Raw genomic sequence first — 115,343 nt, forward strand, 5'->3', positions numbered from 1 at the left:
AAAAACTTAAATTTGCAAATTTGTGAACTTTCTTTACTAGCATCATTATTTGCCCTTGTTTTTGGACGAAGACAGAAAGCAGCAGTCTTTGCTTTCTTTACAGGATAACCCTGTTCTTTCTCCATCCACGATTCCAATTCAATAGTTGCAATATCAGATTTATTTTGCATTTCAAATAAACAAAATCCTTTAACGGCCAACTTATCAAGATCAGATTGATTTCGGATAGATTTATCAACGTAATAGGGGCTAGATATAGGAATCAAGTCAACATCATCAACCATAAAACCTTGAATATCACTTTCAAACACATATATTGAATCAACACCAACTTTTATGCTTGTCAATTTATTTAAAGTACTATTATCAGGTAACCACACATTAACTATTTTATCAGTGAAAACAAAATCAACTTCACCATTTAGTTTAACGAAATTATTAATCATATACTGTGGCGAATATTTGACCACCTTTTCGTACTTACCTAATTTCAAAAAATCCTCACGCTTTCCAACACAGTTAATTTTATTTATTTCACCATCTGAATCTAACCAGAAAATAGCATCTGATGTATTTATTTCAAAATGTCCATGCCGAGCAATAGCATTAACACTGGCCCCTGATAATTTTAAAAAGTTAATATCCTTAATCAATTCCACATCACAAATAACTTCATTTTTATAAACTTCTGTTTTATCTTTACCATTTGCATCTTTAATAGATATAAACTCCTTAAAACCAACTGAGGAGTTCTTACTTATTTTATGAAGAGCCCAAACATTTACATTTGGATGAAAACTAGCCAATACCGGTTTATTATCTTCACTCAGGTATTTGAGTATCTCAGATAAAGAAATTTTTAATTTATTCCCTGCGTCTAAAAGTGATAGATTTACGATGTTGTCCATTGGTACTCCACTCAAATAAACTGCTATTTCTGCTACTAATAGCAGGAATAGCACCAAAAATCACTTCTAATTCTAAAAAATGAGACAAATTTCTATACCTGTTCATTGGAAAATCATGATTAGACAACAATAAAAACCAGCATTGCATCACAAATTCCATGAGTTACCCGATGGACATTATAAAAGGTATTGGGACGAACCCAGCATAATGATGAGTTGGAGATCATGGCAAGTATTAGGCATTCTGTATGAATTGACTTCAGTGAATAGGCGAAAATGTACAAAAGCATTAGAGCAGAGCAAGCATAAGACAAATTTTGCGAAAATATATTGAAAAGCTCCTACTTGGCAAGAGAGTTTTTCACGGCACATATAAAGGTAAGGAGGCCCATTTTAGTCACTCTTCAGTGATAAGCACTCTAACCCCTGCTCTGCAAAGACAAATAATCTATCGCTATAACCTTGAGAGATCACACTGCGGATTATTTCAGGGCTAATATCCAGATAATCATGAAACAATCCATTACGAAGGCCTATCACTTTACGCCAGTCACTCAAGCCATAAAGCGTGTTAATTTGTACCCAAATTGATCCACTATTTGCATAGAAACGTGAGCTACGGTTCGAGCGACCAACCGTCGACCCTTGATAAATGTTAGACAATTTGGGGCAGTATAAAATGCAAATAATGAACTGAAATGAATCACTACAAGATGCAAACCAACAATACAAGACATTGTTGTTCTATTTGGTCTTCCGTAATCACTTCGTTACTCCTTACTTAAGCGGCACATTTCAATACAGAAATCTGCAAATGCTTTGCTAGATATTAACAGATTTTGCATCTCAGACATCTTTGAAAAATATATAGCCGTTTGTTGGTTAAGAGTGGATGTATCGCCGAGAAAACTTGCAAGGCTGCGATAGATAATAAGCGGATGCCATGGATTAAATTTCTTATCCACCCTAGTTCTGTCACTCAATATCCAGTCTTTCGGTAAAGCTTCCATCAACTCACCGACGAGCAAGTCATAACACCCGTTAGATTTAAGCTGCGGCTGCAATTTTGGATTAACGCTAACAATACAAACGGCTATAGGCCCGTCGATAAGAAGGTCATGGACTTGGTGATCATTTCCATCAATCACAAATCCACAAAATACTCCGGGAGTCCAACCGCTTTCTTCGCTATCAGGATCGGTGTATGAAAATTCCAAGCCGATACGCCCGTAGGCATCATAGCGCCCTCTTGCAGTTTTATTCCTTGGCGGATGACGGTACTGCACATCACGGTTTGTTGATTGGCATAAAGGCCATGCCGACTGCTCGCATCGGCGTACCATTTCATATAGTTGCTTATCGATGTTTTTGACGTCGTTATAGTATGCAATCGCCAAAGGATTTAGCGGGGTAGAGTTAACTAGGCCATTACTTTTCAATAAGTGTACAAATTCAGTTCTTAGCCATACTGTTTTCTCATCAGCACCCCTAACCGAACCAAGCAGCTCAACAATCTCATACCAACAAAGCGCTATGTTAGGAGACTGCCGGTGTTGACCAGAGTGAGCTGTAATCAACACTATCTGAAAAGGCTTATTGAAATGCTCTTTGGCATAGTTGCGATAATTATCTAATTGGTTGTGATGCAACTCAGACCATACTTTATGCTCAAATATCAAGCAGAAGTCATTATCAGCTGACGTCCACATTAAGTCCGGGAACTTACTGCCAAAATTAACTTGAGTTTCAATATCAACGGATTGAAACATCGATGAAATCTCTTGAGCGTAATTCACGGCCTTCTTCGCCAGCAATTCACTGAACGCTTTACGTACAGCATCATCATGTTTAAGCAACCAAGCGAACGCTTCGGTGATAAAATTTTCAATCGGTGAATTCTGGTGACTTGCGGCGTACTTACTTACGTTAACTAACAAACTATCCAGCATACAGATTCATCCTTGTTTTTAATTTAAACGTTACTGCTAACGCAACTTCCCGAGCATGAATTACTAGATGAGCGTTAACTTAATCGCCTTCCAATTATGTCGAGCTTTTGATTTATCCCAACTCAAAATTCTCACAGCACTCACCTGTGACTCATTTTGAATATCTCCGATCAAAAATGCCGGTACAAAGGAATCCTCCACGAATCCAAATCCCTTAGGCGCAATGCGGAGTTGCCCTTCGACATGAGAAACGTCTGTAATCTGACACGACTGACAAGGTATGCACATAACTACCTCTTTTTCGCCATTGGCTTTTGATATCGACAGTTCAACATAATCACCGACCTGTGGTCGTTTACCTTTATAAATCCCCATACGAACAGATAAAGAGGTCGATTTGTTCACAAACACCTGAAATCCCTTACCCGATTTATGAATACTCTCGATAACAGCAGCGATTTTATCCACTGGTCCATGCAAATAATCCAGCGCATCGACAGCCAAGCTTCTTAAATATTCCTTCAGGGATTTTTCGTTAACGCTGGCGTCATACCAAGGCTGCATTGCTAGCTGATTTAACTCGGGTTTCACTTTCCAACCGTGATTTTGATAGGCCAAAATAGCAGTTTTCAAGCACATCGAAGCCTCTAACCAACGCTGCGTTTGAAGCATCAAAGGGACTACTTCCTGCAGAAGAGGCAAACTAAATGTCACTTCATGAGCAGAAATGATGCCCTTAGCAAAAAATTTAATCGCTAAATCTACATTTTCATGAAGGAAAGTCTCTGCAAGAACGCTCCATGCCCATGGTTCCTGCTGTTTCTTACGTAAAATGGGTAGAATAAGGGTACGAGCTTGTTCGAATTCTCCTGCAGTGATAAAGCACTTAGCCTGATCGTAATCAAGCCACATCAGATGCTGAGTATCTAAAACCTGCTGTCGGGTAGTGTTGATGAACTCATTTACTAATTTTATGTCGATTCGCCACAATTCACGGTAACTAAGGCATGCGCTCGCCACTTGTCTTGCAGATGAAAGCATTAAACTAGGTATTTCCCCTTTTTCAGTCTGAAATGGGGTTTTAGCCTCTTCATCAAACAGCGCAGTTTGATGTAAAAGCACAAAATGGATCAGCGTTGGAAACCATTCGAGGTTTTTCTTAAATTGCACCAACAACATCTTGTACTCTAAACCGCCTAGCGGGATTTGAAAGCTGATGACGGTGCTCAATAGCCGCTCAAGTTGCTCGAATTCATAATTGCTTGGACGATAATTTTTCGAAGATGCCCCACGTTTAGCAATATTTTCTTGATATTGTTTAATGTACTCGTAGCACACCCAAAATAATGCCCCCTTCAAGTAAGTATCTTGCGGAGAATTTTCCAGTGCTTGAAAGCCAAAGTCCCACGCGCCTTTTAAATCGCCGCTTTTTCTCAAATTATTTACAGTACGATTAGCTGGCTCATTCATAGAAGCACACCTATTTGACATATTATTTCGTCAATGAGCCTTGTGGAATTACTAAGCTGAGGCATAGGTTGAGCTTTTTTAAATTGGCTAGACTTGTTGTACCAAAACTCAATAACTGCCAACTCATTGCCTTTAACAAATGCATATCTTTCACAAAATGAACGAGATTCAATTTTGCTTATATCCGCTCCAACACTGTTGATTTGACCCAGTACATTTAGATAAAACTCTTCTAAGAATGGCTCTGAAAAGTGGAACTGAGTATCCTTTGAGGACTCAGGGACATCAAGCAAAGTACCTTTTAATTGACCAAGCAAAGCCATGAGTTCAACATCGAATCCATCTTGAGCAATACTCTGTACGCCAGTCACTTTCCAGTTCCGATTGTAATTAAAACTTATCGAAGCCTGCTCATTACCTCGCTGCAAGATGTAACGATCTTGATAGTTATAATGAAGGACATTTACTACTGTAATCCCTGTACCTTCAATACACTCCTCAACAAGTTGGGATAGCTTTTTAAGTTGCGAGATATCAGTCTGAAAATCAAACTTCACTGTGGTTACTGAGTTCGTAGCTTTGGTACTTGGTCGCACAACCTCAACGCCTTGCGGAGCGGAATTGTCGAGGTTTACTGCTTTTGGTTGATACGCTCCTGCTATTTTCATTCCATCTCCTAAGCGCAACTGAGGCGGATTCATTACATACAGGATGTCAGAAGTTCTCGTTATAGCGGTGTATAACCAACGGAAGTAATCTTTAGTTAAGGCTTTTTGGTGTGTATCACACTGCAGGAACACATTTTTCCACTCACTACCCTGTGCTTTATGAGCCGTAATCGCATAACCAAATTTAATTTTAAATGCGTTAAAATAAGGGTCTTGCATCAATGCAAGTCTGAGTTTTTTCTCATTACCTTTACGCCGCAGTTCTGGGTGCCGATTCAAAAAATGAACATAAATCGCTTTATGTTCATCCGATGATAAGGAGGGGTGATCGTTATACAGCAGGTTTTCGATAATTTTGGCTTCAAAGAAAAATGGTTCGCCGTAATCATTACGAAAAGCGAGCACAACATCGCGAAAACTCAGTTCGACTCTGACTTTCACCATATGGCCGTCGTCACCTTTGTTAGTAATAAACACAGTGACAACTTCAGGTGCAGGAGAGAGTACCTCCTTAATCATGCCAAATTCACCGTTAGTAATAGTGGTATCTGAACGATAATGGTTCGCAACAGAAATGATTTTGTCACCACTAACCATTTCCATTTGACCATTAAAAAAGTGCTCTCTCACCAACCGATTATACTCACCTACTTGCCGATTTGAGCCAGCTACAATAATGTTTTCACCGGTCTTACTCACTTTGCCAGCACAGGACGATAAGTATGTCTGCAGCAACTCATTTGACGATAGCTTACACACATCATCGCCATTAACATCGAATTGCAACTTATTGAAAATATTCTTGGATAACCCGTCACGCAACATGGCCGCATTGGTTAAAATACCACTTTCACCTTTTTGTCTTACTACTTCAGTCAACGAACCAGACGATATGGTTACTTGATATTTTTCACTTAGATACTGCTCATCTAACGCTGGTGAAGTGCTCATGCCTACTGGTGGTAACTGAGCGTTATCACCGATAAAAATCACCTTCTTGTTATGATCGTTATGGTCAAAATTGATGTACTTCAGCAAATCTCTTAAAAGATACCCAGAGCCAAAACGGAAAAATTCACCATCTGAATATTTGTCAGACACCATTGATGCTTCATCAATAATGTAAACCGCTTCTGCAGTGTCAGCGTTGACTTTAAGTTCTGCGTAACAGCGGTAAGTTTCTGAGCCTTCAATCCCATCCACCGCATATTCTTTAACGTTGTCGTAGTTATAAATCACCCGATGAATAGTACAGGCGGTTTGTCCAGTTTTATCCCCAATGACCTTGGCAGCTTTGCCAGTCGGCGCCATGATTGCGAACTGCCGTCCGATTCTATCTAGGTACTGAGTAATTCCCTTGGTCACAAAGGTCTTCCCGGTTCCCGCATAGCCGTTAAGCAAAAACACGTTTTGGCTTGTGTCTTTAAGAAAAGTGTCTATCTGTTTAACGATCTGTACTTGCCCATCAGTAAGTACTACATCCTCGAAGCAATCAAAAATATCGATGTTGCGACGGGTCAAATTCATATCAAGATCAAAGCTGGAAGCAGACGCCATACTGGCTGTCTTGAAGTCTTCACGACGACGCTCTACTGATACCTCATGCTCCACCGCCAATAATGCTTGCTGCTTCTTTTCGAGCTCAATCTGTAATAACGCTAGCTCTTTTTTAACGTTGGTAAGTGCATCGTCTTTTGTTGTTAACTCGGCTAAAACCGATTGATGCTCTGTAACAGTAGTTAATAGCTCATGTTCGCGCGCATTAATTTCCTGTCGTTGCCGTGCTATCTCCGCCTCTAAGCGAGCCGTATGATCTACTGGCTTTACAGGTTCAACAAACTCAGGAGGAGTAATAGGGTGATTCAGTATCACTTGCGCGTACCAGCGCCCCACCAAATAAGCTTCTTTGATTAGCCAATGCACTTCATTAATCGACACATCAGCTGTACCATTCAACGAATGTGCAGCCTTATTGCCCTTACGGCGCAACACATCCAATTTGGCCAAAATGCCTTTATCACCCACAGCATCAGCGAACTCATAACTTTGCAACCGATTAAATAAATCGTCTTTTTCAGGGGCAATAAGCGACAGTCTGGTGTAAATATCCCCAACAACGAATTCGGTAAAACACCTAAGTTTCACCAACGCCGCCTGCCGATCATCATGACAATAGAGCTCTGCACCTTTACCGAATTGCGCCAATTCAGAGCTTATATCGGTTAAAAAGTTAAAATTGCTCATTTGCATCCCTTCTTCATTCCAATTACTGTAATTTTTAACCTCAACGCAATGTTACCAGTTCAATATCAACGTAACTAACACTTGGATATGTTTACCACACTCCAGCGCGATAAGTGTTAATTTGCATCAAAAACTGATCAACTATTTGCATAGAAATGTGAGCCACTGTTCGAGATCTCAACCGCCGACAACCATTGATAAATGTCAGACAATTCAAGGCAGTATTAAATGCAAATCATGAACTGAAATGGATCACTACAGGATACAAATCAAAAACAGCTAGCAAGATCTATTGAACCACCTCGATATGCATCACTGAATTCTTTTCTTTATCTAAGGCAACATTTGGCAATTAGCTGTTTTCTTAGAATGAACAGGTTGACTCTAGTAGACTCATCAATTCAATCTTTAGGTGAGCCAGTGCAACCCAATCAGACTTTAGTTATTCTTCAAAGATAACCATTCCAATCCCCGCTCTGCAAAGACAAATAATCTATCGCTATAACCTTGAAAGATCACACTGCGGATTATCTCATGGTCAATATTCAGATAATCATGTACCAGTGCATTACGCAGGCCTATCACTTTACGCCAGTCATTTAATTCATCGGCTGGTTGTGCACCTCGTTGACACAGGATCTCAAATGCTTGATAAGCATCCTGCGGACTATATCCAGCCAGTGCTTTAGCCCAATGTTTCGCAATGCCAATGCAAGCTTCAATAGAGATCTGTAATATTCGCTCTGCTGCTCGATATTCGAGATTAGATAAGGAACGCTGACTGAGTAATTGACGTAATTCTCCAAACTCGTCTTGGTACTGGCTAAGGCTTAAACTCAATGACGTGATATAGGCATTATCCAAAATAATAAAGTGGCTTGGGGCTGAATAATCGAGTTCCATTTGCGACATTATGCGAGACTCTTCTTGCATTCTTCGGCCTTCATCTCGACTAAAGATAAGTTTGTTAGCATTAATGATACCAAAGGCCAGAGGGATTGGTGCTAGATTGATATCGACGACGGAAAGCTTCCCTTCGGCTAGCCCCAATGCCCTTTGCCAATCCATAGCAAGCAATTCAGCTCTAATACGAGTATCAAGCACACTCTCCGCCTTTACGGGATCGAATGCGACGGCTAAATCCCAATCACTATGCTCGCTAGCATTTCCTTTCGCCTGCGAACCATACAGCCATAATACCGCCACCTTCGGATGGCTTGCAGCTAAAGCGCTTAGTTGGTGCAAATACTGGCTCTGCTCGATAGTCATTGGTTTGGCTTTAGGTTAGTCATGAAGTAAGAGTAACAACCCTGAGTCGGACTTAACATGTTAGATTCGTGTATCGCGTCCTCTAACCTTTTGACTCAGGGAGGTAATATCTATTCGGCCTTAATAGGTCATGCCCCTAATTTTCTTGAACCCGCTGTTACTGACAAAGACCCGACAGCCGCAGTGGCAATATGGTTGCTCCACCACTCCATTAACTTGGTCCGTCGCTCTAGGTAGGTCGTGCGATTATAGGCACTGCGGATTTGGTTTTTATCAACATGGGCTAACGCTGCCTCAATAACATCACCATCAAAGCCTTGCTCGTTTAAGGTAGTGCTTGCCAGCGAGCGTAAACCATGACCCGTTGTTCTTCCCTTTAATCCCATGCGCCCTAATGCTTTGTTAATGGTTTCAGGATCTGTGTGCTTTTGAGGATCTTTAGATGACGGGAAAACGAATTGGCTGTGTTCACTAATCGGCTTAACAGTTTCGAGTATCGCGAGGGTATGCTCTGTAAGCGGGATAATATGCTCACGATTCATTTTCATGCGTGATTCAGGAATAGTCCAAAGTTTGGCATCAAAATCGATTTCTTCCCAACGGGCTCCGGCCGCTTCATTTGGCCTGGTCATTGTGTGCAATTGCCATTCAATCAAACACCGGGTCGTTAACAATAAATTGGCGTTTGCGACGGTCTGCAGTAATTCAGCTAGCTCTGCTGGTTTTAATGCCTTCAGATGCTCCACTTTGCTTTTTCTAAAAACTTCTCGAATACCTGACAACGGATTGGCATGAATGTAACCAGAGTTAACCGAATAGTTCATGATTTCATTCAGTAACTGAGCGGTACGTTTAACCGTTTCAAGATGCCCTTTCTGTTCAAGGGGCTTGAGCGCGGCAATGGCTATAGGAGCCGTGAGTCTACTAATCGCAATACTTCCCAGCTTAGGGAAGGCATACAGCTCAAGCTTGCGCCAATTACCTTCGATGGTTTTAGCTTTAATACTGCCCTGCTTTGAGTCCATCCACATTTGCGCAATATGCTTGAGAGTTTGAGCGTTCTCTGTTGCTGCTTTTAATTTGTTTTCAACTTTAAGTAATTGAGGGTCGATGCCTTCGGCCAAGTTTTTTCGCGCTTCTAGCGCTTTATCTCGCGCCTCAGCTAAGGATACGTCAGGATATGAGCCTAAACCAAAATAGGTGGGTTTGCTGGTGGAGGGACGTATGTATCTAAATTCCCACGTTTTCCCTGCAGTGCGCACATAGAGATAGAGATTGCCACCATCTGACAATCTATAGGGCTTTGCTTCCGCTTTAGCATTGAGCACCGCTTTTGCAGTCAGCTTATTTGTACTCCTTCCCATACCGTTCTACCCCCTCAAATTAAGCCCCAAAGTAATGCTTGATTTTGGCATTATTTCGCACTCTAAAATCAAGCATTACTTATCACTGAATAAATTCAGATAAATCAGGATATTGCCAAGTTAAATCTGGGCCATAAAATCGAGAAAATCAAGTAAAAAAACGGCATGAAAAATGGGTATTTTTTGAAGTCAAAAGTAATGCCAAAATTTGCCCAATTTCCTTGGCATTACTTTTGGCATTACTAAAGATTTCGGATGCAGTAGGATGTCATTAAACAATATAGGATTGTAAGTTATTGAATTTCATGAAAAACAGATAAGAAAAAAGACGCCCTAGGACGTCTTTAAACTTGAATTTGGCGGTGAGAGAGGGAGTCGAACCCTCGATACGTTTCCGTATACACACTTTCCAGGCGTGCTCCTTCGGCCACTCGGACATCTCACCAGATTGTTATCATTAGCTTTTACGTGTCAATGAACACGGTTAATCGAATTGAATAATGCTTAACGTGTAAGCTTTCATCGTTAACGGAGCGGTACTGTACGCAAAAGCCTTTGTATGGTCAAGTAAAAAAGAATCGATTTCAGGCGGTTGCACAATTGCTAGACAAACCGCCCTCGTTCAAGGCGCTAAAATTAACCAACGCACTATTTTACAGTAAATTTATGGACTTCTTTAGACATGAGTTCGGAGTCATAGGTCAATGCTTTAGTCAATTCCCTTAGCTCATCGGAGATACGTTGAGTGTTTAAGTAAATATCGCTGATCTTTAACGCATTACGATTTACATCTTCAGACACTGCGGATTGTTCATGGGTGGCTGTCGCAATTTGTTCATTCATGCGGTTAATGATATCGACTTGTTCAACAATACGTTTAAGTTCGATACCTGCTTGCTCCGCTTCTTGGACGCTGGTATTGGCCTGTGCTAATCCGCGATCCATGGCTTTTACCGCTAAATTAGCGCTGGACTTTAATCTGCCAGTCATATTCTTGATGTCAGACGTCGATGTCTGCGAACGCTGCGCTAAGCTTCTGACCTCATCGGCTACCACGGCAAAACCCCTACCCATCTCACCAGCTCTGGCGGCCTCAATTGCGGCGTTAAGTGCTAACAGATTAGTTTGTTCTGCAATGCTGTTAATTACATCTAATACCACCACAATACCGTGAATTTCTCTATCGAGTTCATTGATGGCCTGTGAAGCACCATTAATATCATCCGCTAGTGCTTTAATTGCTTTGCTGGTTCTGCCAACTTCAAGGTTACCGGTTTTGGCCTCTTGGTTAGCCGAATTTGATGCTTCTGATGCCTGTACTGCATTGCTCGCAATTTCGGCAACGGTTGCACTCATTTCTGTCATCGCCGATGCCACTTGCTCAGCCTCACTGTGGCCAGCCATCACATCTTGCTCCATAGCATGGGTGCAAACATCCATTTGTTCAACCGCCTGCTGTAGTTTGCTAGCACTGGCGCGAACTTGTAAGATAACGTTTTCAAAATCACTCATCATGTCATTGAAAGCTAAGGCAAGTTCGCCAAACTCATCTTGGCTGCTGTGACTTAAGCGGACGCTGAGGTCGTAGTGTTTTCGTGCTTGTGTAACCGTGGAATAAAGATGATGAACACTCGTATGTAAATATCGGATCACCGATAAACTGAGCAAAAGTACAATGATCAGCACCAAGCTTAACGTCGCCAACACAAAAAACATTTGTTGATTAGCCGATGCAAGGCGTTCATGGGTGATATTCAAAAGATCAGCTGAAACTTGCTGCTCAAAATCCCGCAAGCTGTCAATCCGAGCTGAAGATTTAGCAAACCAGTCTTCTGGATTTTGTTGTTGAATTTTCTGGTTATCTTGGTCAAATGCAATTTGTCTTAGCGATTCAACGTCTTTGACTTCATTAGAATTTTGAATGCGGTTAATGGCATCAACCAAATTAGGTGTTGCCAATGCAATAAAACGCTCTAAATAGCTATTTTGCTCAGAAACTAGGGTAATAAACTTTGCGTAAACCTTAGGCTTAAACCCTGCTTGTCCAAACGTCGAACTTAATACTGCCCTCTCAATCCCTGCCCGTTCTTTCATTTGTAGGAAGGCACTAAATGCAGCCGCTTTGATGGCAATTTCTTGATTAGCACCCGTTTTAGCAGTCTCATCAACAATCGCAAGTAGCTCTCGGTTGAGCGCCGTATAATAGGCTACTTCATCGGCAACACTGATTGACAGGTTATCAACCTGCGAGCGAATTGAAGTTAATTTACTGAGTTGAGTATTTAGATCGCGCAGTTTCGGCGCAAACACTGCGGGTAAATTGTGGTTTTCAATAAAAGATTGGAAATATTTGAGCTGAGTATCTGTCAATTGCCTTTGACTGGGTATTTTGCCTGCGAATGCCTTGCCCGCTGAGCCTATAAATCCGGCACTCATGCCCCGTTCTTTTTGCAACTCATGGACAAAGTTACTGTTTGTCACCGCCAATTCGCTTAGCTGCACGACGACTTTCAGCTCTTGACGATATTCATACTTTTCGATGAGAAATAGCGCGCCATATAAAAAACACGCAAATAAAGGGGGCAATACAACCATGAGTAATTTTTGCTTTAAGCTGAGGTTGCCAATCCATTGCCATTTCATAGGGATATCCTTAATCGACTTAGGGCTAAATTGTTAACCTATTATATAGCACAGGATGTTAATGATAACGATAGAATAACGCTAATTTAGAAAACACTAATTATCATAAAAACAAACGGTTGCAATTATATAGAGCTACAACGGCTTTTCGAGATAAGGCAATAAATAGGCCAAGGGAGAAAATTTCGTGTGATAAAAGCAAATGAAAACTGCAACCGCAACAGCGGGAGGAAATGGCCTCCCGCATTCCGATTTTTAGCTAAAAAGTTGTGGGAATAAGCCTTTAATCCCAGCGGCAATGACTTCGATACCAATCGAGAGCATTAATAATCCCATAAGACGGGTAATCACGTTAATCCCTGTTTTACCAAGAATTTTATAGATAATAGATGCCATTCGAAACAGGCCAAAACTCACCAAACCAAAAATAATCACGGTAATAAACATCGCAATAAAATTGGATAATGAATTATGCTCAGCGGCAAACACAATCACCGAGCTAATCGCCCCTGGACCAGCCATTAACGGCAAGGCTAACGGCACAACCGCCACGGACTCCATGGCCGAAGATTCGCGGTCTTCCTCTTGGTTACGTTTTACTTCGCCCAATTTACCCTGCAACATCGACATCGCAATAATCGCGATCAGCGTGCCACCAGCGATCCTGAAAGCCGAAAGTGAAATGCTAAACATATTCAAAATATGTTGTCCCGCGACGATGGTCACCAACAGGATCACCACCACCGCAAAGTTAGCCACTTTACCCGTATGGTTACGCTCGGCTTCAGTTTGGTGGCTGGTTAAGCTCACAAACACTGGCAACAAACCAATAGGGTTGATAATGGCAACCAGGCCAAGAAAAAATTTAACGTAAAGTGTTAACTCCAAGTGACTATCCTTATTGAGCGTGTCACGCCAATTTCATCAAACTAAACTTAAGGGCAAGTATAGTAGCTTAAGCACAGATGACTGAAAAATGAGATTTTTGAGGTTAAATCACAAGTTTGAGTAATATCTGTTTACTGTACTCGGCTTATTTTAGACAAAAAAGACACATAAGATCGCAACTGACGTATTTTTATTACATAAAAACCCTAAATTGACCGTAAGATCACACTTTAGCTTAGGCTTTAGGTGTAATTTTTCACCATAAAGAAGAGTTAGCGAATCGTGCATTCCCTAAATCTTTTTAGGAGTCTTAATCATGACAGTAACCAACGCCCAAGAACTGGATCTCATGGTCGAGCGCGTCGCCAAAGCGCAAGCCGAATATGCCAGTTTTAGTCAAGCCCAAGTCGATGCGATTTTCCGCGCCGCCGCCCTCGCCGCTGCCGATGCGCGTATATCGCTTGCGAAAATGGCCGCCGCCGAAACCCGAATGGGGGTGATTGAAGACAAAGTGATTAAAAACCACTTTGCCTCAGAGTACATTTATAACAAGTACAAGGATGAAAAAACCTGCGGAATTTTGTCCGAGGACCCCACCTTCGGCACCATCACTATCGCCGAGCCCGTAGGCATTATCTGTGGGATTGTCCCCACCACCAATCCCACCTCCACCGCCATTTTCAAAGCATTAATTAGTCTTAAAACCCGTAATGCGATTATTTTCTCGCCTCACCCAAGGGCAAAAGTCTCGACCACCACTGCGGCCAAACTGGTGTTAGATGCCGCCATTGCTGCAGGCGCGCCCAAGGATATTATCGGCTGGATTGATGAGCCCAGTGTGGCGCTTTCGAATCAATTGATGACCCATCCTAAAGTGAATCTTATCCTCGCTACGGGCGGCCCAGGTATGGTGAAAGCCGCCTACTCTTCAGGCAAACCTGCCATTGGCGTAGGCGCAGGTAACACCCCAATTGTGATTGATGAAACCGCCGATATAAAACGTGCGGTTAGCTCGATTCTGATGTCTAAAACCTTCGATAACGGTGTGGTGTGTGCATCAGAGCAAGCGGTGATTGTGGTCGATAGCATCTACGAGCAAGTTAAAGAGCGCTTTGCCACCCATGGTGGTTATCTCTTAAATGCCGCGCAAACCGCTGCGATGCAACAAGTCATTCTTAAAAATGGCGGCTTAAATGCCGATATCGTCGGCCAAAGCGCCGCGACCATAGCGCAAATGGCGGGCATTGATGTCCCCCACACCACTAAGGTCTTGATTGGTGAAGTCACCGATATTACAGAGGCCGAAGCCTTTGCCCACGAAAAACTCTCTCCTTTACTTGGTATGTACCGCGCAGCCGATTTTAATGACGCCGTCGATAAGGCTGAAGCTTTGGTCGCCTTAGGCGGGATTGGCCACACATCAGGCTTATATACCGACCAAGATACCCAAACCGACCGGGTGAAAACCTTTGGTTTTAGAATGAAAACCGCGCGAATTCTAATCAACACTCCAGCCTCACAAGGCGGAATTGGCGACCTGTACAACTTTAAACTCGCCCCCTCACTCACCTTAGGTTGTGGCTCTTGGGGGGGGAACTCGATTTCCGAAAACGTCGGCCCAAGCCATTTAATCAATAAAAAAACCGTCGCTAAGAGGGCTGAAAACATGCTGTGGCACAAGCTTCCTTCGTCTATCTACTTCCGCCGCGGCAGCTTACCTATTGCGCTTGAAGAATTGAGTGATAAAAAGCGCGCCCTCATTGTGACCGACAGATTCCTGTTTAACCAAGGTTATTGCGACGAAACCTTAAAGATTTTAAAAGCCCAAGGTCTTGAAACCGAAGTGTTTTACGAAGTGGAAGCCGACCCCACACTGGCCACAGTGCGCCAAGGTGCCAAAGTGGCCAATAGCTTTAAACCCGATGTGATTATTGCCTTAGGCGGTGGTTCGCCCATGGATGCAGCCAAGATTATTTGGGTGATGTACGAGCATCCAGATGTCGACTTTGCCGATTTAGCACTGCGTTTTATGGATATCCGTAAACGTATCTATAAATTCCCTAAAATGGGCGTCAAAGCCACTATGGTGGCGATACCGACCACTTCCGGTACTGGCTCTGAAGTCACACCTTTTGCCGTGGTCACCGATGAACAAACCGGCAAAAAATATCCCATTGCCGACTATCAACTCACCCCTAATATGGCGATTGTTGACCCGAATCTGGTGATGGATATGCCGAAATCCTTAACCGCTTTCGGCGGAATCGATGCGATCACCCACGCGCTCGAAGCCTATGTCAGCGTGATGGCGAACGAGTACAGCGATGGTCAAGCCCTGCAAGCTCTTGACCTGCTGTGCAAATATTTGCCTGATGCTTATCAGCTTGGCGCCGCATCCCCCATTGCCCGTGAAAAAGTGCATAATGGCGCCACCATAGCCGGTATCGCCTTTGCCAACGCCTTCCTTGGGATCTGCCACTCTATGGCTCACAAGCTGGGCGCCGAGTTTCACTTAGCCCACGGGCTAGCGAACGCGCTGCTGATCAGTAACGTTATCCGCTTTAATGCGACGGACTTACCGACTAAGCAAGCTGCATTCAGCCAATACGACAGACCAAAAGCCCTGTGTCGTTACGCGGCCATTGCCGATCATTTAGCCCTAGGTGGCAACTCAGATGCGCAAAAAGTTGAAAAATTGCTGGAGAAAATCGAGCAGCTCAAGAAGACGCTGGGCATTCCTGCGTCAATCCAAGAAGCCGGAGTTAACGAAGCCGACTTCCTCGCCAAAGTAGATATGCTTGCCGAGGATGCCTTCGATGACCAATGTACTGGTGCCAACCCTCGCTATCCGCTAATTAGCGAGCTAAAACAGCTACTACTCGACAGCTACTATGGCCGCCCTTTTACCGAGCAATAGTGCTCAATAGATATAAAATCTAAGCAATAAAAAATTGTTAAATGCAAAAGCCCTCGTTTGAGGGCTTTTATCGTTTTAACTTAAGCAAAATCAATTGATGACACAGTACACAACGTTACGATTGACTTGCTAGCTTGATATCAAATAAGTAACAAACTCAATTAATTCAGTGCTAACACATAGTCGATGGCACAGGTAATCGCCGCAACTTGAGCTAAATTGCACTCAGCAGGCGTGGCCGATGGGCTGTCGGGATACACTTCCGTGGTGGTGTTATAAATACACCCCGTCACACTGCTGCATAAACCTAGCGCTTTCAATGGGTAATTGATCACCCCGTGTTGCACTACCGTTGAGCCGATAATCTCGCCCTTGTCATCCGCAGGCGCGATGTGAGTCACTTTGCTAACGCCATCGATAATCGCCTTTTGGAACGCATCCTGCGGATTTTCGGTATCGCCTACAGCATAAAAACCATCAGGAATCGTCCCGGGGATAAAGTCTTTGCCGTCACGCGCGGCCAAGGCTGGACGAAATTCATCCTCATCCGAGTCGGTGGTTTCATGTAAATCCACATGCACATCAAACCCTTGTGGAACGCTTGCCACCAGTGCCATCAGTGCTGCCGACTCTTCTGCTGGGCTATTAGCATAAAACGAGCGGTTTGGATCGATAGCTTTCGGGTTCCAGCGATTAATAGTCTCATAACCCCAAGGGCTTACACACACTGCCACCACTAAGTTTACCCGCTCAGCATAGTGAGCCGCCTTGTTAGCCAAAAAAGCCAAGGCGCCATGCACGCCACTGGTTTCGTAGCCGTGTACGCCCCCTGTGACTAAAACGGTTTTCTTGTTCGGATCGAACGTAGCAGATTTAACCACAAACAAGGGATAACGCGCTGGATCAATCGATAAAGCGCCATATTGCACCACATTCAGCCCTAATTCGGCCAGTTGTGACTCCATCGCTTTTAGTGGCGCGACAACATTATCTTGGTAAGAACGCTTAATTTGCGTACTAGCAAACCATGCGGCCTTTTCGGCATCGCCCCATTTTTCACCGACTGTCCCGATTGGGTAAAAACTTACATTCGCCATAGGTTCTCTTCTTCTGATTTTATGTTTTGGTCTTATGGTTAAAGGTTGTTATAGCTCAAAGCACGAGTTGCATTGGAATATCGCGGATCCCACCGCGCTCACGAATATCACCTTGCGCAATAAAGCCAAAGCGCTGATAGACAGGCAGCGCATTCACCGCCGAGTTCACGGTAAACGTGCCGAGATTCCCCTTGGCCAGACACTCAGCTTTAGCATGCTCCCACAGCTGACGCGACAGGCCTTGCCCCTTGGCAATATCCGCCACAAATAGATGATAAAGATGACTGTTATCCTTGATACCCACCACACCGACAAGTTCGCCAGTCTCATTCATTGCAACATGATATTGATAACCTAAGGCAAAATAATGAGCCACCGACTCAACCGACATGGCTTTAACTAAGGTTTCAGCGCCATCATCTGTGCACGTAGGAGCGATATAAACTTGTGTAAGCTGCGTGATTAATACGCTTATTGCCTCAATATCTGTTGTACTCGCCGCTCTGATCAGCATCTTCATTCCTTGATAGATAACAGTAGCCAGTATTTAACCCCATTCGTTCAAGGGTGTGATTAGCTGGATACAAACAATCCGATTATTAAAAAGCCAGAACAGGGTTCTGGCTTTGGCAACAAGTTAATGGGACTTAGTACACAGTGGATTTAAGTCCATCATCCTCGGTTACTTTTTCGTCCAGCTGTCCATCCAACGGAACACATTCGCGTACCATTGTTCTAGGTTTTCTGGCTTTAAGATCCAATGGTTTTCATCAGGGAAAATCAGCAATTCAGATGGAATCCCCTTACGCTGCATAAAGCTAAATGCTGCTAATCCTTGACCATAAGGCACACGGAAATCCTTCTCGCCATGGATAACCAGCATCGGGGTTTTCCAGTTTTCGACATAGTTAACGGGGTTGAACTGCTCATATAACGCTTTGTTATCCTGATAAGTGCCGCCAAACTCATGCTCTGGGAACCAGACTTCTTCGGTCACATAGTACATGGAGCGCATATCGAACAGACCCGCGTGGTTAACGAGGCACTTAAAGCCATCGTTCCAGTTACCTTGGATCCAGTTCATCATGTAGCCGCCGTAAGAGCCACCTAAGGCACAGGCATTTTGTGGATCGAGCCATTTTTGTTGTTGGCTCACCGCAGCCAGACCTTTTTGTAAGTCTTCTAATGGCTTACCGCCCCAATCTTGGCTAATAGAATCGGTAAAGGCTTGGCCGTAACCGGTTGAACCGTGGAAATCCACCATCACAACGCCGTACCCCGCACCGGCCCATAACTGGGCGTTCCAACGGCCACTGAAACCGTTACCAAATGAACCTTGTGGACCGCCGTGAACGAGGTATGCAATTGGATACTTTTTGCCTTCTTGGTAGTTGGCAGGTTTGATCCAGTAGCCGTAAACATCTTCGTTATTCCAACCCTTAAAGCTAAATTGTTGGAACTCACCGAATTTAATTTCGGCCAGTTTGTCTTTGTTGACTTCGGTTAGACGTTTCAGGCCTTGGCCGTCGGTGTTGATGCGATACAGATCGCCCGGCTCAACTAAGGTTTTGCTGTCGAAGATCAGTTGATCATCGGCGATCGCAATCAGGCTATTGCTGCCGTCGCTATAAACAGACTGCACATCACCAAATTGAGTATTCACTTTAAAAATTGACACTTGACCAATGTCCTGCGCCGTCACATACAGAGTACGATTGTCCGGTGCAAACATCAGCGAGCTTGGGCTTCTGTCCCACAGCGGTGCGACTTCCTTCGACTGTCCGGTGCTGGTATCACGCAGCATAATGCGATAACGATCAGCTTCGAAGCCAGGTTTAGTCATCGCGAGGTACGCCATATAACGACCATCGCTTGAGAATGTTGGCTGGGCGTCCCAAGCGATGTTATCGGCGGTTAAGTTAGTGGCTTTGCCACCATTCACACTCACCTGCCACAAATCGTAATTGGTGGTCCAAGCTTGATCTTTACTTGGCGCTTTGGCGCTGTACACCACATATTGGCCATCTGGGGTGAAAGTCACTTCTTCCATGCCTGAGAATGGTTTAGGCGGCGTTTCGGTGTCTAAGCCTTGAGTGATATCCACCACTTTAGTCAGCTTTTCACCGTTGAGGGCGCCAACAAATAAGTGATTACGGGCATGGTCTTCCCAAGTATCCCAGTGACGTACCATCAACTGCTTGTATTCACGGCCCGTCGATTTACGCTCTTCTTCGGCCTTAAATTTGTCTTTTGAGCACGCTAAGTCTTTACACTCTGGAAAGACGCGCATACTAAGCACGATTTGCTTGCCATCGTTAGAGAGTTTGTAACCATCAATATCCAATGGCAGATCAGAAACTTGCTGCGCTTCACCACCGGTTAATGGCAGTTGGAACAGTTGGCTTGACCCGCTGCGGCTGGCGAGGAAATAAATCGATTTGTCATCGTTTGCGAAGCTGACATCGTGCTCAGTACCGGCGGCAGAAGTGAGCTGCAGCGGTTTCGCATCTACTTGCGTCAGATCGAGAAGATATAAATCCGAGCTTGCCTCTCCCTTGTCATTAACGGTTTTCAGGCCGTAGACCAGTTTTGTACCGTCGTGAGATACCACGGCTGAATGCAATTTGTTGAGTTTAACCAGCTGTTGCACAGTAAAAGGCTTAGGATCGGCCGCATGGGCAGAGCAGGCCAAACCTGCCGCGCCAAGCGCCAATAGGAGAGGAGCTATTTTCATTGTTATATCCATCTTTTGTTAAACACATTCGGTAGTTGTACCGAATGAACGGTCAAAACGAACATCAATCGTCTCTATGAAGATAAGTTTGCCACACTAACGAAACAAAAACGCTCAAGCAAGCCAAAAGGCGTACTTGAGCGGATTTTTTTGTGACAAATTGTCAGTCAATCAAGAATAGTCTGATTGAGTACCACTCGCCTCGCTATCTTGCTCAAATCCCGCTTAAAAAAGCGACACTTTTGCAAGAAGGCTATTTGTTTAGGCTATTTACTTAGGCTTTAGCTTTAGCGTTAGCGATATTGACTTTCCAAATCGCTGGCCCCGTTTCATGGGCATTCACGCCGTTTGAGTCAACCGCTACAGTCACAGGCATATCTTCAACGTCGAACTCGTAAATCGCTTCCATACCTAAATCGGCAAAAGCCACCACGCGGGATTTCTTAATGGCTTTTGACACTAAGTAAGCCGCGCCGCCAACGGCCATCAGGTAAACAGCTTTGTGTTTCTTGATAGATTCAACGGTCGCAGGACCACGCTCAGCCTTACCAATCATGCCCATCAGGCCAGTTTTTTCTAGCATCAGATCGGTGAACTTATCCATACGGGTCGCGGTTGTTGGGCCAGCAGGACCTACAACTTCATTACCGACGGGGTCAACTGGGCCAACGTAGTAGATAAACTTACCAGTAAAGTCGACGCCTTCTGGTAAACCTTCGCCGCTTTCAATCAGGCTTTGGATACGCTTATGGGCAGCGTCACGTCCGGTCAGCATTTTACCGCTTAACAGAATGGTTTCACCGCTCTTCCACTGCTCGATATCCGCTTGTGTGACAGTGTCTAAGTTAACACGGCGCACATCGCTGCCCACTTCACGGGTGATTTCTGGCCAGTCGCTCAGCGATGGTGGAGTAAGATCAGCAGGACCAGTTCCATCTAAATGGAAGTGAACGTGGCGCGTTGCCGCGCAGTTCGGGATCATCACCACAGGTTTTGATGCTGCATGAGTCGGCGCAGATTTGATTTTCACGTCTAACACTGTGGTTAACCCGCCAAGACCTTGAGCACCAATACCTAAGTTGTTAGCACGCTCGAAAATGTCTAAACGCAGTTTTTCTTCGGTAGTTTGTGCGCCGCGCGCCATTAATTCGTGAATATCCACGCTTTCCATCAAGGCTTCTTTGGCCAGCACTGCCGCTTTTTCAGCGGTGCCGCCAATACCGATGCCGAGCATACCTGGAGGACACCAGCCCGCGCCCATCGTTGGCAGCGTTTTTTCAACCCAAGCGGCGATATCGTCAGATGGGTTTAACATCACCATCTTGGCTTTGTTTTCACTGCCGCCGCCTTTGGCGGCGATAGCGACTTCAACATGGTTACCAGGCACCATATCGATATGCACCACAGATGGGGTGTTGTCTTTAGTGTTTTTACGGCTACCGGCAGGATCGGCCACAATCGATGCTCGCAGTGGATTATCTGGGTTGGTATAAGCGCGACGAACACCTTCATCGACCATTTGTTGCACGGTCATATCGGTTTTGTCCCACTTAACCCCCATACCAATCTTAACGAAGGTGGTCACGATACCCGTGTCTTGGCACAATGGACGTTTGCCTTCGGCAGACATACGCGAGTTAATCAAAATTTGGGCAATCGCATCCTTCGCCGCCGCACTTTGCTCACGCTCATAAGCTTCGCTCATGGCATCGACAAAATCTTTGGGATGGTAATAGGAGATGTATTGCAGGGCATCCGCCACACTTTCAATGAAGTCGGCTTGTTTAATCACTACATTTTCAGACGTTTCATGGTGAGATGACATAGTAGGTGCGCTCCAGCAGCCTTTAGGGCCTTACTTGTTTTTTGTGTAATTCTTTCTGGGCCAATATGATACTCTTTCCCATCTTTTTGGGCTACATCACATTTTTAGATAGGGTTAATAGATGGCAAATAGGGCGGCATTACCGCTGGCAGTACGCCAACTTGACTGGACATTCAGCACAGCAGCAATCTTCGAACACTTTGCAGCCGAGCCTTGGGCCATCGTGCTCGACTCCGCCAATGCGCCCCATCAGGACGCTAAATTCGATATTATTTGCGCAAATCCTATTGCCACCCTGATCACCCATGGTGAACTGACCGATATCCTAATTCAGTTGCCCGAATTAACCATACCCACCCAAATGAGTGCAACTGATGATCCCTTTACGCTGGTCAATCAACTATTGCGCCATTGGTATCCACAATCCTTTAGCTGCAATTTGCCCTTTAGTGGCGGCGCTATGGGCAGTTTTAGTTATGATTTAGGCCGCCGAATTGAACAGTTACCCAGCACAGCGGCTAAGGATATTCACCTCGGCGAGATGAATATTGGCTTTTACGACTGGGCATTGATTTTTGACTATCAGCAGCAAAGCTGGTTTATGGTGCACTATTTAGGCGATGCAGCGCTCGATACTCAATTGAACATAATTGAAGCAAAAATAGCCAACACCACAAAACAGGCTGAGTTTAGTCTCACAAGCCCTTGGTCGGCGCAACTCACCAAAGCCCAGTACACCTCAAAATTTAATCAAGTACAAGCATATCTACAAAGCGGTGATTGCTATCAAATTAATTTAACTCAGCGATTTGAAGCTGAGTATCAAGGCGATGAATGGCTCGCCTACTGCAAACTGCGCAGTGCCAATCAGGCGCCCTTCTCTGCATTTATGCGGCTTGAGGCCAACGCGATTTTATCGATTTCGCCTGAGCGTTTTATTCAGCTGCGCGGGGATGATATTCAAACCAAACCGATTAAAGGCACCTTGCCACGTCATGCCGATCCAGAGCGGGATAAACAGGTGGCACAAACACTCGCCAATTCCCCTAAAGATCGCGCCGAAAACGTGATGATTGTGGATTTGCTACGTAATGATATCGGCAAAGTAGCGGCGCCCGGGTCAGTGCAAGTACCACACTTATTTGCCATAGAAAGTTTTCCGGCTGTGCACCATTTAGTGAGTACCGTCACCGCTAAACTCGATCCACAATACCACGCCAGTGACTTACTGCGGGCAGCCTTTCCCGGCGGTTCAATTACTGGCGCCCCTAAAATTCGCGCCATGGAAATTATTGAAGAACTGGAACCCTCACGCCGCAGTCTGTATTGTGGTTCAATAGGCTATATCAGCCAAGATGGGCAAATGGATACGAGCATTACCATCCGCACTATTGTTGCCGAGCGCGGCAAGCTCTATTGTTGGGCTGGCGGAGGGATCGTCGCCGACTCCAATGTCGATGCCGAATATCAAGAAAGCTTCGATAAAGTCAGTCGAATCTTACCCTTGTTAGATAGCCCTCAATAATCGACAGGAATGGTGGGAAACCTATGGAACAAGCGGAATTTAGACTCAGATTCAATCTACACCCATTAGCTAAGCAAGATCCGGCGGCGCTCCCTCACCAAGGACTGCGAAAAGCGGCGGTGTTAATTCCCTTGCAGGAAATCCAAGGCGAGCTCAATCTGATTTTAACCCAAAGACCCATGCATCTTCGGGCGCACCCAGGGCAAATCAGTTTTCCGGGAGGAAAGATTGAACCCAGTGATCCAAGTGCGATTATGGCGGCATTACGAGAAGCCGAAGAGGAAATTGGTCTTTGCCGAGAAAATGTGGATGTGATAGGTACTTTCCCTGCCCACAATACCTTTACTGGGTTTGAAATTACCCCAGTGGTCGGGATCATCAAGCAAGATTTTACCTTAAGGCTCGATCCAGGCGAGGTTGCCGATTGTTTTACAGTGCCTTTAAGTTTTTTTATCGAACCAAGCCATCGGCATCGTAACGCATTCTTACGCAAAGGCCGTTATTACAGCGTACACTTTATCCCGTATCAACAGCGTTTTATCTGGGGAGCGACAGCGGCGATCATCGATCACCTCTGTCGGCATGTGAGTCTGCCCGAGGAGATGCTGTAAAGTCGCATTGCTCTTTTGGATAATTTAAATCACAAAATGTACATATAAGCCCGCCACTAACGACGTTAACAGCAGCAAGGGAATATTAAACCAATAACCCAGTTTACTGTGGTGGGCAACATAGTAGTTAAACGCCAGACTTATCAGACTGATCGCACCACAGCCCCAGATGATATATTGCAGTAATTCGGTTTCGCTTGGGTCCCAATAGTGCCTGAAGGTTTCACCGCGACTCAAGTAGGACCCGACCTCTCGTTCGGGGCGAGCCTCGCCAAACACCATCAGCGCGTACACCGCCAATGTCCAACCCAAAATAGATAATGTCGCGAGGATGAGCTGGAATATTTTAACTTTTCTCATATCGCCTCCAAACGTTTAACGCACGATAACCAAACAATCTAAAGATGTCGGATTGTGGTTGATTGGGTATATATTGCTTAATAGCGGTAATATTCACCTCAGGATACCTTTTTCAGCTTGAGAAAAGCCACCAGCAAGGTAATATAAACCTCCAAAATTTTCATATAAAACGTTTCGTTGGAGAACTAAGCAACAATGAGTATTGCATCAGTCGCTTCTGTATTTAAAGGTGAGCACGCAGTCGGTTCTACAGTCACCGTACGTGGATGGGTAAGAACTCGTCGTGACTCTAAAGCTGGCATCTCTTTTTTGGCAGTCTATGACGGCTCCTGCTTCAATCCTATTCAAGGTGTCGTGCCAAATAGCTTAGAAAATTACGACAACGAAGTGTTAAAGCTAACCGCTGGCTGCTCGGTGATCGTAACCGGTGAGATTGTTGAATCGCCAGGCGCGGGCCAAGCCTATGAGCTGCAAGTGACTCAAGTTGAAGTGACTGGCTGGGTTGAAGATCCAGACACTTATCCAATGGCGGCTAAACGTCATTCTATTGAGCATTTACGCGAATTGGCGCACTTACGCCCACGTACCAACATCATTGGTGCCGTTGCTCGCGTACGTAACTGTTTATCTCAAGCCATTCACCGTTTCTACCACGAAAATGGCTTCGTGTGGGTATCTACACCGCTGATCACCGCATCTGACTGTGAAGGCGCGGGTGAAATGTTCCGTGTATCCACACTGGATATGGAAAACCTGCCACGCACCAGTGATGGCAAAGTAGACTACGACAAAGATTTCTTCGGTAAAGAGGCTTTCTTAACCGTATCGGGCCAATTAAACGGCGAAACCTACGCCTGCGCCCTGTCAAAAATTTATACCTTTGGCCCGACTTTCCGTGCTGAAAACTCAAACACTAGCCGTCACTTAGCGGAATTCTGGATGGTTGAGCCAGAAGTGGCCTTTGCCACCTTAAGCGATATCGCCAGTCTCGCTGAAGGCATGCTGAAATACGCCTTCAACGCGGTATTAGCTGAGCGTATGGACGATTTACAATTCTTCGCCCAACACGTGGATAAAACCGTAATTGAGCGTCTGCAATCCTTCGTCTCGAGCGATTTCGCCCAAGTGGACTACACCGATGCAGTAGATATTCTGCAAAAATGTGGCCGTGAGTTCGAATTCCCAGTGTCTTGGGGTATCGACTTATCCTCTGAGCACGAGCGTTATCTGGCCGAAGAGCACTTTAAAGCCCCAGTGGTTGTGAAGAACTATCCAAAAGATATCAAAGCCTTCTACATGCGCCTTAACGAAGACGGTAAAACCGTTGCCGCGATGGACGTGTTAGCCCCTGGCATCGGTGAAATCATCGGTGGTTCACAACGTGAAGAGCGTTTAGATGTGCTGGATATGCGTTTAGAGGAAATGGATCTGAACAAAGAGGATTACTGGTGGTACCGCGATCTTCGTCGTTATGGCACAGTGCCACACGCAGGTTTTGGTCTAGGCTTTGAGCGTTTAGTGTCTTACGTCACTGGCGTATCGAACATCCGTGACGTGATCCCATTCCCACGTGCACCACGTACCGCGAACTTCTAATATCGTTTCTTAGAAAGTTGTCCTTAAAACGCGCTAACAGCGCGTTTTTTTATTGCTGTCAAACTGCGCTAAAATTCATCACTCAATCAAACAGCTTAGCCAGAGTCCTTGCGCTTTAGGGGCGAAGAAATCTAAGATGGCAGCGGCTAATACAGTGTCGTTATTTTTTAGCCCAGTTGCATGTTAGTGGCGTAGTTGCACGAAGCAACTCAACAGCATTTTGCTCAATCGAGGAATCATAATGTCAAAGATCAATTTACTTTTGCTGTGCGGCGGTGGAAGTGCGGAACACGATATTTCCCTACTGTCGGCTAATTATTTTGAAACCTCGTTAGCAAAATCAGAACAGTTCAATGTACTACGTGTAGTACTGGATAAATTTGGCCAATACCAAACCGCCGCAGGCGATGACTGCGAGCTGACCAATAACCGTGAGATCCGCTTTCGTGACGAGAGCAAAGCCCCTTGGCCCGTGGATTATGTGATCCCTTGTATTCACGGTTACCCAGGTGAGACAGGCGACATTCAGTCTTACTTTAATCTTATCCAACTGCCCTACTTTGGATGCGAATCCGAAGCGAGCAGTAACTGCTTTAATAAGATCACCGCCAAAATGTGGTTCAGCGCCTTAGGCATTCCCAACACACCTTATATCTTTTTAAATCAATACGATGATGAAGCCATTGCTCAAACTCAAGCTGCACTTGAAAATTGGGGGTCAATTTTCGTCAAGGCTGCGTCTCAAGGCTCATCGGTCGGTTGCTATAAGGTGGATGAGGCTAGCAAAGTGAGCCAAGTACTCAAAGATGCCTTTGGTTATGCGCCCTACGTGATTGTTGAAAAAACCATTAAAGCCCGTGAACTTGAAGTCGCAGTTTACGAATATCAAGGTGAAGTGATCGCCACCCTACCCGGTGAAATCATCTGCGATAGCAATACCTTCTACACCTTCGATGAAAAGTACGCGAAAAACAGTAAGGCGCGAACCGATGTCGTCGCGCAAAATGTACCGACTGAAATCAGCGATCAGATCCGAGCCTATGCGATTAAAGCCTTTAAAGGCATGAAGTTACGTCACCTGTCCCGTATCGACTTTTTCTTAACCGCGGACAATGAAATCCTGCTGAACGAAATCAATACCTTCCCTGGTTCGACGCCCATTTCGATGTTCCCTAAGATGCTGCAAAATCATGGGCATGATTTCACCCAATACTTAAGTTTAGTGATTAACAGTCAGTTAGCGGTAAAGTAACCACCTTAATCAAACAATAAGAGCGCCAATGGCGCTCTTATTGTTTGAGATGATGCATAGCGATGATGATCAACGCGGCGACATGGCCTCTTGTTTCGCCAGTAATTCAAAAAACGCAGCCTTGGGCATGGGTTTATAAAATAGATAACCCTGAATTTCTTGAATATGGTTATCCATCATTACCTTAAGCTGTTCTTGAGTTTCAACCCCTTCCGCCGTGACTCGCAGATTAAGTGCATGACTTAAGCGTACTATCGCTTCAATCAAGGCAAGATGTCGCTCACCTTCCGAGAGCCTGTCAATAAAGCTCTTGTCGATCTTAATTTGATCAATAGGGAAATTCGCTAAATAAGACAACGAAGAATAACCCGTGCCAAAATCATCGAGGGAAATGTTAATACCTCGACCACGTAACTCATTAAGCACTTGAATTAAATGAGTATGTTTTTTCATTAACAGGGATTCGGTGATCTCCAAGGTGATCAACTCATAGGGAAAATCCTCTATCCCTAAACCTTCAATAATATCGGCGAACGAATCACAAAACTCATCCTGCAACTCATGAGACCAAAATTCAAAGGTCGACACGTTAATCGCTAAACTCATCGGCCAACCGAGCGCTTGCATTTCAATAATGGTTTGCATCACAGCTTGGCGCACACAACGGCCAATATTGACAATTAAACCACTGTTTTCAGCAATGGGGATAAACTCATCGGGGGAAATAAACTGTCCTTCATGCTGCCAGCGCAGTAGCACCTCAGCACGCACAATGAGCCCCGTTGTCGCATCGACTATCGGTTGAAAGTACAACTCGAAAGCTTTTTGCTCTAATGCTTGCTTAAGTAGCGTGTGTAAATTAGCAATACGCTCTGCATTTTGTTGCATTTGTTCGGTAAAAAAATGATATCTATTACGGCCATTCGCCTTAGAGATATACATCGCTTGGTCAGCGCAGTTTAACAGTTGCTCTAAATCGAGGGCATCTTCAGGGAATCGCGCAATACCAATACTCACTGAGCTATAAACGCCTTTATCGAGGGATAATTCATAACGTCGATAAACCTGCTTATTGATCTTGTCAGCGAGTTGCGACAGTTCTCTTTGAGTCACAACCCCTGGCAGTAGGATGGCGAACTCATCACCACCTAAGCGTGCAAACACCGCCTGCTCGTTCAAACAAGTTTTAACCTGTTCCACCATCTGCACTAAGAGGACATCGCCTTTGTCGTGACCGTAGGTATCGTTTACTTGTTTAAAGTTATCCAAATCCATCAACATAAAGCTAAAGCCAGGCGTTAGGCTATCGGCACAAATAAGCTCTTGGATTTGTCTAAACAAGGCATTACGGTTAGCAAGTCCCGTCAGGGAATCATTATTCGCTTGATATTTGATTAACTGAGCCGCTTTTTTACGCTCACTGACGTCAGAAAATAACCACGCAAACCCATTATCTGTACTATGGGGTTCACGAAAAACCGTTACGGTTAAATCGAGGTAAAAGGTTTCACCATTATTCCGCAGACCGACCAGTTCACCCTGCCACATCTTCCCCTCAGAGAGATGGTTAAAGAGGGAAGCAATTTCATGGGGCTCAGAGGGAGAGAAAAACAGCTCAGGATTAAAATCTAAAATAGGCTCAGGCTGTGGCCAAACCATCAGTTTAAAAGCATCGTTGGCATAAAGTACCGAATGCTTTTCATTAGTGATCACCAGTGCTAGGGGTAAACGATCAAATATTTTCACTGCAAGACGCTGAAACTCCAGCGATCGACTACGTTCTATCGCTAAACTCGCTAATCTTGCTGCCTCAGCGATTAAGGTTAAATCCGCAGCCGTTGGGGATTTAATGACTTTGTAATACATTGCAAAGGTGCCAAGCACCTTACCTTGAGAATCTTTAATAGGTTCAGACCAACAAGCTCTTAATCCATGAACAAGTGCATAGGATTTATACAAGGCCCAATAAGGATGATGTTCGATATCCTCAACAATCACCCTTTCCCCCGTATAGGCCGCTGTACCACAGGAACCAGCCTCAGGGCCAATTTCGACGCCATGGATAGCTTGATTATAACTATCAGGTAAATGGGGTGCGGCCCCCATGAGCACTCTTTTACCGTCCTCACTGAGCAATAAGACCGAGGCGTGGGTACCAAGGCGTTGATCTTCAATTTTTAACACTAAGGCATGGAGAATTTCTGCCAATGGCGCACCATTGAGCAGCATTGAAAGAATACCGTTGTAACACTCGAGGCTAACGTTTTGATTAAACGGGACACTTAACTTACCAACCGCACCTACAACCTGCATTCCTTCGTCCATAGTACCCTTGTCAGTTAGCGTGTAAGTTAACGACATTACTAAGGTGATTAACCTTTGTAAATTAGAAGTGAATTTTAGGAGTATAAACAAGCTAAAGCAACCTTTCGATGTGTAACCAAAGGTTGCTTTAGTCTAAGGAATATTGACGTTAAAGGGTTATTTTTGCCGCAATTGGGTTGCAAGTCCCTACACTAAAAGTCTTTTAAAACCACTCGACCTCCCATAAGAACAACCATACATCACAGCGCATTTCGCGAGCATGCTCTAGCAAGGGCACACTTCATGTAATCTCGAAGCGTCAACCCTCTAGGAAATTAGGCGAATATACTGCGGTTTATTCTTGAATGCGTTCAAGCTTTGCGAGATAAAAACCATCAAAACCAGTATCGGCTGGACTGATCGTTTCATCCTCGAGTAAACGGAAATTGGGATTTTCAGCTAAAAAGGCATCCACTTGACCGCGGTTTTCGCAGGGGAAAATCGAGCAAGTCGCGTACACCACAATGCCACCGACCTTCACCATGCGACTGTAACTACTGAGAATATGCTTTTGCAGTTCCATCAACACAGGTAAACGTTCAGCGGTATCACGCCATTTGGCGTCGGGATTACGCTTTAATACCCCAAGGCCAGAACAGGGCACATCGAGCAGGACGCGATCGGCGCTAAGTTTTAAGCGTTTAATGGTTTTAGAACCGACAATTAACCGTGTTTCGATATTGTGGGCACCATTACGACGGGCGCGCTCTTTCAGATTGTCGAGTTTCCATTGCTCCACATCCATCGCTAACAAACGCCCTTTACCTTGCATTTGTGCAGCAATATGCAAGGTTTTTCCGCCAGCACCGGCGCAGGCATCAATCACTCGCATACCCGGTTTGGCATCGAGCGCTGCGGCTACCCGTTGTGAGCCCGCATCTTGCTGCTCAAATAAGCCATCTTTAAAGCTATTGGTACGAAACAGTGCCGAATCCGATGTCACTTCAAGGGCAGAATCAACGCTTTCGACCGCTTGAGTTGAGACAAATTCGGCCGCTAATTTTTGCGTTAATTCATCACGGGTGACTTTTAAACCATTAACCCGCAGGAAACGTTTAGGTGGCGTGCTTAAGGCCGCGCGCTCTTTTTCCCACGAAGCCCCCAACTGCTCATGTCCCATGGTATCTAACCATTCCGGGCAACCGTCCCAAAGTACGGGGTTAGTTTTAGCCTGTTCAATACGCGCGGCTAAATCATCAGTATCCACTGGCAGTGAGTACTGCATTTTAGGCAGTTCCAGCGCGTGAAATAAGTGCCATACATTAAGTAGCTTTGAGCCTAAACGCGCCATTTCTTCCGGCTTGATGTCGGCTAAGAAACAGTAAAGATTTAAGCGGCGTAGAATATCGCCCGTTACAGTCGCGATCCGCGCCTGCTCGGCGGGTACTAACTTTAATCCTGAAAAATGCTGAGAATAAGCCCGGTCTAAGGGTTTTCCTTCGCTTAGCACCATAGCTAAGATATTGATCACTAATTCATTCGAGCTGGCAGAAAGCGGAGAATTCAACATTTACAGGTCACCGTGAGTAATAAAACCGAGGGATCATAGGAGGTCAGGCACGAATACGCAAGTAAACAGATGATCAGTTGCTATTAAGCACCGCAAAAGCCCAATAAAAAAGCGATCCACAGGGATCGCTTTCATAAAACACTCAAATGCTCTTACATTTTAGAGCCCCGAGCACCATAGAATAGAATAAAACCGTAGCACACCACAGGCAGAATAAATGCCAGTTGGATGCCTAAGTTATCGGCTAACACGCCCTGCAATAATGGTACAATCGCACCGCCCACAATGGCCAAACAGAGGATACCGCTGCCCTGAGAAGTATGGGGACCTAAATCTCGCAGTGCTAAGCTGAAAATGGTCGGAAACATGATTGAGTTAAATAATCCCACGCCCAAAATCGCCCACATGGCAATGCTGCCACTGGTTGTCATGGCCACCAACACTAACAATGCCGCCATAAAGGCATTGAAGGCAAGCACTGTGCCTGCGGGGATTTTTTGCATCACAGCCGAGCCGATAAAACGTCCGACCATCGCGCCGCCCCAGTAATAGGCGATGTAATGGGCCGCTTGTTCTTCTGGCATACCGACTATGTGTGATTCACCAAGGAAGTTGACTAAGAAGCTACCGATAGAAACCTCTGCGCCCACATAGACAAAAATCCCCACTGCGCCCAGCACTAAATGCGTGCTTTGTAGTGCGCTGGTTTTACCTAAATGGGTTTGAACCCCACCAGTTGTTTCAGTATGTTCACGGATCACTGGCAAATCTAACTTAGCAAAAATGATGGCAAGTACGGCAAGAGCTGCGGCGAGCAACAAGTAAGGCAGTTTAACGACTTCAGCCTCGGCATTGGCTTGCGCTAATTCAGAAGACGCCGTTGCCGCCACCGATAAAATCAAAATAGACCCAAAAAACGGCGCAACTGTGGTGCCGAGTGAGTTAAAAGCTTGTGTCAGGTTTAAACGGCTCGATGCAGTTTCTGCGCTACCAAGGGCGTTGACATAGGGGTTGGCCGCCACCTGTAAAATGGTGATGCCTGAGGCAAGCACAAAAAGTGCGCCGAGAAATAAACCGTAGGTTGCAAGGGATGCGGCAGGATAAAACAAGCCACAGCCGATACTGGCAATCACTAAGCCTGTGACAATCCCTTTTTGGTAGCCAAGTCGTTTAACAAGTTGGCCAGCTGGAATAGACACCAAGAAATAAGCCCCAAAGAAACAAAACTGGATCAACATCGCTTGGGTGTAATTGAGTGAAAAAACAGCTTTTAGGTGGGGGATCAGAATATCGTTTAAACAAGTGATAAATCCCCACATAAAAAACAGTGAAGTCAGTGATACTAGCGCAAAACGGTAGTTGCCATTATCCGATCCGCTGACGCTGGTCGTGTGGCTGCTGGTGTTAATAGATGACGCCATAGTTGTGCTCTCTAATCATGTTTTTATTATCTAAAGGGTATGTCCCTTAGGCGTTTACGTAAAACAACAAGCAGTAACAATCGAGTTGTCACTGCTTGTTTGAGGCCATAGCTGGAAGACCGCTAACTTATACAACCAACTAGACCAATAGTGCATAGAAGCTGGCATAGGCTGAAAATATCAAGTTATCACCCTGCAAGTGTGCGGTTTTTAAACCATGTCCAGTTAATTCTTGCTGTAACTTAAGCCCTGCTAGCGACAACTGAGTCTCAGTGTCTAATAGGTTGAAGCAAACCAATAGCTTCTGTTCCCCAAGTTTACGCACAAACACCAATAACGGCTCTGGCGCATCGAGAAAGGCTATCTCCCCTTCAATCAAAATAGGATAACCTTTGCGCCATGCAAGGAACTGACGATAACCATGTAACATAGATGCGGGGTCTGCTTCTTGTACATCAACTGCCAGAGCTCGATGCTCGCTCGTCACAGGTAACCAAGGGGTTACTTGGCTAAAGCCTGCAAAATCTGCATGTTGCTCCCATGGCATGGGAGTACGGCAACCATCTCGCCCCTTAAACATCGGCCAGAAGGTTTTGCCGAAAGGGTCTTGTAACTCGTGGAATTCAATTGGTGCTTCGGTTAAGCCAAGCTCTTCCCCTTGATAACTACAGACACTGCCACGCAGCGAACAAAGCATCGCATTAAGCATTTTCACCATATCGGGTATTTGCTTACCGCGCCCCCAACGGCTCGCTACCCGCTGCACATCATGGTTACCGATTGCCCAGCAGGGCCAGCCATCGCCAATACTGCCTTCCAGCGCTTCTACCGTTTGGCGAATATAAGTGGCACTGTAGTCATCGGTCAGCAACTCAAAACTGTAAGCCATGTGTAACCGATCTTCGCCCTTGGTATAGGCAGCCATTACAGCGAGTGAGTCTTCAGCAGAAACTTCACCTAAGGTCACAGCGCCTGGATAACGATTGATAAGTTGGCGTAATTCTTCAATAAACTGAATCGTTTGTGGGCGATCGTTATTGTAATAATGGTACTGATAGGCATAGGGATTATCTTCACTAAATCCCCGCCCTTGGCGTTTATCCTTGGGTTTTGCCGGATTATCTCGAAGCTGCTCATCGTGATAACAGAAGGTAATGGCATCTAAGCGGAAACCATCGACACCCTTCTTCAGCCAAAACTCCACATTATCTAACACGGCTTGACGAACTTCAGGATTGTGGAAGTTTATGTCGGGTTGGCTGCGCAAAAAGTTGTGCAGATAATATTGTTGCCTGCGCGGTTCCCACTCCCAAGCGCAACCACCAAAGATCGCTAACCAATTATTGGGTGCGGTACCATCTTCCTTCGGATCCGCCCACACATACCAATCGGCCTTAGGATTGGTACGGTTCTCACGACTCTCGATAAACCACGCATGTTGATCCGAGGTATGGCTTAACACTTGGTCGATAATGACTTTAATACCGCGTTGATGGGCTTTTTCAATCAGCTCATCGAAATCCTGCATCGAACCGAATAAGGGATCGACCTCGCGATAATCACTGATATCGTAACCAAAGTCAGCCATGGGGGATTTGAAGAAGGGTGAAATCCAAATGGCATCCACATTCAGGCTGGCAATATAATCCAACTTAGTGATGATCCCGCGAAGATCGCCTACGCCATCACCATTGGTATCTAAAAGGCTGCGTGGATAGACTTGATAAATTACGGCGCCACGCCACCAGGTTAACTCACTCATAATGCCCCTTTATCCTTATTCTTCAGCGAGCTAACCCAAAAACTCACTAACAGGCAGTTACAGTAATGTTACTGCGGAGTAAAGGCGCTACGGCTTGTATTTGTGACAGCGAGCATACGTGAAGAAGGAAATAAGGTTCAATACACCTGCATACGTATGCAAAGGAGACAAGAGATACTAAGCTTCAATCGGGTAAGAATTTAATTTTTATTAACATAGAGTTACGCATATCGATTTATGATTTAGCTAATACATTTTTTATACAAAATCCGACTTTGATCCTGTCTTCAGCCTATTGAATACGTATGCACAATATTGTTACGTCAAGATTACCGGGAGTAGTATCTTCACCGTTGCATAACATTTTGGTCATAAACGCAGCACTTATGCAGTCAATTAAGCGCCGAAATACCAAAAAATGCCGTAAATACAATGCGGTAATAACGATAAAACGCTCTACATAAGCGGTTAAAAGCGACTTCAAGGGGAAGATAGAAATGATGCGATTTAAACCCAGCTTGCTGACCTTAGCACTCGTTGCTGCAGGCGCCAGTATGCACTCCTACGCAGCAGATGCGGTAACAGATAAAGATGTAAAAGCTAAAAAAGATGCAGAAATTGAAGTAATCCAAGTTAAAGGCTTCAGAACCAGTGTAATCAAATCGCTCAATGATAAACGTTTTGGCGATACCGTCGCTGAATCTATCTCTGCCGATGATCTCGGCGCTCTGCCCGACCAATCTATCGCCGATGCGTTAACCCGTTTACCAGGCGTCACCGCCGTTCGTACTGGCGGTCAAGCCAGTGGTCTGAACATCCGTGGTCTCGATGGCGATTTCGTGTTTGCTACTCTAAATGGTCATGAACAAGTCACCACTGGCGGTAAACGTGCCATTGAGTTTGACCAATATCCATCCGAATTAATCAGTCAAGCGGCTGTTTATAAATCTCCAAAAGCCTCGCTGATCGAAGGCGGTGTTGCTGGTACAGTTGAATTAAAAACTGCCGACCCACTTAAAAGTGACAAAGACCAATCATTCAATATCAACACCCGTGGCAGTTTTAACGATCGTGCTGATGAAATCTCTGATGCAGAGCAATACGGCAATCGGTTAAGCCTTGCTTATCAAGGTAAATTCCTCGAAGACACCTTAGGGGTTGCAGTGGGTTATGCCCACCTGTATCAGCCTTACGTTGCGAGTCAGTTCATTGGTTTACGTTTTAATGATGATAAAAAAGACGTTAACGCTGATGGTATCAAGGAAGCAATTAGCGAAGGTTTTGAACTACAACAAAAAGGCGGCGACGATACCCGTGATGGTTATATGGCTGCTATCCATTGGCAACCGACCGATAATCTGAGCCTGAAAGGTGATCTGTTCCACTCTAAATTTACCTCAGAAAACTTTGCCCGTGGTTTCCGCGTTAAATCATTGAAAAATGGCACCATCAGTGATGCCGTTGTCGAAAATGGTTCTATGACAGGTGGTACCGTCTCTACCGACGGCACGGATAACTTTGCGGTTTTCGTGATCAACGATAATGACTCCAAATACTCAGAGCTGACCTCTGGCTCTTTTAATGTTGAATGGAACAACGGCGGCGCACTGACAGTTGCAGCTGATGTGAGCTATTCAAAAGCCGATGGTGAATTCGTTAACGGCGGCACCCGCGCCGTGTTGTATGATGACATTGGTAATGAAGTACGCTCAGCAGAATCGATAACATACCAACTTAATGGTTTAAGTCCTGCCGATATTAGTTTTGCCAACGACTATACCAATACTGCCTCTTTGGGCTTAAAAGAAGTGGGAATGTGGCCTTATAATCAGCAAAACGATCTGGTTGCCTACAAACTCGACTTTAACTATGTCTTAGACATGGGCGTTGTGTCTTCTGTTGATTTTGGTGTGCGCTATGCTGAGCGTGAGTTTAACGCTCAACGCTCACAAGCAGGCTACGGCTTTGAATTTGGTAAAAACCCAAGCAACCAACCGGTGCTTAGCCTCAACGGCGATATGGCAAAAGTGGTTGATTTTGGAGGAGAACTCTCAGGTTACCCAAGTTTCCTCGCTATTGACTTTAACAAAGCTGTCGAGCTGGTCAATGCGCAGTTAGCCGCAACGGGTCAATCACCCTTTACTCCAACAGCTAACTGGTCAAATAACTGGACCATGATCCAAAGCGGCGCGGTCAATGAAGATGTATTGGCAGGCTACGTGCAAGCTAACTTGGACTTTGATATCGCTGATATTAAGGTAACTGGTAACGTAGGTGTTCGTGTTGTTAATACCGATCAAAGCAGTACCGGCTTACAGCAAGTAGGTTATGGTTTAGGTGAGGCCATTACCGATGAACTGGGTGTTGTCAGCACAGATTATATCCGTAACAAGGTCGGCAAAACTTATACTGATTACCTGCCATCATTAAACTTAACCTTCCACCTGACAGAAAACGATCAACTGCGTTTTGCTGCGGCATCTGTAATGTCACGTCCACCTATCGATAAGTTAAAGTCTGGTATGGGTTCTTGGTACGACGATTCAGCAACACCAGGATATAAAAAGTACAATGCGTGGGGTAACACCAGTCCGTTATTAGATCCTTTCTATGCGGATCAATATGACTTGTCCTACGAGCACTACTTTGAAGAATCTGAAGGTGCGGTCGTTGTAGCCTTGTTCTATAAAGATATTAAATCTTTCATCAACAACTTCACTATTCAACCGTTTGATTTTGAAGCGAATGGATTTATCGTACCTGATACCATTATCGATAATGGTGTTGAATTCCCAGTTGTAAAAAATGAAGGTCAATATCAAACAGCCATCAACAACGATAAAGGCGGCTATATCCGTGGTATCGAGTTAGGCTATACCCAAGTGTTTGATTTCCTACCATCACCATTGGATGGCTTAGGCTTCACGGGTAGCTACTCTTACTCCGATAGTGAAGTGGAATTTACCACCGACTTAAGTGGTTCAAACCTGACCATTCCATTGCCAGGACTTTCAGAAGATGTGTTAAACACCACATTATTCTACACCCTGGATGGCTTCGATACTCGAGTCAGCATGAGATATCGTAGTGGCTATGTTTCAGAACAAGTTGCTGTTGAATCTCAATTGGCATTCTTCGATGCGGAAACAGTTGTGGATTATCAGGCCTCTTACGCGCTGGATAACGGCCTTAAATTCCTATTCCAAATCAATAACCTTACTGATGAACCAAGCAAAACCTATTTTGGTGAAGAACATCAAACCGGGACGATTCAATACTTCGGTAGACAATATTTCCTTGGTTTAACCTACTCTCTGTAAGACAGAGTAAAAAAAGCCTGCTTCACACTGAAGCAGGCTTTTCATTTTTTATGTATAACAAAAGTGAGATGACACGCCGACATTCATTTCAAAAGTCACTCTTAAAACCTCACCCGATAAAAGGCCCATAGTATGATACGTCACAGTCTACTCTTCGCCCTTGTGTTAACCGCCTCTTCTCCCTTATATGCTCTAGCACAGGCCAGCCATAGCCCCGTCAGCAGTACAGCATCTTTGCATCTTGAGCCGCTCTCTTGGTGGGCGGGCATGCATAATCCTAAGTTGCAACTGATGCTCCACAGCGATGCACTGCCCGCGGATGCAACGCTGCTTAAGGTTGAGATAGCTGGCCAAGATGTGGTGTTTGAAGGGATTGAGCAGACGGATAATCCCCATTATTTGTTTATCAATTTAGATTTGCGCCAAGCCAAACCGCAGACCTTTGACATCCGCATTCTCGCTGGCGACAAGCAGCTCTTCCAACTGCCCTACACTTTAGCTGCACGGGCTGATGGCAGCAGTGAGCGCCAAGGCTTTAGCAATAAAGATGTGATTTACCTGATCACCCCTGACCGATTCGCCAATGGCGACCCAAGCAATGATAATCAAGCCGATATGCTTGAGCATGCGGCGCCAGAAAATTCCGATGGTCGCCATGGCGGCGATATCGAAGGTATTCGCCAGCACTTAGATTACTTAGTCAAATTGGGCGTCACTCAGCTGTGGATCAACCCACTGCTTGAAAATAACCAAGCCCAATACTCCTACCATGGTTACGCCATAACCAATCTTTATCGGCTCGACCCGCGTTTTGGCAGTAATCAGGATTACCAAAGGTTAGTCACTGAGGCCAAACAACGTGGCCTAGGGGTGATTAAAGACGTAGTGCTTAACCATATTGGCTCAAATCATTGGTGGCTAAAGGATTTACCGAGCAGTGACTGGCTCAATTACCCGCAGCATCCCGATGCAAAAAACGCCACAACGTCTCCTGCGGCCAGTTCTACCAGCCCGAGCTTTACCAGTCCGAGTTTTACCAGCCATAGACGCACCACAGTGCAAGATCCCTACGCCGACACGCAGGATAAACAGGATTTTGTCGACGGTTGGTTTGTCGATTCGATGCCCGATCTCAATCAGCGCAACCCGAAGCTTGCCACTTATCTTATTCAAAACAGCATTTGGTGGGTGGAATACGCGGGGCTTTCGGGCATTCGTGAAGACACCTACTCCTACGCCGATAAAGCCTTTTTAACCCAATGGACTAAGGCATTAATGGCAGAGTACCCACATTTTAATATTGTCGGTGAAGAGTGGACCGCCAATCCCATTACCGTCTCCTATTGGCAAAAAGGCAAAATCAATGCCGATGGCTATACCTCAGATTTACCGAGCCTGATGGATTTTCCGCTCTATGAAAAGCTGGTTGAAAGCCTGAACGAGCCAGAAGGCTGGGATACTGGTTTTATCAAGCTTTACGAGATGTTAGCTAACGATGTGGTATATGCGAACCCAAGCCAGTTAGTCCTCTTTGAAGGTAACCACGACACAAATCGGATTTATAGTCTGCTTAAAGAAAACCTGCCGCTGTATCAAATGGCCCTCACCTATGTGTTAACGGCCAAACGCATTCCACAGCTGTTTTACGGTACCGAAGTATTGATGACCAGCCCGACCAAAGATCGCCACGACGGTGTAGTACGTAGTGATTTTCCGGGTGGCTTTACCAATAGCAAAGTCAACGGTTTTAGCGGTAAAGGGCTAAATGCAAAACAGCAGCAAGCACTTGCGTTTGTGCGCACCCTACTCAATTACCGTAAGCATTCAGCCGCGCTGCAAACGGGCGATTTACTGCACTTTGTGCCGCAAAACGGCATTTATGTGCAATTTCGGTGTGCTGCAAAACATGCCCTCGCGGGCAATGCCTGCTACCAAGCCGATGCAGATAAAGTGATGGTGATTTACAACAAGAATGACCAAGCGCAAACCCTGGATTTAAGCCGATTTAACAAGGTATTGGCGGGTAAGAGCTCTGCTATTTCTGTCTTCTCGGAGGATAAGTTCAAGCTGAATCAATCACTTGTTCTGCCCAATGCTGGCGTTATGCTGCTTGAACTCAATCATCAATAACCCATACTCAATAGCAAACTTAGCTAACAGCGCGGCCAAACCACAGTTTGGCCGCCAAGTCAGTAAAGGAACCTAGGTTGAATTTTATATTATCTAACAGCAGCAAACGTCGCGCTTATCGCTGGCAACAGGGATTTAGCATACTGGCCCTCAGCAGCATTAGCGCCTTTTACGCCATGGCTGCACCAGCAATCAACACTCAAGTAACGGCGTTGAATGCAGTGGCGGCTAAAACTGTGCCTGCAAATCCAAATACCAACGAAGGTGATATCCAACCTGTCCATCACAATGCCGAGCAAGCATATAAGTTTAAACCCGTTGTTTATCAAATTTTTACCCGACTCTATGGCAATAAAAACACCACCAATAAACCTTGGGGCACGATTAGCGAAAACGGTGTGGGTAAATTTAATGATATTGATGACGCAGCGCTCATAAGTATCAAAGACTTAGGCGTTACCCATGTGTGGTATACGGGTGTGCCCCACCACGCCTTAATTGGCGATTACAGTGCGATTGGCGTAAGTCACGATGATCCCGATGTGGTTAAGGGCCGCGCTGGTTCGCCCTATGCGGTTAAAGATTATTACAACGTAAACCCCGATTTAGCGGTTGATCCCGCAAAGCGCTTACAGGAGTTTCAGGCACTTATCGAGCGCACCCACAAGCAAGGCTTAAAGGTGATTATCGATATAGTACCCAACCATGTGGCGCGTAATTACCACTCCATCACTAAGCCCGAGGGCGTGCGCGATTTTGGTGAAGACGATAATCAAACCCTTGAATATGCAAAGCATAATAACTTTTACTATGTGATTAATAACAAGCAATCCTCTGGCTTTCAAGTGCCCGATATACCAGAGAGCCTCAAACCGTTAGGCGGCCAATCGCATCCCCTAAGTGATGGTCAATTTAAGGAAATCCCCGCCAAATGGACGGGCAACGGCTCACGCCTCGCCAAGCCGGATATGAACGACTGGTATGAAACCGTTAAAATCAATTACGGTGTCCGCCCCGATGGCAGCCATGATTTTCCCCCACTGCCGCCACGCTATGCCACACTCGGCGCCGAGCAGCACTATGCTTTTTGGCAGCAACGAACCCGTGAATTACCTAACTCTTGGATCAAGTTCAATCAAATTGCCCAGTATTGGTTAGTGATGGGAGTCGATGGATTTCGTTACGATATGGCCGAAATGGTGCCCGTCGAGTTTTGGAGCTATTTAAATAGTCATATAAAACATAGTCATCCCGAAGCCTTTATTTTAGCTGAGGTCTATAACCCTTCGCTGTATCGCGACTATATTCAGCTCGGCAAAATGGACTACCTCTACGACAAGGTCGATCTTTACGATACCCTCAAAGCCATTATGGCAGGGCAAAAAAGTACCGCGCAGATCGCCGCAGATCAGGCCAAAGTGCAAGATATCGCCCCACACATGCTGCATTTTTTAGAAAACCACGACGAGCAGCGCATCGCTAATGCTGCCTTTTTAGGCGCCTTAACTGGTAACTCCTCGACAGATGCGGTCGATCCCCGCTACGCCCTGCCCGCCATGGTGGTGTCAGCAACCTTAAGTACCTCACCCACCTTGATTTATTTTGGTCAAGAAGTAGGAGAAGCGGCGACGCAAAACCTAGGCTTTGGCCATGCTTCGCGCACCAGTATTTTTGATTATGCGGGCGTCCCCGCCCATCAGCGCTGGATGAATCAAGGTAAATTTGATGGCGGCCAATCTACTCCAGCAGAAGTCGCGCTGCGCACCTATTACCAAAAATTATTGAACCTCAGTACGGGGAAAAATACGCCTGCACTATTGGGGCAATATGACTCGCTAGATGCTGCCAACCGCAGCGCGATGTCGGCAGCAAAGGCTAACAATAAGACAAATAATGTCAGCGCAACGGGTTATGATGACTCAACCTTTGCCTTTGTTCGCTTTGAGGCCAATACCACCGCTAACAAAGGCCAAAAGCTGATTATTGTCAGTAACTTTAGTCAAACCCAAGCCAAGTTATTTTCACTTAAACTGCCCCAATCTCTGATTGCGCAATGGCAGTTAACCGATGCAACCTATCAGCTTAAGGATTTACTGGAAGACCATACGGCGCAGTTGGTTGTCGAACAAGGTGAAGGACAAGTTAAATTGCAGCTAGCACCTCTCTCCTCTGCGATATTTGAACTCGTCCATTAGCCAGATAGCAAAGTAAGATAAAAATCTTAGGTTAGCGCCAGAGTCACACTTAGTTGTGACTCTGGCTTTTTTAAAACACACTAGCGTAAACATCAGTTAAACAGCACAGAGGCAAGCCATGTTACTCGGCATTCACCATGCGGCGATTATTTGCAGTGACTATCAAAAGTCCAAACACTTTTATGTGACGATTCTTGGCCTTAGCGTGCTTGCAGAGCATTATCGTGAGGCGCGCCAGTCCTACAAACTCGATTTACAACTGCCGGATATGAGCCAAATCGAGTTGTTTTCCTTCGACAATCCTCCCAAGCGCCCTAGCTATCCCGAAGCCTGCGGTCTTAGGCATCTCGCCTTTCGCGTCGCATCGATTGAAACGGCGATCGAGCATCTTACGGCCCATGATATCGCCGTCGAACCCGTCCGCATCGACGAATACACAGGCAAAAAGTTCACCTTCTTTAGCGATCCAGACGACTTACCCTTAGAGTTATATGAGCTATAACCTGAATCCTCAATGTATTAAAAATGTAAATAAAACAGCGCACTAAAATAGCGTATTCACGCAACGAATAAGATGAATAAAGCTTAATTACGCCAAGGGAGTTTTAGCAGTAGACTCAATTCAGCGGCGCAGCACTAGCTCATCGTTTGACCAATATGACTGAGTAAAAGACCTGCGCTTACCAAGCGCTAATCACAGAGGAGCTCAAGGTGTTTGATAATCCAGCATTATTGTTATGGAGTTTAGTCTTTGGCCTCTTTGGCCTTGGCTTTTTCACCTACGGCAAGCGCCAAGCCGCCCCCATCCCTCTGACCGTCGGCCTCACCCTGATGATTTACCCTTATTTTGTCACCAATCTCGCGCTACTTATCACCATCGGCATCGCCCTTATCGTACTCCCCTATTTTGTAAGAATATGATTTTTAAGTAGTAGAAATATTCAAAGCTAGAAATGCGTTGAATAACTGACAGGATTAAAATAAAGCTGAGTGGGAGATTACGTGTTAGGAATTAGAACTGTTTTGCTGGTATTGGCTTATGGTGAGCCATGGTATTTGATCATCGACACGGTGAATAGAAACCTAGGGTTTCTAAGCTTATGAACGAGAGCCATGGTCGTTCTCATGCGTCCCTGCATTGTACGATATTCAGGCATCCTGCCTATCAGATGGCGAACTGGCCGTTAAACACGGATATTGTTCAAGTCCATCCATGGATGCAGAGCCGTCCTGTCTGATGTGAATGGATTCACGTATGCCGCGATGGCATGGATGCCAAAGAGCGGCCATGGGGCGGCCGTCTCGCTAATGGTAATCCCCCATTATCGATAAGAGTCGCGACGGTTTCCTTTGCCCTTATGTGGTTCATCGCCGACCAGACAAACAAAATCAACAAAGTGTGGCCACCGCTATCAGCTTGATCCTAATTACCTTAGCAGAGCCTTTTCGGCATTAAGGGATGAGTTAGGTCTGTGCGACCATTTAGAAATGAGCCAGCGCGCTATCTGCCAGACTGTTTTCGGATATGGGTGTTGACCCTCAAGGTCGGATGGCTCACACCGATGCCAAGTCCACCAAAATCAATGTGCGGGATCGCCTGCAATGGACCGAAGTACCACACGCTGAGATTAAAATTAGCCATAAATAAAACTAAGGCAACCAGCATACTTTGCCACTGTTATTTTGAAATCCGTTTCACCCCCATTTCACCCCCGTTTCACCACCTCTAAGCAGTAAAATACCAAATTCCAGACACAAAAAAGCCCGCAACTAATTAAGATTGCAGGCTTTATTGTTTATGAATTTGGTCGGTATGAGAGGATTCGAACCTCCGACCCCTGACACCCCATGACAGTGCGCTACCGGGCTGCGCTACATACCGAAATTGTCAGTGTTTAATCGATTATTAAGTTAAACATTAAACACTTATTACTCAAAGTGCGATTAACTGGGGTTCACCTTAAGTGACGCAGACTTTAGCAATTGCCTCGCCTCTGTGCAAGTGCTTAGTGAACTGAGTTTGACTAACTGCTTAGTTTCTGGCCTGAATGACTCTATTTTCAAAATTTTATGCCCTTTCATTGGGCTTTGTTCGGCATATGACGTGCATAATATTGGTCAATGCGCGTCAACATGTAGGGGAAAAACGGATTCCATTTTTGGCGTAACATTTCGGATGCTGGAACACTATAAACGCCTCGCTCACCACGGGAAGCGGCTGCGCCTATTTGTATGCGGGTTAGCTTCTCATTGCTTGACATGCCATATAGGCCATCATTTTCAGCAAAAGGTAACGCAACATGGGAGAGTGAATACACGCCCGCCGGCCAATAAAGCGGGAGGTGTTTAATCTGAGATAACGACTCATCCTGTGGCCTAAATCCAAATTCCCGAGCTTGAACCTGAGTCGTTTCGCTATTGATATTTTCAATCAGCGTGCCACGGTAATGAATGTTGTCAGAAGCTGTTGGTAACAAGGCGGGTAGTGGATCATTAGTCATTAACTTACTGTTGATAACGGTACGATTCATATCAAATAGCACTAATTCATGGCCCTTTTGCGGTAGCGTTTGATACAACAAACTCACAACAGCTGCGCTAGATACCGTTGCATCGGCAACAGATTGAAAGCTTAAAATCGATGGGATTTGTTCACGCTGCAAAGGCATTAATCCGCTTAACAAACTCTGGTTACGTAACGCCAATTGGTAGACGACATCCCCGGCATTGACGGCAAAAGACATGTACTTGAAGGGATCGTATTCCATCAGAATACTATTCCATTGCAGCTTATCTAAGTCGAGCAGGCGACCTATCCAACTTTGCCAGCGAGCCGCGGCCGCAATTGGAGCAAGCCCAATAGCTGGCGACATAAAAATCATCCCGGCATAATCGGGCGCTTTATCTTGATTAATCAGTTCAAGTTCATGGTTAAGCGCTATCGCAGCACCCGTTGAAAAACCAATAACGAATAACGGCTTACCTTTAAGTTCTTGTTTCATGTGCGCCGTTGCCAAATTCACTGCGGCGGCTAAGTCTTGCCAATAGAGGCTAGTGAGACCGCTAGGGATAGTGCCATGTCCAGGGAGTCTTAATCCAAGTACATGGGCTTTGCCCTTAAAATGTGCTGCCACGTTAGACATGGCATAGGGTGAATCTGACATACCATGGAGCAACAATACGCCAAAAGGCGCATTGGCTTTAGGCCATTCAAAACTGCGATTCCAGTTTTGTGGCCATCTCGCGGGATCGGCAAGGCTATTTTTAACATAACGATTGACTGGCGATGCATCTGCCGCCGACACTTTTTTGAGTACTTTGTTATCAACCTCGGCAAAGAGCTTATCTTCTAAGGCAATGTAATCACGAAAGTTATCAAGTTTAGTGTTGTAGTGGAATTCGTGTTTTAACTCAGTCGTGTGCCAGAGGGACAGATCGGGTTTAGCATTGAGAAAATAGATTCCAGTCACTAATAAGGCAACAGCAATCCCTAAACAGCCATAAAAGGCAGCGAAAAATAAATGTTTAGTTGAGCCTATGATAATGGCTTTCATTGCTGCCCCATGGTTCCGATAAAATACGCATGCAGATTATACGGTTAGATAAAAATAAACCTCAACATTCATATTTAAGATTTGTTTTGATGGCATTTTAATTGTCGCGATTAAGTTTACTTAGGTTAAGATCCGCGTCACTTTTATTTGATATTCGCAAATTTTACTTAATATGCATATTGGTCCAGCCACAGCGTCCTATGCGTTTTATCTCCCTAATCCCCCACTCATGCCTGAATATTGGCATTGGGAGCAGGATAACGCGATAGCAGAACTCATCGCCTTAAACGGTAACCACTGGCGTAAGATCTTCACCATTATGGCCAAAATTTGCGCCCCCAGTGAAGATTGGCGCCACTATCGCGACAACTTATTACTCAAAAAACACCAAATGCTCTTGATAGGTGCAAGTGCCCTATCGCCCCATGCCAGCATTCACATTGTGTGTGGGCAAGCTGCCGCGAAGCCTTTGGGATTGAGTACTGAGCTGTTCAATACACCACTATCAAACCGACAAACTGCCTATCAACCGCTGATGCATGCGTCACAGGGTAAGCTGCAAGATGTCACTGAAATAATGCAAACTTCCTCAGTACAGAAGAAACAAGTGCTACTCACGCCCTACTTGGATTATCGCCAATACTCTAATGCCCTGATTGCGCTTACGCGCTCGCATATACAAAACGTATCTGCTTGATAAAATTTCATAAAAAAGCACCCGGATAGGCCGAGTGCTTTAAAAGAAAACTTAGATAGCATTGCCTATGCCAAGGTTAGTGATAAAAATCAGTCGTAGATGGTTGGAATGGGCTGGCGCTTATGTTGGGTGGCCTTATAGATATTGATAAGCTTTTCTTCCACGGCCTTATCTACGGCTTTCCCTTCGAGGAAATCATCGATTTGCTCGTAGGTCAGCCCGAGTGCGACTTCATCTTCGAGTAGCGGTTTGTTGTCCTCTAAATCCGCGGTTGGTGCTTTATAAACTAAGGACTCTGGTGCGCCCAAATACGCCGCTACCTGACGCACTTGGCGTTTGTTGAGGCCAAATAAAGGCGCGAGATCGCAGGCACCATCGCCCCATTTGGTATAAAAACCGGTAATGTTTTCGGCGCTATGATCGGTCCCCACCACTAAGCCGCCGACTAATCCCGCTAACTCATACTGGGCAATCATGCGCATCCGCGCTTTAACATTGCCCTTAACAAAATCCACTTTCGCCTCATCCGGCATACTCAGTCCCGCCTCAACAAACGCACTTAAGGTGGCTTGATGCACGCCATCAACACCTTGGTGCACATTTACTGTGACTAATTTTGATGGCTGAATAAATTGGCACGCTTGCTGAGCTTCATGCTCATCTTTTTGAATTTGATAGGGTAAACGCACTGCAATAAACTGATAACCACCCTCGGGATGCTCACTATTGAGGCTATCAACGGCCAACTGGCATAAACGCCCCGCCGTCGATGAATCCACGCCACCGCTGATCCCTAATACCAACGCCTTACTGCGGGCCTCTTTGAGCTTGGTTTTAATAAACGCCACGCGGCGCTGCACTTCAAACTCAGGCTCAATCGCCTTGAGTACCTTCATTTCTCTTAAGATCTGCGCTTTCACCGAAAATTCCACCTTAAATATTCGCTGTTATTGGGAGCGGTAAACCGCCTAACGTTATCATTTATTTGCGCCTAAAAACAACAAGGGCAATAACGGTTTGCCGCTATTGCCCTTATTAACTGAAACCTATGCTGGTTTATCTTTCCCAGTAAGATTCTTCTAAGCTGTCTTCACGCTCGGGTAACCCACGGGACAAACGCGGACTGTGCTGCGCTAATACCTCATAGGCCACGCGGTTAGCGTACTTACAAATTTGTGAGAAGGATGAATAACATAAGCCATCACGCTTATGCTTACTTGAGCCTGGCACGTTGGTCTTATGGAAGGTATTGGCCGCCAAGTCGTGCAATAACGCCGACAACGCGCCATCACCCGCACCATTGGTATTGCCTATTTTCTCCGGTCCACCCATGTAAGGGGAAATATGGGCATAGACTTTAATCGGATTTTCACAGTCACTCTTGAGCTTAGGACGTGAGAACTCATAACGGTTAAATTCAGGGATAGCACCTGGCAGCAGCGTATGAGTGGTCTCGCGCTTTTCGGCATCATCGGTATAACCTGCGGTATAAAGCCCGATTGGGCCAGCGGTGGTTAACACCATATCGCACCACTCGAGGGCTCTTTCGCTGGCAAGCAGCGGATCGCGAAACCCAGTTAACGCCTCGCCTTCATCTTCGTTCATCGCCAAAATGGTCACATGCTCTTGGATAAAGTTTTGCCACCAAACCGGATCTTCTTCGATTAAGAAGCGTGTGCCTAAGGTCAATACCACAGGGACTTCGGCTGCTTTGGCATATTCAATCGCGCACATGGCCGCATCGGTGATCCTGTCGCCGCCGCTGGCACGCATTAAATAGGCGGTTAATACCAAGGCAGAGCTGCCCTGTACTACGTCTTTATCAATGTATTCTGGGGTTAACTTATCCATCGCCCCTTTACTGATCGCGAAGGTACGCTCACCGCAATCAGAAATCAGCGTAAAACAACGACCTATGGGGCCATCGACGGGTTGCAGGAAGTTAAGGTCTACTTTAGAGGAGGTGTTGCAAAGATAACGGTAGGCGTAACTGCCGACTTCGATATTTTGACTCATCACCCCAAACAGCACTGAGCGGTCGTCGGCCAAAATAGAATAATTGTGCACGGTATTGCCAATAGTGCCGCCCGCAAACTCATCGCTGATCAAACCGTTTTGTTTCAGCTCGGTATACAGGGCGTGCGCTTGCTCATCATTGATAAGCGTCGAATTGCCCTTGGGTAAACCATAACGCCCGAGCAACTCATCCTCTACCTTGGCTTCGATATCCACTAAGGTTTGATCGATACCGCTGATATAAGTCGCAAAAGGTTGAGGTTGCTGCGTTAATTGCTCAAGCAATGGGTCGCGGGTTTTGACCGGAAAATAATGTTTCGATTTGCGCTGACCGGGAAACTTCATAGTGGCTCTCTTTTCCTGGCATCCATGCTAATGGGCATTACAACGAGCGTTGGCTCATTGTGTCCTAAAAATAATGAGTCTAGGCTAGAGAGATAAAAAATCCACTCCCGAGCCACAAAGGGCGCAGATTCTACCATAAAATCAGCATGAAACTAGGCCGTGTTTAGGTTTCAACGGGAGAAATTTACCGTCACTCTGCGCGTATCCAAGGTTGAGCTTGTTCTTGCACCAATTGCCTGAGCAGCTCGATATGGAGCTCATCATCATTTAAACAGGGAATAAAGTGATAGGCCTCACCACCCGCATGCAGGAAAGTCTCTTTACCACCAATCGAAATTTCCTCTAAGGTTTCGAGGCAATCAGTGGCAAAGGCTGGGCAAATTATATCGACGCTTTTCACGCCTTGGCGTGGTAAATCGGCCAGCAGTTCATCGGCATAAGGGGTTAACCACTCTTCTTTGCCGAAGCGGGATTGGAAACACACCTGCCATTGTCCATCGGTTAATCCCAGAGCCTGTGCCAGTAACTTGGCGGTAGTGCGACACTGCTCAGGATAGGGATCGCCTTCAGTGGCATACCGCAGCGGAATACCGTGGAAGGATAAAATCAACTTGTCGGCCTGGCCATGGGTTTTCCAATGGCGCTTAACCGAATGCGCTAAAGCCGCGATATAGGCTTCATGGTCAAAATACTGTTTGCTAAAGCGCAGCTCAGGAATATCGCGCACTTTAGCAAAATACTGCGCCACCGCATCGAACACGCTGGCGACAGTTGAGCAGGAATATTGCGGATATAACGGCAGTACGACGATACGCTCGGCGCCTTGGGCTTTGAGTTTGGCAAAGCCGCTATCAATCGAAGGATTGCCATAGCTCATGCCGAGTTCAACGGGAATAGTTTGATTAAAGGTCGCGCTCAGATCCGTGGCTAACTTTTGTGCCTGCTGCTCACTTATCACCATCAGCGGCGAGCCCTGCTCTGTCCACACACTCTGATATAGTTTGGCCACCTTGGCGGGTCGGGTATTAAGGATTATCCCCTGCAAAATCGGCTGCCACAGCCAAGGGGACAAATCGACGACCCGAGGATCACTTAAAAACTGTTTGAGGAATCGCTTAACCGCTTTGGGAGTGGGTTCATCGGGCGTGCCGAGATTGACCAATAACACGCCAAACGCAGGAGAGGGAGAAGTCAATGTGTTACCTTTTATCAGCCTAATACCTCGGCAGGCTAACATTCAGTTGCCAATAAAAAAAGCCTGCAATCGCAGGCTTTTTCTTAATATGAGAACTTGTTCTCGAATTTAGCGAATGATGCTTATTTCAGCACGCTGGCTAACTGTTCACTCACAGCAGCAACCGACTGAGTACCATCAAATTTATGGTATTGAGTGTGACCCGCCGCAGCCACTTTGCCATAGTATTCAACCAATGGCTTAGTTTGTTCGTGGTAAATGCCTAAACGCTTACGCACTGTGGCTTCTTCGTCATCAGGACGAATCGCTAAGTCTTCGCCAGTCACATCGTCTTTGCCTTCCACTTTAGGTGGATTGAATACCACGTGGTAAACACGGCCAGAACCTGGGTGAACGCGACGGCCGCTCATACGCTTAACGATTTCTTCGTCTGGCACATCGATTTCAATCACGTGATCAATGCTGATACCGTTTGCCGCCATCGCATCCGCTTGCGGGATAGTGCGTGGGAAACCGTCTAACAGGAAACCTTTAGCACAGTCGTCCTGTGCGATACGCTCTTTAACCAGTCCAATGATCAGATCATCAGAAACCAGTTGGCCTGCATCCATCACTTTCTTCGCTTCTAAACCCAGCGGAGTACCGGCTTTAACAGCAGCACGTAACATATCGCCAGTAGAAATTTGTGGGATACCATACTGTTCCATAATGAACTGGGCCTGGGTACCTTTACCGGCACCTGGGGCGCCCAATAGGATAATGCGCATCTCAAGAGTCCTCTTTTTCGCATTGATATTCTTCTTAGGGCGGCGATCTTCGCACATCTGACCGCCATTGAGAAGGCTTTTAGCTTCGACTTTAGCCTCAGAAACCGCAAATAAATCGCCGTTTTGTGGCAAATTTTATCCTTAGTAGAGCAAGGTATACAGCTTGCGACGGTACTGGTTAGCAAGACTATTACCTTGACCAAGGGCTGTTAAAATCTCCATAAAGACTTGTTTTACTTTGCCATTTTCGGCATTCAAGTCTTTAGATAACACACCGTATAAATGCGCAAGTGCTTCTTCATCGCGGTGAGCCGAATGCAAGGCTTTACAAAGTTCGAGTAATAACACTAAATCCTGCGGATTATGCTCAAACTTCTGCTGTAAATCACGAATTTCAGGTGTGTCCGCCGCATCCAAGGCAAGGGTTAATTTCGCCTTTAAGCTCTGGTAATAACTGTCTTGATCGGCAAGGCCAATCTGTTCGAGTAAAGTCTGCGCTTGAGCCAGTTCACCCTGTATCAAATACACATCGGCGAGCACCAAACTCACCTCAGCAGCATGATTTGAGGCGCTATAGGCGTCTTTCAGCAACACGGCCGCAGTGGTTAAATCCTCCGCCGATACTTGGCTCAAGGCTAACAAGGCTTTGGCTTGCTCAAGCTGCAATTGCCATAACGGAGGCAAGTGTTTCTCCAGCATAGCGCTCACCTGCGCCGCCTCCTGCATGCCCGCAAAGCCATCGATTGGTTGGCCCTTATCGAGCACTAAGGTGGTCGGCAGTGCTTGAATGCGGAAATAGTTCGCGATTTCCAGCTCAGTTTCACAGTTCACTTTCGCCAGCACAAAACGGCCAGCATGCTGGGTGGCAAGTTGCTCGAGTGTTTGCACCATGGCAACACTCTGCGGCTGTGGCTGGGCCCAAAACACCATCACCACCAGTTGCTGCATCGAAGCATCAACCACTTGCTGAATATTGTCTTTCGTTAGATCGAGGATATTGTCCATGGTTTTCCTTACTCCCAAACTGGCACCTCTACGGGGAAATGCCCTAGGGTAATGCGACTCTTGGTGCCTAAAAGTGAATCGGGGCACTTGTGTCTCGACCCAAGTGCCCCGAATGTGTTACTTCAGACTTGCCAATAACATTTGGTTCATCAGCTTAATAAAGGCCGATGGGTCTGCTAGGCTGCCCTTCTCCGACAATTGCGCCTGTTGCAATAACAGATTCGACCAATCGGCGAAGGCGGCTTCATCTTGAAGATCATTAAGGCGCGACACTAATGGGTGCGCAGGGTTGATCTCAAACGTCGGCTTGACCTCTGGCACTGGCTGGCCGGCAGCCTGCATCAGTTTGATCATTTGCGTCGACATTTCACCTTCACCCGTGACCACACAGGCTGGGGTATCGGTTAAGCGTGAAGTGACTTTCACATCGGCCACGCTAGCGCCTAATGCCGCTTTAATGCGTTCAATCAGTGGTGCAGACTCTTCAGCGAGTTTCTCCTGCGCTTCCTTCTCGGCCGCATCTTCCAGCTCACCTAATTCCAGCTCGCCACGGGTGACTGAGTGCAATTGTTTTTCTTTGTACTCAGTTAAGTGGTTGATTAACCACTCGTCGATACGTTCTGACATCAGCAACACTTCGATGCCTTTCTTACGCAGCAGTTCTAAGTGTGGGCTGTTGGCAGCGGCTTCGTGGCTATCGGCAACGATGTAATAAATCTTGGTTTGGCCTTCCTTCATGCGGCTAATGTAGTCATCGAGTGACACAGTCGGTGCCGCGCTACCCGTATGGGTCGACGCAAAACGCAGTAAGCCTGCAATACGCTCACGGTTTGCAAAGTCTTCCGCTGGACCTTCCTTCAACACTTGACCAAATTCGGCCCAGAATTTTTGGTATTTATCCGCATCGTCTTTTGCCAGTTTTTCCAACATACCCAGCACGCGCTTAGTAATACCGGTGCGCATCGCTTTGGTGATGTGGTTGTCCTGCAAAATCTCGCGAGACACGTTTAGCGGCAGATCGTTTGAGTCAATCAAACCCTGCACAAAACGCAGGTAAGACGGCATAAACTGCTCAGCGTCATCCATAATAAACACGCGCTGAACAAAGAGTTTCAGGCCATGCTTACGGTCGCGGTTCCACAGATCCCATGGCGCTTTTGATGGGATATACAACAGGTTAGTGTATTCCTGTTTACCTTCAACGCGGTTATGACTCCACAGCAGAGCGTCTGTGTAGTCGTGGGAAATATGCTTATAAAATTCTTGGTATTCTTCGTCAGTGACCTCAGACTTATTACGCATCCACAGCGCAGTCGCCTTGTTCATGACCTTCCAATAGCCTTCGGTTGCAGGAATTTTTTCACCGTCTGGGCCATCGCGCTCAGGGGTGCCTTCCTGCCACATTTCTACTGGGATTGAAATATGGTCTGAGTATTTAGTGATGATGGAACGTAGGCGCCACTCATCGGCAAACTCTTTCTCTTCATCACGCAGGTGCAGGGTAATTTCAGTACCACGGCTCGCCTTGGTGATAGTTTCAACGGTGAAGCTACCCTCACCTTCGGATTCCCACAATACGGCTTCGTCGGCCTTATGACCTGCCGCGCGGGTACGAACGGTGACTTTTTTCGCTACGATAAAGGCGGAATAGAAGCCCACACCGAATTGACCGATTAGCTGCGAATCCTTTGAGGCTTCGCCAGAGAGGTTTTTAAAGAATTCAGCGGTGCCCGATTTGGCGATCGTGCCTAAATGCTCAATCACGCCATCGCGGGTCATACCCACGCCGTTGTCTTCGATGGTCACCGTGCCTTTTTCTTTGTCTGCGCTGATACGCACACGTAGCTCACCGTCACCTTCGTATAACGCGTCGTTGGTTAACGCAAGGTAACGCAGCTTATCGGCCGCATCCGCAGCGTTAGAGACCAGTTCACGCAAGAAAATTTCTTTGTTGGAATACAAAGAATGGATCATCAAATGCAACAGCTGTTTGACTTCAGTTTGAAAACCATGAGTTTCTTGTTGTGACATGAAATTTTCCTTATTTGTTACGCAATTTGGTTAAAGCAAACGCTCAGTGCTTTATAAAATGGGGCTGCAAATCCACTTTTCAAGGGGGGAGATAAAATCACAGATCAAATGGCGAAAAATAAGGCAGTATCAAACCGAAATTACGATATCCCTATGTCAGAATTAAGAAAGGAATATTAGACCTAGACACGCTAGGGCGTGTTCGCTAAACAAATACAGCCATAAAATAAAAACCCGCGAGCACTGGGCCAGCGGGTTTACTCTTTAGGCCATCACAGGCTACAGCGGGATACGCCCATTGAAGGACAGCGCTAAGGTGGTGCTGTCGACATATTCCAGTTCGCCACCCACGGGCACGCCGTGGGCAATGCGGCTGATCAGCACCTTGTGGCGCCTTGCCATATCGGCGATAAAGTGGGCTGTGGCCTCACCTTCAACCGTAGGATTAGTCGCTAAAATCAGCTCAGCAACATCGCCAGAGGCTAAGTGACGCTCTAATAGCGCCAAGCCTAACTCTTCAGGCCCCACGCCATCGAGGGGAGATAAATGGCCCAGCAAAACAAAATAGCGACCCGTAAAATGTCCACCTGCTTCAATGGCTAACACATCGGCTGGCGTTTCGACCACACAAATTGTCGAAGACGAGCCGCGCTTATGACTAGCACAAATCGGACATAACGTTTCTTCAGTGTAGGTTCGGCAAGACTGACAATGACCGATATCACTCATGGCACTCGACAGGGCTGAGGCTAATTTAAGCCCCGCTTTCCTGTCACGCTCAAGTAATTGAAACGCCATACGTTGCGCCGATTTAGGCCCAACCCCTGGTAAACAACGTAGGGACTGAATTAACTCGTCTAGCAGTGGACTAAATTTCATTGTCTATCTCAATTAAAATGGCATTTTCATGCCTGGTGGTAATTGCATACCGCCAGTCACTTCGGCCATTTTAGCTTTTTGATTCTCTTCGATGCGACGTGCTGCATCATTACAGGCTGCTGCGATCAAATCTTCCAGCATTTCTTTGTCGTCTTCCATCAAGCTTGGGTCGATTTCGACTTTACGCACTGTGTGTGCGCCTGTCATGGTCACTTTAACCAGACCTGCACCTGACTCACCGACCATTTCCATGCGGGCAATTTCTTCCTGCATTTTTGCCATTTTTTCTTGCATCATCTGGGCTTGTTTCATCAGATTGCCCATACCGCCTTTTCCAAACATAGTCATTTCTCTTCTATTAGGGTTAGTCGCAAGCTTTTAAGCTGGCTAATCTTACTGAAATAAATGGGATTGGCAATCAATGCCGCGATCCCATCGATAAACTTATGATCTTGATAGCGCGTTTTTAACAAACTCTGCCATTCCACGCAGCATATACATAGAGGAAATATTACTCGGGCTCAGGTAACGCAGGAATAAGCCCGCTGCGCTGATTTAACAGTTCAGGCGGATAGAGCAAGCTATCCTTCTCAAGCTCAGCCCCAAAGCGGTTAATCAGCCATTGCACATTGTCATCCATTATTAGCGACTGCTGCGCCTGTTGCAGTAACTCTTGGTGAAAACGTTTACGCATCTCTAAGGGCGTCTCCCGTGTAGGATCGGTTCCTATGACCACCTCAACCTGCCTTGGGTTCCCAAGAGCTGCGGTTAAGGCTTGCTCGAGCTGCTCAATGGCCACCTGCGCCGCCAAGTGTTTCTGATCGGGTTTTAACAGTAATGGCAAAGGGTTAGCCTGCTGCTGACAAATCGAATTGACCGCTAACTGACGCACACGGCCGCCAATATCGAGGCTCGCCATGAGCTTGTACCAATGCAAATCGAGCGGATGACCGGTAATCGATTGCGCCAGTGCTAATGCGGTGGATGACGCCGATGAAACCGTCTCGCTTGGCGGTGACTGTTGGGTCCGTTGCTGCGTCTGTGATAATTCCTGTGTCTGAGACGGTTGCAGCACGGTATTTGCTTCAGTGCGTTGCAGATCAGTCTTAATCTCTTCCACTTCGGTATCGATTGTCGAGGTTTGAGCCGAAGCATGCCCAGGTACTGCCGCACCAACTGATTTTTGCGGCGCGCTCACGCCACTTTGTAGGTGTGAGCTAGCAGCCAATGAGCTTGCCTCATCCATTGCCACGACAGGCGCCTCTTCCCATGGCGGGCGATCGTTTGGATCAAACTGCGGAGTCGGCGTGACATTGGATAGTGACTCAAGATGGATCTCGGCCTCGAAATCGTCGTCAAAGGGCAGCTCAAAGTCGTTATCGGACTCATTAATGACAACTTGCGGCTCGATAGAAGCATCAACTGAAGGCGTTTTATGTGTTGGCGCGTGAGAGACTGGAGCAGTATGCGCACTCTGGCTCGGGGTTTTAAGCTTAACTTCCGCTGCCGACTTTTTTCCATCACCTTCCTTGGTGCTGAGCGCATCAAGATCGGATAACAAAGAGTCACGCGCCGCTAATACCGCCGATAAAATATCGTCATCATCGAGGGACACTGTAGTTGAAGCCGGAGGAGTTGTTGAAGCCAGAGGGCTTGTTGAAGCAGAGCTTTCGGCAATAGACTGCGACTTTTGTGTTGGTGTAGCAGACGTTTGAGCGGTATGTCCATGAACAGCAGACTCATGCATAACATGGCTATGATCAATAGACTGAGCACTGTCGCGATTAAACGAATTATCTTCTATATCAGAGAATGCGCCCTGCTCCTCAGATATAAATTGCGCATAATCATCTTGATATGCATCCAGCGGCGCGGCGGCATAATCGTACTGCCCGTAAGACTCAGCTGAATAAGCATCAGGCGTTAACTTATCTACACTTTCGTTAACACTCGTTTGAGTCTCTTCCTCGACATCATTTTCATTAGATAATGCCACTGTAGGTTCTGTTAACTGGTTGGCGTAAGACTTAAAGTTAACACTAGCGGTATCAACAACCGCGGCTTGATGATGTTCAGCATCAGCATTTGATGCAGGCATAGAAACAGCACTTACTTCTGTCTCAGTATTCGATACAACATCCACATTTGCGCCAAAGCCCTGACTTTGGGCTTGACTTAAAATCACTTGCTGCTCGGCAATCAATGCAGCATTGAGCACTAACGCTTCATCAACCTCATCCTCATCGACAGCTAAAACATCCTCATCGGATAAAGTTTGTTGCGATGCTTCGACGAGTGAAGTCGTAGCAAGCTCGGACGTTGCTGCAACTTGTGGCAAAGCTTGGGAATCAACGGCGGAAGTTAGCGAAGTTTTTTTTTCAGCCACAGCCTGATTAACCGTCTGTTCTACCGCGGGCATATTTGATGCGGGCGAAGCAGACATTGGCTGCTGAGAAGGCAAACTTACCTTAGCTGGGTCTTCGACTTGCCAACGTTTTACTGGCTTTTCGGGAACAAATGCCACCGCTCGCAGCAGCGCCATTTCGAGGCCCGATTTAGGATCCGGCGCATGGGGTAAGTCTTTACGGCCAGTCAGTAAAATTTGGTAATACAGCTGCACTTGTTCCGGCGCTAACTGCTCGGCAAAGGCCTGAATTTGAGCACTATAAAGGGATTGCTGCGCGGCGGCTGGCGCAAATTGTGTCAGGGTAATCTGATGCAGTAATTCCAGTAAACTACGCAGCACTTCTTGGGCGTCCGCGCCATAGGCGAGCACCTGGGCGCAGCTTTGCATCAATACGCTAATATCGGCATCGGTTAAGGCTTTAAGTAAGCGCAGCACATGCTGCTCATCGATGCTGCCCAGCATAGATTGCACTTGGTTAAGCATTACCGTGCCGCCACCGAAGGCAATGGCCTGATCGGTCAAGCTTAAAGCATCACGCATGCTGCCATTGGCCGCTTTGGCGAGCAGAGTTAGGGCTTCGTGCTCAAAGGGCAATTGCTCTTGGGTTAAAATATGCTGTAGCTGAGAGCCAATTTCCTGCTGAGTTAAACTCTTTAAATTAAATTGCAGGCAGCGGGATAACACAGTCACCGGCAGCTTTTGCGGATCGGTGGTCGCCAGCAAAAACTTCACATGCTCTGGCGGTTCTTCGAGGGTTTTTAGCAGCGCATTAAAACTACTGCGTGAGAGCATGTGTACTTCGTCGATCAGATAAACCTTAAAACGGCCTCGGGTCGGACGATATTGCACATTGTCTAAGAGTTCACGAGTGTCATCGACTTTGGTACGCGAGGCGGCATCGACTTCAATTAAGTCAACAAAACGGCCTTGGGCAATTTCGACACAGCTGCCACACACACCACAGGGGGAAGCCGTTACGCCCTTCTCACAGTTAAGACCTTTGGCAAAGAGACGCGCCAAACTGGTCTTGCCCACTCCGCGCGTGCCCGTAAAAAGATACGCATGGTGTAAACGTTGCTGGGTTAACGCATTGGTTAATGCGTGCAACACATGACTTTGGCCGACCATCTGTTCGAATGTGGCAGGGCGCCATTTTCTGGCTAACACCTGATATGACATGGAACTCCCCAATGTGCATGACAAGAATGTTGGTACAAAAAAGGGGATCGCGCCCCGAGATAGTTGCAAGATAACATGTCAATTAACGACATGCCATTAAACTATCCCTAGGCGCCTTTGGCTGAAGAATTATTCGCCTTCAAACTCACAAAGTTTAACCAACTCAAGACCTAAGGCAGTTAAACGAGCCTCACCACCTAAATCAGGTAACGAAATCACAAAGGCGGCATCTTGCACTTCACCACCGAGTTGGCGGATAAGTTTTACCGTGGCTTCGATAGTACCGCCCGTGGCCAGCAAGTCGTCAACCACTAGCACTTTGTCGTTAGCGGTAATCGCATCGGTATGGATTTCAAGGCTATCGTGGCCATATTCCAGCTCGTAGCTTTGGCTAATCGTCGCGCGTGGCAGTTTACCTGGCTTACGAACTGGCACAAAACCAATACCTAATTCCAACGCCAAAGGTGCACCAAATAAGAAACCACGGGCTTCGGTACCCACAATCTTGGTAAAGCCTTTGTTGCGGTAATGCTCAACTAATAAATCAATAGTCGCTTTATAGGCTGCAGCATTTTCCAGCAGACTGGTCACATCGCGAAATAGAATCCCTTCCTTAGGATAATTAGGAATGGTTTTAATGCTTTGCTTTATCAAGGATAAGGTTTCTGTATTCATAGCCATTTAATTTAACTTAATCGTTTCGCCACGCTTATTGCTGGCAGTAAAAACAAAACGTCCACAGCGAGTGTGGACGAGCTTTAATAATTCGCACAAAGCTTATGCCGCTTTGGTTTGAGTTGCAACTAGCAGCGTATTCAAGTGACGAATTGGTTATCAATTTGTGCCTTAGATCAAATGTGCTTAGGATTCGATTTCAGGAATCGTTTTCAGATACCAGAGAAGCCCGATTGCCATGGTTAACAGCAACAATTTTACCCATACGATTGGCACAACAAGAATACTGACACTAAAACTGAGGCCAGAGAGTAGCATAGCCCTGCGTTTAAGGCCTGGGCGCATGGCTCGGTGCTCTTGCCACTGGGTGAGCGCATCGGCAAACCAAGGATGTGTCATTAACCACTGATGTAAGCGAGTGCTTGAACGGGCGAAGCAAAAAGCGGCGAGTAAAATAAACGGCACCGTCGGTAACAGTGGCACGATAATACCTAGCAGTCCAAGGCCCAGCGCAAGGCAGCCTATCAATAAAAACAAACCGCGTTTCAATATCATAGCGTGTAAATAATCATAGTTTGTAAATAATCATAGTGTGTAAATGCCTCGAACCTCAAAAACAAAAGCCACTCTCAGAGTGGCCAGTAGTATACTCAATTTGAGATTAAAACCTGCTTAAATTAAGCCTAATTGCTTTAACCAAGTCAGGCTTGCTGGTAGTGTCGGCAACAGTAAGACTAAAATAAAACCAATAAAATACATAACGTTAAATGGGTCTTTAAATGGCTGACTGCTCATTACAGCTCCTCAAATGTGTGCGTAGATAAGTGCGCGGGAATCATACAGTGATTAAGATCACAAAACGGGCGTCATTGTAGCGGTTTGCCACACCAACAAAAACCCTTTTTCTGTATGGTTATTACAATTATTTTGCGTACTTAAGCACCATGTCTTTCTATGTTCCGCGTACGATACCTTTAGCTGTTAGTTGCTCGAGTAACTGTAAACAACCTTGAGTTAATGTCTCTGTTAGCATTTGCGGATAAGTCGACACCAACCATTGAATCAATTCATCAAAGGTGCTCTGTCCCTTTTCGGTTAAATAACCCAGTACTTGCGCGCTTAAAGGCGTTAATTGCAAAAAGCCTACCTCACCTGCCTCATCCTGATACAGGCAAAAAAACACTGGCTGCGGCAGAGGATCTTCTGGGCGATAATCTTGCCGTATTTGCTGCACAGGATACTGGTATTGCGCCACGGTTGCCGTTGCGGCTAAACATAGATTTTGATGCGTAATTCCCTCTTTACCAATCAGGACTTGGCGGCTATCTTGCTGCGCAGTTGCCACTCTTAGTTCAAGCCATTCATAGTGCGCAAGTTCCAACATAAAGGGCGGATCAATGTCTATTGGAGAATATTGAAACTGCAGGAACTGTAAAAACTCCCCAGCAATATCGATAAAAATCGGTGATTTACAATCATGTCGACTAAAAAAAGCCTGCACTAAGGTTTGCCACTGCGCATCAGTGTATAAGCTTTTGAGTACGGGGAAAGCATTAGAAACAAAACCCATCACGTTATTAAAAAATAGCTCTCGGTAAACCTGCATCCGCTCAATGGGTACACCGATCGGCACGGAATTGTTAGGATCACGAATATAATCGATAAAGGATTGCTGTATTTGCTTAAAATCCATTAGGCAATCCTCTTCGCTAGATTTTTTTTGGCCTGAGCTTGGTAAGTATGAATTTGATTAATTTCATCCAATAAATGCGCTGTTGCCGGCAGATTAAAGTCACGCTCGAGCAAGGTGGGTAATACGCCATGCATGGCGTAGCAACTATCTAGGAGCGCCCATACAGGGGCGTTGATATCGCTGCCGTGGGTATCAATCAATAATTCTTCTGATTCTTTAAAATGTCCCGCGATATGCAAGTAGGCAATCCGCTCAGTTGGCATCGCCTTTAAAAATGCCGCCGCATCATATTGATGATTTATAGAGTTAACATAAATATTATTCACATCTAGCAGGAGTTTGCAGTCGGCTTCTTCTAGCACTGCCGTCAAAAACGCCAGCTCAGTCATCTGCGCACTGGGCGCCGCATAAAAGGAGACATTTTCCAAAATAAGCGGTCGTTCTAAAATATCTTCGACTTGCTTAACTCGCCGAGCGACATGCTTAACGGCGGCCTCGGTAAAAGGAATAGGCATCAGATCGTATAAATGACCAGCTCCTGAGCAGTAACTTAAATGCTCTGAATAGACATCAATTTGATGTAAGTCCATAAAAGCTTTGATACGGCGAACAAACTCAAGATCCAACGGCTCAGGGCTACCGATTGAGAGCGACAGACCATGGCAAAAAAAGGTATGTTGTTCAGTTAATTGTCTAAATTGTTTACCGTATTTTCCACCTAGCGTCATCCAGTTTTCAGGGGCAACCTCTAAAAAATCGATAGCACTCGGCAGCGATTGGCAAAACTCGCTGAGCATTTCACGCCGTAACCCTAATCCAACTAATCCACGATCTTGCATTGCTTTAACCCCTTTAATTTGGATGCTGCTTAACAAAGGCCAGCATAGGCTGGCCATGTGCTAGGGCAGTACCTCACGAAGTACAACTGAACTTATTTGACTTCCTTTTTTACGGCTTCAGTTTTAGCGTCAACTTTTTCAGCGGCTTTCTTCATATCAGCACCGCATTTACCCTCACCACATTTGCCTTCATGAGCTTTGTCTGCTGCTTTTTTCATATCGGCGCCACATTTTGCTTCACCACACTTACCTTCGTGAGCTTTGTCTGCCGCCGCTTTTTTCATATCTGCGCCACATTTTGCTTCACCGCATTTACCTTCTTTAGCTTTTTCTGCAGCCGCTTTTTTCATATCTGCACCGCATTTACCCTCACCGCACTTACCTTCAGAACCAACGAGTTGATATCCTGATTCCATGGTTTCAAAACCAAATAAATTTGTTTGCGCGTTAACAGTAAACGCTGAACCAACCACCACTGTACCTAATGCCACTGCAACCGCGGTTTGCTTAACTGATTTCATATTCTTGCTTCCTTTTATTGATTAATGGTGACCAACAATAGGGTTATCGTTGGCTTACTGCAAAAGACCTGCACCGCTTTAGTTTCATTTCAAAAAATATCACCAAATCACAGAAATTATCAAAATATGCTGATAGAAAGCTGAATTTAGCCAATTAAATAGCCATAAATAGTTGTCATTGTTGCCAAGCCTCTCTGCGCACTTTGTAACAGCAAGCCAATAGGATAGAATGCACGCCCTTTGTTCCTCTATATGGGTTTGTAGCAGTGCGGGTAATTTTGGCTCCGATGGAAGGCGTGGTTGATGACTTAATGCGAGATATTTTGTCGTCGATTAACCCTTACGATTTGCTTGTCACCGAATTTGTGCGCGTCGTTGACCAACTCTTACCTGAAAAGGTCTTTCTTAAACTCTGTCCAGAGCTACTGAGCGGTGGCTATACGCCATCGGGCACTCCAGTCCGCGTACAGCTTTTAGGCCAAGAACCTCATTGCATGGCCGAAAATGCCATGCGCGCAATTGAGCTTGGCTCCCACGGCGTAGATGCAAACTTTGGCTGTCCTGCCAAGATGGTCAATCGCAGTAATGGCGGCGCGGTGTTGCTGCAATACCCTAATACGATTCACGATATTGTGCGCGCCATGCGTCAAGCAGTGCCCGCTGAGCATCCGGTGACAGCCAAGATCCGTTTAGGCTACGAAGACAAATCCCTGTTTATGGAAAATGCGCTGGCCGTTTATGAAGCGGGCGCAACTGAGCTTGCTATCCATGCCCGCAGTAAGGTTGATGGTTACAAACCGCCCGCTTATTGGGAATACATCACTGAAGTGCGCAAACGTTTGCCAATACCGGTAATTGCCAACGGTGAGATTTGGAATAGTGACGACGCTAAACGTTGTATGGAAGTGACGGGGTGCGACAGCATCATGATTGGCCGTGGCGCGATCTCGCTCCCCAATCTTGCAGACACCATAAAAACCGGTGCCACGCCCTACAGTTGGGCTGACACGTTACAATTAATGCTCAGTTATACCCAAAGGGAGCTTAGTGGCCGTAAGAGTGATTATTATCCAGCGCGCATTAAGCAGTGGTTTAGTTATCTCAATCGCCAATATCCCGAGGCAGATGCCCTATTTCGGGAACTTAGGATCTATAAAACTACTGAAGACATTGTGCGTGTGCTAGAACAAGCGCAACAACATCTTAGCCAGTAACCCCATACAAAAGTGGTGGTTTTTTATGTTAACCACCACGTTACCCCTAAAAATCGTACAGATACTTGATCTTTATCATAGTCGTTGGTAGTGGAACTATTAGACTGAATGCCCAGAGTCAGATAAAACAGGCGATTTTACGTGAGCACCACCCATATCAGACAAGAATTGTCAGAGCTTGAAGCTAATCTAAGGAAGGAAATCGGCGCGCTCCCTCAGTTTATTGAAATACTTGGGACGCATTGTGCCAACCTCAGCCTAGGGGAACTCATCGACCGACTGGCACAGAGCCATCTTGCCGATCACCCGCTATTTTGCCGTTTAAACCGCCTCGATGCCGCATTCTGCCAACTTGACTTAGGTCTTTATGGCCTTTGTTCTGATTGCGAAACTGAAATCGAAGCTGAACGTTTAATGCAAGATCCTACCGAACAACGTTGCAGTTGCTGCGCTGAGCATTACCAGCATGAGCATCGTCATGAACTGCGCCTGAGTCATTAAGCAGCGTCTCTATATTCCACAAGCAAAATTCCACAAGCAAAAAAACCTCCGCAAGCGGAGGTTTGAGTTATCCAGGGAGAAGGATAACTTAAAACTTCTGGTTAATTCTCAAATAGTAAGTACGGCCCAACACATCATACAGTCCAACGTTTACATCACGGTAATCAGCATAGGTATAAAAGTTTGGTGCATCGGCATCAAACACATTATTCACCCCAACTGTGATTGAACCATTGTAAGCATGGTTATAGGCAAACTGGATGTTGTGTTTAAAGTAGTTTGAATAATCGACGTAAACATCGGTTTCTTCTAACTGATTGTAGTAATCAGCCGATTGACGACCAATATACACTACGGTCCAGGCCGCAGAAAAATCGTCATATTTCCAGCTGGTTGCAAAATTACCACGCCAATCAGGCGAATCAGTAAGCCCGGCATAATCAATCATTTCTGATTCGGCATTATCTTGCTTTTTAAAATCCAAAACATGGGTTAAATCGAGTCTGAAGTTGAAATCACCGATCCCCGTTTCTAGGTTATAAGCTGTGACAAAATCAATACCTGACGTTTCAACCGTCGCTAAGTTGCGCACACCCGCTTCAATATATTCAATCTTGCCATCGGCACCACGGTGAACATAGGGTGATGAACCATTTTTAATTTCATCACGCAGTATGTCGTTCACACTTATCGACTCAATTTTATTCTCGTAGGCAATCGAAAAGTAGGATAATTCGATATTCCAATTATCAGTAGCATTCCATACGCCACCTAACGTCAAGGAGTTACCCTCCTCGGCCTCAAGGTCGGGATTACCACCATACCAAGTTTTGTGTTGATTACTGGTCGCACAATAAACCGCATCCACATTACCTGGCTCATTACACCAAAGCGAATCGACGGCTTTTTCAAAACTTAAAGATTGTGAAGAGAACATTTCACCCATATTGGGTGCGCGGAAGGAGTCACCGTAACTGGCACGCAGTAACAAGCTATCCACGGGGCGCCAACTAATACCAAATTTAGGCACTACGGCATCAAAAGTTGATGAATTAACTACTTGCCCTTGGGCACCAGTGAGCGATCCTTCCTGTTCATAGCGCTCGTACCGAACGGCGGCCGATAACTCAACATTCGCGGGTAAGCCAACTTGGAATTCTAAATAAGCTGCACTTCGATCACGGGTTGCATCCACATCATCGCCACCCGAGCCACCTGAGATAATGCCCGAAGCGGACTCTGGATCACTGGTTTGCTTAAACTTAATCATTTCATATTCAAGCCCACCGACCATAGCAACAGAGACATCGCCATTATCAACAAGCAGCGTTGAAGCCAGTCCATCAATTTGAGTGCTTTCAAACTTACCTTGATACACGCCCGTATGAGCCGCCTTACGATACAGCTCAGTCATCTGCTGGTTCCACTGCTCATAACTCATGCCCGTGGTATTAAAAATATCGTACTGTTCAGAATCTATTCCTTGCTGAACTATCTCATCATTAATTAAATTGTAATTAAATGAATTCGTGGTTGAGCGGGAATGCTGTGCATTTAATTCCCAATCAATGCCATTGCCTAAATCCAGCGTACCAATAAAACCACCGAGAATATCGACATTATTGGTCTCAGTTAAGGTATCACGCTCGCCAATTTGGGCAGAGCGCATATAAAGTGTCATATCTTCCCCAACGGGGTTGAATTTATTATCAGCACTCATTACTGGATAATTTGTTGACACAGGTGTCCCTGCGTAACGCGTTTCAGTTTCAGCTAACGAGGCAGATGCACGACCGCGAAATTGAATACCGTCGGTAATTTCATAGGTAAAATTGGATAAAAAGGAATTACGGGTCTGATCACCAAATAATTTAGTCACTCTACCTGAATCATATAAACAGCGGCCCTTATTATTTCCATCGGTTGTATCGACGGTATTTTCAGTTTGGTCACAAATATCTGAATTGCTATACCAACTGCCATTACCTGTGCCATATTTACCATTTGGCACAGAACTAAAACCACTGTAGGTTGCGTAACTCGGATCGTCCATATTCCAAATATCACGATCCATGACGGCTTTGGTATCATAGTATTCATAGGTTAAGGTAATATTGCCTTTATCCGTATTATAACCTGTTGCAATGGATAAACGATTAGCATCACCGCCTTCAACACTAGGCTGCTCTGTACTGTAATCTAATTGCAAGCCATCAAATTCTTTTTTGGTAATAATGTTGATCACACCCGCAACAGCATCTGAACCATAAACAGCAGAGGCGCCATCACGTAGGATTTCAATGCGCTCGACTATCGCCATTGGAATTGAGGATGTGTCTGCAACAGAGCCCGAGCTTGAGCTCGTACCAGGCATACGGCGGCCATCGAGCAACACCAGCGTAGCAGACGAGCCTAGTCCGCGAAGATTAACATTACTTGTTGAGCTAGCACCTGACCCATAACCAGAAACGCCCCGCCATGAACCAAAGCTATTGATTGCCGAGTTATTCAAAACATCAGCAACGGTTTTTTCACCCGTCATCGCAATATCAGCCGCATTAATCACAGTGACAGGAGAAACGGTTTCCATATCCACCTGTTTAATACGTGATCCAGTGACTTCAATACGTTCAACTTTGGTATTTTCTTCTGCCGCAATCGTTATTCCAGATAATAAAACACTAGCAGAACCCATAGTGATTAGACTAGCGCGCACAGCTCTAGCTGCTAACGTTAGATGATGCATATATCTCTCCTTGAGGCTTAAATGAATAAACCCGTCTTGTTGTTATTTTAGTTAATTTTCAAGTTCCCTTGACGTATCAATACTGTTAATCAAAACGAATATCGACAACAACAAATAACAACAAAAAAACAAATTGATACATACACAGCAAATAAATTTTGAGTTTAAAACGTACAAAATTCAACCCAAACATAGCGTTAAAGGTCTTTAAGCAAATTTAAGCGATTATTGATAAACTGATACAAATAGAATCAATTGAACATCTCGCGTTACGAAATATCAATCTACTCAATTTAATATACATAGTTAGCAAAATGTATCGCTTTATTTTATGGTGATTTTAGGCTGTATCTAACGGATGGAAAAATAAACGAGCAAAATAAAAATGCCACTCAAATTGAGTGGCATTTTATTAACCGCTGTAGATTACTTAGCAGTAATCTTACAACCTTCTACACTTTCAGAGTTTTCATACACAATGTCACCTACTGGATTATAATCAGCTGCAACAATGGATTGTTTCTCTTTCAGGAAGGAATAAAGTAAATCGGCGTCTACATAACCTGTCTGGATTGGGCTCGCCAGTTTAGGATAACCGTCACCACCTGCAGCGTTAAAGCTAGGTACAGTGAATTTGTAGTTTGCTGTAGCGCTGAACTCTTTACCATTGATTTCATGGACTGTTGCTTTTTTAGCCACGCAATCAATGGTCATCTTCACGCCAGTAATTTGCGCATAACCACCAGAACCAATTTGTAAACTACCCACAGCCCCTAAATAATCAGCAGCCGCCGCACCAGTCATTTCGTTTAAGGTTACCATGTTGCCGAAAGGTTGAACGGTGAGTACATCACGGTAAGTAATGTTACCCGCTTTAATAGAAGCGCGCACACCACCAGAGTTCATCACGCCAAAATCAGCAGACACTTTAGCACTTTGTGCCATGGCTAACATACGGCCTAAGTTGGTTTGTTTGTTACGTACGTTTGCACGTTCACCATCAAGCAGCGCATCGGTAGTCGCAATCACTTCGTCTAACTTAGCTTGACCTTTCTCTTGATAGTAAGAAAGCAGCTCTTTTAACTCTGTATCAGGCTCAATCTTTTCACCAACGAGTACTTTTTTCTTGTTACCCGCTTCATCAGTGACTTCTTTAACTAAGTTCACTGGCACTAATTTATAGCTGGCTAAGTGAAGTTCACCATTAAAGTATTCAAAGTCAGCACGACCGACATACTTACCCCATTCGTGGGCTTGCATGATCCAAGTGCCATTTTGTTGATCTGGTGCGCAGGCATCGCCCGGTTTGAATGCTGCATAGGCCTTATTACCTGGCTCCATACAGACGGGATTTTGTGAATGACCACCAATCACCACTTGAAGTTCGCCTTCCTTAAGTGAACGGGCTAACGCCACATCACCAGGGGCATTGCTACCATTTTGGCCATCTGCGTAGTGACCCATATGCGTCACAGCAAAAATGATGTCTGCCGACTTAGCATCTTTGATTTCTTTGATGACTTTGGCAACTTCAGTCTTTGGATCTCTGAACTCTAATTCACTAATATATTCAGGGTTACCGATCTTAGCAGTGTCTTCAGTGGTTAGACCGATAACAGCTATTTTGACACCATTAACATCAAATATTTTATAGGCATCGAAATAGCGAGTACCATCAGTCTTATAAATGTTAGCCGCTAACATAGGGAATTCAGCAAGACTACGTTGCATGTCCACAATGGATAATGGATTATCAAACTCATGGTTACCGACCGCCATTGCGTCGTAACCAATTTTGTTCATACCAGTAAAGTCAGGAATCGCATCTTGTAAATCGGATTCAGGCACACCAGTGTTAATATCACCACCAGAAAGCAACAATGTTTGACCACCTTTCTTGCTGACTTCAGCACGAATTTGATCAACCAAAGTTTTCTGAGCAGCTAAACCATATTCACCATCTTTGTTTTCCCAAAAACGGCCATGGTTATCGTTTGTATGTAATACCGTAAATGTTTTACAGGCAGCACCCGCTTCGGCGCAAGTTGTTGGAACTTTGTCATCATCACTATTACAACCTGCTAACGCAGCAAGCACGGCAGTGGCAATTAATCCTTTAATAAGCTTATTTGTCATTACATCAACCCCTTGATTTTAATTATTTTATCATAGATAGATTGTGCGAGTACCATCAACTCTCGCGTCACGCATAATATCAAAGAATAAAGATGAATTGTGTCATTTTTATTAATAAACGTGACTTTAATGTGGGATTTTTGGCGAGTTTTAATACAGTTTTGTTTCAAATAAAAAATAAGCTAATCGACTTATTTTCACTTTTCGAATTTAATGACAATTAAAAATATAATTGTAAATTTTAATGCTTTAATTTAAGTAGCTTACAGAAGTTTCGCAGACAGCCGCATTGTTCTTTATAAAAAACATCAAGCGGCAAAAAATTGTTTACCGCATGATGATTTTATAAGCATTTAGATTTAACTACATTTCAAAACGCTGTTGTAACCAAGCACTAATCGCTTTTAATTGCACAGGAATAACTGAATGTGGCATCGGATAGGTTTGCCATTGCACCGGATATCCACCGGCAATTAATGCCTCTTTTGCCAACAATCCGGCTGATAACGGAACGACATCATCCTGCTCGCCATGCTGCTGCAAAATCGGCGTGTCAGCATTGGCTACAGTTAGTTGGCTTGGCAATACATCACCCGTTGGCAAATAGCAGGATAACGCCATAATACCGGCAAGTTTTTGAGGATAGCGTAATCCGGTAAACAGACTCATCACTCCGCCTTGGCTAAATCCCGCCAGCACAATGCGCTCACTTGGAATACCTGCGGCAATCTGTTCATCAATCAGCGCCTGAACGCTTAATTCTGATGCCATCACGCCCTGCATATCCGCTCTATCATGCAAGTCCATACTTTTAATGTCATACCAAGCACGCATAATATAACCACCATTGATGGTGACCGCCTGCTCAGGTGCATGGGGAAAAATAAAGCGAATACTGTGATCCGCTGGCAACCCTAGCGCAGGTACAACGGGGGCAAAACCAGCACCAGAATCGCCTAACCCATGAAGCCAGACCACAACCGCGGTCGCCTCAACTTGGGGTTCAATCACAATACGTTCGAGCGTCATACTGATAAATCCTTTCTAAATCAAATTGAAAATTAAGGTTAAACGTCAAGCACATTTGGCAATAATCAAATGTGCTTACAAATAATCGATCCCGAGGAGTGCTTGTAACGCATCGAGCTGTTCCGCGTTATCTAATTTCATGCTCCAACGCACGCCGCCACCATTGGCGATGATCATTGGAGGGTCAAGCCTAAGGCTAATATCTTCGGCACTCGCTTGAAGCACAACATTGGCCACGCTTAATCTGATCTGTACTTCAAACTCTGTTGCTATCAGCTTACCCTGTGAAAAATCCAGTACCATAGTTGTCCTGTTGTAGCTATAAGACATTGTGAACACGCGTCATGATAACAAAGTTATATCGCTGGGATGTACTTTTACATACCCGATAACCTCTATGAGCCAAGTCGCTTTGCATCCCCCTGCAAGAGTTAAATAGCACACTCTGGCGTGCGTTTTCGTAAAAGAGTAACCTTTCCTCAACGTCAACCTCATCCCAAATTAAGTTTGATTACATTTTAGTGTCAGCTAAATAGCCCCAAACCTACTGAGTTCGAGTAAACTCACGCCCCAACGAATACAGTCGCCCGCGGCGATCGCGTTTTACACCATACAAGAATCACAACACTGGGTGGTTATATGTTTTTATCCCGTCGTACCCTCATTAGCAGTGCCCTGTTGCTACTGCTGCCATTAGTACAATATGCCAATGCAACCAATAGCTTACCTAATAGTAATGTTGCTAGCGTCGCCTCCAGCCAATTGCATACTGCCACCGATGAACTGACCTTTGCCAATTACCAACAAGTAAGTATTCGCCACATTGAACTCGCATTAAATGTGGATTTTGCGCAGCAACAACTTTCGGGCAACGCCATTCTCGAGCTAGATTGGCATAAAGCAGGCAAGATGCTGGTGTTAGATACCCGTGACCTGACGATTAACAGTGTCAGCATGTTAAATGCAAACGGCCAATGGCAATCCGTGCCCTTTAGTTTAGGTGCGACCGATAAGGTCAAAGGCGCAGCGCTCACCATCAATCTGCCTCAAGAGCGAGTCGCTAAGATCAAAGTTAATTACCATACATCCAAGAATCCATCAGGCATTCAGTGGTTAACTCCAGAGCAAACCCAAGGTAAGCAATGGCCATTTATGTTTAGCCAGAGCCAAGCCATCCATGCCAGGAGCTGGATCCCGCTGCAAGATACACCCGCAGTGCGCCAAACCTACAGCGCCACAGTCACAGCGAAGCAAGGTATTAGTGTCGTGATGAGTGCCGACCGAGAGAGTATGTCTGCAACGCAAACCCAATTCACTATGCCGCAGGCGATTCCTGCCTACTTGATTGCCATTGCTGCGGGACACCTGCAATTTGCCGCCTTAGACGACACCTCAGGCATTTGGGCTGAGCCAGAAATGCTTGCCAAGGCCAGCAAAGAATTTGCCGATACGCCGGAGATGATCGCCATCGCCGCCAAACGTTACGGCGATTACCGCTGGGGTCGATACGATCTGTTGATCCTCCCGCCCAGCTTCCCCTTCGGCGGGATGGAAAATCCGCGATTATCCTTTATTACTCCCACAGTCATCGCGGGAGATAAAAGCTTAGTGAGTTTAATTGCCCACGAGCTGGCCCATTCTTGGTCGGGCAATTTAGTCACTAACGCCACCTGGCGCGATCTCTGGCTCAACGAAGGTTTTACCACCTATGTGGAAAACCGGATTATGGAAGATCTCTATGGCCGCGACCGTGCATTGATGGAGCAAACCATTAGTTACTCAGAGCTGCTGGCAGAATTAGCCGAGTTACCCGCAGGCGACACCGTACTGCATATTGACTTAGGTGAGCGCGATCCCGACGATGCCTTTAGCGGCGTGCCCTATGTCAAAGGACAATTATTCCTGCGTTTCCTTGAGCAAAAGTTCGGCCGTGAACGCTTCGATAACTTTGTCAAAAGTTACTTTGATCATTTTGCGTTTCAAAGCATTACCACGGAGCAGTTCCGCAATTACCTCACGCAGCAGTTATTGCAAAAATATCCCAATATCGTCAGCGAGTCCGAAGTGGATACTTGGGTTGAGGGACAAGGTTTACCTAGCTTTTTAGTGCCCCCCAACTCACACGCCTTCGATGATATCGATGCCCAGCGCCAAGCATGGTTAGAAGGCAAGCGTGCCGCCAGCGCCCTAAACACTCAGGACTGGACTGTGCATCAATGGCTACGCTTTATTAATGAAATGCCAAGGCTAAATCTCACTGAGCAACAATTAGCCGAGTTAGATAAGGCCTTTCATTTTACTGGCACCCACAATAATGAAATCGCCTTTGCTTGGTATGCCCTCGCCCTCGATAACGGATACTACAGTGTCTTACCAGCACTGAAACAACATTTAACCGAGATTGGCCGGCGCAGGCTGATTGTGCCCTTGTACCAAAAACTGGCGAGCAGCGAGCACTATGACTGGGCTAAAGCCATCTACCTTGCGGCGCGCAGCGGCTACCATCCACAGACTCAAGCCAGTTTAGATATGATGTTTAGCGATACCCCGATTGAACACGAGCATTAACCGCAAGTGAAGATTGATCTGGAGTGTGAAAACTAAGAATTAAGTCAATTCATCGCAGTAAGCGCGGTAAAGAGCGGTTTGAGGTGAATTTACCGTCACGAAATGAGGTTAAAGCAGAATTCAAATAATAACCCAACAAAAAAGCCCAAACTTAGGTTTGGGCTTTGCTTTATCATCGGCAGGTGATTGTATCGCAGCACTTAAAATGCGCTAGCAGCGCTATCAAACATCACATTCTGACCGATTAGTGGTGATGACCACCGACACCATGAGCATGACCGTGGGCGATTTCTTCATCGGTCGCATCTCGGGCGCCAACCACTTCGATATCGAAGGTTAAGTCACGGCCCGCTAATGGATGGTTAACATCCACGGTCGCCATAAATTTACCGACTTTTACGATTGTAACTTGACGTTGACCGTGGTCAGTATGAACTACCGCCGTCATACCTGGCTTCCAAACACTTGCGCCTAACAGGTGCTTTACCGATACACGTTGCTGCGCCGCTTCACCTTCAATACGTTGACCATAGGTTTCAGTGCATGGCAGCGTCACTGTGAACTTTTCACCAACCGCTTTACCATTAATCGCATTCTCAACACCAGGCATCATGTTGTCATGACCGTGTAAATAAGCGATAGGCTCGCGACCTTCGTTCGTCTCGATCACTTCGCCTTTTTCGTCGCGCAGGGTGTAATTAAACTGCACAACCATATCGTCTTTAATGTTCATCGAATATCCTTTGACTTGCTTCGATTTCAAATGTCGGCCGAGCTTAACAAAACTGGCCTTTGCACTCCACTGTTTTATCCCTACAAAACCACTGCGCCAATGGAGCGCAGTGGTTGCTTCAAGCATTGTCTGCGGGCGATGACCTATAACGAGGCGTCTATCAGAGTGAAATACCTAGGGCAGTAAAGACTTCAGGACTTGGGAAACCATCGGCAATCATATTATTACTGCGTTGGAATGCTTGGATCCCCGCAGTCGAATTGCGGCCTAACACACCATCAGGTTTACCAACATCAAAGCCGGATTCATTCAGTTTGGTTTGTAACTGTTTGATTTGCTCGCGGCTCAAACGTGGCTGCTCGGGCGGCGCGACTTTTAATGGTTCGCCGCCATTAATTCTATCAGCCAAATGGCCCACGGTAATGGCGTAAAACTCCGAGCGATTCCAACGCATAATCACATTGAAGTTTTCATAGCCTAAAAACGCAGGTCCAGTGTGACCTGAAGGCAAATATAGCGCGGCCTTCATATCAATAGCGGGCAAAGACAATCCATTCGTTTGCCGCACAGATTGCGCAGCCCATTGTGACAGAGGCTGCGCCTCTTTAGCCCCAAGATGTTGGTAGCTAAAATTGTTTGGCAATAATACTTCGCGGCCCCAACGCTCGTTACGCTGCCAGCCTAAGTGTTGTAGAAAGTTAGCCGCTGATGTGAGGGCATCCTCTGTGCTATTCCACAGATCCGCTTTACCGTCTCCATCGCCATCGATGGCATATTTAGCATAAGCCGAGGGCATAAATTGAGTATGCCCCATGGCGCCCGCCCAAGAGCCCACCATAGTGCTCTTATCAAAGCCATATTTTTCTTTAAGCTTAAGCGCTTGCATCAGCTCAGTCGTAAAATAATCACTTCGACGAGGCTCACAGGCTAAGGTTGCAAGGGAATCTAAGACGGACATTTTGCCTTTATAAGAACCATAGTTGGTCTCTAGTCCCCAAAAAGACAGAATGTATTGTGGCTGTACGCCGTATTGCTGCGCGAGTTTATCAAGCAATACTCGGTGTTTTTTAAGTAAACGTCGACCTTCATTAACTCGCCAATCCGTTGCCCGTTTGGTGAAATAGTTCGTGAAGGTTTGACTAAATTCAGGCTGAGCTTGATCAAGCTCAATCACCTTAGGTACAAACTGTAGGCTTGCCACTGTATTGTTAATCGTCTCTTCAGATAGACCTTCACGTTGCGCGCGCGCCTGAAGGTTTGCAACACACGTCGGAAAGGCGGCCGCATGGCTGGCGATAATCTCGTTCAATTGCACGTCTTGCGCGGCTTGCGCCTGTTCGATAGCAATTTGACTATTATTGTCAGACGTAGCATTAGCGGTCGGCGCGCTAGAACAAGCACTTAAGCTAACACAGGCCGTGATGCTCGCTGCAAGAGAGTACATGCCTTTTGCTTTCATCAAATCAATTACTCCTCAATTCAGTGCTAAGGTATGCCTTAGCTGAGCAAGACACGAGTTGGGATCGACTCATGCCAAGAGAGATACGATTTTTAGCCACAAAGCAGTTGCTGGCTTAATTCAAGGATAAACGAGAATGAACAACGGCTAAAAATCCACAAAGGTATTTTCTCCCCCACTGGAAATCCTCCAGATGCGCGTAATTCCGGTTAACCCGATTTACGCCTCTAGAGCGCACATCCTGACCGATAGCGCCCGTCAACACAATGCTCATCACCATAAATACACGGATAAATTCGCTTATTGCTCAGTTAAACAACAGCGAAAAAATCTTAACAAAGAATCCCTTGGTCTATCTAGCCGTTGCCGTATAATGGGTGAGTTAATAGCAACTTCAAAGAGACCTATCATGACTGAAATCAACGCGGCTTTAGCTGGCTTTATCGAAAACGTAAAAGAGCATCAAACACTGTGGGGTTTGATGGATGAAACAGGCGAAGGATGGGTGGTTTGTGACTCAGGCGAGTTCGAAGACACTGATGTAATGCCTTTGTGGTCAAGCGAAGCGCAGGCAAAATCCCACTGCACCGAAGAATGGAAAGACTACCAAGCCGTTGCGATTAGCCTTGAAGAATTTCTTGAATACTGGGTATTCGATTTAAATGATGATGGCGTGCTCATTGGCGTTGATTGGCAAAGCGATGAAGAATGTTTAGAACTCGATCCTATCGTACTTGCCAAAAATTTAGTTGATGTTGAAGAAGCTTAATTTTCTCAGCGTCATGCTTAACACATCAAGGCCAGAGGAACTCTGGCCTTGATGTTGCCTATTACTTGTATCGATATTCCCTTCGATAAGCGCCACCTTTGCTGGTTTTGTGGTGAACCTTGTAAAGATTTTTTTGAATATCATGCAACGCCGCATGCGCCCCATCCTTCCCTTGCCGTGCCTTGCTGCAGCGAATGCTTAAAACTGGCGAAACAACATCCCTTAACCTCAATTTGGGACTGCCGAATGGCGGTTAAAGATGCCTTAATGGCCCTTTACGCTAAACATTTAGCCATTGGCATTAATTGGACAGAAGCGGAACTCGCCGAGTCTGAGTTTTCCTGCAAAGTGTTTGAAGGCTTTAAAAAAAGTGCTTGGATGATGTATCAAATTGCCCGCGACAGGATCAACTTTCCCGGATGGCCCATTCTGCTTGAAGGCGTTGACCTCGAATGTCAACAAGACAGTACTCAGTTTGAGTTCGATGGCGTAAGCTATTCATCATTGCCTGCTGCCATTCACTACTACAGCAAACAATTTTGCTTAGATTCAGCCTTTTTTGCAGAATTACTTAGGCTCGTTGGTAAACATCGATTTAGCTACGCACTCAGGCTTGCACGTATCCACATTGCCGCGGAGAAAGAAATGAAGCGCCAAGTGTTAGCCGATGTCAAAGCAGAATTAAGCGAGTAGCCACCCAAACTAAAACCTTATGTTTGTAAAGGCAGCCACTCATTTAGATGAAGTTATTTACCGAGAACTTGTTTTAACCTGTCCTGTACGACTTCGACCAGTAAATCAGGTTGGAATTTAGAAATAAAACGATCACAGCCCACCTTCTCCACCATCGCATTGTTAAAGCTACCGCTCAGCGAAGTATTTAGCGTGATAAATAAGTCCGCCATAGCCTTATCATTACGGACTTCATAGGTCAGTTTGTAACCATCCATTTCAGGCATTTCGGCATCGGTGATCATCATGAGCAGTTCTTTGGCGACATTCTTACCTTCATCGCGCCATTTTTGCAGTAAATGTAACGCCTGCAACCCATCGGAGGCTTCGATAATTTCAATACCCAATTGGCCAAGCGTTTCACGCACTTGCCGCCTTGCCGTCGATGAATCGTCTACAATCAATATTTTCCGGCCGGGCATTTTGTCTAACAAGCTCTCATCTAACACACCTTCAGATAGGCTAATATCGTAATGGACAATTTCAGCCAGCACCTTCTCCACATCGATAATTGAAACCAATTGCGACTGGCCTTGATACTCGATTCGGGTGATTGCGGTAAGATAATTATTCCGACCCGCCGTTTTCGGCGGCGGCATAATATCACTCCACGTCATATTGATAATATGCTCGACTTTACCGACTAAAAATCCCTGCACACTGCGGTTATATTCAGTGATGATCATATTGGCATTATCATCTGGCGGCACAGGTTTGAAGCCAATGGCCGAACGCAAATCAATCACCGGAATAGACATTCCTCGAATATTGGCTACACCAGAAATATGCGGATGGCTCCCAGGCATAGCGTTAAGGTGTGGTAGTTTAACGACTTCTTTAACTTTAAAGACGTTAATCGCAAATAGCTGCATCGAATTAATGCGAAACAGCAGCAGTTCAAGCCGATTTTCACCGACGAGATTGGTGCGTTGATCTACCGTTGCCAAGACATTTGCCATAATGCGACTTCTCTACTCTGGGGAGGAAGAACTTCCCTCAGCTGCTAAGGATTAAGCTAAATTATAGCGGCAAACTCGCAATGAGAACCATGTGATATGTCGATTTTATCTAAAAATTACAATCACTCTGATGCGAAAACTGCTCATTTCTCGGGCAAGCAGTTTACAGAACAAACAATCAACCCATGCTCAATTCAATATTCAGCGATATAAAGACCTTAAGGTTTAAGCAAAACCCTTTTGAGCCAGCACCATACCGCTCAAATTAAACAGATTCCTGTCACATACAATCTTAAACCCCGCTTGGCGAAGCATATGCAATAATTGCTGATGGTCAAATCGATTCTGCTGCGGATGCTCAAACAACCGGCGACTCAATGGATTACAAATCGCGGCACGGTAAAGATCTTCTATCACAAAATACCCGTTCGGCTTTAATACTCTGGCGACTTCAACAATCGCGGATTGCCAGTCAGGAATATGGTGGAACACCGCAAAATTAAACACGATGTCAAACTGTGCATCCTTAAAAGGTAATGCGGTTGCATCGGCAACACTAAAGTCGAGCTGTTCGAGCCCATGGGCTGAAGACTGCCAGCGGGCCTTAGCAGCACTCACCATCTCAGGGTCGAGGTCCACCGCGGTAACATGCTCGGCACCAAAATGCTCACGGATCAAATGAATACCATTGCCAAAACCACAACCAATTTCGAGCGCCTGTTGAATATACACAAGCGGTTTAGGCATCATTGAGGTCAATAATGGTGCTTCAATATGGTTTTGCAACCAAAAACGCAGCGGATGCTGAACCAGCTTTTTCTCGAATGGATTTAACTTCATCATATCCCCTTAAATGAGTAGGCTGTTGCTTGAAACACTGATCAAATTCTGATGATGGTACGTAATGATAGAAACTTAAGTTCACCCGAGGCCACTATGAAATTACCTCTTTTTCCATTACCCATCTGTTTATTACCTGAGGGATATACTCAATTACGAATTTTTGAACCTCGATATAAACGTTTGGTGGCTGAATCACTTAAATCAGGCGATGGTTTTGGCCTGTGTATGACCTCAGAGGAAAATAGCACGCTTTATCCTATTGGAACGCTAGTTCATATCATTGACTTTGAGACCTTACCTGATGGCATGTTAGGTGTCAGCATTGAAGGGAAACAACGATTTACTCTCGGCGACATCAATGTGGAGTCCGATGGTTTAAAGCGCGCGCAAATCAGTCTAATCGATAACTGGCCAGCAGCAAAGATTCAAAAAAATGAGCGTTATCTCAGTGATATGCTGCAAAATATTCTGAAAGAGTACCCAAAGCACCTACAACAATATCAAGCGGCACAATTTAATGATATCGCATGGGTTTGCCAACGCTGGCTTGAAATTTTACCCATACGTTCAGCCGAAAAGTACACCTGCATTAATGCGCTCGACCACCAGCTCACACTGGATTTATTAAAAACCGTTATAAAATAATTTTCAGTGATCCAATTTCTAGGGCGCTGCGTATTTGTCTGCATGCTTATCGAACATTGACAGCGAAGCGGGATTTGAAGCCATGTTCGAACGGGATTGAACCTTAAATGAAGAGCTCAATAATGGAAAATTTTCAATCACATTCAGCGCAAAATCGCTATGATAGGCAGTTATCGCCCCCTATCGAAATAGCTATGGAAAACGATAACCATAATTTGATTGCCGATGAGCATAAAACGGATGCAGATCCCTTAGTGAGCGCCATCATCAAAGTTGCTAATCAACGGGACAAAGCGGCATTTGGCTATTTGTTCAGTCACTTTATGCCCAAAATTCGGGCATTTGGTCTGCAACGATTAAATCAACAAGGCCTCGCCATGGATTTAGTTCAAGAAACGATGACCATCGTTTGGACTAAATCTCATTTATACAATGCAGATAAAGGTTCTGTCGCAACGTGGGTATTTACCATTATGCGTAACCAATGCTTCGATATGCTCAGGCGGGTGCAGCACAACCGTGAAGATGCATTTGGCGATGATATCTGGCCACTGTATGACGTTGCGGTTAGCCAAGATAACAACCCTGACCATAAATTGACCGCCAAGTTACTCGCTCATTTAGATGCCCTGCCCCTTGCTCAACGTCAAGTAGTACAAGGCATTTATATGCAAGAACTCACCCAGCAAGAATTGGCTGATGCCTTAAAAGTCCCCATTGGCACCATTAAATCGCGACTCAGATTGGGGTTAGAAAAGCTTAAAAGCTTTTTGGAGACACAACATGATTAAACATCACCCCCATGCAGAATTACTTCAGGCCCATGCACAAGGTCAGCTCCCTTTGTCGATGTCTATCGCTGTTGCTGCGCATTGTGCCTTATGCCAAGAATGCCAAACTCAAGTAGCTAAATTGACTGAAGAAGCGGCCAAACTCGCTTTTATTTCCCCCAGTGATAATGCGGTTCAATACAACACGTCAAATGAGATTGATGCCGTCGATAATGATCCCTGGCAACAAATGTTATCGAACATTATGGCGCTTCCCGAAAGCACTATGCATGAACCTTACATAGAATCTTCAGTGAGTGTTAACCATAAAAATATCCGCTACGAACTGCCTAGGGTGTTTCGGCAGCATATTGCACAGCCATGGCAACAAATTGGTAAAGTCAGTCGGATGCGATTCGACCTAGATGAAAAAAATACTCGCGCCAGTTTATTGCATATTGAAGCGCTAGGTGAAATCCCACAGCATACCCATAAAGGGATTGAGTTGACGTTATTATTGGCGGGCGAATTTTCGGACTCATCAGGTAATTATGTTCCTGGCGACTTTATTCTCTTAGATGGTAATACACAGCATTCTCCCACAACTCAAACGGGATGTTTATGTTACACAGTGTTGGACGCACCGCTCTATTTCACTAAGGGATTAAGCAAATTATTAAACCCTATTGGTGAGCTGATTTACTAAAGTCAGTTACGCATCGAATAGTGAAAAATAGCCAAAAAGTTAACCCACAAAATAGCAACAAAAGAAACAATATAAAAACATTACTCGCTGAGCAAAAATTACACTTGCCAGCGGGTAATTTACTGTTATACTGCACCGCGTTTTGAGAAGTATCTTGTTGTTACCCTTTTTATATCAGTTTGACTTGTATCAAACTTGATCCTCACAAAGAAAGCCTACTACAAGTAAGTCCTGCAAAAATAATGGGTTAATGATTTTCAACATTAACTCAAAAAATGAACTCTTTAATTCGGCCAATGTCATAGTACTGTCACTTGACTATGTTTAACTGGTCTAATTGGGATATTCCATTGACACAATCGCTGATTTGCATTAGTTATCAATACAGCATCTCTTGATTAATCATGGTGGAATGGGTAACCTCAAGACTCATTAGTATCATCTTTCGCAATTATGCTAAGGATATTTTATCGTTATTACTTGCTCACCTAAGGGTGAATTTAATTAAAAGGAGTGTGGCCTATGTCATACAAAATTAACGGACATGAAATCACAGTGAACTTCCCTGTAGATTCAATTTCAGTCAACAAAACTTCAATTGCTTTTACCGATAGACAAGGTAAAAACAGACAGACGTTTTCAAAACGTACCGAAGCCTTAAACTTTATGAAATGGCTTTTGTCGTCAAATAAATAAGTCTGAATTAAGTACTCATCGAGTACACATAATGGCATGTTGGTTTATTCGGTCCCATTTTCCTCGCCATACCGAAATCAACTCGCCTTTATCGATAGCCAAATATCACGATTTGCTATCCCTTCACGTCGATATGACGAACTCGTTTGGTTCAGCCAGTATCTAGCTCACATGGATACACGCTGAACCAAATGTGTATTAATCTAGATCAATTCTATCAATTTTCGCTTCTGCTAATATGTTCACACTTTCTGACTGTGAAGTATTTTTATGTCAAAACCGAATACCAAAACCGCTATGCAACAGCTTATCGCTCAAATCCAGCAAACAATTCCGCTGAATTTAGATGAAGCACAAATGTGCCAAGGCGAATGTTTAGGTTGTTCGAAAAAAATGCTTGAAATGCTCGATGCAGAAATCAGCTATTGGCAATATTCCGATGCGGTACCCAGCCTAAAAGATTTAAAAAACCTCGAAAACATTGGCCGTCGCACCTATAAAATTCTTAAACGAAACCAGCTAGTCTCTTAGCCTTTTGTTCTCACCGTTTTATTATGTGACTAGCGCATTTAGCAATAACAGCCGTCATGACATCCAGTATGATTTAAGTTGACTGGCAAGCGTATTCACATAAAAACCGCATTGCCAGCCTAATTTCTATCTCATTGTAGAAATGGGATTTACATCGTTAACAACGAGACGCTGCCAATCTTGCGCGAATATCAGCCAAAGAATATTCAGTTAATAATTCACCATCGGCAAATACGGGGACAAACTCGCAATGGTTAACATCTTGCCAGCTTGCTTGATCTTTAAGATAAAATTGACCTTGCTCATCTTTAAATACTGCAACCAATCCCTTAGCGGATTTTTTAGTGCCATCATCGGTTTTAGGATCTTTAAATATTTCTCTGTCTTTGCCATCCACTTTCGCAAAGGTTGCTTTCACCGCGTACCCGTCAGTATCTCGGGTCACGTGTTGATAGGTAAAACTGCCAATACCAAACACAATATTAGTTGATGCAAAACCTTTGGCCTTCAAACCGGCGCAAATGGCTTCTGCCCGTTCAATGGTGATTGAGTCGCCATAAATCAGTCCGAGATGGCTATCGAGTAATTTGTAACCTTTGGCAGTTGTGCTGCCCCCAAAGACATCCCACAAACACTCGATAGCGCCTTTATACTCAGGACTCCCCACAGCTGCTTGTGGATCGCCACAAATGATCTTCACCGGACAACCCGTATCAGGCCTAAACACCACTTTGCCCTCACGGGCAAGAATGCGGTCTTTTAAGGCAACGGTGAACTCTGTCATCACCTGCCAAAAATCCCAAGAATCAGAAACGATACTGACAATGCCGCTAGGATAAATATCTTCAATCAGACGGCGGAACGTCTCTAATTCATTCTCCATACCACCCGCACACATCACACTGTGCTCCGTTGCGGCCACACTGCCGCCAACGAGTTCCTTATCACTGTCTGCAAGATAATATTGTTCAAGAAAATCAATCGCGGGAATGGTATCTGTGCCCGTAAAACTGAGTAGATGGGCGGCGCCGCTCATTACCGCAGCCTCTGCACCATACATGCCGCGGAAACTAAAATCATGGCCCTGCCAATCAACAAATGCGATGTCACCATCGGTTTCTAGCGCGTAAGTCTCAAATATTTTGCGGTATTGCAGCGCGGTAGTGGCGCTAGTACACATTCCCCACACATTGGCAGAAAGCATCGTTTCGAGATAATTGGTCAACCAAAAGAACCGCTCATCGGTATTGTACAAAACCAGGCAAGGCACTTTTAAGGGATACACTGAGCCTTCAGGCAATGCCATGATTTTAATGGGTAAATAGCCTAAATCATGTAACGCCTCAATATGCTGAGTACCGACATTATTTGGTCCAAGATAGTTATTAATGCGGCGGGAGAATTGGCGAATCACTTGCTCTTTGGGCTGTTGAAAGAAATCACGGTTCCAACTGTCGATTAAGTAATGCTTGATAAAATATTGTAGACCAAAAAATACCATCTGCTCAGTATAACCACGACGGGATTTACGGGCGGTCAAGTTACTAAAAATCACTTGAGTATTATCAGGATATTGACGACGGTGGTCGACTTTGTAGCCATCAATGGCGGTAACGGGATTCAAGTACATCATATTTTCCTTAATGATTCATAAAACGCAAAACAGCATGGCAATGACAGAACTCGCTCGAAATATGTGTGGGGACACCTAAACTATCGGTACAAAATAATCTGTCTATGCCCGCCTCACGCAGAGCCGATTCGCTGGCCTTATCTTCATAATGTGACACGATCAAAATGACGCTTTGGGCCCCTTTTTGCTTTAACTTGATGGCAAGTTCGATAAAGGTTCTGCCACCAGCACAAATATCATCAACGATTAAGCAGGTTTTACCCGATAAATCATCACAGAACACTTCGGTAGCGATAATATGGCCATTGACCACATCACGATGTTTATCGGCCCTGATCACCGGCATTCCCTGTAACGCCTTAGCTAAGCCGAATACTTTCTTATTCGCCCCCGCATCAGGCGAAACTAACACTAGATCACCGGTCAATTGAGCTGCAATCGCGGCGACAAAGCTGTGGTTGTCAATAACTTGCACTCGGTCTAATAATGCCGCGGTGACATCGCTGTGCGGGTCAAAAATACTGACTGAAGCATATTGCTGCTGATTAATCAGGCTGGCATAGACTTTTACCGATAAGGCCTCGCCCACATTACAGACTCTATCTTGGCGGGCGCCTGGCATATAAGGCAGTAACAGATCGATCTGCTCTGCACCGCTGCGGCGTAATGCATCAGTTAACAATAAGAGTTGCATGATGGATTGATCGCCACGATAACCGAAAAAGAGTGTGACGCGTTTCGCTGGAGGAACCCGCAGTTGAACATGATTCTCCCCCGCACCAAATTGAAATAAACGGTAATTAGCCTCATCGCTAGCGGCGGGAAGTCGATAAAAATCAGCTTGCTGATGTGGTGAGTTAACTGTGCCTTGATGCATTTGAATACCTAGAGACATATTCACCTCCTGTCTGTGCAAGATCGCTGTGATATACAGCAATCTTGTTGTCTGCAAGCAATAGTGTCTTATAGACACTATTATGTAAAGTTGATTTTTAGACTATTTTTTATCGGATAATGCTAAGGAATATACCTAAATTGCATATAATGTCCTTAAGACACTATGTGCAATTTAGCTATGATAATGGGGAAATGGGTATCGATAGTAAAGAATGGACGTATTACGACAACATCGACGGCTACATAAACCCTGATAACTCAAGCTAACTGTATGTACCGCATAATCTGTCACTATTATTGCTATGGGTAACCACTTTAAGCGGCAAACACTTTGACTAACATTCTAAATTTCTTAAGAATCGATACGATGCCGTATCCGACTTCAAACGGTATAAATTGGCTGGACGGCCACGTTCAGTACGTTTTAAGCCCGTATCAATCAATAAATCGGCCTGCTCAACCCGTCGACGGAACGATTTCCCTTGGATAGGCTTACCCAGTAAGACTTCATGCACATGTTGTAGTTCTGGCAAGGTAAAAGGTTCAGCCAGCGCAAAGCCTGGCACTAAAGAATACAAGGCTTTCTGAGTTAAACGTTCCCGCGCTTGCTCAATTAATTGCAGATGATCAAACGCCAAGGACATCTGTAACACATCCTCTAACGGCCACCACTTAACATCACTCACTGAATCAATCTGGGTTTGGCAGGCTTGATAACTCATTAACGCGGTATAACACACGGTTACCGACCAGCCTCTCACGTCGCGGTGACTATTACCGACAGTGCAAAGCTGCTCAATATAAGGTGGCACTACCGCCGTTTTTTCCTGCAATTTGCGTAACGCCGCTTCCTCTAGGGATTTATCGGAATGTTCATCGATAAATCCTCCGGGTAATCCCCAAAAACCTAAAAAGGGATGATTTGAGCGTTGTACTAAAAGTACTTTAAGTTGCTGATCATGATAGGTAAATAATACGGCATCAACCGTCAGTAGCTGAGCCTTAAAAGCCTTAGGATCGTAATTGGCGAGATATTCCGCTTCAGTCATGAGTATTTTCCATCGTTTGACGTCGTAAGCTTAACTTAGAGATTACGTCGCTTCAAACATATTATGTCTTAGCGTCACTAAGTAAATCATCTGCTCTATAGGGTCGTACGACTTTTACCAAATTTACGCAAATAACGTGGCAACATGGTTTCATTTCCAAGCAAACCACCTTGATGGATATACATCACAGGGCTTGCGCCCCACTGCGGTAAAAACTTCTCTAACACCATAAAACCTAAGGGATCGTAGAGTAATTCAAACTGGACGCCAGAGGCGCAAATCCGCTGCCACATGGCATAAAACTCAGGATAGAGTTTACCAAAGTGGTATTTCTTCCCCACATTCAAAATCTGTGGATGCTCAGCAGCGTTAGGATTTAACTCATAAAACTGCTGCGCTAAATACTCATCGCCGCCCACCACTGCGCAGGTAAGCACTCGAATGTGACTTTGCTTACGCACAAAATATTGGTTTAAAAATAATGCCGTGGTTCCCGTTCCCGCAGGTAAAAACACTTTCAGTTCAGTCAGTCCCTGTTGCATTGCCCAAGTCTCAATTTCAACAGCTAACAGACTGACACCATACTCCGCATACTGACAGCGCCCGCCTTCCGGAATAAATAAAGCGTCAGGCTCAGCAGCCAAAACTTGATGCTCAATATAGTCATGGCAAGTCCACTTAGACTCACGCTGAAGAAAAGGATTAGCTGCTATCAGGCTTGATAAATCAATAACCTGTGTACCATTGGCGATAGCTGCGGCATAGTTCCCTGTCGGTAAAGTCAGTACGTGGCTAGCAATATGGTCCACATAAAAATCACACTGCCAGCCTTTCAGTTTGGCGAGCGCCGACAGCGAATACAGTGAATTAGCCTGCGCGGAGCCATGACCTATCACCTTAGTCACACCAGCAAAATCATGGTCTAGAAAGTAGGCAAACTTACGCGCCTTATTACCACTAAAAGCAGGATGTAATAAATCATCTCTTTTAAGAAAGATCTCTCTGCCAGCAAAAGAAAATGATTCGACGGGACTATTAACTAGCATTTATTTACTCAAGGGGAGATAAGGTGTTTAGTGTAACGCGGGCTTGGCCAAATTCTTCCTAAGAATTAAGGAAATTCACGAAATATTAGCTTAACTCACAATCCGCAGAGGTATAAACCATAATATACCATTGATTATTAATGAAAAATATTTTGGCATAATTCTCGCTTATGACATTTAAGCATCAATTAATAATTTCGAGTGTTGATGTTGTTTCTGTCGCACAGATTTTGGATTAGATAAGGAGTTTTCAATGTCATTACTACGGTTAATTTTCAATATTGCTTGGTTTGTCCTTGGTGGATTTGTGATGGGCCTAGCCTGGTGGCTTGCGGGGATTTTGTGTTTTATCAGTATTATCGGTATTCCTTTCGGCCGCGCCTGCTTTGTGATTGGTGAATTGACCTTCTGGCCCTTTGGACAAGAACAAATGAATCGCCGTCATTTAACTGGCCGTGAAGATTTAGGAACAGGCGCCTTTGGCATGGTGGGCAATATCATTTGGTTCTTACTGTTTGGGATTTGGTTGGCCATAGGTCATTTGGCCCATGCTCTTGCTTGCTTTGTGACGATTATCGGTATCCCTTTCGGGATCCAACATCTTAAGCTGGCGCTGTTAAGCCTAACGCCGATTGGGCAAACCATAGTAGCGAAAGCGTAATAACCACAGTAGCGAAAGCGTAATAACCACAGTAGCGAAAGCGTAATAACCATGATCGCCAAGGCGTAAGGCATATCACTCAGCACTACTCAGCACTACTCAGCATTGGTGGGTAGTGCTGATGCATAGTTCGGCAGCGATTGCACTAATTCTGCTTCGTAATAATCCCTTTATTCATTGAGTAAATCAGCGCTATCAGCAAACTGCTCACCCGCATCCTGCTCCGGTGAGCAGATGATTTCAAAGAGATAATGCGCCAGTTTAGCTGGCGCATCTATGGTGATGTCATGACCACAATAGGCCAACACAACTAAGTCGACCTTAAAATATTGTACCAATGCCCTGCTGGTTTGGATCTTGATTAACCCATCGCGATCACCCGACAAAATACTCACTGGCACACACAAACATGCTGAGCAGTGATAACGAAATGCCGCCCACAACTGATTACTCGCGGTGTTAGACAAAATGATGACAAAACTTGTCATCTCACAGCTTTGGTTAGGTGCAAAATAGCATTACTGACTTAAGGCTTCTTGCTGAAATAACAAATCGCCCATAATGCTATCAATATCGAGCTTCGCTAAACCTTGATCAAAAATATCCCGCCAACGCCGTCCCTCTTCTGTATTACGAAACGCGACATAAAGTTGTTTATTGGCAATAAGTTGTCGATTGACCTGTAACTTATCTGCGAGCGGCTGAAGGTGGGGTTGTTTAAGTAGATAATGCAGCACATTAATATCAATCACAGCGCCGTCAATACGACCAGCCGCCACCTTTTTGATATTTTGCTCATCGGATGTTGCCGCTTCAACAGGTTGACTCCCTGAAGCAATCATTACATCCAGCGAGTCGGTATTCACATAATCCTGCACAATACCTAAAGTATAACGATTCAAATCGGCTAAATGATGCCAACTAATGGGACGGGATTTTTGCTCAACAATACCTAATGGGCCAATACCAATCGGTTTAGAAAAAATAAACTTATCGGTTTCAAAATAATATTCTGGAAAATAGCCAATGTAGTCAGAGCCCGGCATAACGGCTAATTTAATCGCGCGGCTCCAAGGGTAAAAATCCACGATAAGTTGTTGTTCCATTTGCTCAAATGCCGCCTTAGCCACCGCAACACTCGCGCCTTGGTGCTGGAGTTGATAGCCGGAATACGGCGGCCAAAGTAATGACGTTAGCTTCAGCGTGTCAGCAAATGTCGTATTTGCCACGGTTAATAGGCAACTAAACATCAGTGGGCACCAGCGGATCATAATGCCTCCATCAAAGACTCATCTATTAATCGCTAAAAAAACAAATAGCTCATCGGTTTAACTCTATTCAGTATAATCAGCCATACCTATAGGTACAGCGAATATTTGTTATCTGTTTAGCCTTGTAGAACCACGCTAAGACAGCAATGCTCGGAGTAGGCAGAACTATCGCCGCCAAAAACGACATCTTTACGACAAGGGGAAGACTGAAGGAAAACCTGATGGTCATGCGACAATGTTTTCCTTAAGCACAGATGGCCATATAAAAATAAACCCAAGCGTTCGGGCTTGGGTCGGTTTGAAAGTTTATGCCTTTTAGGCATTAATATCTTCGTACAGCTCTTGATACATCAGCTCGCGCATTTTAAATTTTTGGATTTTACCCGTAACGGTCATCGGGTATTGGTCCACAAATTTGATATAACGTGGCACTTTAAAATAGGCAAACTTTTCGGTAAGGAAATGGCGAATATCCTCCTCAGTAATCGACGCCCCTGAGCGGACTTTAATCCACGCACAGACTTCCTCACCATATTTATCACTGTGGACGCCAAACACCGCGGCATCCTGCACATCTTTGTGGGTATAGAGTTTTTCTTCAATTTCACGGGGATAGATATTCTCGCCACCGCGAATAATCATATCCTTGATCCGCCCCACAATTTGCACGTAACCTTGCTCATCCATTTGGCCAATATCGCCCGAATGTAACCAACCTTCACTGTCAATTGTGGCGGCGGTTTTTTCAGGATCATTCCAATAACATTGCATGATGCAATATCCTCGGCTACAGACTTCACCGGGCTGATTAATCGGCAGCACTTCGCCAAACTCATTGACAATTTTCACTTCAGTATGGGGTAACGCACGACCAACGGTGAGAACACGCTTCTCCACTGGAGAATCGATTTCAGTAATGTGATTTAACGGACTGCACTCGGTTTGGCCATAGCCGATTAACACCTCCTGCATATACATCAACTGCTGTACACGACGCATAACCTCTTCAGGACAAGTCGCCCCCGCCATCACGCCCGTACGCAGCGAACTGAGATCAAAACGTTTAAATTCAGGATGTTCTAACTCGGCAATAAACATGGTGGGAACACCGTGCAGTGCGGTGCAGCGCTCACGCTCAATCACTTCTAAGGTCGTGAGAGGATCGAAAGAATCTCCCGGAAATATGGCTGCTGCGCCCTTAGCCAAGCAAACGAGATTACCTAGCACCATACCAAAACAATGGTATAAAGGTACTGGGATACAGAGCTTATCATCACAGGTAAACCTCATTGCCTCGGCCACTAAATAACCGTTATTCAAGATGTTATGGTGCGATAAGGTCGCCCCCTTTGGGCTACCCGTTGTGCCAGAGGTAAATTGGATATTAATCGCATCATAGGGGCTGAGTTCATTGGCAATACGCGCAAGCATTGCTTTATCATCTTCGCTCACCTCGACTAATAAGTCATCGAAGTTCAACATGCCGGGAGACTTTTCAGCTCCCATGCGGATCACAAATTGCAACTCTGGTAATGCCTTAGCCTGTAATTGACCCGCAGCGCACTGCTTAAGTTCAGGCGCCAGCTGATAGAGCATCTGCAAGTAGTTGCTGGACTTGAATTTATCAGCGCAGATCACCGCGCGACAACCCACATTAGTCAAGGCATATTGTAATTCTTCAGGGCGATAAGCGGGGTTAATACACACCATGATGGCGCCAATTTTGGCAGTAGCAAATTGGGTTAAACACCACTCAATATTATTGGGTGACCAAATACCGACGCGGTCCCCTGGACCTATGCCTAATTTGAGTAAACCTGTTGCAAGCGCGTCGATTTGTGCAAGATATTGACGGTAATTCCAGCGAATATTTTGATGGTTAACGACAACGGCTAACTGTTCGGGATAGGTGTTAGCAATATCGTTAAGGTATTGTCCTATGGTTTTTTCAACAAGTTTTGGGGCGTTAGCTCCCCGAAACTCACTATATTTAAGTGGACTAGTGGGTTGATTTGTTGCTTGAGTCTTTGAAGCAGACATTAAGGCCTCCGTGCTTTTTATTATGGTTAGCGTGGTCAAAACTAACCAATCCACGGAACATGTCACAAGTAAAAAAATCCAGTATTAGACTAAAGAGTAAGGTCACTCCCTTTCCCTAAAACCCGATTAACGGCTCATAAATGCATCCTGGTTATTGGATAAGAGTAAGGTCACTCCCTTTCCCTAAAACCCGATTAACGGCTCATAAATGCATCCTGGTTATTGGATGTTGGTGCCTCTAGACACTGCAGACGCTCCATAATCGCCAGTAATACCCCTTGGCGGCGCATATTCTCTAACACCCCTGGGCTAAAAACCTCTAAACGTGTCATTGCGGTCAATAATAGGCGACATTGGGCCACACTGGCATCACGGATATAAGCGGGCTTATCCACCAAGTAACTGTTATTATACCAATAATCCCAAGTAAAATTAGCAAGTAACCAGCCCTGAGCGGTTAAATCGCTAATAAATTCCAACATGCGATCACGGTGTAAACTCGCATCACCTGCGGTGAAATCCTTAAGATATTTAGTGTATAAACCACAGTCTGTCGTCATTGTTGAAGCTTCCATAGCACACCTCACTGATTTCAACATTACTCTTGTTTATAAGTCAGGGATTGAAAAATTCGCTTGGGTTTAACCTAAACTCGTCAACTTTGCTTGTATTGAGTTGTGATATTGCATTGCTGCAATTGCAGCATCAGTCATACCAGACTCGATAGTGATGACAGGGTAAGCGGTGTTAACTGAACACTGACTTAACGGTTCAAAATACGCAGCCATCAATACAGTTAACTGGGAGGTCAGTAAAAACTAAGATAAACTCAAGGAATTAACGCGATAAGACTGTTATTTCAGTAAAAGGACACAAAATGAATTACTGGCTTATGAAATCGGAACCCGACGAATTTAGTATCGAAGATCTTAAAGCAAGGCCTAATCAAACCGAAGCTTGGTTTGGGATCCGTAACTACCAAGCACGTAACTTTATGCGCGATGCCATGCAAATAGGCGATCAGGTCTTCTTCTATCATTCAAGCTGCAAAGTACCTGGTATTGTCGGCATTGCTGAAGTGGTAACGAACGCCTACCCGGATAGTACGGCCTTTGATCCAGAATCAAAGTATTTTGATCCTAAGTCAGATCCTAGCAACCCAAGATGGCTAAGGGTCGATATTCGCTTTGTGGAACAATTCAAAGAAATCATTCCTCTCAGCTTAATTAAAAGCTTGCCGCAGTTAGCTGATATGTACCTAGTATCGAAAGGCTCACGGCTAAGTATTCAACCCGTTACCGCCGAGCAATGGCAAGCCGTACTGATGCTCAGATGTTAATGGCATATATTCAGCTAAAGTTCATTTAAGCTAAGCTAGATTGGCCCTAACAATGCAATACCCAAGGAAGTGAGTATGAATAAATTAACTGCAACACTAATGGGTGGGGTCGTGCTCAGTCTGCTAGCCCCGTCGGTCACTTTGGCGAAACCTGAACATGACAAGAGAGATACTGGCTTACCTCCTGGCCTACAGAAGAAAGTAGATAAGGGTCAGCCTCTCCCTCCAGGTTGGCAGAAAAAACTGCACCGTGGTGATATCTTAGATTACGATATTTATGACCGCGGACGTATTGTTGTGCCCTTAGATAGAGAGGGAAGGATCAGTATCCAAGTCGAGGGTGCAATTATTAAATTGGATGAAAAGAGTCGCAAGATCCTCGATATCGTCAATATCATTACTGATTAGTGCAGATCATTCGTTGGCACGCTCAACTATTTTTGAGAGTGCCAACATTTTAGCCAATGCTTTTATCTCACCTTAAGTTGATTCCGATGACTACATCGTTATCGGCACATTAATAACAAGTGTTACATCTAAGCAACATGCTGATATTTATCATATCTTTACGCTCTGCTGTTTGGTCGAAAATCGGTATGATGTTAGACTCTGCAACTATTAAGCTGGGCATAAATATAAGATGAAACGGCTGCCGTGGCGTGCAATAACTGAAGCCGTATCGATGCTAAGCATCTTAAAACCTTCGCGTACAACACAGCTTCAACTCAATATAACAAGCATCAAAAAAGCCATTGTGTCGCCAACCTAATGGGATGATGCGCTTGAAGCATAAGCCGAATTGCATGCATTCCATCCACATAATGATCGCAAACTAACGCTGGATTTTGAATATGGAACAAACTTCACTTCAACGGGTTAAGCAAGCGATTGTTGCAGGTTTTTGGGCATCGCTAGCCAGTATTGTCGTGGGTTTTCTATTTAAACTTTGGTTAGCACAATGGGTAGTCAAAGCTGATCTTGCACTCTATCACACTGTTATCGATATCATTTCGTTATCACTGATCCTGATGACAGGGTTTCGCTCTTCTATGGTAGTAACCTACTCTCAAACCAAGCAAGATGTGGATATCACTAATATATTCCGCTACAGCTTAATCGCAATGGTACTGCTCGCATGGGGCGTTGTGTTGCCTTATATCAAACACAAACTCCAGCTTAATGTAGAATATTTTCAATTGGTTGGCATTATTTTGAGTATGGGGCTCAAGGTCTATTTTACCAATCAAATTGCCATGTACCGGCTATATGCCATTTCCAATCGCGTGACATGGCTTGAGCCACTCGCGCAAGTCACCAGCTTTTTATTCTGTTTTTATGGGTTACAACAAACTGCCATTGCATCACTCTTTTACAGTATGACACTGTCATCACTCATCGTTGCCTTCTATATGTACTTCAAACGGCGAAAGGATATCGCCACTCCGCCCTTAACTGCGGTGCATTTTGATACGGATTTACGCAAATTTATGAAGAAAAGTCTGACCGCCTCGATGGAAGCGGGTGCCAGTATCTTGATGATTTACATTACAGTACTACTGACTATTGCTTATTTCAGCATAGACGAATTGGGTGATTTCCAAGTGGTAGTGCGGCCGATGATCACATACCTCACCCTGCTTTTTGTCTTCCCCATTTACCGTTTTGTACTACCCGAAGTCGCAGTGTGCGTGCGAGAAAAACGCTTTGAAGAGGTTCAGCAAATCAAATCATGGCTGACAAAGGTTTCGTTGTGGGTCAGCGGAATATTTTTCGTGATGATGTTATTCGCAAGTAAGCCATTGGTGGCTTGGTTATTTCCTGAGCAATACCTTAAAGCCGCTCCAGTGTTAATGCATTTCTCCATGTTCTTTATCTTTATGATGCTTAATGGCTATCAGTTAGCCAATCTCAAAGCCCATGGCTATTTTACCCAAAGCCTACTCATACGCCTTAGTGGTATCGTCGTACTGATTGGTACTTTCTACGCTTATCGATTGTATACAGAAAATGTTGTGGCGGTGATTTTGGCCTTAGGCACAGGTTATTTAATGATGTATTTGATATCAAGACAGGTTGAAAAGCGCATTCAGCAAGGTCTTAAACACAAATAAAACCCACTTAAGTAAACCAAAAACGACAATAAAAAGGCATCCCATAAGCTAGTTTGGGATGCCTGACCAATAGAAAGCGCGATTACTCGAGTGTGCAGTTTATGTCGATTTGACCGATATCTTAACGGCCATCAATCATACGACCAAGACCGCCGAGGACTGAACCTTCACCGCGGTCGCTACCACCAGCGGAAGGGGCGTGAGCAATAATGCGATCGGCCATACGCGAGAACGGCAGACTCTGCAACCATACCGTGCCATGGCCCTTTAAGGTGGCTAAAAATAACCCCTCGCCACCAAAAAACATCGATTTTAATGAGCCTGCACGCTCAATATCATAGTCAATGCCTGGGGTAAAACCGACGAGACAACCGGTATCGACCCTTAAGGTCTCACCTTTTAGTTCCTTTTTAATCAGCGTGCCACCCGCATGGATAAACGCCATGCCATCGCCTTGTAAACTCTGCAAAATAAACCCTTCACCACCAAAAAAGCCTGTACCTAAACGGCGGTTAAACTTCATGCTAACGCGAGTTCCGAGTGCGGCGGCAAGAAAACTGTCTTTCTGACAAACCAGCTCGCCACCATATTGGGCGAGATCTATCGCCAAAATCGTACCAGGATAAGGCGCGGCAAAGGCGACTTTGCGTTTTTGATGTCCGAGGTTCGTAAAGTGCGTCATAAAGATGCTCTCCCCGGTCAACGCCCGCTTACCCGCTCCCATTAATTTGCCAAAAAAGCCTGACTCTGGCTCGGAGCCATCGCCCATCTTAGCCTCGAAGCTAATGTCCTGCTCCAGATAATTCATTGCCCCCGCTTCGGCTATTACGGTTTCGTTGGGATCAAGTTCTACCTCAACCAACTGCATACTGTGGCCGATGATTTCATAATCCACTTCATGACAACGTCTAGACATACGATTCCCCTTTATTCTGTCGGTCCTTATTGACTGGGCGTACTACATCCACATCGCCCACTTCTGTGAGTCACTTTATGACATAAAATGTCAAAAGGCGATTACTTTTATTGTTCTCGTTGTTTCAAATCATTTCGTAATATGAGGTTTATCCTAATCCAACGCCGTTAAACTGCTCTGCTTTAGCAAATTCCTCTAAAATCAACTCAGTAAATAGCTTACCCGCACGCCCTAGGGGCCGCTCAAGCGTCGACACTAATTGGGGGATAAAGGTATAACGACTGCCACCGACAAAGTCGACCTCCACCAACTCACCGCTCAAAAGTTCCTCTTGCACTAAAAAGTCTGGCAGCCAGCCAAAGCCGAGTCCTTTTAATAACGCATTCTTTTTCATAATAAAACCAGAAAGATAAAACACTTTATCGCCGCCGAATTGCAGCTCATCTCGATAAGTTTTATTGGGAGAGGAATCTTCGATAGTCAATTCAACGTGCTGCTGTAACTCGGATAAACTGATTTTGTTTAATTGCGCCAACGGATGTGACGCGCTAGTCACCAGCACGCTAGTAATCGCTGGCAGCGGCTGTGGGTGATAATAGGGGCCGGTGCGATAGTCTTTAACCAACATCAGATCCGCATTATCACGTTCGAATCTATGCTGCACACCGCCCAAAAACTCCATATTAAGCTGAATTTTTGTCGGGATTTGATGCTCAGCCATTCGTTTCAGCGCCGTCATAATCGGCTCCATCGGCAAGGCGCCATCGATCACTAACTCAAGTTTTGGCTCCCAACCTTCACTAAAACGACTGGCTAGATGTTCAATATTGGCAAGGTGTTGCAGCAATCTTTGACCTTCAGCCAAGATCACCCGCCCTTCACTTGTCAACTCTGCTCGGTATTGGTCACGGCTAAAAAGCTGCACACCTAAATGTTCCTCTAGCTTTTTAACCTGATAGCTCACCGCCGATTGCGCCTTATGCAAACGCTCGGCAGCCTTAGCAAAACTACCCTCTTCCACCAGCACTTGCAGCACATTAAAAGCATCAATATCGATGCGCATGGGGACTCCTTAGCCGAATAAAAATGTCACGCAATCGCTACGAAGCGTAAAGTAGTTAATACCATCTATTTTTTAGATTGAGATGACAGATTTATTATTCTTTTTTTTGTTCATCTAAGCAACTAAATTGATAAGAAGATCACAGTAATGCAACTTGCAACATAACAATAAGCGCTGTAGGCACAGCTCACAGCGCATAAAACTCAAGGATCCACCATGCCATTTTATGTGAAACAAGGCCAAGTACCCCATAAGCGCCATATCGCATTTGAGAAGGAAAACGGCGAGCTATACCGTGAGGAGCTGTTTTCAACCCATGGTTTTTCCAATATTTACTCGAATAAATATCACCACAATATGCCGACGAAGGCATTGGAAGTCGCGCCCTACCACCTCGGTCACGGTGCCCAATGGGAAGATTCATTAGTCCAAAACTATAAACTGGATTCGCGCACAGCCGATCGTGAAGGCAACTTCTTTAGCGCCCGCAACAAAATCTTTTATAACAATGATGTGGCACTTTACACCGCAAAAGTCACCCAAGACACGCCGGAGTTTTACCGTAATGCCTACGCCGATGAAGTAGTGTTTGTACACGAAGGTGAAGGCACGCTCTACAGTGAATATGGCACCCTAGAGATTAAAAAATGGGACTACTTAGTGATCCCACGCGGCACTACGCATCAGCTCAAATTTAACGATTACAACAATGTACGTTTATTCGTGATTGAAGCCTTTTCAATGGTGGAAGTGCCTAAGCATTTCCGTAATGAATACGGCCAGTTACTTGAATCAGCACCCTACTGTGAACGCGATCTACGCACGCCCGTATTGCAAGATGCCTTAGTTGAGCGCGGCGCCTTCCCGCTGGTATGTAAATTTGGTGATAAGTACCAACTGACCACCTTAGAGTGGCATCCCTTTGACCTTGTAGGTTGGGACGGCTGTGTTTACCCCTGGGCATTTAACATCACAGAATACGCGCCTAAAGTTGGCAAAATTCACTTGCCGCCGTCAGATCACTTAGTGTTTACCGCCCATAACTTTGTGGTGTGTAACTTTGTGCCGCGCCCCTATGACTTCCATGAGCGCGCCATTCCCGCGCCTTACTACCACAACAACATCGATAGTGACGAAGTACTGTACTACGTCGATGGCGACTTTATGAGCCGCACCGGGATTGAAGCTGGCTACATTACCCTACACCAAAAAGGCGTAGCGCACGGCCCGCAGCCCGGCCGCACCGAAGCCTCGATTGGCAAAAAAGAAACCTATGAATATGCAGTGATGGTGGACACCTTCGCCCCACTGAAACTAACCGAACATGTGCAAAATTGCATGAGTAAAGACTACAACCGCTCCTGGCTAGAAAACTAAATCTGCTCGGCAGAACTAGTGAAGGGTTTATTAACTAAGCAACTAGCCGTAAGTCACCACCGCAAACAAGGCAAAAAGAGTGACTGCGTGTTGAATTAATCAAGAGGAACAGATCATGGCAAGCGAACTCAATCCACTGGGCTTATTAGGTATCGAATTTACCGAATTCGCCAGCCCCGACAGCGATTTTATGCACAAAGTGTTTATCGATTTTGGTTTTTCATTGCTGAAAAAAGCCAAGAATAAAGATATTTTGTACTATAAACAAAATGATATTAACTTCCTGCTCAATAAGGAGCGCGAAGGGTTTTCGGCAAAATTTGCCAAATCCCACGGTCCTGCTATTTGCTCTATGGGCTGGCGTGTGGAAGATGCCAGCTTTGCTCACCGCGTAGCGGTGGAGCGCGGCGCCAAAGCGGCCGATGATTCGGCTAAAGATCTGCCCTATCCGGCGATTTATGGTATTGGCGATAGCTTAATTTATTTTATCGACACCTTTGGTGCCGACAACAATATCTATGCCACTGACTTTGAAGACTTAAGCGAGCAAGTCATCACCCAAGAGAAAGGCTTTATCGAAGTCGATCACTTAACCAATAACGTCTATAAAGGCACAATGGAGCATTGGGCGAACTTCTACAAAAACATCTTTGGTTTTACCGAAGTACGTTACTTCGACATCAGCGGCGTACAAACCGCACTGGTGTCCTACGCCCTGCGTTCACCCGATGGCAGTTTCTGTATTCCGATTAACGAAGGTAAAGGCAACGATAAGAACCAAATCGATGAATACCTGAAGGAATACAATGGTCCAGGTGTACAACACTTAGCCTTTAGAAGCCGCGATATCGTTAAATCTCTGGATGCAATGGAAGGTAGCTCGATTCAATGCTTGGATATTATTCCCGAATATTACGACACCATTTTCGATAAAGTCCCGCAAGTGACCGAAAACCGTGAACGTATCAAGCATCACCAAATTCTGGTGGACGGTGACGAATCAGGCTATTTATTGCAGATCTTCACTAAGAACCTGTTCGGCCCAATCTTTATCGAAATCATTCAACGTAAGAACAACTTAGGTTTTGGTGAAGGTAACTTTACTGCCCTGTTCCAATCGATTGAACGCGATCAAATGCGCCGCGGCGTACTGTAACAACAGTGAGCGAGATAGATTGAATGATGCCGCTCGCTTTACTGCGAGCGGCATTTTTATCGCTAAGCTTTTTAACCGCAAACATAGGTTAGGTTTATGCCGTCTGCTGCGCGAGTTGAGAATCCTCATGTAACTCGGCAAATAAATAGACCAAACATAAACTGTTTAACGGCATGACGGGGTTAGTCCAAATCATTCGGCTGTGGCGCCCAGCATCGCCGAAAATCTCGAGCAATAAATCCGAAGCGCCATCGAGTGCTTTAGGATGTTCAAAGCAAGATTGATGAACATTTAGCACCCCTTCTAAGCGGTAAATTTGTTTTATTCGCGACAGCTCACCACAAGCCTGTTTCAATTGCGCGATGGCATTTAGGGTAGCAAGACGACAGGCCGCGTAACCTTCAGCAACAGTATGATCTGCGCCCAATTGTCCTTGATACTTAAGCTTCCCCTGTAAATAGGGAAACTGACCCGAAGTCATTAATTGGCTACCAACAATTGAATAAGGTTCGTAATTTCCAAGCGCCGCTGCAACTTCAGGTAATTCAAGCCCAGCAGCCACTAACCGTGATTCGGGAGTGTTCATCATAATGTCACCTCCTGAGATGTGACATTCGAAGGATTAAGCAGCGGAGCTAACCACGTCGTCAAATGCGAAGGATTGGCTTCCAGCCAGTTCGCAGCGGCCTCATCTTCCGTCATTCCTTGTCGATTAACAGCATAATCGAGTTCTGCAACAATTTGATTCGATAACACTATGCTATCAAGCACTTGAATTTGTGTAGGCGAGAAATTAATCGCTAACTCGCGTTCACGGGCGAGCAAAACCGCTTTATCTTTTCCCCCGAGTAACCCTTTTGAGTCCTGAAGATCACGAATACCATATTGATGGTGTAAAAATTGCGGATGCCACAATGGCACAATGACCCAGTCCCGTACTGACACTGCCGATTCAAATGCCGCCACACAATCGGCCTGAGTACCCGTTCTAAACTGATAACCTGCCGCAGCTAATCCATATTGCGCCATGATATTTTTAGAAAAACGGGTGATACCTGCACCTTCACCAATACCTTGAATAATCGGCCGCATCCGTTGTTTTACCTCAGGTTTAAGCAAGTCTTCGATGCGTGAAACTGCATCTTCAGGCACATAATCTGGTACACCCCAAAGTGCGTAAGGCTCATAATGTAGCCCTAATTCACGCGTTGCGGCTTGAGTCTCAACCTCCTGCCGATACACGCCATGACTGTGAGGTAACCAAGCCGAGCAAAGCAAATCTATCTGCCCAAGCTTGAGCCGATTAAAATTGGCCTCATGCAGGGCATAACTTAGCTCAACTTGTTTGCCCATCCGTCGCATTACTTGGGCAACAACTGCCGCCGTTACCCGATGAAAGCTTAAATCCGTTACACCTAAACGAATTGGCATTGTGTGATGATGGGCATGTTGGTCATTACATAATTGTTTTTGTTGAAGATCATCGATTAAGTTCATTACTATCGCTCCAAGGGAAAACAAGCTAGATGAGGCAACACCCCACGGTTATCAATTGTGCTATCGTGCGAGATCGACTTGCGACATTTAGGCTGATCCCTCAGGCAAAATTGCCAGTCTTTCCATCGCGACACCCACGATGGCGTTATCTCTTGCATAGGGAAAAATCATTTCCACCGTAATGCCATTGGGATCTTCAATAAATAATTGATGCTCTCCAATCTCTGGGACAATTCGCTCCCTAAATGGGCATTGTTGTCGGCATAGATGCTGCTGCATTTGGGCCAAATTCGTCCCCCGAAAAGAAAGGTGATCAAGCCGACCCGAACCAAACAGTGCACTGCTCTCGCCCAAATAAGCATCTAACGCTCGACTCCCAACTTCCACTAAATGCAAAATAGGTTTCTCTTGCGCATAAAGCCAATGACCAGGAAAACCAAACCGTGGCCGCCAACCTTGCGTTAACCCAAGGATGACTTGATAAAACTGAACCGTTTCAGCCAATATCGGGGTACGGATCGTAAAGTGGTCTAATCCAACAATATTCATGTGATTTACTCCTGGTTTTAAGCGTTAGTTACCCGGAACACCGGCAGCTAATGGCTTAAAGCGGAAGATATAATAAGGTGGACGATTTTCTGCTTTGCCATTGTTTAATGCAGCGGACAGCGGCAGTTGGGCAGCGCCAGTATACAGGTAGCCCTCTTTGCCAAAGCTCACACCATCAGGCCATACCATGCGATCGTCATGCACATAGGTTTGATATTGGCGACCCGTGGCAGGGATAATGCCGATAGCGCGCTCACCCACATCGGTTAGATAAAGATTATCTGCTGAATCAATGCTTAACCCGCCGTTATTTGGCTTATCCGCGTATTCTTCAACCTTGGCGGATAGCGCCTTCGGGCTGAGATCCGGGTTAAGTAGATCTGCCATCGCGACACGATAGACTTTGTCCTTATTCATCGGCGCAAAATAAAGCCAATGTTGGGCATTGTCTAAGGCAATACCATCGGCGCCAACAAACACGTCAATACGCTTTGGATTGGCACTGGTACTATCAATAATCAGCGGTCGCTTCAGATCAGGCATCACGCTAGTATCCCCCTGTAATACACGCCGACTCTTACCCGTGGTTAAATCCACGACAACTAAGGCAGCCTTATCACCAACAGGACCCGTTGCAATACCTTCATCAGCAATCACAATCGCTTGATGACGGTTTGAAATAACAAAGTCATTGTGCTGCGATTCAGGAATAGACACAGGGAATGGCAACGGAATAATCCGGTCTAATTGATTTTTACGGGTATCCCATGCCACCAACTTAGGCTCAATTCGGGGTTCAGCTTGGCCAGAATCGAGCAACCATACTCGGTCCCGATCGTCGGTTCGCAAACCTAAAACCCAATTTAAACAAGTATTAGGATCTTTCGGTTTTCCTTGAGGATCATGACATTGTTGCCAATCTGAATTAGGAAATGGGTTTACTTTGCCATCTGCCAACAATTCACCAACCTTAACTTTAGGTTGATAAAAAGGGTGATAACTAAAGATAAGCCTATCGGTTGAGGTAAAACTAATGCCGCCAACAGCACCATCAAGCGTGGCATAAACCTCAGGTTGCGCCTGTGGTATTGCCGCTTGCTGAGCCATCAGGTTAGGTGAGATAAATGCTTGGCTTGTTAACATGACGAGCGAAGCAATAATGGGGTGATAAGAATTAAATTTCATAAGCTAGCTCCTATTTTGAACCCGCTAATACAGTCAAGTTTGCTTCAGCTAGGCGATGTTGCCATAGATAAAAACCCACTAAGGCGGGACTAGCATTGGCGTCAATCGGTAACTTCGCAACATCCAAGGCATGCACTGTCCATACATATCGGTGTTCACGTCCCTTAGGTGGGCAAGGGCCAAAAAATCCTGGCTTACCTAAATCCGTATTGGCCTCAATCGCCTCAGCGGGTAATGTTCCTCCATTTACCCCACCTTCCAATTGATTGATTTGTGATGGAATGTTGTAAACCACTCGATGCCAGAAACCACTACCAGTGGGGGCATCTTTATCATAAAAAGTGACCGCAAAACTTTGAGTACCTTTTGGGGCGTGTTCCCAGGTTAACTTTGGAGCCAGATTGGCACCCGAACAACCAAATTGATTCCAATAATAATCGGCCGGAATAGAGGCATTAGGTGTTAAATTACTCTGCAAGCTAAACGTTGTAGCGCTATCTAATGAAGTCGTTTTAATGGGTTTATCTTGCGCACTCATGCTTGCCGGACTTAATAACATAGCACTGGTTATAAGAGACAATTGAAACAAATAAGCAGTAGAAAATCCTTGTATCATCGTATTCACTCACTATAGAAATAGAATTGTGAACAAGCATAACCTGAGTTCTTAGTTTGATAAGTCACGCTTCATTGATATTAGTTTCAAAAATTATTAGATAATCTCTTAAGGTATTTTTTAATTGAATAAGTTATGTTGCATTTTAATCACTAAATCACATCAACATAATTTACCGTATCTCGCTGCCATAAAACTGCAATGACACTTAATATGACCTTTAATGCTTAGGCTGCTTTCTATTCAAAAAATGAGGAAAAATCCATGTATCAGCCTTGGTTTCCACTTAAGACTCCGCTAAAGCCCTATCCATTAGTACATTGCCAACTAGATAATCTTTCATTAACACTTAGTTGGCAGCAAGACTCTGTGACCATGACAATCCATTTCGATACCATTGCGGGATTACAGGTAGTTGATGAATCAAGCTATCAGACTTATTTGAGTCATGTTGGTAATCGTAATATTACCTTTCCGTTAGATGAAGACCTAAACATCAGCGCAAAAAGCAGTGAATATTTTAGGTTGCCATGGCCGATATGGAAGTCGGTAAAAAATACCCGGCTTGATTGTTATGGTGAGCTAGGCAAACACATTTACACTCAGTTATACAGTTATTATATTGTTAGCCAAGAATGCGTATATTTAATTGATACAGAATGCGAACCTGAAGTTACACAATTGCTCATTTAAACATAATTGATTATTTTAAAAGCACTGTTTTAAAAGTCTTATATCAATATCAGCCTAATTGGGTTCACGGTTAATCACATGTAAAAACGCGAGCATAGCCTGCTCATCTTTAAACGATACGATTACAAGAGACTTGTTTACAGGAAATCCTATTTAAACAAGCCATAACCGTTCTTTTCGTAAATTGGACTACTAGCTCTTGGTAATCATCCTGATGGCTTACTCCTCCCTCATTCGAAACAGAGAGTTAGCGGTAAGTAACCCCATTCAGCCATAGAAAAAGAAACATCATCCTGTCTACGTTGGCTAACTTAAGCATTTTCATTACACTAGCGTTCCAGTTAATTTCATATAGACCGCTTAGACCATGCCAGACTTTGCCTTACTCGCTGTTTTTATTCCGACGTTCTTTTTTGTTTCTATCACCCCGGGTATGTGTATGACACTCGCCATGACACTCGGGATGAGCATTGGTGTGCGCCGCACCCTGTGGATGATGCTCGGCGAGCTTGTGGGAGTTGCCTTGGTCGCTACAGCGGCAGTCATGGGCGTAGCTAGCATCATGCTTAATTATCCTGAGGTTTTTCAGGTGTTTAAATTGGTTGGCGGCATTTACTTAGGCTATATCGGTGTGCAGATGTGGCGTGCTCGAGGCAAGATGGCGATGCTCAGAGATGATGACACTAATCCAAGAGCCAGTAACTTTACCTTAATTTCACAGGGTTTTATTACCGCCATTGCCAACCCTAAGGGTTGGGCGTTTATGGTGTCACTCCTACCGCCCTTTATTAATGCAGAACGGGAAGTCGCGCCGCAGCTCCTTGCTCTACTGAGTATTATAATGGTGACAGAGTTTACTTCTATGTTGGCCTACGCTAGTGGTGGCAAAAGTTTGCGGATCTTTTTAAGTCGCGGCGATAACATTCGTTGGCTAAATCGTATCGCCGGCAGCCTAATGATTGGTGTTGGGATCTGGTTAGCGATGAGCTAATCAAACATGCCGTCTTGAGTCATATGTGCTTAGCACATCACTTTTTGTATAGCATCATTCGCGTCGCGCCAACGGATTTGTTGACACGACGCTTTAGGTTTATGGTGGCTATTGGCCCTTTTTATAGGGCAATACCTCACGCATCTGCTGCATATACACTTCCATTTGCGCAGCTTCCTCCTCGGTAAAATGCGCAATCGCCCGCTTAAATTCAGGATGGGCAATATTGTGGTAGGAATAGAGCGCCACAGGCTCGAACCCACGCAGTACTTTATGTTCGCCCTGCGCGCCTGCATCAAATAGATCAATGCCATGGGCGATGCAATATTCGATGCCCTGATAATAACAGGCCTCAAAGTGCAATCCCTCAAGCTCGACAATACTGCCCCAGTAACGGCCAAACAGGCACGTCTGCCCTTGCTCGTTGCGGCCCGTAAAATACAGCGCGACCGCAACCATCTGCCCTTTGGCATCACTCACCACCAACAGCACAATCTGCTCGGCCAAACGCTCGGCGATCATGTTAAAAAATGTCGGGGTTAAGTAGCCGCGATGGCCGGATCGTTTAAGGTAGGTTAGTTGATAACATTCAATAAAATGCTGCCATTGCTGACTGCTAATCTCCGCTCCCGCAACAAACTCATATTGCAAACCATAGGGCTGTAATTGGGCGCGCTCCTTAAGGATATTTTTGCGCTTACGGGAGGTGAGCGCCGCTAAAAAGGCTGCAAAATCTGCATAGCCACGGTTATGCCAATGAAACTGAGTGCTTAGACGCCGAAGGGCGGTGTGATTCGATGCCTCAGTAAATAGTGCTTGCTGCGAAGACGAGACAAATAAACTATGCCAAGAGGACATAGGCGTATCCGCATTCGCATTCGCTAATTGCCCATTTAAACAAGACAATACGACGAGACTTAGCAGCTTGATTTCCGCGGTTGAAAGCGTAGGCGACAGCCCCATCCGCCGCCCCTGCACTGGGGTAAACGGGATGGCATTTAATAATTTAGGATAATATTCAAGGCCATGACGCTCATAGGCCTGCGCCCACGCCCAATCAAACACATATTCGCCATAGGAGTGGGATTTTTGATAAAGCGGCATCAATGCCAGCAGCGGTAAAGCCATAAAATCTGCGGCATCTTTTGGACTAATGATTACAGTATCAGGCGCTAATTCTTGTGCAAACTCACTGCCGGTGGCGTCGAAAACACACAGATGATGTGGACGCCACCCCGTGGCGGCGCAGGCAGACAAACTCTCCTCTAAGCTCAGTAAATAGGCATGTCGGACAAAGGGATTATCCCTCCCCATCAAGCTATCCCAATTATCGGCAGCGATACTCTGCGCCGCGCTGGCAAAAGCGAAAATGAGTTGTCTCATGAGTTGAATTCTTATCCGTTAAACACACTAAGCCAAGATCCAAGGTTGCAATTAAGCCTAATTCTCGGCACATTGCATAGTCATAATGAAAATAAATTCAGGATTGAATATGCGCCGCGCAGTACCTTTTAGACCTCTAATTCTCGCCATCGCCATGGCACTGCCTTTATTGTCTTCGCCCACTCTCCATGCTGAAGAGCCTTCGATTTTCAGCCAAATGGCCACGGCACAACCCGTATGGGCAAAACATGGCATGGTCGCCAGCCAAGAAACCTTGGCCAGTCGCACAGGGGTTGAAATCTTGAAACAAGGCGGTAATGCCGTCGATGCTGCGGTGGCGGTGGCATTCAGTTTAGCGGTTACCTTACCCCGTGCAGGCAATATTGGCGGCGGTGGCTTTATGCTCGTTCATCTGGCCAAAGAAAATAAAACTATCGCTATCGATTATCGGGAAATGGCGCCATCAAAGGCAAAAAAAGACATTTTCCTCGATGAGAATGGCGATGCGGTGACTAAATTAAGCCGTGAACATGGCCTTGCTGTCGGTGTACCTGGCACCGTAATGGGCATGAGTTTAGCCCTTGAAAAATATGGCACTATGACCATGGCACAGGTCACCGCACCCGCCATCAAAATGGCACAAGAAGGGATTAGCGTTAGCCCAGATTTGGCGGTATCCCTTGCAGGCTTAAAGCGCCGCATGAGTCAATGGCCAAGCACAGCAGCCATCTTCTATAAGGCCGACGGTAGCGACTTCCAAGTGGATGATATTTTAAAGCAGCCAGAACTCGCCCACTCCCTGCAACTCATCGCCGAGAAAGGCATCAAAGGGTTCTACGAAGGTGAAACCGCAGAAAAGCTGGTTAAGGCCGTGCAAGAAGCTGGCGGTATCATGACCTTAGAAGATCTAAAACACTACAAGGCGGTTGAGCGCGAACCAGTGCGTGGCCAATACCGAGGATATGAGGTGGTTTCGATGCCACCGCCATCTTCAGGTGGTGTGCATATTATTGAAATGCTTAATGTGTTGCAGCAATTCCCTATCGATAAATTCGGTCACAATACGGCGCAAACTATCCATGTGATGGCTGAAACCATGAAGCATGCCTACGCCGATCGCAGCGAATACTTAGGCGATCCCGATTTTTATAAAGTGCCCGTCAAGCAACTAACGGATAAGGACTACGCCCAAAAAATTGCCAGCCAAATTGCCCTGAACAAAACAACGCCAAGCGAAGAAATCAAACCCGGTAACCTAGCGCCCTATGAGAGTGACCAAACCACGCACTTCTCGGTGGTCGATAAATGGGGCAATGCGGTGTCCAACACTTACACCTTAAACTTCAGCTACGGCTCGGGCTTAGTCGCCAAAGGCACGGGGATTTTGCTCAATAACGAAATGGATGATTTTTCCGCAAAACCAGGCACCCCTAACGGTTATGGCTTAGTCGGTGGCGATGCCAACGCGGTAGAAGGTAACAAGCGTCCATTAAGTTCAATGAGCCCCACCATAGTGATGAAAGACGGCAAACCCTTCTTAGTAACGGGCAGCCCAGGCGGTTCACGCATCATTACCACCACGCTGCAAATCATTATGAACGTAATTGACCACGGCTTAAACATTGCCGAAGCCAGCAATGCTGCGCGGGTACATCACCAATGGCTCCCCGATGAACTGCGGGTCGAGACCAGCCTGAACCGCGATACCATTTCATTACTCGAAGCCAAAGGCCATAAGGTGAGTGTGCAATCGGCCATGGGTAGCACTCAATCCATTATGGTGACAGACCAAGGGATATTTGGCGCCACCGATCCCCGTCATTCAGGTAGCGAAGCCGTCGGTTACTAATCGCTGATTGGCATACAAGTGATATGTAAAAAGGCAAGGAAGCCATGGATTGGAGCGATAAGGCTAAGCGCAAAGCTGCTGGATATTGAGCATTCAAGCTAAGCCGCGATAATGACTCTCAGCAAGAGTCAAGCAAACGACAAAAGCAGATTATTACTAGCAAATGTCAGGCTTTACTTTCGCTAATCTCCTATCACTTAGTGATGTGAATGCCGTGTCGTAATAGACACGGCATTTACAGCTCTAACTTACAGGAATGATTATTTAAAAGTTATAGCTTAGGTTTAACTCAATATTCCGTGGTTCACCGAAGAAACCTTGGTTGTAAAAATCAATGCTGGAGTAATATTTTTTATCAAATAAGTTAATGATATTTAGTTGAACTTTAGCATCGTCTGTCAGTTGATAGCTTGTCATCAGATTGACTAGATAATAGCTATCTTGCTCGGAACGCTCGCCATTGGGACCTGCGTCATCTTTGTAAATTCTACTCTGCCAGCTTAAGTTACCACCGACTGTCAGATCCGCGAGTGCACCATCAAAGTGATAAAGCGAGGATAAACGAATCAGATCCTTCGGTAAATGAGTGCTAAAGGCTGCCCCGTCTTGATCTTCAGATGTACTATGGGTATAGCTGAAAAACAGATCCCAATCTTCTACTGGTCTACCGTTCAACTCAACTTCATAACCTTGGTTACTGGTTCCGTCCACTCCACGCATTGGATAGCTACCATCTGGTAGAGGTGTGGGATAATTTGGGTCACGTTCTGCCACATTTTCCTTTTGCACTTTAAATACGGCAATACTGGCGGTCAGTTTCTCATCGAAGAAATCGCCTTTCGCACCTAGTTCTATATTATTTCCGGTCATGGGATCTAAGCGCTTATTGTTCGCGTCTTTTGCATCCTGTGGCTGGAAAATTTCGGTATAACTGGTGTAAATCGAGATGCTATCGTTCAGGTTGTATATAAGGCCCGCGTAGGGCGTAAAAACATCGCTATTGTTGTAGTCAGCCGCCGCGTTTGATTCAAACTTATATTGGCTAATGCGGCCACCCAGTAACAACATCCATTGATCATGTAAATTAATTTGGGTCGCGAGATAGGCCCCTTTTTGAATTTCCTCACCTTCTTGATAGATTGGCGTCGACGGATAATTAGGTTCGGCAACTGAGCCATTCCATTCAAAGAAGTTACCAATACTTATGCTATTCAATGGGTAATAGGAATCTGCGGTTGTGTCTTGCTTAGAATACAATAAACCCGCAGTCAATTTATGCTCGCGGCCAAAGAGCTCAAATGGCCCTGAGGCAAATAGTCGTGCTGCATCTTGTTTACGGGTCGATTGATAGATCATCGCCGATGCCCCCATTCCTAACCCTGTCGTTTTATCCGGCGCGCCATAAAGATAAAGCAAGTGTCCGTCCATCTCATCTTCACGATGTTCGACGTCAAATTTAAGGTCCCAATTATTATCAAAATCATGTTCAAGCGTGGCAAAGACATTCGCGCCATTACGTTGCCAACTCGACCAAGAGGCTGCGGTTGTGGTCGATCGAGGTAGATCATTGGCCAAACTGCCATCAGCATAAAATAGAGGAAGACCACCCCAAGTTGAGCCTTTTGGGTCACGGTCACTGTAATCAGCACCTAGGGTAAATAAGGTACTGTCACTGAGTTTTGCCGTGATCACGCCATAAACTTGGAGGTTTTCATCTTTGGCAAGATCAATATAACTATCTGATTTCTCATAGGCAGCGGCAAAACGAGCCTGCACAGCACCACTATCCGTCACATCAACAGAGGCATCGCCTTCAACGCGGTAGCTATCCCATGAACCGACTTTTGCGCTGACATAGCCGCCAGGTGTCGCTTTAGGACGTTTGCGGATAAGGTTAATTGCCGCCGATGGTTCACCCGCTCCTGTTAAGAGTCCCGTTGCTCCGCGGACCACTTCGACGCGGTCAAATAATATAGTGTCAGTTGAGGCGTCATTAAAGAAACTCGAATAGTTAACGGGCACACCATCAAACTGGAAATTAGTAATCGGATTACCGCGAGAGCTAAAGAAATAGCGGTTGGTTTCAGCTTTTTGAGCATAAATGCCAGGGGTTAAAAACATTAAGTCCGCAACACTATTAAGTGAGAAACTTTGAATAAACTCTTGATCGATAATGGTAACGGATTGTGGCGTTTCCCGCAGAGTTAAAGGTAACCCGGTTGCCGTTGCGGCCTTATCTAAACGACTTCCCTTGATACTGATGACCTCAATATTAGTCGCGGACTTGTCTTCACTTGCGTAGGTGCTTGGTGCGAATAAAAAACTCGCAATGAGTGTAGCTAACAGCGTTTTTTGCATCATGATTCCCCATCATTGTTGTTTGAGAGATGCATTTTAATTGAAAATAATTATCAATACACAAAATGATAACAATTCTCATTACATTTACACTCAAAATTTGTAAAAATGTTGGGGGCATCACATGCTCAAGGCGGGCCTCAATGTTGGTTTATGTTGCATGGCTAGCTAGATCGCCATCTAGATCTTATTCGATACCCTCTGTTTTCGGGCCTTTAGGATTCACTCAGCAATAGATGAAACTCACCTATTGCTTACCGCCATGCGTTCAATCCTTATGAATAAGATTGACTTAGCATTAACTCACTCTATATTATCCAGCTCTAACATATGAATTAAAAAGGAATTTATTGTGTCAATGTTCTTGCTGATTTTGCTGTTGCTCTTCGCTAGCATGATGTTTTTCGGCATATTGAGTTATTCACTCGGTCGCAAAAAAACGACAAATCCTAAGCTCACAGGGATGCTAGGCGCGATACTGGGATTATTCCCGTTATTAGGCGTTATTTTCTTGATTGTCTTAGTGCTAAAAGCTGATATTACAACCCCGAGCATCCCCCTGGAATAGTCACAAGCTCTAGTTAATACAGTTAACTGATCAGGATTTATTCCAACAGTTAATTTAGAGCGAAAATATTATCGCAATGAGTTGTTTCGCCAGAAGAACTCTTCAAGAGACAGTTGAATTTGTGTTGGTTTCAACTGTCATTTCGGATGTTAATCTTAAAGAAGAAACTGATTCCCTTTGGGATAAAAGCGCGTTAGATTTTTTACTCTAATTAATTGGTTTTGGATTAATATTTGTAAGGCGATTATTGAACGTTAGTATTAAACCCGATAAACAAGTCATCCATTTTCGTTGCATGAACTTAAGCGAATGATCTCCAAAAACTCATTTGGTCAAAACTCACAGCAGACTGAGCAGCTCAAAACAGTAGAAGCGATCACTCATAGACAGCAGAAGCGATCAATTGTGCCAGTACCAATTAATGGTGGCGCTGCACCAAGTTGCGCACATTGCTGTTAAAGACTGCCCACTTCTACCTGTCACGACTGCCCTGAGCGCTGGCAAAATTGCCTAGTTTCAGGCAAGAAAGAGCCCTCTATAGATTGGGGCGAATATACAACTCTATTTTGAATGTCCACTCTATCTCCCCGGCCAGTAAATACCTTGCCGAACAGAAGGCAGAGCATGAGAAGGCGCAGGAAATCAGCAAACAGACTGAGCATGGGCTGGCTACCTGACTCCAGAGAAAACAAAACCCACACTCGTGGGCTTTGTTGTCTATTACTCTATACTAGGCTATTCATCAATATATACTTAAAAGCAATCAAAATAACTATTTGAAAAGAAGATAAAACCGTATATAAACCAAATCGTTTTAGCTTAAGTTTTTTCCAGCAAATAAATACAGCGGAAATGCAGCCAAGGTGCCAAAAACATAAAACACGATATCTTCTAAGACTCCATTTCTATCCTAGCAACTTAGTCATTACCAACTCGACTGCACCATAACCATAAAGATCTGATTCTTCGAGGCCTTTTGTGTCATATGGGATTGATTCCTCCTTATCTAGCTTGCTTGGATCAGCATCAGAATAGATAACGCGCCAAGCTCGCCCAGTAAGCTCATCCTGTCTTATAAAAGTTGGCACCGGCCAATCTTTATGCGACCATGAAGGCATATCTCCCAGAATCAGCCACTCGCCATTAATCAACCCTAAGTCACCAATTCGAAGACATTTAATCGCATCAGTTGACCGCATTATCGAAATTTCTGTAAACGAAGGAATCGTTTCAAATTTCTTACCAAAGAAATAAGCAAGGATAATTTTTCCTTTTTTTGCCATGCGCGCAACAACGCCTACTGCAAACCCATTATTTCGAAGAGGAACCGCAAACAAAGATCCCTCACGATATGGTATAGACTTCATTATTTACCTCCCAAGTAAAGGCGAGCAGCATCCATGTACTCATCTATCTTTGGATTGCTTGGGCTGATCGGCCTGATTTTATTAACGATAAATCAAACGATAAATCAAACGATAAATCAGATAAATCAAGCCACCCATTTTAAATCAACAACATAATGCACTTTCAGTTTGCCTACAACTTGTAAAAGTTAACATTGTTAAAAAAGAACCATCAAAAGTTATAGGGACAGCATCTGAGGCAATAAATTGCGCTAATCCCTTAAAAAATCGGGCATTTCAGACGAGATAAATCATCCCAGTTCTTAGGGGATACTCAGCAAGGGTTACTTTCGAAGTTATATAAGTCGTTGTCAGTTGCAGCGCAAGTGCTGGCAGCTTGCCGCAAAGTGCCGTCGTCGCTTTTCGAGATGTTCGCAGTAATCGCTCAGTTCTTGCAGCGTGCCCACTGGCCCGTGAAATAGTTTGCCAAACTCGGTTGTCAGCTTGAGCCAATTGTCATGGGGGATATTTAATCTGTTCAGTATCTTGGCGCTACTTTCACTGATGCTTCCACGTTTATCATTGCGAATGATTCGGCCGGTATCATCCACCAATTGAAGGTAATCGGTTAAGGCAAACGCAATGCCATTGGGTTGGTTGTCGCACTCGTTGCCAATAAAAGGTAGTAGATTGCTCGGCTGCTCACCTTTTAACGCCGCACGAATGCGTAGTTGAATACTGGTATGGTCGGATTGTTCTGGCGTATCAGCCAGTTGTGCTCTAATGGGATTTAAATCCACATAAGTCATACAGGCTAATACTGCGGCTTCATCGAGTAGGGCTTGCGATTTGAACCGACCTTCCCAGAACCTGCCTGTGCAGTGATCTTCTTGATTTGCTTGCCTTGCAATCGGTTCATTCAAACAGCGCATAAACCATGAAATATCACACAAACGACTGCGATAAAGGGCGATTGAATGCTTTAATCTGTTCACCTCATGCGCTTCAACCAACTCACCTTTAGCGAATTTGTGCGTTAATTAATCGCCTTTAAACAACTTATGCCATTGCTCAAGCACTTCGCGGTCAGTCCAACGATTGGCACTGTCGATATCCACCCGCAGCACCAAATGCAGATGATTCGACATCACCGCAAACGCTGCCACATCAATAGCAAAAACCGCTTCAAGTTCAAATAATAATGACTCCACCCAAGCACGGCGATGGTCATAGTTTTTACCCGAGTAACTATCATCGCCACATAAAAAAGCCCGCCGAACAACGCGGCTACAGCAATGGTAATAGGGAGTGTCTTCAAGACTTATCTGAGTTCTACGAGGGCGCGGCATACAAACCTCCTTGTTTAATGCTTAACCAAAGCATAGTCGGAGGTTTACTACCGCGCTATTAAGGCTGGGTGTCCACTTTTATTAGCATTTTTCGGCATATTGAGTTATTCACTCGGTCGCAAAAAAACGACAAATCCTAAGCTCACAGGGATGCTAGGCGCGATACTTGGATTATTCCCGTTATTGGGCGTTATTTTTTTGATTGTCTTAGTGCTAAAAGCTGATATCACAACCCCGAGCATCCCCCTGGAATAGTCACAAGCTCTAGTTAATACAGTTAACTGTTTAGGATTTATTCCAACAGTTAATTTAGAGCGAAAATATTATCGTAATGAGTTGTTTCGCCAGAAGCACTCTTCAAGAGACAGTTGGATTTGTGTTGGTTTCAACTGTCATTTCGGATGTCGATTTTAAAGAAGATACTGACTCCCTTTGGGACAAAAATAAGTTAGGTTATTAACTCTAACTCGTCATTTTCGGATGAAAATTTCTAAGGGCTAACTTTCAATAAACATATAAACTGTTTGAAGACCAGGGTTCAATGGAATGCTCTTATTATTTAGAACATTTGTCCAGTTAGTAGCTACATGATAAAGAAAACCGAATAAATCTACACTTGAATTATCTGATAGTGTTATTGATATGTCTTTTCTCTCAACCATTTCGTGATTTTGCTGATTCTGCTCACCTGTAATTACAGCAAACATTGAGTTAGTAGTTGTTGCAGATGCCACCAATGATGCCTTAGAGCTTAACCCGAAGTGTTTTGACGAGTTTGCTATATCTCTGCACTCTGGGAAATATTTCAATAAATTCATTTCATTGTGAAATGCATTCTTGTCAGCATCAGAGGTTATAGCTAGATATTTAATGCACCAGTCCCTGAGCGAATGTGCAGTAACACAAAAATTGCATAAGCTATCGTATTTTTCTTGGTCTTCTTGGGAAATCCAAGTTCTTCTTCCTTCACGCAATAGTTTAAAGAAAATATCTTGCGGCTCGTTGTATATTCCTATGACGCTCATTTTTTCCTCTTCGCTAACATTTTATTCGTGCGCATGCGCGTTTATCACGTTAGACCAGTAAAAATGCGCACAGTTAACTATCTATATGTAAAGAAGTTATCAGATTTTTTACAAATACACCATCCGGAAAAACGCGCACGGATGTTGCTCTCAAAACTAGCGTAAAACGATATGACTGTATATCTAACCAGGGTTCAGCTGTTATAGAGAAGCACTAAAGTGGAGGGCTAATAGATGAGATTTTGTAGGGTAACTCTTTCGTAAAGTCCAGAACGAACAAACGTGTGCTAACAAGCTTTGGGGCAAAAGCTTTTAGCCGGATAAACAGTTGTTATCTTGTTTTAACGGTTAAATGCAATGGCGGCTATTTCGGATTAGCCGCCATTATCTTATAAACCGATGAGTTTGGCGTGAAATCAGCGCCTTTCACCCTATGTTGTATTTTACCCATCGCTTTAATTAATCAAGCCCATTAAAAAGCACACTATTTTGCGGCGGTTAACTCAATAAAAGCGGCGGTGTACATTTTCAGATTCAGCATAAACTGTTTATGAGTAATAAATTCTTTCTCGGTGTGGCCAGTGTATTCCACGCCCGGCATGGCGGGGCCAAAACTTAAAGCGTTAGGAAATAATTTACTGTTGGTTGAGCCGCCAATGGCCACAGGTTTGGGTGATGCTATGCCAGTAAAGTGAGCAAATACATCGAGTAAGGTTTGCTGATGCGGTGCATCTTTCATCACCATAGGCTCGCCCCAATAACTTTCCACGTCGATGAGTGTCACTTGATGCTCAGTTTGCCATGTGTTCAGCGCGTCCTTGGCTTGGGCTGAGAGTAACTCAGGCGTTTTGCCCACTGGTCGACGTAAATTAATGGTGACTTCAGTCCCTTTACTCGTTTGCGCAACGACAGTGGGGACTAGCGTTAAAGCGCCCATAAAATCATCTTTATAGGCCAGTTCGCCAAACTGCTCTGCATAAATCCCCAACCCCACTAACTCATTCATGGCGGCGACAGTGAGTACCGCCGTGGTTTTAGGCCAAGTGTATGGCTGAAGTAGCGAGGCCAAATGCGTCACGGCATTCACCCCATCTTCTGGTGTTGAGGAATGGGCCGCCTTACCGTCGGCAAAAATATGCAAGTCGCACACGGCCTGCTCGCAAGTACGCTCGAATCGATACTTCATCCCCTGCTGCTTGGCAGCACTCGTTTGTAACTGTGCCAATAAGCTTGGGGTGATGGCATGAATTTGCGCCTCGGCTTGCTGTGGCACTTGGCTAGCAAAATAGCCGCCGGAAAATGCAGTTAGGCTCGGAACATTCGTTGCCGCGCCCTGCTCCTGCGTTGACTCGATATTCGGCACAGTAAAGCCTATCTTACTCCAACCCTTTTCGGCGGTGACGACTGGATACTCGGCATCTATAGTGATATTTATCTGCGCTGGGGTGTAATGGGCTAAAAAGGCTTTTAGTGGATCCCAATCGGACTCTTCGGCTAAATACACCAACAGCTCAATGCGTTTTTCCCGTTTGAGTTGTTTATCTTTGATGGCCTTCATCGCATACATGGCGGTGACAATCGCGCCTTTATCATCTTCGGTACCGCGACCTATCAGCTTGCCAGGTTCAGACTCGGTATCCAGCACATAGGGGCTCTTAGTCCAGAGGGCGGGATTGGCGGGCTGCACGTCGCCGTGGGTAACGATTCCTAATTTCTCAACCTGTGAGTGTTGGGCATCGATAGCATTGGCATCGAGGCCAATCAGCACCACATAACCGTGGTCGGCATAATCGAGCCCGAGTTTTTGGCTCAAGCTTTTTAAACTCGACTTAAAACCAATAAAGGCAGGGTTGGTATTGGGCGTTTGCCCCTCCACAGCTTGGGTATTAAAACTGATTAAATGCGCCAGACTCTTGACCATCTGCGTGTCATAGGTGCTCACCGCATAATCGGCCACCTTAAGCGCATCTTGGCTAATGCTAGTTGATGACGCTGCTGCTTGCGATGTCCACAGCGCAGCGGCTAATAGGGAATAAGAAAAACGACGACAGAGGCTCGTACAGTTAAACTGAAGCAATTCCATAGAGGTCCTATTTATTATTTGTATGATGAGGGACTTACATTCAAACGCACCAAAGTAATGGCTTTATCCTTTGCCGAATATTGCCTTAGTGCGGGGCTCAGTTTGCCATAGTTCTTCCGTTAAAAACCGCAGGCTAACCATTTGTTACAAACAAAACACAAAATCGATGGAACCCTTAGGCGAATACATGCTAAACAGTCAGCTTAAAATAAGCTTAATGGTTGTTAACACCATTAATCCGACAGAATAATAATCACCTAACGGGGAATTGACATGCAGGGACTAAGCCTAAAATCACAGGCCCTTAACGCGCGCACACTCAAACCACGCGCAATCACACTGACCTTTAGCGCTATCACGCTCGCCCTCGCCTTAAGCGGTTGCAGTGCACAGCATAGCGATGCTGCGGCGCAGGCGGCAGTCGCACCGA

92 protein-coding genes, 2 tRNA genes and 2 pseudogenes (2 of these 96 running past the window's edge) are annotated in these 115,343 nt (G+C 45.2%); 31 read left to right on the forward strand and 65 right to left on the reverse strand.

What is annotated here, in order from left to right; genetic code table 11:
• The 10 genes from JM642_RS11450 to JM642_RS11495 form a co-directional block, all read right to left on the reverse strand.
• On the reverse strand, positions 1 to 908 hold the 5' portion of the coding sequence (locus JM642_RS11450; RefSeq protein ID WP_203431828.1) for a hypothetical protein. 238 nt of this gene lie to the left of the window's left edge; 908 of the gene's 1,146 nt are visible here — the first part of the coding sequence; its start codon is at positions 906 to 908; its stop codon lies beyond the left edge, outside the window.
• 393 nt (positions 909 to 1,301) lie between these two features.
• The gene (locus JM642_RS20515) at positions 1,302 to 1,640 is read right to left on the reverse strand and encodes a HepT-like ribonuclease domain-containing protein (RefSeq protein WP_343227533.1); all 339 of its coding nucleotides are present in this window, start codon (positions 1,638 to 1,640) and stop codon (positions 1,302 to 1,304) included.
• 38 nt (positions 1,641 to 1,678) lie between these two features.
• Entirely contained in the window at positions 1,679 to 2,857 is a 1,179-nt protein-coding gene (locus JM642_RS11460) for a PD-(D/E)XK nuclease family protein (protein WP_203431829.1), read from the reverse strand.
• 63 nt (positions 2,858 to 2,920) lie between these two features.
• The gene (locus JM642_RS11465; RefSeq protein WP_203431830.1) at positions 2,921 to 4,327 is read right to left on the reverse strand and encodes a hypothetical protein; all 1,407 of its coding nucleotides are present in this window, start codon (positions 4,325 to 4,327) and stop codon (positions 2,921 to 2,923) included.
• Positions 4,324 to 7,239, reverse strand: a complete 2,916-nt coding sequence (locus JM642_RS11470) for an AAA family ATPase (protein ID WP_203431831.1) — start codon at positions 7,237 to 7,239, stop codon at positions 4,324 to 4,326. The genes JM642_RS11465 and JM642_RS11470 overlap by 4 nt, the downstream gene beginning before the upstream one ends.
• Positions 7,240 to 7,677: 438 nt before the next feature.
• On the reverse strand, positions 7,678 to 8,508 hold the full coding sequence (locus JM642_RS11475) for a HepT-like ribonuclease domain-containing protein (RefSeq protein WP_203431832.1): 831 nt from the start codon (positions 8,506 to 8,508) through the stop codon (positions 7,678 to 7,680).
• Between the two features lie 128 nt (positions 8,509 to 8,636).
• Positions 8,637 to 9,872, reverse strand: coding sequence for a tyrosine-type recombinase/integrase (locus tag JM642_RS11480; RefSeq protein WP_076500109.1), 1,236 nt, complete (start codon positions 9,870 to 9,872; stop codon positions 8,637 to 8,639).
• 357 nt (positions 9,873 to 10,229) lie between these two features.
• Positions 10,230 to 10,317 (reverse strand) — tRNA-Ser (locus JM642_RS11485).
• Positions 10,318 to 10,520: 203 nt separating this feature from the next.
• On the reverse strand, positions 10,521 to 12,515 hold the full coding sequence (locus JM642_RS11490; protein ID WP_203431833.1) for a nitrate- and nitrite sensing domain-containing protein: 1,995 nt from the start codon (positions 12,513 to 12,515) through the stop codon (positions 10,521 to 10,523).
• Positions 12,516 to 12,770: 255 nt separating this feature from the next.
• Positions 12,771 to 13,403 carry a YchE family NAAT transporter gene (locus JM642_RS11495; RefSeq protein WP_011072194.1) on the reverse strand — a complete coding sequence of 211 codons (633 nt, stop codon included), beginning with the start codon at positions 13,401 to 13,403 and terminating at the stop codon, positions 12,771 to 12,773.
• A 316-nt stretch (positions 13,404 to 13,719) separates the two neighbouring features.
• Here JM642_RS11495 and adhE point away from each other — a divergent pair, with 316 nt between their 5' ends.
• Complete coding sequence (gene adhE / locus JM642_RS11500; RefSeq protein ID WP_037425212.1) at positions 13,720 to 16,320, forward strand: bifunctional acetaldehyde-CoA/alcohol dehydrogenase; 2,601 nt, start codon at positions 13,720 to 13,722, stop codon at positions 16,318 to 16,320.
• 161 nt (positions 16,321 to 16,481) lie between these two features.
• Here adhE and JM642_RS11505 read toward each other — a convergent pair whose 3' ends face one another.
• From JM642_RS11505 to JM642_RS11520, 4 genes are all read right to left on the reverse strand, one after another.
• Positions 16,482 to 17,417 carry a M14 family metallocarboxypeptidase gene (locus tag JM642_RS11505; RefSeq protein WP_203431834.1) on the reverse strand — a complete coding sequence of 312 codons (936 nt, stop codon included), beginning with the start codon at positions 17,415 to 17,417 and terminating at the stop codon, positions 16,482 to 16,484.
• Positions 17,418 to 17,472: 55 nt separating this feature from the next.
• Complete coding sequence (locus JM642_RS11510) at positions 17,473 to 17,931, reverse strand: GNAT family N-acetyltransferase (protein WP_203431835.1); 459 nt, start codon at positions 17,929 to 17,931, stop codon at positions 17,473 to 17,475.
• Between the two features lie 168 nt (positions 17,932 to 18,099).
• On the reverse strand, positions 18,100 to 20,151 hold the full coding sequence (locus tag JM642_RS11515) for a S9 family peptidase (protein ID WP_203431836.1): 2,052 nt from the start codon (positions 20,149 to 20,151) through the stop codon (positions 18,100 to 18,102).
• 274 nt (positions 20,152 to 20,425) lie between these two features.
• Positions 20,426 to 21,976, reverse strand: a complete 1,551-nt coding sequence (locus tag JM642_RS11520; RefSeq protein ID WP_203431837.1) for a fumarate hydratase — start codon at positions 21,974 to 21,976, stop codon at positions 20,426 to 20,428.
• Between the two features lie 121 nt (positions 21,977 to 22,097).
• Between JM642_RS11520 and pabB the strand changes: the two genes are divergently transcribed.
• Both pabB and JM642_RS11530 read left to right on the forward strand, forming a co-directional pair.
• Positions 22,098 to 23,501: an aminodeoxychorismate synthase component I gene (pabB, locus tag JM642_RS11525; RefSeq protein WP_203431838.1), complete on the forward strand. Its 1,404-nt coding sequence runs from the start codon at positions 22,098 to 22,100 to the stop codon at positions 23,499 to 23,501.
• 23 nt (positions 23,502 to 23,524) lie between these two features.
• Positions 23,525 to 24,112, forward strand: coding sequence for a CoA pyrophosphatase (locus tag JM642_RS11530; RefSeq protein ID WP_203431839.1), 588 nt, complete (start codon positions 23,525 to 23,527; stop codon positions 24,110 to 24,112).
• Between the two features lie 24 nt (positions 24,113 to 24,136).
• On the opposite strand, the gene JM642_RS11535 is transcribed toward JM642_RS11530, so the two are convergent.
• Positions 24,137 to 24,472, reverse strand: coding sequence for a hypothetical protein (locus tag JM642_RS11535; protein ID WP_037418216.1), 336 nt, complete (start codon positions 24,470 to 24,472; stop codon positions 24,137 to 24,139).
• Between the two features lie 195 nt (positions 24,473 to 24,667).
• On the opposite strand from JM642_RS11535, the gene asnS reads away from it, so the two are divergent.
• Positions 24,668 to 26,068, forward strand: coding sequence for an asparagine--tRNA ligase (asnS, locus tag JM642_RS11540; RefSeq protein WP_037418214.1), 1,401 nt, complete (start codon positions 24,668 to 24,670; stop codon positions 26,066 to 26,068).
• A gap of 241 nt (positions 26,069 to 26,309) precedes the next feature.
• Entirely contained in the window at positions 26,310 to 27,320 is a 1,011-nt protein-coding gene (locus tag JM642_RS11545) for a D-alanine--D-alanine ligase (protein ID WP_172590121.1), read from the forward strand.
• 69 nt (positions 27,321 to 27,389) lie between these two features.
• Here JM642_RS11545 and JM642_RS11550 read toward each other — a convergent pair whose 3' ends face one another.
• The 4 genes from JM642_RS11550 to JM642_RS11565 all read right to left on the reverse strand — a co-directional run bounded on the left by JM642_RS11550 (position 27,390) and on the right by JM642_RS11565 (position 34,377).
• Positions 27,390 to 29,645 (reverse strand): EAL domain-containing protein, encoded by a 2,256-nt coding sequence (locus JM642_RS11550; RefSeq protein WP_203433797.1) that lies wholly within the window; start codon positions 29,643 to 29,645, stop codon positions 27,390 to 27,392.
• A 334-nt stretch (positions 29,646 to 29,979) separates the two neighbouring features.
• The gene (locus tag JM642_RS11555; protein WP_037418205.1) at positions 29,980 to 31,194 is read right to left on the reverse strand and encodes an RsmB/NOP family class I SAM-dependent RNA methyltransferase; all 1,215 of its coding nucleotides are present in this window, start codon (positions 31,192 to 31,194) and stop codon (positions 29,980 to 29,982) included.
• A gap of 152 nt (positions 31,195 to 31,346) precedes the next feature.
• Positions 31,347 to 32,615, reverse strand: coding sequence for a sugar MFS transporter (locus JM642_RS11560; protein ID WP_037418202.1), 1,269 nt, complete (start codon positions 32,613 to 32,615; stop codon positions 31,347 to 31,349).
• A 139-nt stretch (positions 32,616 to 32,754) separates the two neighbouring features.
• Positions 32,755 to 34,377, reverse strand: coding sequence for an alpha-glucosidase (locus tag JM642_RS11565; RefSeq protein WP_203431840.1), 1,623 nt, complete (start codon positions 34,375 to 34,377; stop codon positions 32,755 to 32,757).
• Positions 34,378 to 34,874: 497 nt separating this feature from the next.
• Here JM642_RS11565 and JM642_RS11570 point away from each other — a divergent pair, with 497 nt between their 5' ends.
• From JM642_RS11570 to JM642_RS11590, 5 genes are all read left to right on the forward strand, one after another.
• Positions 34,875 to 37,697: a TonB-dependent receptor gene (locus tag JM642_RS11570; RefSeq protein WP_099458213.1), complete on the forward strand. Its 2,823-nt coding sequence runs from the start codon at positions 34,875 to 34,877 to the stop codon at positions 37,695 to 37,697.
• 132 nt (positions 37,698 to 37,829) lie between these two features.
• Complete coding sequence (locus tag JM642_RS11575; protein WP_203431841.1) at positions 37,830 to 39,827, forward strand: glycoside hydrolase family 13 protein; 1,998 nt, start codon at positions 37,830 to 37,832, stop codon at positions 39,825 to 39,827.
• 77 nt (positions 39,828 to 39,904) lie between these two features.
• Positions 39,905 to 42,022 carry an alpha-amylase family protein gene (locus tag JM642_RS11580; protein ID WP_203431842.1) on the forward strand — a complete coding sequence of 706 codons (2,118 nt, stop codon included), beginning with the start codon at positions 39,905 to 39,907 and terminating at the stop codon, positions 42,020 to 42,022.
• A gap of 118 nt (positions 42,023 to 42,140) precedes the next feature.
• Positions 42,141 to 42,524 (forward strand): VOC family protein, encoded by a 384-nt coding sequence (locus JM642_RS11585; protein ID WP_172590125.1) that lies wholly within the window; start codon positions 42,141 to 42,143, stop codon positions 42,522 to 42,524.
• A 209-nt stretch (positions 42,525 to 42,733) separates the two neighbouring features.
• Positions 42,734 to 42,943, forward strand: coding sequence for a hypothetical protein (locus JM642_RS11590; RefSeq protein WP_088585707.1), 210 nt, complete (start codon positions 42,734 to 42,736; stop codon positions 42,941 to 42,943).
• Between the two features lie 884 nt (positions 42,944 to 43,827).
• On the opposite strand, the gene JM642_RS11595 is transcribed toward JM642_RS11590, so the two are convergent.
• A tRNA-Pro gene (locus tag JM642_RS11595) sits at positions 43,828 to 43,904 on the reverse strand.
• Positions 43,905 to 44,100: 196 nt separating this feature from the next.
• Entirely contained in the window at positions 44,101 to 45,576 is a 1,476-nt protein-coding gene (locus tag JM642_RS11600) for an alpha/beta fold hydrolase (RefSeq protein ID WP_203431843.1), read from the reverse strand.
• 172 nt (positions 45,577 to 45,748) lie between these two features.
• Here JM642_RS11600 and JM642_RS11605 point away from each other — a divergent pair, with 172 nt between their 5' ends.
• Positions 45,749 to 46,273 carry a hypothetical protein gene (locus JM642_RS11605; RefSeq protein ID WP_203431844.1) on the forward strand — a complete coding sequence of 175 codons (525 nt, stop codon included), beginning with the start codon at positions 45,749 to 45,751 and terminating at the stop codon, positions 46,271 to 46,273.
• 89 nt (positions 46,274 to 46,362) lie between these two features.
• On the opposite strand, the gene nadE is transcribed toward JM642_RS11605, so the two are convergent.
• The 15 genes from nadE to JM642_RS11675 form a co-directional block, all read right to left on the reverse strand.
• The gene (gene nadE, locus JM642_RS11610) at positions 46,363 to 47,193 is read right to left on the reverse strand and encodes an ammonia-dependent NAD(+) synthetase (protein ID WP_047540856.1); all 831 of its coding nucleotides are present in this window, start codon (positions 47,191 to 47,193) and stop codon (positions 46,363 to 46,365) included.
• Between the two features lie 136 nt (positions 47,194 to 47,329).
• A complete protein-coding gene (locus JM642_RS11615) occupies positions 47,330 to 48,634 on the reverse strand; it encodes an inosine/guanosine kinase (RefSeq protein ID WP_088585710.1) in 1,305 nt (434 codons plus the stop codon).
• A 190-nt stretch (positions 48,635 to 48,824) separates the two neighbouring features.
• Positions 48,825 to 49,871: a ferrochelatase gene (gene hemH / locus JM642_RS11620; protein WP_055647122.1), complete on the reverse strand. Its 1,047-nt coding sequence runs from the start codon at positions 49,869 to 49,871 to the stop codon at positions 48,825 to 48,827.
• Between the two features lie 80 nt (positions 49,872 to 49,951).
• Positions 49,952 to 50,596 carry an adenylate kinase gene (gene adk / locus JM642_RS11625; protein WP_037417813.1) on the reverse strand — a complete coding sequence of 215 codons (645 nt, stop codon included), beginning with the start codon at positions 50,594 to 50,596 and terminating at the stop codon, positions 49,952 to 49,954.
• A gap of 141 nt (positions 50,597 to 50,737) precedes the next feature.
• Positions 50,738 to 51,601, reverse strand: coding sequence for a tetratricopeptide repeat protein (locus JM642_RS11630; RefSeq protein WP_088585711.1), 864 nt, complete (start codon positions 51,599 to 51,601; stop codon positions 50,738 to 50,740).
• Between the two features lie 117 nt (positions 51,602 to 51,718).
• Positions 51,719 to 53,632 carry a molecular chaperone HtpG gene (htpG, locus tag JM642_RS11635; RefSeq protein WP_203431845.1) on the reverse strand — a complete coding sequence of 638 codons (1,914 nt, stop codon included), beginning with the start codon at positions 53,630 to 53,632 and terminating at the stop codon, positions 51,719 to 51,721.
• A 279-nt stretch (positions 53,633 to 53,911) separates the two neighbouring features.
• On the reverse strand, positions 53,912 to 54,511 hold the full coding sequence (gene recR / locus JM642_RS11640; RefSeq protein WP_055647120.1) for a recombination mediator RecR: 600 nt from the start codon (positions 54,509 to 54,511) through the stop codon (positions 53,912 to 53,914).
• Between the two features lie 12 nt (positions 54,512 to 54,523).
• Positions 54,524 to 54,853: a YbaB/EbfC family nucleoid-associated protein gene (locus JM642_RS11645; RefSeq protein WP_007648738.1), complete on the reverse strand. Its 330-nt coding sequence runs from the start codon at positions 54,851 to 54,853 to the stop codon at positions 54,524 to 54,526.
• A gap of 169 nt (positions 54,854 to 55,022) precedes the next feature.
• On the reverse strand, positions 55,023 to 58,097 hold the full coding sequence (gene dnaX, locus JM642_RS11650) for a DNA polymerase III subunit gamma/tau (RefSeq protein ID WP_203431846.1): 3,075 nt from the start codon (positions 58,095 to 58,097) through the stop codon (positions 55,023 to 55,025).
• A gap of 129 nt (positions 58,098 to 58,226) precedes the next feature.
• Entirely contained in the window at positions 58,227 to 58,778 is a 552-nt protein-coding gene (gene apt, locus JM642_RS11655) for an adenine phosphoribosyltransferase (protein WP_023265726.1), read from the reverse strand.
• Positions 58,779 to 58,958: 180 nt separating this feature from the next.
• Positions 58,959 to 59,327, reverse strand: a complete 369-nt coding sequence (locus JM642_RS11660; RefSeq protein ID WP_037417764.1) for a YbaN family protein — start codon at positions 59,325 to 59,327, stop codon at positions 58,959 to 58,961.
• Between the two features lie 117 nt (positions 59,328 to 59,444).
• Entirely contained in the window at positions 59,445 to 59,567 is a 123-nt protein-coding gene (locus tag JM642_RS20475) for a hypothetical protein (protein WP_011072094.1), read from the reverse strand.
• Positions 59,568 to 59,724: 157 nt separating this feature from the next.
• Positions 59,725 to 60,465, reverse strand: coding sequence for a putative DNA-binding domain-containing protein (locus tag JM642_RS11665; protein WP_203431847.1), 741 nt, complete (start codon positions 60,463 to 60,465; stop codon positions 59,725 to 59,727).
• A complete protein-coding gene (locus JM642_RS11670) occupies positions 60,465 to 61,304 on the reverse strand; it encodes a DUF692 domain-containing protein (protein WP_047540409.1) in 840 nt (279 codons plus the stop codon). The genes JM642_RS11665 and JM642_RS11670 overlap by 1 nt, the downstream gene beginning before the upstream one ends.
• Positions 61,305 to 61,396: 92 nt before the next feature.
• Positions 61,397 to 61,825 carry a hypothetical protein gene (locus JM642_RS11675; protein ID WP_037417772.1) on the reverse strand — a complete coding sequence of 143 codons (429 nt, stop codon included), beginning with the start codon at positions 61,823 to 61,825 and terminating at the stop codon, positions 61,397 to 61,399.
• Positions 61,826 to 62,091: 266 nt separating this feature from the next.
• Between JM642_RS11675 and JM642_RS11680 the strand changes: the two genes are divergently transcribed.
• Together JM642_RS11680 and JM642_RS11685 are read left to right on the forward strand one after the other, a co-directional pair.
• Positions 62,092 to 63,039 carry a tRNA-dihydrouridine synthase gene (locus tag JM642_RS11680; protein WP_203431848.1) on the forward strand — a complete coding sequence of 316 codons (948 nt, stop codon included), beginning with the start codon at positions 62,092 to 62,094 and terminating at the stop codon, positions 63,037 to 63,039.
• Positions 63,040 to 63,180: 141 nt separating this feature from the next.
• Positions 63,181 to 63,540, forward strand: coding sequence for a TraR/DksA C4-type zinc finger protein (locus JM642_RS11685; RefSeq protein ID WP_037417804.1), 360 nt, complete (start codon positions 63,181 to 63,183; stop codon positions 63,538 to 63,540).
• An 88-nt stretch (positions 63,541 to 63,628) separates the two neighbouring features.
• Here the strand turns inward: JM642_RS11685 and JM642_RS11690 are convergent, their stop codons facing one another.
• From JM642_RS11690 to JM642_RS11705, 4 genes are all read right to left on the reverse strand, one after another.
• Positions 63,629 to 66,286: a TonB-dependent receptor gene (locus JM642_RS11690; protein WP_203431849.1), complete on the reverse strand. Its 2,658-nt coding sequence runs from the start codon at positions 66,284 to 66,286 to the stop codon at positions 63,629 to 63,631.
• Between the two features lie 426 nt (positions 66,287 to 66,712).
• Positions 66,713 to 68,422 (reverse strand): bifunctional UDP-sugar hydrolase/5'-nucleotidase UshA, encoded by a 1,710-nt coding sequence (gene ushA / locus JM642_RS11695; RefSeq protein ID WP_069454797.1) that lies wholly within the window; start codon positions 68,420 to 68,422, stop codon positions 66,713 to 66,715.
• A gap of 363 nt (positions 68,423 to 68,785) precedes the next feature.
• Positions 68,786 to 69,451, reverse strand: coding sequence for an alpha/beta hydrolase-fold protein (locus tag JM642_RS11700; RefSeq protein WP_139122647.1), 666 nt, complete (start codon positions 69,449 to 69,451; stop codon positions 68,786 to 68,788).
• A 75-nt stretch (positions 69,452 to 69,526) separates the two neighbouring features.
• Entirely contained in the window at positions 69,527 to 69,754 is a 228-nt protein-coding gene (locus tag JM642_RS11705) for a DUF3389 domain-containing protein (protein ID WP_037425292.1), read from the reverse strand.
• Between the two features lie 336 nt (positions 69,755 to 70,090).
• Here JM642_RS11705 and JM642_RS11710 point away from each other — a divergent pair, with 336 nt between their 5' ends.
• A complete protein-coding gene (locus JM642_RS11710) occupies positions 70,091 to 72,019 on the forward strand; it encodes a M1 family metallopeptidase (protein ID WP_037425295.1) in 1,929 nt (642 codons plus the stop codon).
• 244 nt (positions 72,020 to 72,263) lie between these two features.
• Here JM642_RS11710 and JM642_RS11715 read toward each other — a convergent pair whose 3' ends face one another.
• Complete coding sequence (locus tag JM642_RS11715; RefSeq protein ID WP_037425387.1) at positions 72,264 to 72,752, reverse strand: peptidylprolyl isomerase; 489 nt, start codon at positions 72,750 to 72,752, stop codon at positions 72,264 to 72,266.
• Positions 72,753 to 72,912: 160 nt separating this feature from the next.
• Positions 72,913 to 74,214, reverse strand: coding sequence for a lytic murein transglycosylase (locus JM642_RS11720; RefSeq protein ID WP_239000437.1), 1,302 nt, complete (start codon positions 74,212 to 74,214; stop codon positions 72,913 to 72,915).
• Between the two features lie 406 nt (positions 74,215 to 74,620).
• Here JM642_RS11720 and JM642_RS11725 point away from each other — a divergent pair, with 406 nt between their 5' ends.
• Positions 74,621 to 74,980: a DUF2750 domain-containing protein gene (locus tag JM642_RS11725; protein WP_037425300.1), complete on the forward strand. Its 360-nt coding sequence runs from the start codon at positions 74,621 to 74,623 to the stop codon at positions 74,978 to 74,980.
• 51 nt (positions 74,981 to 75,031) lie between these two features.
• Positions 75,032 to 75,673: a hypothetical protein gene (locus JM642_RS11730; RefSeq protein ID WP_203431850.1), complete on the forward strand. Its 642-nt coding sequence runs from the start codon at positions 75,032 to 75,034 to the stop codon at positions 75,671 to 75,673.
• A gap of 53 nt (positions 75,674 to 75,726) precedes the next feature.
• Here the strand turns inward: JM642_RS11730 and JM642_RS11735 are convergent, their stop codons facing one another.
• Both JM642_RS11735 and JM642_RS11740 read right to left on the reverse strand, forming a co-directional pair.
• Positions 75,727 to 76,671 carry a chemotaxis protein CheV gene (locus tag JM642_RS11735; RefSeq protein WP_037417686.1) on the reverse strand — a complete coding sequence of 315 codons (945 nt, stop codon included), beginning with the start codon at positions 76,669 to 76,671 and terminating at the stop codon, positions 75,727 to 75,729.
• Positions 76,672 to 76,896: 225 nt separating this feature from the next.
• A complete protein-coding gene (locus JM642_RS11740) occupies positions 76,897 to 77,511 on the reverse strand; it encodes a class I SAM-dependent methyltransferase (RefSeq protein ID WP_144346341.1) in 615 nt (204 codons plus the stop codon).
• 96 nt (positions 77,512 to 77,607) lie between these two features.
• Between JM642_RS11740 and JM642_RS11745 the strand changes: the two genes are divergently transcribed.
• The 5 genes from JM642_RS11745 to JM642_RS11765 all read left to right on the forward strand — a co-directional run bounded on the left by JM642_RS11745 (position 77,608) and on the right by JM642_RS11765 (position 80,862).
• Complete coding sequence (locus JM642_RS11745; protein ID WP_188871402.1) at positions 77,608 to 78,159, forward strand: LON peptidase substrate-binding domain-containing protein; 552 nt, start codon at positions 77,608 to 77,610, stop codon at positions 78,157 to 78,159.
• Between the two features lie 122 nt (positions 78,160 to 78,281).
• Positions 78,282 to 78,950 carry a sigma-70 family RNA polymerase sigma factor gene (locus JM642_RS11750; RefSeq protein ID WP_169547731.1) on the forward strand — a complete coding sequence of 223 codons (669 nt, stop codon included), beginning with the start codon at positions 78,282 to 78,284 and terminating at the stop codon, positions 78,948 to 78,950.
• Entirely contained in the window at positions 78,943 to 79,635 is a 693-nt protein-coding gene (locus tag JM642_RS11755) for a ChrR family anti-sigma-E factor (RefSeq protein WP_188871400.1), read from the forward strand. Before JM642_RS11750 ends, JM642_RS11755 begins: the two co-directional genes overlap by 8 nt.
• 522 nt (positions 79,636 to 80,157) lie before the next feature.
• A complete protein-coding gene (locus JM642_RS11760; protein ID WP_011072074.1) occupies positions 80,158 to 80,331 on the forward strand; it encodes a hypothetical protein in 174 nt (57 codons plus the stop codon).
• Positions 80,332 to 80,601: 270 nt separating this feature from the next.
• Positions 80,602 to 80,862 (forward strand): hypothetical protein, encoded by a 261-nt coding sequence (locus JM642_RS11765; protein WP_037417676.1) that lies wholly within the window; start codon positions 80,602 to 80,604, stop codon positions 80,860 to 80,862.
• A 157-nt stretch (positions 80,863 to 81,019) separates the two neighbouring features.
• Here the strand turns inward: JM642_RS11765 and JM642_RS11770 are convergent, their stop codons facing one another.
• The 4 genes from JM642_RS11770 to JM642_RS11785 all read right to left on the reverse strand — a co-directional run bounded on the left by JM642_RS11770 (position 81,020) and on the right by JM642_RS11785 (position 85,487).
• Positions 81,020 to 82,495 (reverse strand): nicotinate phosphoribosyltransferase, encoded by a 1,476-nt coding sequence (locus tag JM642_RS11770; protein ID WP_239000438.1) that lies wholly within the window; start codon positions 82,493 to 82,495, stop codon positions 81,020 to 81,022.
• Between the two features lie 7 nt (positions 82,496 to 82,502).
• On the reverse strand, positions 82,503 to 83,390 hold the full coding sequence (prs, locus tag JM642_RS11775; RefSeq protein ID WP_037417670.1) for a ribose-phosphate diphosphokinase: 888 nt from the start codon (positions 83,388 to 83,390) through the stop codon (positions 82,503 to 82,505).
• Between the two features lie 337 nt (positions 83,391 to 83,727).
• Complete coding sequence (locus JM642_RS11780; RefSeq protein ID WP_203431851.1) at positions 83,728 to 84,441, reverse strand: NUDIX domain-containing protein; 714 nt, start codon at positions 84,439 to 84,441, stop codon at positions 83,728 to 83,730.
• Between the two features lie 95 nt (positions 84,442 to 84,536).
• Entirely contained in the window at positions 84,537 to 85,487 is a 951-nt protein-coding gene (locus tag JM642_RS11785; RefSeq protein WP_203431852.1) for a 1-aminocyclopropane-1-carboxylate deaminase/D-cysteine desulfhydrase, read from the reverse strand.
• A 253-nt stretch (positions 85,488 to 85,740) separates the two neighbouring features.
• Between JM642_RS11785 and JM642_RS11790 the strand changes: the two genes are divergently transcribed.
• Positions 85,741 to 86,148, forward strand: coding sequence for a YccF domain-containing protein (locus JM642_RS11790; protein ID WP_011072069.1), 408 nt, complete (start codon positions 85,741 to 85,743; stop codon positions 86,146 to 86,148).
• Positions 86,149 to 86,243: 95 nt separating this feature from the next.
• Here the strand turns inward: JM642_RS11790 and JM642_RS11795 are convergent.
• The 4 genes and pseudogenes from JM642_RS11795 to JM642_RS11810 form a co-directional block, all read right to left on the reverse strand.
• A pseudogene (locus tag JM642_RS11795) lies at positions 86,244 to 86,594 on the reverse strand (alpha/beta hydrolase); the annotation flags it as partial.
• A gap of 72 nt (positions 86,595 to 86,666) precedes the next feature.
• Complete coding sequence (locus JM642_RS11800; protein ID WP_188871397.1) at positions 86,667 to 87,419, reverse strand: transporter substrate-binding domain-containing protein; 753 nt, start codon at positions 87,417 to 87,419, stop codon at positions 86,667 to 86,669.
• 315 nt (positions 87,420 to 87,734) lie between these two features.
• Positions 87,735 to 89,459 carry an AMP-binding protein gene (locus JM642_RS11805; RefSeq protein WP_203431853.1) on the reverse strand — a complete coding sequence of 575 codons (1,725 nt, stop codon included), beginning with the start codon at positions 89,457 to 89,459 and terminating at the stop codon, positions 87,735 to 87,737.
• 194 nt (positions 89,460 to 89,653) lie between these two features.
• The gene (locus JM642_RS11810; protein WP_037417657.1) at positions 89,654 to 90,034 is read right to left on the reverse strand and encodes a DUF6508 domain-containing protein; all 381 of its coding nucleotides are present in this window, start codon (positions 90,032 to 90,034) and stop codon (positions 89,654 to 89,656) included.
• A gap of 302 nt (positions 90,035 to 90,336) precedes the next feature.
• Between JM642_RS11810 and JM642_RS11815 the strand changes: the two genes are divergently transcribed.
• The 3 genes from JM642_RS11815 (at position 90,337) to JM642_RS11825 (ending at position 92,909) form a co-directional block, all read left to right on the forward strand.
• Positions 90,337 to 90,798: an EVE domain-containing protein gene (locus JM642_RS11815; protein ID WP_037417654.1), complete on the forward strand. Its 462-nt coding sequence runs from the start codon at positions 90,337 to 90,339 to the stop codon at positions 90,796 to 90,798.
• Between the two features lie 75 nt (positions 90,799 to 90,873).
• Positions 90,874 to 91,206, forward strand: a complete 333-nt coding sequence (locus JM642_RS11820; protein ID WP_037425338.1) for a hypothetical protein — start codon at positions 90,874 to 90,876, stop codon at positions 91,204 to 91,206.
• A 443-nt stretch (positions 91,207 to 91,649) separates the two neighbouring features.
• Entirely contained in the window at positions 91,650 to 92,909 is a 1,260-nt protein-coding gene (locus tag JM642_RS11825; RefSeq protein ID WP_069454783.1) for a hypothetical protein, read from the forward strand.
• A gap of 121 nt (positions 92,910 to 93,030) precedes the next feature.
• Here the strand turns inward: JM642_RS11825 and JM642_RS11830 are convergent, their stop codons facing one another.
• Positions 93,031 to 93,825, reverse strand: a complete 795-nt coding sequence (locus tag JM642_RS11830; protein ID WP_144346315.1) for a TIGR00266 family protein — start codon at positions 93,823 to 93,825, stop codon at positions 93,031 to 93,033.
• Positions 93,826 to 93,973: 148 nt separating this feature from the next.
• Positions 93,974 to 94,888, reverse strand: a complete 915-nt coding sequence (locus JM642_RS11835) for a LysR family transcriptional regulator (RefSeq protein ID WP_037417642.1) — start codon at positions 94,886 to 94,888, stop codon at positions 93,974 to 93,976.
• Between the two features lie 216 nt (positions 94,889 to 95,104).
• Here JM642_RS11835 and JM642_RS11840 point away from each other — a divergent pair, with 216 nt between their 5' ends.
• Together JM642_RS11840 and hppD are read left to right on the forward strand one after the other, a co-directional pair.
• A complete protein-coding gene (locus JM642_RS11840; protein ID WP_203431854.1) occupies positions 95,105 to 96,265 on the forward strand; it encodes a homogentisate 1,2-dioxygenase in 1,161 nt (386 codons plus the stop codon).
• A 115-nt stretch (positions 96,266 to 96,380) separates the two neighbouring features.
• Positions 96,381 to 97,421 (forward strand): 4-hydroxyphenylpyruvate dioxygenase, encoded by a 1,041-nt coding sequence (gene hppD, locus JM642_RS11845; RefSeq protein ID WP_055647554.1) that lies wholly within the window; start codon positions 96,381 to 96,383, stop codon positions 97,419 to 97,421.
• 94 nt (positions 97,422 to 97,515) lie between these two features.
• Here the strand turns inward: hppD and JM642_RS11850 are convergent, their stop codons facing one another.
• From JM642_RS11850 to JM642_RS11870, 5 genes are all read right to left on the reverse strand, one after another.
• Positions 97,516 to 98,010, reverse strand: coding sequence for an Atu1372/SO_1960 family protein (locus JM642_RS11850; protein ID WP_037417633.1), 495 nt, complete (start codon positions 98,008 to 98,010; stop codon positions 97,516 to 97,518).
• Complete coding sequence (locus tag JM642_RS11855) at positions 98,007 to 98,918, reverse strand: glycine betaine ABC transporter substrate-binding protein (protein WP_203431855.1); 912 nt, start codon at positions 98,916 to 98,918, stop codon at positions 98,007 to 98,009. The genes JM642_RS11850 and JM642_RS11855 overlap by 4 nt, the downstream gene beginning before the upstream one ends.
• Before the next feature lie 87 nt (positions 98,919 to 99,005).
• Complete coding sequence (locus JM642_RS11860; protein WP_203431856.1) at positions 99,006 to 99,467, reverse strand: VOC family protein; 462 nt, start codon at positions 99,465 to 99,467, stop codon at positions 99,006 to 99,008.
• A 24-nt stretch (positions 99,468 to 99,491) separates the two neighbouring features.
• Positions 99,492 to 100,652, reverse strand: a complete 1,161-nt coding sequence (locus tag JM642_RS11865; protein WP_203431857.1) for an L-dopachrome tautomerase-related protein — start codon at positions 100,650 to 100,652, stop codon at positions 99,492 to 99,494.
• A gap of 10 nt (positions 100,653 to 100,662) precedes the next feature.
• Complete coding sequence (locus JM642_RS11870) at positions 100,663 to 101,190, reverse strand: YbhB/YbcL family Raf kinase inhibitor-like protein (protein ID WP_226770084.1); 528 nt, start codon at positions 101,188 to 101,190, stop codon at positions 100,663 to 100,665.
• Between the two features lie 342 nt (positions 101,191 to 101,532).
• Here JM642_RS11870 and JM642_RS11875 point away from each other — a divergent pair, with 342 nt between their 5' ends.
• Together JM642_RS11875 and JM642_RS11880 are read left to right on the forward strand one after the other, a co-directional pair.
• A complete protein-coding gene (locus JM642_RS11875) occupies positions 101,533 to 101,961 on the forward strand; it encodes a hypothetical protein (RefSeq protein ID WP_203431858.1) in 429 nt (142 codons plus the stop codon).
• Between the two features lie 367 nt (positions 101,962 to 102,328).
• The gene (locus JM642_RS11880; RefSeq protein ID WP_203431859.1) at positions 102,329 to 102,952 is read left to right on the forward strand and encodes a LysE family translocator; all 624 of its coding nucleotides are present in this window, start codon (positions 102,329 to 102,331) and stop codon (positions 102,950 to 102,952) included.
• Positions 102,953 to 103,060: 108 nt separating this feature from the next.
• Here the strand turns inward: JM642_RS11880 and JM642_RS11885 are convergent, their stop codons facing one another.
• Complete coding sequence (locus JM642_RS11885; protein ID WP_203431860.1) at positions 103,061 to 104,335, reverse strand: GNAT family N-acetyltransferase; 1,275 nt, start codon at positions 104,333 to 104,335, stop codon at positions 103,061 to 103,063.
• A 109-nt stretch (positions 104,336 to 104,444) separates the two neighbouring features.
• On the opposite strand from JM642_RS11885, the gene ggt reads away from it, so the two are divergent.
• Positions 104,445 to 106,184 (forward strand): gamma-glutamyltransferase, encoded by a 1,740-nt coding sequence (ggt, locus tag JM642_RS11890; protein WP_172587252.1) that lies wholly within the window; start codon positions 104,445 to 104,447, stop codon positions 106,182 to 106,184.
• A gap of 264 nt (positions 106,185 to 106,448) precedes the next feature.
• On the opposite strand, the gene JM642_RS11895 is transcribed toward ggt, so the two are convergent.
• The 5 genes and pseudogenes from JM642_RS11895 to JM642_RS11915 all read right to left on the reverse strand — a co-directional run bounded on the left by JM642_RS11895 (position 106,449) and on the right by JM642_RS11915 (position 114,913).
• Complete coding sequence (locus JM642_RS11895; protein WP_203433803.1) at positions 106,449 to 108,542, reverse strand: TonB-dependent siderophore receptor; 2,094 nt, start codon at positions 108,540 to 108,542, stop codon at positions 106,449 to 106,451.
• 1,473 nt (positions 108,543 to 110,015) lie between these two features.
• Positions 110,016 to 110,477 carry an Imm26 family immunity protein gene (locus JM642_RS11900; protein ID WP_037431474.1) on the reverse strand — a complete coding sequence of 154 codons (462 nt, stop codon included), beginning with the start codon at positions 110,475 to 110,477 and terminating at the stop codon, positions 110,016 to 110,018.
• A 350-nt stretch (positions 110,478 to 110,827) separates the two neighbouring features.
• A pseudogene (locus JM642_RS11905) lies at positions 110,828 to 111,805 on the reverse strand (transposase).
• A 497-nt stretch (positions 111,806 to 112,302) separates the two neighbouring features.
• Positions 112,303 to 112,830 (reverse strand): hypothetical protein, encoded by a 528-nt coding sequence (locus JM642_RS11910; RefSeq protein WP_203431861.1) that lies wholly within the window; start codon positions 112,828 to 112,830, stop codon positions 112,303 to 112,305.
• A 484-nt stretch (positions 112,831 to 113,314) separates the two neighbouring features.
• On the reverse strand, positions 113,315 to 114,913 hold the full coding sequence (locus JM642_RS11915; RefSeq protein ID WP_203431862.1) for a dipeptidase: 1,599 nt from the start codon (positions 114,911 to 114,913) through the stop codon (positions 113,315 to 113,317).
• A 273-nt stretch (positions 114,914 to 115,186) separates the two neighbouring features.
• On the opposite strand from JM642_RS11915, the gene JM642_RS11920 reads away from it, so the two are divergent.
• A protein-coding gene (locus JM642_RS11920; RefSeq protein WP_203431863.1) for a M3 family metallopeptidase crosses the window boundary here: on the forward strand, positions 115,187 to 115,343 show its 5' portion. 2,072 nt of this gene lie beyond the right edge of the window; the window shows 157 of its 2,229 coding nt (coding positions 1–157); its start codon is at positions 115,187 to 115,189; its stop codon lies off the right edge, out of view.

The sequence above is a fragment of the Shewanella sp. LZH-2 genome, from assembly GCF_016859145.1.
In the GTDB taxonomy this organism is placed as follows: domain Bacteria; phylum Pseudomonadota; class Gammaproteobacteria; order Enterobacterales; family Shewanellaceae; genus Shewanella; species Shewanella xiamenensis.

Excerpts from the sequence above, each read along its gene's own strand:
- JM642_RS11545 (WP_172590121.1), top strand. The coding sequence starts at position 26,310 with ATGTCAAAGATCAATTTACTTTTGCTGTGCGGCGGTGGAAGTGCGGAA.
- JM642_RS11710 (WP_037425295.1), top strand. The coding sequence starts at position 70,091 with ATGTTTTTATCCCGTCGTACCCTCATTAGCAGTGCCCTGTTGCTACTG.
- JM642_RS11690 (WP_203431849.1), bottom strand. The coding sequence starts at position 66,286 with ATGCATCATCTAACGTTAGCAGCTAGAGCTGTGCGCGCTAGTCTAATC.
- JM642_RS11460 (WP_203431829.1), bottom strand. The coding sequence starts at position 2,857 with ATGCTGGATAGTTTGTTAGTTAACGTAAGTAAGTACGCCGCAAGTCAC.
- htpG (WP_203431845.1), bottom strand. The coding sequence starts at position 53,632 with ATGTCACAACAAGAAACTCATGGTTTTCAAACTGAAGTCAAACAGCTG.
- JM642_RS11505 (WP_203431834.1), bottom strand. The coding sequence starts at position 17,417 with ATGGCGAATGTAAGTTTTTACCCAATCGGGACAGTCGGTGAAAAATGG.
- JM642_RS11850 (WP_037417633.1), bottom strand. The coding sequence starts at position 98,010 with ATGATGAACACTCCCGAATCACGGTTAGTGGCTGCTGGGCTTGAATTA.
- JM642_RS11570 (WP_099458213.1), top strand. The coding sequence starts at position 34,875 with ATGATGCGATTTAAACCCAGCTTGCTGACCTTAGCACTCGTTGCTGCA.
- JM642_RS11875 (WP_203431858.1), top strand. The coding sequence starts at position 101,533 with ATGTATCAGCCTTGGTTTCCACTTAAGACTCCGCTAAAGCCCTATCCA.
- JM642_RS11675 (WP_037417772.1), bottom strand. The coding sequence starts at position 61,825 with ATGAAATCAGTTAAGCAAACCGCGGTTGCAGTGGCATTAGGTACAGTG.
- JM642_RS11725 (WP_037425300.1), top strand. The coding sequence starts at position 74,621 with ATGACTGAAATCAACGCGGCTTTAGCTGGCTTTATCGAAAACGTAAAA.
- JM642_RS11600 (WP_203431843.1), bottom strand. The coding sequence starts at position 45,576 with ATGAAAGCCATTATCATAGGCTCAACTAAACATTTATTTTTCGCTGCC.
- JM642_RS11915 (WP_203431862.1), bottom strand. The coding sequence starts at position 114,913 with ATGGAATTGCTTCAGTTTAACTGTACGAGCCTCTGTCGTCGTTTTTCT.
- JM642_RS11770 (WP_239000438.1), bottom strand. The coding sequence starts at position 82,495 with ATGATGTACTTGAATCCCGTTACCGCCATTGATGGCTACAAAGTCGAC.
- JM642_RS11490 (WP_203431833.1), bottom strand. The coding sequence starts at position 12,515 with ATGAAATGGCAATGGATTGGCAACCTCAGCTTAAAGCAAAAATTACTC.
- JM642_RS11750 (WP_169547731.1), top strand. The coding sequence starts at position 78,282 with ATGGAAAATTTTCAATCACATTCAGCGCAAAATCGCTATGATAGGCAG.
- JM642_RS11585 (WP_172590125.1), top strand. The coding sequence starts at position 42,141 with ATGTTACTCGGCATTCACCATGCGGCGATTATTTGCAGTGACTATCAA.
- JM642_RS11705 (WP_037425292.1), bottom strand. The coding sequence starts at position 69,754 with ATGGTACTGGATTTTTCACAGGGTAAGCTGATAGCAACAGAGTTTGAA.
- JM642_RS11470 (WP_203431831.1), bottom strand. The coding sequence starts at position 7,239 with ATGAGCAATTTTAACTTTTTAACCGATATAAGCTCTGAATTGGCGCAA.
- JM642_RS11760 (WP_011072074.1), top strand. The coding sequence starts at position 80,158 with ATGTCATACAAAATTAACGGACATGAAATCACAGTGAACTTCCCTGTA.
- JM642_RS11530 (WP_203431839.1), top strand. The coding sequence starts at position 23,525 with ATGGAACAAGCGGAATTTAGACTCAGATTCAATCTACACCCATTAGCT.
- JM642_RS11820 (WP_037425338.1), top strand. The coding sequence starts at position 90,874 with ATGAATAAATTAACTGCAACACTAATGGGTGGGGTCGTGCTCAGTCTG.
- JM642_RS11880 (WP_203431859.1), top strand. The coding sequence starts at position 102,329 with ATGCCAGACTTTGCCTTACTCGCTGTTTTTATTCCGACGTTCTTTTTT.
- adhE (WP_037425212.1), top strand. The coding sequence starts at position 13,720 with ATGACAGTAACCAACGCCCAAGAACTGGATCTCATGGTCGAGCGCGTC.
- JM642_RS11665 (WP_203431847.1), bottom strand. The coding sequence starts at position 60,465 with ATGGATTTTAAGCAAATACAGCAATCCTTTATCGATTATATTCGTGAT.
- JM642_RS11835 (WP_037417642.1), bottom strand. The coding sequence starts at position 94,888 with ATGCGCATCGATATTGATGCTTTTAATGTGCTGCAAGTGCTGGTGGAA.
- JM642_RS11475 (WP_203431832.1), bottom strand. The coding sequence starts at position 8,508 with ATGACTATCGAGCAGAGCCAGTATTTGCACCAACTAAGCGCTTTAGCT.
- JM642_RS11515 (WP_203431836.1), bottom strand. The coding sequence starts at position 20,151 with ATGAAAATAGCTCCTCTCCTATTGGCGCTTGGCGCGGCAGGTTTGGCC.
- JM642_RS11555 (WP_037418205.1), bottom strand. The coding sequence starts at position 31,194 with ATGTTGAATTCTCCGCTTTCTGCCAGCTCGAATGAATTAGTGATCAAT.
- hemH (WP_055647122.1), bottom strand. The coding sequence starts at position 49,871 with ATGTTAGCCTGCCGAGGTATTAGGCTGATAAAAGGTAACACATTGACT.
- JM642_RS11780 (WP_203431851.1), bottom strand. The coding sequence starts at position 84,441 with ATGACTGAAGCGGAATATCTCGCCAATTACGATCCTAAGGCTTTTAAG.
- JM642_RS11840 (WP_203431854.1), top strand. The coding sequence starts at position 95,105 with ATGCCATTTTATGTGAAACAAGGCCAAGTACCCCATAAGCGCCATATC.
- JM642_RS11895 (WP_203433803.1), bottom strand. The coding sequence starts at position 108,542 with ATGCAAAAAACGCTGTTAGCTACACTCATTGCGAGTTTTTTATTCGCA.
- JM642_RS11900 (WP_037431474.1), bottom strand. The coding sequence starts at position 110,477 with ATGAAGTCTATACCATATCGTGAGGGATCTTTGTTTGCGGTTCCTCTT.
- JM642_RS11825 (WP_069454783.1), top strand. The coding sequence starts at position 91,650 with ATGGAACAAACTTCACTTCAACGGGTTAAGCAAGCGATTGTTGCAGGT.
- JM642_RS11870 (WP_226770084.1), bottom strand. The coding sequence starts at position 101,190 with ATGAGTGCGCAAGATAAACCCATTAAAACGACTTCATTAGATAGCGCT.
- JM642_RS11735 (WP_037417686.1), bottom strand. The coding sequence starts at position 76,671 with ATGGCAAATGTCTTGGCAACGGTAGATCAACGCACCAATCTCGTCGGT.
- JM642_RS11815 (WP_037417654.1), top strand. The coding sequence starts at position 90,337 with ATGAATTACTGGCTTATGAAATCGGAACCCGACGAATTTAGTATCGAA.
- JM642_RS11535 (WP_037418216.1), bottom strand. The coding sequence starts at position 24,472 with ATGAGAAAAGTTAAAATATTCCAGCTCATCCTCGCGACATTATCTATT.
- JM642_RS11805 (WP_203431853.1), bottom strand. The coding sequence starts at position 89,459 with ATGTCTGCTTCAAAGACTCAAGCAACAAATCAACCCACTAGTCCACTT.
- JM642_RS11605 (WP_203431844.1), top strand. The coding sequence starts at position 45,749 with ATGCATATTGGTCCAGCCACAGCGTCCTATGCGTTTTATCTCCCTAAT.
- JM642_RS11560 (WP_037418202.1), bottom strand. The coding sequence starts at position 32,615 with ATGGCGTCATCTATTAACACCAGCAGCCACACGACCAGCGTCAGCGGA.
- JM642_RS11465 (WP_203431830.1), bottom strand. The coding sequence starts at position 4,327 with ATGAATGAGCCAGCTAATCGTACTGTAAATAATTTGAGAAAAAGCGGC.
- JM642_RS11520 (WP_203431837.1), bottom strand. The coding sequence starts at position 21,976 with ATGTCATCTCACCATGAAACGTCTGAAAATGTAGTGATTAAACAAGCC.
- JM642_RS11660 (WP_037417764.1), bottom strand. The coding sequence starts at position 59,327 with ATGATATTGAAACGCGGTTTGTTTTTATTGATAGGCTGCCTTGCGCTG.
- JM642_RS11510 (WP_203431835.1), bottom strand. The coding sequence starts at position 17,931 with ATGCTGATCAGAGCGGCGAGTACAACAGATATTGAGGCAATAAGCGTA.
- JM642_RS11730 (WP_203431850.1), top strand. The coding sequence starts at position 75,032 with ATGTTGCCTATTACTTGTATCGATATTCCCTTCGATAAGCGCCACCTT.
- JM642_RS11885 (WP_203431860.1), bottom strand. The coding sequence starts at position 104,335 with ATGAGACAACTCATTTTCGCTTTTGCCAGCGCGGCGCAGAGTATCGCT.
- JM642_RS11565 (WP_203431840.1), bottom strand. The coding sequence starts at position 34,377 with ATGAGTGAGTTAACCTGGTGGCGTGGCGCCGTAATTTATCAAGTCTAT.
- JM642_RS11810 (WP_037417657.1), bottom strand. The coding sequence starts at position 90,034 with ATGGAAGCTTCAACAATGACGACAGACTGTGGTTTATACACTAAATAT.
- JM642_RS11860 (WP_203431856.1), bottom strand. The coding sequence starts at position 99,467 with ATGAATATTGTTGGATTAGACCACTTTACGATCCGTACCCCGATATTG.
- JM642_RS11700 (WP_139122647.1), bottom strand. The coding sequence starts at position 69,451 with ATGACGCTCGAACGTATTGTGATTGAACCCCAAGTTGAGGCGACCGCG.
- JM642_RS11910 (WP_203431861.1), bottom strand. The coding sequence starts at position 112,830 with ATGAGCGTCATAGGAATATACAACGAGCCGCAAGATATTTTCTTTAAA.
- JM642_RS11745 (WP_188871402.1), top strand. The coding sequence starts at position 77,608 with ATGAAATTACCTCTTTTTCCATTACCCATCTGTTTATTACCTGAGGGA.
- JM642_RS11715 (WP_037425387.1), bottom strand. The coding sequence starts at position 72,752 with ATGAACATTAAAGACGATATGGTTGTGCAGTTTAATTACACCCTGCGC.
- JM642_RS11740 (WP_144346341.1), bottom strand. The coding sequence starts at position 77,511 with ATGAAGTTAAATCCATTCGAGAAAAAGCTGGTTCAGCATCCGCTGCGT.
- asnS (WP_037418214.1), top strand. The coding sequence starts at position 24,668 with ATGAGTATTGCATCAGTCGCTTCTGTATTTAAAGGTGAGCACGCAGTC.
- JM642_RS11855 (WP_203431855.1), bottom strand. The coding sequence starts at position 98,918 with ATGAACTTAATCGATGATCTTCAACAAAAACAATTATGTAATGACCAA.
- pabB (WP_203431838.1), top strand. The coding sequence starts at position 22,098 with ATGGCAAATAGGGCGGCATTACCGCTGGCAGTACGCCAACTTGACTGG.
- adk (WP_037417813.1), bottom strand. The coding sequence starts at position 50,596 with ATGCGCATTATCCTATTGGGCGCCCCAGGTGCCGGTAAAGGTACCCAG.
- JM642_RS11785 (WP_203431852.1), bottom strand. The coding sequence starts at position 85,487 with ATGCTAGTTAATAGTCCCGTCGAATCATTTTCTTTTGCTGGCAGAGAG.
- JM642_RS11480 (WP_076500109.1), bottom strand. The coding sequence starts at position 9,872 with ATGGGAAGGAGTACAAATAAGCTGACTGCAAAAGCGGTGCTCAATGCT.
- ggt (WP_172587252.1), top strand. The coding sequence starts at position 104,445 with ATGCGCCGCGCAGTACCTTTTAGACCTCTAATTCTCGCCATCGCCATG.
- JM642_RS11800 (WP_188871397.1), bottom strand. The coding sequence starts at position 87,419 with ATGATCCGCTGGTGCCCACTGATGTTTAGTTGCCTATTAACCGTGGCA.
- JM642_RS11765 (WP_037417676.1), top strand. The coding sequence starts at position 80,602 with ATGTCAAAACCGAATACCAAAACCGCTATGCAACAGCTTATCGCTCAA.
- prs (WP_037417670.1), bottom strand. The coding sequence starts at position 83,390 with ATGTCTCTAGGTATTCAAATGCATCAAGGCACAGTTAACTCACCACAT.
- JM642_RS11550 (WP_203433797.1), bottom strand. The coding sequence starts at position 29,645 with ATGGACGAAGGAATGCAGGTTGTAGGTGCGGTTGGTAAGTTAAGTGTC.
- hppD (WP_055647554.1), top strand. The coding sequence starts at position 96,381 with ATGGCAAGCGAACTCAATCCACTGGGCTTATTAGGTATCGAATTTACC.
- JM642_RS11670 (WP_047540409.1), bottom strand. The coding sequence starts at position 61,304 with ATGCAAGATCGTGGATTAGTTGGATTAGGGTTACGGCGTGAAATGCTC.
- JM642_RS11755 (WP_188871400.1), top strand. The coding sequence starts at position 78,943 with ATGATTAAACATCACCCCCATGCAGAATTACTTCAGGCCCATGCACAA.
- ushA (WP_069454797.1), bottom strand. The coding sequence starts at position 68,422 with ATGACAAATAAGCTTATTAAAGGATTAATTGCCACTGCCGTGCTTGCT.
- recR (WP_055647120.1), bottom strand. The coding sequence starts at position 54,511 with ATGAAATTTAGTCCACTGCTAGACGAGTTAATTCAGTCCCTACGTTGT.
- JM642_RS11830 (WP_144346315.1), bottom strand. The coding sequence starts at position 93,825 with ATGTCTAGACGTTGTCATGAAGTGGATTATGAAATCATCGGCCACAGT.
- JM642_RS20475 (WP_011072094.1), bottom strand. The coding sequence starts at position 59,567 with ATGAGCAGTCAGCCATTTAAAGACCCATTTAACGTTATGTATTTTATT.
- JM642_RS11630 (WP_088585711.1), bottom strand. The coding sequence starts at position 51,601 with ATGGACAATATCCTCGATCTAACGAAAGACAATATTCAGCAAGTGGTT.
- dnaX (WP_203431846.1), bottom strand. The coding sequence starts at position 58,097 with ATGTCATATCAGGTGTTAGCCAGAAAATGGCGCCCTGCCACATTCGAA.
- JM642_RS11645 (WP_007648738.1), bottom strand. The coding sequence starts at position 54,853 with ATGTTTGGAAAAGGCGGTATGGGCAATCTGATGAAACAAGCCCAGATG.
- apt (WP_023265726.1), bottom strand. The coding sequence starts at position 58,778 with ATGGCTATGAATACAGAAACCTTATCCTTGATAAAGCAAAGCATTAAA.
- JM642_RS11790 (WP_011072069.1), top strand. The coding sequence starts at position 85,741 with ATGTCATTACTACGGTTAATTTTCAATATTGCTTGGTTTGTCCTTGGT.
- JM642_RS11615 (WP_088585710.1), bottom strand. The coding sequence starts at position 48,634 with ATGAAGTTTCCCGGTCAGCGCAAATCGAAACATTATTTTCCGGTCAAA.
- JM642_RS11575 (WP_203431841.1), top strand. The coding sequence starts at position 37,830 with ATGATACGTCACAGTCTACTCTTCGCCCTTGTGTTAACCGCCTCTTCT.
- JM642_RS11865 (WP_203431857.1), bottom strand. The coding sequence starts at position 100,652 with ATGAAATTTAATTCTTATCACCCCATTATTGCTTCGCTCGTCATGTTA.